The following is a 102,286-nucleotide window of genomic DNA, read 5'->3' on the forward strand; positions in this document are numbered from 1 at the left end:
AAGAGGCGGCGCGCGCGGCCGAACGAACCCGGATCGCCCGCGAACTGCACGATGTGGTGACCCACCACGTGACCGCGATGGTGGTGCAGACCGAGGCCGCGCGTTACCTGACCGCGGCGCCGGACCGCCTCGACGAGACGCTGGCCGCCGTCAGCGACACCGGGCGGCAGGCGATCACCGACCTGCGGCATCTGCTCGACGTCCTGAACCCCGGGCACGGCGGCGAGCTGCGGGCGCTGGTCGAGCAGACCCGCCGGGCCGGCCAGCCGGTGGAACTTCTCGAGCAGGGCACCCCCGGCGGCGCCGAGGCCACGATCTACCGGGTGGCGCAGGAGGCGCTGACGAACGCGCTGAAGTACGACCACGGCGCGCGGACCACGGTCGCGGTCCGCTACGGCCCCGAGGAGGTCGACGTGCGGGTCAGCACCGACGGCTCCGGGGTCGGCACGACGGCCCCCGCCGGCGGCGGGCGCGGGCTCCGCGGCCTGCACGACCGGGTCGGCACCCTCGGCGGCGACTTCGCCGCCGGCCCCGAGCCCGGCGGCGGATTCGTGGTGACGGCCCGGATCCCGGTCGGGGCCACGTCGTGATCCGGGTCCTGGTCTGCGACGACCAGCCGCTGATCCGCACCGGCTTCGCCACCATCATCGGCGCCCAGCCCGACCTCGAGGTGGTCGGCGAGTGCGGCGACGGCCACGCGGCGGTCCGCCTCGCCCGCGAGCGCAACCCGGACGTGGTGGTGATGGACGTCCGGATGCCCGGCCTCGACGGCATCCAGGCCACCGCCCAGCTGGCCGGCGCGGACGTCGCCCACCCGGTGAAGGTGCTGGTCGTGACGACGTTCAACATCGACGAGTACGTCTACCGCGCGCTGCGCGCCGGCGCCAGCGGCTTCCTGCTCAAGGACGCCCCACCGGCCCAGCTGCTGCACGGCATCCGCACGGTCGCGGCGGGCGCCGCGCTGCTCGCCCCCGAGGTGACCCGCCAGCTGGTCGGCCGGTACGCGGCCCGGATCCGCCCGCCGGGCGACGCGGCACCGGGCGACGTGCCACTGAGCGCCCGCGAACTTCAGGTGCTGCGCCTGCTCGCCGACGGCCTGTCCAACAGCGAGATAGCCGCCACCATGGTGATCAGCCACGAGACGGTCAAGACGTACGTCTCCCGCATCCTCACCAAGCTCGGCCTCCGCGACCGCGTCCAGGCCGTCGTCTACGCCTACCGCCACGGCCTGGTCACCTGACGGCAGGCGTCAGCGTGGCCGGACCAGGCCGGTGCGGTAGGCGACCACGACCAGTTGGGCGCGGTCACGGACGGCCAGCTTGGTGAGCAGGCGGCTGACGTAGGTGCGTACGGTCGCCTGGCTCAGGTGCAGTGACTCGGCGATCTCGTTGTTGGCCCGGCCGTGTGCCACCTCGACCAGCACGTCGCGTTCGCGGTCGGTCAGGGCCGCCAGCGGCGTGGTGTCCACCCCGGCCGGGCCCGCGCCGACGGCGGCGTCCATCACCCGCTGGGTCACCGTGGGCGAGAGCAGGGCCTCGCCGGCGGCCACGACGCGGACCGCGCGGCGCAGTTCCTCCGGGCCGCAGTCCTTGAGCAGGAAACCGGCCGCACCGGCCCGGATGGCGGCGAACACGTGCTCGTCAGTCCCATAGGTGGTCAGCGCCACCACCCGCACCGCCGCCAGTGCCGGGTCGGCGACGATGCGGCGGGTCGCCTCGATCCCGTCGACCCGTGGCATGCGCAGGTCCATGAGCACCACGTCCGGCCGCTCGGCGGCGGCCAGCGCCACCGCCTCGGCGCCGTCGGCGGCCTCCCCCACGACGCTGAGCTCCGGGTCGCGTTCGATCAGCGCGCGGAGGCCGGCCCGGACCAGCTCCTGGTCGTCGGCGAGAAGGACGCGGACGGTCATCCGGCCGGCTCGGCGGGCAGGGTGGCGGTGACCAGAAACGTGCCGTCGGGGGCGGCGCCGGCCCGCAACGTGCCGCCGAGCAGGGTGGCCCGTTCCCGCATGCCGTTCAGCCCGTGCCCGGCGCCGGCCGTGGTGGTGCCGGCGACCTCGTTGACTATCCGCAGGGCCACCGCGCCGGGCGTGTAGGAGATCGAGAGCCGCACGGCCCGGCCGGCCGCGTGACGGCGGGCGTTGGTCAGGGCCTCCTGGACGATGCGGTACGCCGTGGCGTCCACCACCTGCGGCAGCGGCCGGACGTCACCCTCGACCACCACCTCGACCGGCGCGCCGGCGATCAGTTCGTCGAGCCGGGCCAGCGCGCCGATCGGCGCGTCACCGGGCGTTTCCGCCGTGGGCGGCCGGTCGCGGAGGGCGGCCAGCGTGCCGCGCAGCTCCCGGCCGGCCCCGGCGCTCGCCTGCCGGATCCGCCGGATCGCCTGCCGGGCGGCGTCCGGATGGTTGTCGTCGAGCGCCTCGGCCGCGACGTCGGCGTGCAGCGTGACCACCGAGACCGTGTGTCCCAGCACGTCGTGCAGGTCGCGGGCCAGCGCCAGCCGCTCCTCCTGGGCCCGCCGGCCGGCCTCCCGGGCGAGGCCGGCGGCCACCTCGGCGCGCCACAACCGCCGGGTACGGACCACATCACCCAGCAGGATCGCGGCCGCCATCACCGCCACCGTGGTCGGCAGCTCGTAGGCGTACAGGTAGCCGGGCGCCTCCCCACCGAAGCTGCGCGCCACCGACGAGACCACGACCAGGGTGGCCGCCGCGGTCACCGCCCAGCGCAGCTTCCCGGCCTCGGCCGCCGAGTACAGGGCCGCGCCGACCGGCAACGCGAGCCCGATCGGCGGCAACCCGATGGCGTAGTAGCCGAGCAGGCCCAGCCCGGACGCCGTCAGGGTGAGCACCGGGTACGGCCGGCGGACCAGCATGAGGGCGCCGAACCCGACGGCGAACACGTACGCGACCGGAGGGGTTCCGTCGCCGCGGACGTTCGCGGTGACGGCCGTGGCGACGATCGCCGCCGTGGCGGACCCCAGCACGGCGTCGACCCGTCGTCGCCCCCAGACCATGACCGCAGGATAGTGCCGGCTCACCCCTGCGCACGGTCCCCGGCTCGGCCCGCCATCGCCCGCGACACCAGCCAGGCCAGGCCGCCGAGCACCGCTCCCTGCAGCGCGTTGAAGATCAGCATCCCGGCGTACCCCGGCAGCGGGATCGTCTCGGCCGACGCCAGGAAGGGCTGCAGCGACCAGTTCAGCAGGATGGCCGCCACCGCGTAGGCCACGCCGGCCAGGGCGAGGGTGGCCACCGGGTTCGGCACCCGGCGCACCACAGCGGCCATCACCCAGACCACGGCGATCAGCCCGGTGATCAGCAAGGGGCCGACCGGCTTGGCGAGCGGACCGGAGTCGTACGCCCCGACGATGCTCAGGACGGGGCGGACCAGCCCGAGGAGTCCCAGGACGACGGCGAGCCGAAGATTCATGACCGCGACGCTAGGCTCGCGGGCCACCGCGCACATCGGGCCGATGTCGACGCCCGGCGTCAACATCGGGTGATCAGCGGCCGCGGCGGTCCGCCTCCTCAGTTCTGGTAGACGTCGGGAACATCGTCGCGGTCGCGGTCGACCCGCTCGGCCTCGTAGATCCGGCGGTAGGTGCGGTTGCGCATCCGCAGGATCACCGTCGCGAGCAGGGCCGCGGCGAGTGAACCGGCCAGCACGGCCACCTTCACGTGGGCGTCGCGCTCGGTGCCGGCGCCGAAGGCCAGCTCCCCGATGAGCAGGGAGACGGTGAAGCCGATACCCGCCAGGACGGCCAGGCCCATCACGTCGATCCAGGCCAGGCCCGCGTCGATCCGCGCCCGGGTGAAGCGAGCCGTCAGCCACGTCGCGGCCACGATGCCGATCGGTTTACCGAGGACCAGGCCGGCCATGACACCGACCGCCACCGGATCGGTCAGCGCCGAGGACAGGCCGCCGAACCCGCCGATCGCCACCCCGGCCGACATCAACGCGAAGATCGGCACCGCGACGCCGGCCGACAACGGCCGGAAACGGTGCTCGAAGTGCTCGGCCAGTCCCGGCCCGTCGCCGCCGTCGCGGCGCAGCACCGGCACGGCGAAGCCGAGCAGCACCCCGGCCACGGTGGCGTGCACCCCGGAGGCGTGCATCAGCGCCCAGGTGGCGAAGGCCAGCGGCAACAGCAGCCACCACGCCCGGACCCGGCGCTGCACCAGCACCGTGAACAGCGCCAGCGGCACCAGCATGCCCAGCAACGGCCACACCGACAGGTGATCGGTGTAGAAGATCGCGATGATCACGATCGCCAGCAGATCGTCCACCACGGCCAAGGTGAGCAGGAAGGTACGCAACGCCGACGGCAGGCACCGTCCCACGACCGCGAGCACGGCCAGCGCGAACGCGATGTCGGTGGCCGTCGGGACCGCCCACCCCTCGGTGGCTCCCCCCGCGTTGACCAGCACGTAAATCAAAGCGGGCACCGCGACGCCGCCGAACGCCGCCGCCACCGGCACCGCCGCCCGCCGCGGATCGCGCAGATCGCCCGCGACGAACTCGCGTTTGAGCTCCAGCCCGGCCACGAAGAAGAAGATCGCCAACAGCCCGTCGGCCGCCCACTTGCTCAGCGACAGATCGAGGTGCAGAGCCGCCGGGCCCACGGTGAAGTCCAGCAGCGCCTCGTAGCCCCCCGCCCACGGCGAGTTCGCCCAGATCAGCGCGACCACCGCGCCGGCCAGCAGCAGAGCGCCCCCGATCGTCTCCTTACGCAGGATGTCGGCGATCCGCCGCGCTTCCGGCCACGAGCCACGGCCGAGAATACGGGGGGAAGGATTGGGCGATCGTGTCACAGAAAGTCCCTTTCGCGGGGTCGGGTCACTCCACCGCCGACCAGACTTCCCGGCACACCACCACCGACCTTACCGGCCGAGCTGAGCCTCAACCCCTCAGGTGGGGGACCCGGCGTCCGATCAGGCTAGCGATGTCTCGCACCTTCCCCGATCGTGTCTGCCGCCGGTGGGTCCTCCTGGCCGCCACGTGGCTGGTGGGCTACTTCGTTCTCATCGCCGCGACCAAGGACTCGGAGTCCGGGCGCCTGTTCGTCGGCGACATCCTCTATCTCGTACCCCTGGCCGGCAGTGTCGCCGTGGCCCTGGTCGCCGCCCGGCGGCTCACCGGAAGGCACCGGACGTTCTGGTCCCTGCTCACCATCGCCTACACGGCCCAGCTGCTCGGCGAAGGCGTGTGGTCGGGCTACGACTACCTGGCCGGCGATGACTTCACCCAGCCGCTGCTCGCGGACGTCGGCTATCTGACCGCCTCGGCGGTGACGCTGGTCGCCGTCCTGGTCGGCTTCGGCGGCGCCAGCGCGCTCCGGCGCCTGCGCGGCCTGGTCGACACCGCCATCATCGTGCTCGGTGTGGGCGCGGCGGCCTGGCACACCGTGATCCGGCCCCAGCTGTCGGCCGACCTGAACCTCACCGACCTGATCAACCTCACCTACCCGGTGCTGGACACCGCCATGATCTGCTGCGTGCTCATCATCGGCGCCGGCGGGCACACCCGCATTCCGCTGGCCGTACGCCTGGTCGGGATCTCCTGCGGGATCAACGCGGTCTGCGACCTCGCGTACACCTATGTCAGCGTCAACACCGAGTACGACAGCGGCGGCTGGCTCGACGCCGCCTTCTCGGTGGGAATCGTGTGCAACTTCGTCGCCGCTATCGTGGCGATCCGCCAGCCCGAGCCGCCCGCCGAGCCCCGTTCCTTCGACCGTGGCCTGAACCTCACGCCCGTACTGCTCTCCAGCGCCGCGGTGTTCACCCTGCTGGCCTCGCAGAAGGCGCGCACCGGCAACGTCGACACCACCACCCTGGCGATCAGCGGCGTCCTGTTCATCGGCGTGCTCTTCCGGCAGTACCTGTTCACCGCCGACCGTACGGCCCTCGCCGAGCAGCTACGCCAGGCCGTCGAGGAACAGCAACGGCTCGCCGTCACCGACAGCCTCACCGGCCTGCACAACCGGCGGTACTTCACGGAGGAACTGGCCGCCCGGCAGGCCGGCGGCGCCCTGCATCCGGCCGCCCTGCTCGTCGTCGACCTCGACCATTTCAAGAGTGTCAACGACACGTACGGCCATCTCCAGGGCGACGTGGTGCTGCGCGAAGCGGCGGCCCGGATCGCGGCCGCCCTCCGCCCGGGCGACCTGGTGGCCCGGTGGGGTGGCGAGGAGTTCGTCGTGCTCCTGCCGGACACGCCCGAAGCGGAAGCGACCGGCGTCGCCGAACGGATCCGGCGGCAGGTCGCCGCCCAACCGGTGCGCCTGACCACCGGACCCGTGTCCGTCACCGCTTCCCTCGGCGTCGCCACCAGCCGACACGGCACCGACAGCATGCTCGTCGAACGCGCCGACCAGGCCCTCTACGAGGCCAAACGGTCGGGCCGCGACCGCGTACGGCTGTGGGAAGCCGCTACGCCGGCACGCTCAGCCGCTGTTCCAGCCGGACCTGCTCGGTGACGTCGTAGGCGTACTTGATGACCTTCACCGGCCGCCCGGACAGGTCCAGGATCGGGTTGTAGCTGGACTGGATCCAGACGTCCCGGCCGTCCTTGCCGAGCCGGTGGAACCGGCCGGAACGGAACTCACCGGCGCGTAGCCCGGCCCACAGATCCCGGTACTCGCCGGAGGCGGCGTACTCGTCGGTGCAGAACATCGAGTGGTGCCGGCCGACGATCTCCTCCAGCGTGTACCCGACCGTGGTCAGGAAGTTCTCGTTCGCCGTGACGATCCGCCCGTCCAGGTCGAACTCGATCACCGCCTGGGACCGGCCGATCGCGGCCAGCCGCCCGGCGAACTCGGCGTTGCGCCGCTTCTCGGCGGTGACGTCGTTGGCGAACTTGACCACCTTCACCGGCTTGCCGTCGGCGTCGAGGATCGGGTTGTACGTCGCCCGGATCCACACCTCGCTGCCGTCCTTGGCGATGCGCCGGTACTCGGCGGAGTGGAACTCCCCGCGCGCCAGCATCTCCCAGAAGGACCGGTACTCCGGGCCGGCCGCCTCGTCGTCGGCGACGAACATCCGGTGGTGCCGCCCGCGGATCTCCTCCAGGCGGTAGCCCATCAGCTCCAAAAACATGTCGTTGGCCTCCAGCACGGTGCCCGCGAGATCGAACTCGATCACCGCCTGGGACCGCCGGATCGCGGTGACCTTGCCCTCGAAGTCGGCGTTGCGGGCCTTGGCCTCGGTCACGTCGCTGGCGAACTTGACCACCTTCCACGGCTTGCCGTCAAGACCGAGGATCGGGTTGTACGTGGCCTGGAGCCAGACGTCCCGCCCGTCCTTGCCGTAGCGGTGGAACTCGCCGGAGACGAACTCGCCCTGCCGCAGGCGCCGCCAGAACTCGGCGTACTCGGCCGACTCCGCCGTCTCGGCCGACATGAACATCCGGTGGTGCCGCCCGATCACCTCGTCCGCCCGGTACCCGACCACGGCCAGGAAGTTCTCGTTCGCGTCCAGGACGTGCCCGTCGAGGTCGAACTCGATCACCGCCTGGGACCGCGAGATCGCCTGAATCTTGCCCTGCGCGTCGGCCGTGGCCCGCTTGCCCTCGGTCACGTCGAGAGCGTGCTCGATCACCTTGACCACCTGCCCGGCGCGGTTCTTCACCGGCACCCAGCTGGACCGGATCCACCGGTCCCCGGTGCCCTGCCAGACCAGCCGGAACTCCGCCACGAGGTCACTGCCGGACCGCAGCCGCTCCCACAGTTCGGCGTAGTCCACCGACCCGGCCACCTCGGGCGACACGAACGACCGGTGCTCGGTACCCACGAGCTCATCCACCCCGAAACCCACCAGCTCGGCGAAGGCCTCGTTGGCCCGCAGAATCCGCCCGTCCGGGCTGTACTGCGCCGTGGCCGACCCACGCTCGTACGCCTCGACCTGGCTCGTGAGCTCAGCCAGCATCTCGTCCATGGCAGCCGTCTGATCCAACAAGTCTGTGTCCTCCCGCTCGCACCAGTGCACCTTCCAGCACAGACGCAGATCGGTCACAGCGCACACGACGTGAGAGGTGTTGGGCAAAGGTCTGGCCCAGCCGCCTTTGCGGAACGCGGCCAGGGACTTCGGCCCGTGCGCCGGGCGGATCACCTGGACCCCGGACGGCATCGCGTACGGTGACCAGGTGTTCCACGCCTAGGTGGTGCGCCCTCAGGGCTGGTCCGGGGACGCGAAGAGCACGATGTCGCCGGGCTCGCAGTCGGGTGACAGGTCGAGCCGGGTCACCTGGAGCAGATGGCCGCCGGCCCCGCTGCCGGCCGCCGTGCTGACGTCCGGGACGACCACGACGCGACTGTCCGGGTTCTCGTCCCCGGGGACCGGCACCGTCTCCGGTTTCCAGAGCTGGACCTGCTCCACGCTGGCCCGTTCGCGCATCTTGCCCTCGAGGGTGAAGGTGGACGCGGCCAGCTGCGGGCACACCAGGTCGCCGTTCGGCCGGGGCAGCGCGCCCTGAAGGAACTCGGTCATCGGCACCACCTCCGTCTGCTCTCCGTCCCGGTGGACCGTCACCTTCTCGGCCAGTTCCGTGACCGGCACCCGCCGGATCCCCTCGCGGATGCGGGAGCTCGTCATCCGCCGGGCCTCGGCACCGCAGCGGCTGGCCCGGAAGTGCCCGATCAGCCGGGTCCGGGCGTTGAAGGCCCCCGAGTTCTGGTAGACGTCGGCGTACTCACCGAACGGCTCGGAGGCCGGCGCGTGCCCGGCCGGCCCGGTCGCGGTCGGGTCGTCCTCCGGGCTGACCACCGCCGGCGCGTAGTCGGGGTTGTTCTCGGTGCTCTCGGCGTCCAGTGTGCCGCCCATGGCGCGCTCCATGACCGCCACGTACAGGTGCATCAGCCAGCCCCGGCCGAAGGTGTCCCGCAGGGTGTGCTGGATGACCCGGTCGACGGTCGCGTCGTCGTCCGCGACGCTGAACTGGAAGGCCTGCGGCAGCTGCCCCGTGTCGAGCCCGAGCTTGGTCTCGGGTTCTTCGCCCCGGCCGAACGGCTTGTGCGCCATCCAGCCGATGATCTCGCCCCAGTCGGTCAGGACGTCGTAGACCGAGGCGAGCCGGTCCGCTTCGGTGGGCCAGCGCTCCACCGCCGCGACGATGGCCCGCCGCTGCTCCTCGACGGCGGCGAGCTCGTTCTCCAGGCGTACCTCCCGGGCGAGGTATCCGGCCATCCGCCCGCCCCACCAGCCGGCCGCGATCAGCGCCAGCAGGGCCACCACGCCGGCGACACCCAGCGGGAACAGCAGGGCGCAGGCCACGGCGGCGGCCGACAGCACGCCGGCCGACGGGCCCACCCACCGGTTCTTGCGTACCTCGGCGAACGACTTGTTCAGCTCGCCCTGCAGACGCCGCCGCTCGGTGTTGGTCCCGTTGTACTGCGCGGCCCGCCGGTCGAGGTCCTTGCGAGCGATCCCCAGTTGCTTGCTGACGTGCTCGCTCAGAAGGCCGATGAGCGACTGCGCCCGTTCCCGGTCGTCCCATTCGACGAACCGGGCCTGGCAGGCCCGCAGCACGGCGAGCCGGCTCTGGGCCGTCTCCGGCGGTTCGTCGCCCGTGGTCTCGGCCTTGCCGACCGCCTCGGCCAGCCGGCGGCGCACGTGCCGGGAGGCGTTCAGGTCGGTGGCGCGTACGTCGCCGCAGCGCCGGCCGACCGCGCTGAGCGCCTTGATCTCTTCTTCCTTGAACTCGAACGTCTCGACCGGCGAGGGCACGATCCAGCGTGCGTTCGACACCACCGGCCGCCGTCCCCCGACGACCGCCTGAACCTCGTCGGGCTGCTCGCCGGCATCGATCAGGCCGAAGCACATCTGCCGCAGCGGCCGCCAGGCGAACGCGGGCGCCGGCGCCCGCTTGGGCAGCAGGTCCGGAGCGGACAGGGCGATCTCGTGGACCCGCCACGGCGTGGGCGGAAGCTGGGTGAGGTTCCACGAGTCGGCCTGATCGGTGATGTCGGGCCGCGACTTCGTCAGCCACTCGACGACCGGCTCGGTCAGATCGCGGGTCGGTACGCTGATCGCCTCCGTCCGGCGCCGCACGAGCTGCCGGAAGGCGCGGGTCACGGCCGATCCGGTGCGCCGCGGCCGGCGCGGCTCCCGTTCGGGCTCGGGGAGCGGGTGGAAGTCGAACGGGTGCTCGCCGATGTTCTGCCGGAAGGCCGTCGCCACCGCCTCGACGGTCCGCGCGGAGCTGCGGACCAGACGGTCGCCGCGGTCGACGAGCTCGGGGTCGAGCAGCGCCGTGGTGTCGGCCCGCACCACCTTGTTGATCACCCGCTCGCTCAGATCGCGGTTGTCGACCAGCCGCACCGTGCTGCGGGCCACCACGATGCGGCGGTGATTCCCGGCGACCCGGGTCGCGTCGGCGGTGTCGAACGGCGCGGCGGGCTGATGCTCCCAGAGCCCGCCCGCCGTCGCGCAGGCGAGCGCCGCGTGCGGCGGGAACGCGGCGGCCCGGGTCACCTTGAAATCTATGGCGTCGTCGTGCGGCCGGTCCTCCGCCGAGACGACGACGTTGACGTCCCACCGGGGTTCCAGCAGCGCGGGCACCGGCAGCGCCGGGCCGCCGCGCGGGACGACGAGGTTGACCCGGATCAGCCGGGTCCGGTACGACAGGCTCGGCGCGATCACCTCGAGGATCTCGTTGAGCTTGTCGCCGCCGCCGGGCTCAGGCTCGGCCGGTACGGGCCGGACCGCCACGAACCGCACCAGCCGCAGCGTGCGGGTGCCGATGCTGTCCAGCAGCTTCTCCTCCACGGTCCCGGACGGCGAGATCCGCCGCACCGGGAGCTCGTCGAAGGCCGGCACCGGGCCGTTCAGCACGTCGTCGGTGACCAGGAGCGAGGTGCGCAGCAGGCCGGCGGCGGTCCAGTCCTCGACCACCCGGACGATCTCGCCGTCGTCCGGCGTCACGGCGAGGATCACGGCGACGTCGCTGCCGGGTGGCGTGGTCATCGTCCCTCCGCGGGCCGGATCAGGCTGCCGAGGGCGCGGTGGATGTCACGGCGGATCTCCCAGGCGCGTTCGCGGCGCACCGGGCTCTCCAGCGGGTACCTCTGCTCCGCCTCGCCGAGCAGGGTCCGGAAGTCCTGCTGGGCCGTGCTCGAGGCGGTGCCGGCGTTGTCGCCCAGCATGGTCAGCACCCGGTAGGCCATCAGCGGCTCGTCGTTGTTGGTGGCGGCGACGAGCGCCAGCGACATCGACTCCAGCAGCGCGGCGAGGCAGTCGAACGGGTCGCTCGGGGACACGGGCGGGCCGAGCAGGGGCTCCGGGAACGCGAGCTTGTCGCCGTACTTGACAGTGACCCGGCGCCCCCGGGCGTCCACCTCGATGATGTCGTCGACGAAGGCCACGAAGAAACCGCGGACGATGCGCAGCCGGGTGCCGGGGTCGACCGGCACCGCCTCCGGCAGCGGCCGGGCGCGGCGCCAGTGCGAGAAGACCGACTCCCGGCCGATCCGCCGGTGCGCCTCCCAGTCCTCCAGGATCGGCCGGGTCAGCGACTCGAAAGCGGCGTGGTGGTACGGCCGGTCGAGGAACGTGGTCATCTCGATCTCCGCCGGTCCGGCCTCGTCGAACCGGCGTGCGGCCAGCTCGGCCGGGAAGTTGCCGACGTTGGTCAGCACGCTGAGCGCGGTCCGGTAGGCCTCGGTGCCCTCGACCAGCGGGATGGCCGTGATCAGTGGTTGCTGCGCGGGCGCGTTCTCACCGCCGGCCAGCGCCTGGAATCCGGGATCGAGCCGGACCAGCGGGGCCGACGCGCGGATCGCCGAGGCGAAGGAGGACTCGAAGCGGGCCAGCCGCTCCCGCTCCTCGAGTGACGGGGTGTTGCGGCCCAGCGCGTCCTGCAGCGACTGGTGGATGTAGGCGCCGACGGCGATCTGGTCGTCGCCGCACCAGCGCCGGGCGCGGGTCAGGAGGTCCTCGCCGGTGATGCGTACCTCGAAGACCGCCGTCTGCTCCATCTGGCGGTTCTCGCTCCAGACCCGGGCCAGCTCGGGCTGCCAGTTGCGGGACGCGACGATCAGCGACCGGGCCGCGTCGGTGCCCGCCCGGCCGGTGACCATCGGGCCACTGCCCAGGATCACCTGCTTCACCGCGAAGTAGTAGGGATCCTCGGCGTTGGCCGCGGTGTCCTGCAGCAGCCGGGCCAGCTCGGCCGGGTAGCTGGCGACGGGGTCGACGAGGAACTGGTTGGGGCGCGGATGCAGAGAGGCCGGTACGGCGTACGACGGCTCCGAAGGCCATTGGCCGATCATCGACACCTTGCCGCCGGGGACGCTGAGGGCGTCCCGGCGCAGCATCGTCAGACCGTCGGCGAGGGCACGCTCGAACGGCTGGAGCAGATAGCGGCGCAGATCGCCCAGCAGCTCGGCGGCCGTCCGGCGGGCCTGCGCGTCGCCGGCCCGGCCGAACGCCGCCTCGGCTCCGGCGGCGAGCGCGTTGTCCACCCGCAGGCTGGTGACCGGGAAGGTGTTCGTACGGCGCCGGAACATGCCCCGCGCCTCCTCGCCCAGGGCGTCGTTGATCTCCTCGCCGTACCGCTCGGCGCGCGTGGTGTCCTGCAGGGCCTCCCCCTCCAGGCGCAGGATCAGGTCGTCGTCGATCAGCCGCCCGACCCGTTCGACGAGCCCCAGCGCCACCGGGAGGCCGTCGGTCAGCAGGATCTCCTCGACCTCGCGCAGCAGCCGCTTCTGGATCTCGGCCGTCCACTGGTGCGCGTTCTCGACGATCTGCTCCTCCTGCTCCTTGACGAAACGCTCGCGCCGTTCGTCGATCCGGGCCCGCAGGATGCTCCGCCACTCGGGCAGCGAGTACATCTTGTCCCGGTACTGCTGCTGGATCGCGTCGCACTCCTTGCTCACCGCGCCGCGCCGGGGCGGGGCCAGCCGCTCGAGGAACGCGCCGGCGGTCCGCTCGCCCGGGCTGTCCAGTTGCAGGGCTGTCAGGAAGCTCGGCCACCGGCGCTGGATGCGCGTGTCCCGGTCGATGTGCGCCGGGTCGTCGGCGGCGACGCCGCCCGCGCCGTACAGCAGCCGCTCGGCCGCCAGGCGCCCGACGCACTGCGACGCGTACACGTGGAACAGCTCCCGGCCGAGGCCGACGCTGGCGTAGCCGAGGGACGAGAACGGCGCCTCCACGTTGCCCTGCACCAGGCCCATCGGGTCGGCGCCGGTGGCGGCCTGCTGCCAGTTGCCCCAGACGTACGCGAGGTACTGCTGCTGGATCGAGGGGCTCATGGCCCACGCGGTCAGTGTCCGGGCGACGGACGCGAACACCTCCTTCTGCTCCTCGAACGGCAGCACCTCGTTGCCCGAGCCGATCAGGAACGACCGGGCCGGTCCGCGCCGGGCCGGCTCGCCCGGCCGGCGCAGCAGTTGCCCGTCGGCACGCTCGCCGTCGCCCATCGTGTTCCAGTGTGCGGCCGCGAGCTCGGAGACGGCGGCCAGGGCGTTCGCCTGGACCCCCTGGCGTTTGTCCTGGCTCAGGCTGTGGAACACGTCCGGCGCGTAGAGCACGGCCGCGGAGTCCGCCGCCCACTGCCGGCCCAGGTCGTGCAGCACGTCGCAGACGTCCAGGAAGGCGCCGGCGCCGGTGCCGCCGGCCAGCGAGGACACCACGACCACGGCCGGCGGGGCGACGTTGGCGGCCCGGGCCGTCTCGCCGCGCATCGCCTCCTGGACGCGGGTGAGGCTCAGCTCGGCGTCGTTGCCTTCCAGGCGGTTCACCGCGGCCGCGACGGCGTCGCGGATCCGCACCTTCGCGTACAGCGTGAGGGCCCGGCCGATCGCCCGGAACTGGCCGGCGCCGTGCTGCACCGCGACGTGCACCTCGTGGGCCTCGGGCAGCCAGGCCCGTTCGAGCGCGGCCGGGTCGTTGAGCCGTTCGAGGGCCCGGGTCACCGTGCCGTAGGTGAGGTTCGGGGCGACCAGCGAGCGGTAGGACGCGATGGGAAGGGCGGGCAGCTCGGGCGACTCCTCGCTGACCACGGCCGCGTCGATGTGCAGGAACTGCCATCCGGTGGGCATCTCGGAGATGCCGATCCGGTTGAGCCGGGTCAGCAACTCCTGATGCAGGTAGCGCAGGGTGTCGCCGCCGGAACCGCCGACACCGATGAACAAAAAGCGTTGGACCATGATCGCTCCAGTGGTCTAGGCCCGGGACTCGGGATCGGATTCGGTGCGTTGCCGGGGAAGCAGGTTCCGCGCGGCGTCGGCCGCCTGCTCCACGATTTGGGTGATGCGCTGGGGTGTGACCCGGTCGTGGACGTCGAGCACGACGGCGACATCGAGGGGGACCTCCACGTCGGCGCTCGCGGGCTCCGGCGCGGCGGCGCGGCCGGCGACGGCCACGCAGTTGAAGTCCGGCTCGGAGGGCCCGCCGACCGGGCGGGTCTCGACGTGCCGGTCGCCGGCGACCGGCCCGGTCCGCGCCACGTGGAACGGGTGCCGCCAGGGCACGCGGGCGCGGAACTCTATGGAGCCGACCCGGAACGACCGCCGGCTCGCCGTCACCGGCCGGAAGTCGTCACCGGTCGGCCGCCAGGGCCGGCCGTCCTCGCTCAGCTCGACCCGGTCGGTGCCCGGCCGCCAGCTCGCCCGCAGCCGGTAGCGGGCCGCCTGCCGTTCGCGTCCGTCGACCCGGGTCAGCGCCAGAGCGTTGAAGAGGGCGAACCCGGCGAGTGGCAGTGCGGTCATCACCAGCATGCAGAGCAGCGCGAGCCAAACCGGAGGTTCCGGGGCGACGCCGCCCGGCCCCACGTTGAGCCGGACCGGCACGAGCAGTTCGTCGTCCGGGCCCGACAAGCCGGCACTGCGTACCGTCAGCTCGCCCTTGACCGTCCCCGTCCACCCGCGCTTCTCGGTGAAGCTCGCGGTGAGATCGATCGTCGCGGTCCGGCCGGCGGCGACGCGGAGGCAATTGCTCCGGTCGCGGCCGGATCCCTCGGCCCGCACGGCGACCGGCCCGACATCCGCCACCGTCGCCAGGTCCAGTCCGCCGCGGTCGATCCACACGCACCGCTCGGCGTCGCCGGCGGTGAATGTGAGCGCGGCCTGGCGGCTGTCCGATCCGTGCAAAGCCGCGAACCGCGGTGCTACGACGGTCACGCTGGACGTGACCGGGACCGGCACGACGATCTCCGGTGGCCCGATCGGGAACCCGGCCTTGGTCCGGACGTCCAGCCTCAGGCGCACCTCGACCTGACTGCCGTGCCAGTCGCCGGGCGCGGTGAAGGTCGCCGTCCATCGGTCACCCGCCTGACGCCGCACGTCCCGTACGGCAATGGGCTTCTTGTCGTCGGAGGGCGAGGCCACGCTGACGGCGAGCTCGGGTGGCCGGGCGCCGGGCGGGCCGGCCGGAAGTCGCACGTCGGAGGGCCGGGTGCGGATGTCGAAGGTCCAGGGCCGGTTCCGTACGAAATGAGGTGTGCCCTCGATCCTGGGCAGCTGATCGCTGAACAGGTGGATCGAGCCGGCGACGCCCGCCGCGCCGGCGCCGAGCAGCCGCACCGTCCAGCGGCCGGCCCACGACGGATCGCCGGACGGCAGCGCGCCCCGCACGATGACCAGCGAATTCCCGTCGTCGCCGTACCACTGCCAGGTGAGCCGCGCCCCACCCACCGCGACGGGAGTGTCCCGGCCGGGGCCGGGCAACGGCGCTACCGCGCCGGCCGGCGGATCGAGCGCGACCCGCACGCCGGGCGCACCCGGCTCGATCAGAACGGTGAAACCGCTCAGGCCCTCTTCCAGGTCGAACGTGCAGCCGAGCCGCACCGGCTCGCACTTGATCGGCGGATTCGCGGGCGGGTCGCCGATCCCGAAGAAGATCTTGGCGAGGTCCTTCTCGTCGGTCGCGCGCAGATACTGCCCGGCCGCGTCGGTGGCCGGGGTTCCGCATCCCGGCCGGACCCCGCTGATCCGGCGCAAGAACTCCTCGTCCGGCTTGTCCTCCCCCTTCACCAGCCCGACGGTGATCACGTTGACGCCGTCCTGCCGCAACTGGTCCATGACGCCGCCGCCACGGCACAACTGGTCTTTGCCCTCGGCCACCCGCTCGGCGAAACCGGGCTGCTTGTCGTCGATGGGCTCGAACTTGCCGTCGGTGAACCACACCAGCATCTGACAGGGCGGGACGTCGGCGGTGTCCTGGGCGGCGCGCTCGGCCAGCAACCGGCGCGACTCCCGAAGCGCGATGACGTAGTCGGTGTCGCCGGTGAGGGGCGCGTTCCGGAGGGCGGCGCGGTCGGCGGCGCGCGACGCCGGATCGGGCCGGTGCCAGTCCCCCAGCGCCTGAAAGCCGGTGTTGAACACGGCCCACCGGACGGAGACGTCGATGGGTGCCCTTCCCGGCTGGCCGGGGCGGCCCAGTTGGTCGAGCTGGCCGAGCGCGATGTCGGCCGCGGTCAGCCGCCGGTTCTGGGGGTCGGTGTACGGGATGCTGCCCGAGGTGTCGAAGACCATGAGCACGTGCAGGACGGGACGGCTCTGCAGGCACGAGGCGAGGCCGGCCAGCCCGCCCGGGACCGCGGCGACGGCCGGGCCGGGCACCCCCAAGCCGGCGGCGACCGTGGCCAGAAGGCCCACGAGCAGCAACCGGCATGCCCTCATCCGAAGTACCACTGCGCCACCTGGTAGGCGTGCACCAGACCGACGACGGCGCCGAGTCCGGCGGCGGCGACGACGGCCCGGCCGCTGTGCAGCGGACGGGAGTAGTCGGTCCGCTGGCGGCGCCGCTGATCGACCAGGCGGTACCAGCCCAGGCACACGATGGTCAGGACGCCGCCGAGCGCCCAGCCACACCAGTGCCAGACGGTGTACTGCGTTCCCCGGAATTGGTAGGCCAGCAGAATAGCGATGATCAATGACGACCAGGCGACGAATGTCGGCGCGTGGGGAGGGTGCGTTGTGCTTTCATCGATCATCAATTTCACCCATTAGTGAATGCCTTCGATATCGGCAATTGCCGTGGTGGCGACGGTAGACTGTCGGTGCCGACCTGCGGGACCCTACAGAAATTCACTCATAGGGGTCAATCGCCTGGTCGAGTTAGGACGGAAGGCTTTCCGCACTGTCCGAACGGGTGAACCAATCCGGACGGGCGCGGCAGGATCATTGCGCCGATGAGCGGACAGGGTGGCGGCCGCCGGACGGCGTTGCTCGTCCACGTCGAGAACTTCGCCGAAAGGCTGGACGAGCACGGCGAACTCCACCCGCTCGCCCTCGAGTCGCTGCCGTTCGCCGGCCGGGTGCGCCGGCTACGCGAGCAGCTCACGCGGTTCGGCTACGCGATCCGCGAGCCCGACGACCACACCGGCGCGGGGATTGCCCGCACCGTCGAGAAGCTGCTCGACGAGCACGGCGCCGACGACGTGGTGCTCGTCCACGTCCTCACACACGGCGAGCCCGACGGGCACAACGGCGGCTACTACGTCCTGGGCGAGGACGGCGTGCGCGACTTCAACGCCGACGCGGGCCGGTGGCTCGAACGCGCCGAGGCGTCCACCGGCCGCTTCGCCTCACCTCGCGACCGCCCGTACGCGCTGTTCCTGCTCGACCTGTGCTTTGCCGGTCGGGCGGTCGCGAGACAGTGGCGCACCGGCGGCCGATCGGACGGCAAGGCCTACGCGATCTGCGCCGCCGCGAGCGACCAGAAGGCCTACAACGCCCGCTTCACCGAGGCCTTGGCCGACGTTTTGGCCGGTGCCGCGAATCTGGCGGAATTCGATCCGTACGACGCCGACGGAATTCTCCCGCTGGACGTGCTGACCCACGAACTGGTCAAGAAGATCACCGAATTGGAAAAGAGCGACCGCGCCGATCCGCAGCATGTCGTCACCACTCCGGTATCGCTCGGCGCGACTCGTCTTCTGCCATTCTTTCCGGTACGCGGAGTCGTCCGCCCACCATCGTCCGACCTGCGGCCCTTCCTCCTTTCGGGCAACCCCGTTTCGGGAAAAGCCGGCGACGTCGACGGCCTTTTCACCGGCCGCGCCGCCGCCATGGCGCGCCTCGGCGCCTGGCTCGCCGACCCCACCGCGGCGCCGGTCCATCTGGTCACCGGCGAACCCGGAGCGGGCGTCTCCACGCTGCTCGCCCAGGTCGTCCGCCACGCCAACCGGGACCTGCGGGCCGCGCTCGGCGTGGACCCGGCCGTCGCCGTGCCCGAGACGGCGGAACTCGTCGCGGTCGACCTGGCCGGCTCGGACCTGCCGCAGGCGGTGGACGCGATCGGCCGGCAGCTGGTTCACCACACCTTCGGCGGGCGGGCCGAAGCTCTCGTCAACACCGTTCTCGGCCGGGCCCGGCCGGTCACCCTGGTCCTCGACGGTCTCGACCAGGCGGTCGACCCGGCCGCCGTCCACGCGCGGCTGCTCCAGCCCCTGGTGGCCGGTCGCACCACCGCGGGCGGGCCGGCCTGCCGGCTGCTGATCGGCGCCCACGTCCTCCCCGGCTCCTTCCCGGTCGCCGTCGACACCACCGGCCTCGACGCGGTGGACCCGGACGACCTCCTCGCCTACCTCGAACTTCTGGGCGCGCGGGAAGGCCGCGCCGGCCCGCGCTGGTCGGCGTTCGCCCGCGAAGCCGCCGGCGCCCTGACCGCCGCATCCCCGCCGGCGGATCGGTTCGGCGCCTATCTGGCGGCCGCCGTCCTCGGCCGGGCGGCCGCGGACGGGTCCGAGGCCCCGCTCTCGCGGGCGATGACGGTGGTGTGGGCGCTGGAACTGGAAAGGGCGGCCAGCTCCTGGGCTCGGCCGGTCGCGACCGCCCTCGCCTGGGCCGAGGGTGACGGCATGCCGATCGCCGTTCTCCGGTACGTGGCGATCGCGCTGGCGGCGGGCCGGACGCCCGGCACGCAACCGCTCACCCCCGAGCGCGTCGCCGCCGTACTGCACGACCTGCGCCGCTACCTCACGATCTCCCCCACCACCGACGGCCGGGTCTACCGGCTGCGCCATCCCGCGCTGGCCGGCGCCCTCCGCACCGACGCCGACGCGCCGACCGTCCTGGACGGGATCTACCGCGCGGTCGGCGAACCCGGTGGGGCACAGGCGTGGCGATACACCACCGACTACGCCCGCCGGTACGTGCTCGACCACGCGGCCGCGGCCGGCCGGCTCCCCGAGCTCCTCGGCAACGCCGCCTTCCTCATCGAGAACGCCGGCCAGATCCTGGACGCGCGGCTGACGCCGGCCGAACCCGTCGCGGCGGCGACAGCGGTGGCCCGCCGGGCGCGGGAGCTCGATCTGGTCGAAGCCCGGGAAAGCGCCCGGTTCGAGCTCGCCGTCGTGGCCGCGCGGCACGGTGCCGCCGACCTCGCCCGCGGCCTGGCCGAACTGCCCGCCGAGCCTCCCCTGACCTGGCGCCCCCGGTGGATCGCCGGCACGTCCCGGCCGGACGGCGGCCACGAACCCGGCCTCGACGCGCTCCTTCTGGTCACCGTCGAGGCCGGGCAGGCCGTCACGTACGACGCCGGCTCCGGCCAGGTGGTACCAGGCCCCAGGCGCGACGTGACCGCCCTGTCGGCCGGCGGCTCCGGCCCCGACCGGCTGCTGGTCAGCGCGACCGGGCGCACTGTTCAGGTCCGGTCGGCGGCGACGGGTACGACGACCGGCTTCGGCACCGCCCGATTCGGGGCGGTAAGCCGGGTGGCGGTCCACCGGCGGGCGGACGATCTGGTGATCGCCGCGGTCACCGACCGGCACATGCTCGAGTGCTGGACCGCCACGGGGGACGTCTTCGCCGAACCCCTGGACTGCGGACCCCCGGTGTCGGGCCTGGCCCTGACCGGCGACGGGACCCGGGTGCTCGCGATGACGCGGAACGTCAACAACCACGTCGACGTGTGGGCGCTGGAAACGGGGAAGCGTGTTCTGCCGAGCCTGTCCGGTACGGACGCCACCGTGGTGGAAGCCGAAGGGAACACGTACCTCGTGGTGGTGGACGGAGGGTTCACCGTCCGCACCTACCGGATCGCCGACGGCCAGCAGGTCGCCATGGTGCCGCTGGCCCGCCGGGTCGGCCGGGTCCGCGTCGTCCGGCAGGGTGACGATCCGCTGGTGGTGATGGCGGCCGGCGCGGACCTGCTCACCTGGAACCCGACCGAGAATCACGTGCTGCCCCGGCTGATCACAACCGGGACCCGGCCGATCGAGCACCTCGACTGCGTCTCCGGCCCGGCCGGACCCGTGACGATCGTGGCCAGCGAGGGACGCCGAGTGACCGGCGCCGACCTGGACACCGGCCGCCGCTCAACGGTGGAACTGGCCGGCCGGGCGCGGATCGGCGCGCTGGTCGCCGTGCCGGGACGCGGAGAGGCACCCGTACCGGCCCGGCCTTCCTTCGCCGTCGACGCCGAAGGCGCGGAACTGTTCGTGGCCGTCACAGGAGAGGGTGGCACGCGCATCGGCCGCCTCAGCCGGGGCGCGGTGACGGAAGCCGAGGCCGAGGGCGACTACGGCGATCCCCGGATGGACTGGCTGCGCGCCGGCCCGCTACTGCTTCTGCGGCGGACCGGCGCGGACGGGCGTACCTCCGTCGTGGACGCGCGGACCGGCACCGCCGTACCCACGCCCGCGATCGGCTTGCCGATGCCGGTGGACCGCACGCCCGCAAGCCATGACCCGGTGGTCACCGTGGTCGACGGGCGGGTCGTCGTCGTGACGGCTGAGGAGTCCGGCCGCCTGCTGGTGCACGAGCCGGAAGCGGGAGCACCCCACCGGATCACGATCCGGGACGGCCGGCCGGCCGGGCTGGCGCCGCTGCCCGGCGACCCCGAGGTGGTCGTTCTGGGCTACCGCGACGGCGCTGTCGGCCTCGTCGACCTGCGCGCCCGGCGGGAGATCGACCGGATCGAGGTTCCCGGTCCGATACGGCATCTGACGGTCCACCCCCGACCGGGGGACGGGGCCTGGGTGGTCGTCGAGGCGGCCACGGAAGTCCTCGTCCTCGAGCTGACAAGACCGAACTGAGGAGGCACGATGCCGGAAATCGTCGGCGTGCACGGAGTCTGGAACCACCTGGCCGGGAAAACCGACGAGGAGGCCGTACGGCATCACAGCCGGACCTGGAGCGGCGCGCTGGCGCATTCCCTCGGCGACGCGGCAGCCGCCGATATCCACGTGGCCTACTACGCCTCCTGCCTGCGGGTCGCGTACGGGCACGGCGCACCGGACCCGGACACCCTCGACGCCGAGGAGCAGGAGTGGCTGCGGGAGTGGGACGCGGCGCTGAGCCCGCGGGCCGAGGTCGGTCAGGGGCGGATGCTGAAGCCGGTACGGCAGATCATCAGCGGCATGGCCACCCGATGGCACCTCGACGAGCGGCTGACCGGAGCATTCGTGACAGTGTTCCTCAAGGAGATCAAGGTTTACTTCGACGGGCGCGACCCGGCCCCGCGCCAGGCCGCCCGGGACCGGGTCGCCGGCGCGCTGCGGCGGGAACGCCCGTCGGTGCTCATCGCGCACTCGCTGGGCTCGGTCGTCGCGTACGAGGCGCTGTGGCAGAACCCGGACCTCAAGGTCGACCTCCTCCTCACCCTCGGCTCGCCCCTCGGCCTCCCACCGGTCATCTTCCAGCGGCTCGACCCCGAACCGGCCGACGGCCGGGGCAGCCGGCCACCGGGCGTACGGCGCTGGGTCAACATCGCCGACCCGGGCGACCTGATCGCGGTGCCGCGCTGGCTAGCCCGCTCCTTCGACGGAATAGACGAGGACCTGGAGGCACCGATCGGCGTGTTCCAGTTCCACAAGGTCGTCCCGTACCTGCGATGCGCCCAGGTAGCGGACACCCTGCGGCCCTACCTCTGATTCCTCCGCCGCGACTGGGCACCCCGGCCCGCCGCGGACCGGTGCCGTTGACCGGCGCCACGCGACATCTGGTCGACCGGGCGTCCCTCGCGGCCCTGCTGCCGGAACTCGGCCGGGGCCGCTTGCGGGCCGCCCTGGACGTGACGGAACCGGTCGGCATGGCGAACCAGTACGCGTACCCTTCCCTGCCCTGGGCCTGGGGTCGCTTCGCCCTGATGCCGGACTGGCTCCGCGGGCCTGACCACATCGAGGCGCACCCTCGCTCAGAGCCGGTCGAACGGGCCGGCGTAGGAGAAGCGGCCGGTCGTACCGTCGTACTGGGTGAGGGTCCTGACCTGGAAGTAGTCGCCCCACGACGGGTCCGGCGCGACTATGCCCGTCGATGCCGAGGGGACGAAGCCGAAACGGCTGTAGAAGGCGGGGTTGCCCAGCAACGCGACCAGGGGCTCGCCGAGCGCGTCGGCCGCGCCCAGAACGGCGTGCATCAGAGCGGTGCCGACGCCGGCTCGCTGCCTGTGCGGGACGACGCTCAGGGGTCCGAGACCGAGAGCCGGCCGGCCGTCGACGTGGGCCCGGGTGGCGACCACGTGGCCGACCACGACGTCGTCCTCGACCGCGACCAACGACAGCTGCGGGATCCAACCGGCGTCGTCGCGCAACCGCGAGACCAGCGTCGCCTCCCCCGGATCTCCGCCCGGCTCGGCCGGCGGCGCGCTGTGCGCGACGCCCCGGAACGCGGCGGCGGTGACCGCCCGGATCGCCTCGGCATCATCGGGTAGTTCCCGTCGAATCATCACCACGGAACCATCGGGCTCTTCGCCGGCCCCCGTCAACGCCTTTACCGCCGGAGCCGCCGGAGGCTCTTCCGAAACCCGGTCCGTGGAAGACAACCACGAAGTGGGTAGCGTTGCCCCGTGACGGATGACCTCTTCGCCGGCGGCGGGGCCACGGGGCGGCTGATGAGCCGGCTCGACTGGGCGGCCACCGATGTGGGACCGGTGGAGACCTGGTCGCAGAGTATGCGGGCGGCCGTCCGTATCGTGCTCTCGTCCCGGTACCCGATGCTGCTGCTGTGGGGGCCCAACTACACGCAGCTCTACAACGACGCGTACTCCGCGTTGATCGGCGACAAGCACCCGGACGCGCTCGGCGGCGACGTCCGGGTCACCCTGGCCGAGGGCTGGGACGTCCTGGAGCCGTTGATAGCCGACGCCGAGGCGACCGGCGTCGCCAGCTGGGTGCCGGCGCTGCAACTGGCGCTGGACCGATCGGGCTACCGCGAGGAGGCGTACTTCAGCGTCTCCCACGCGCCCGCCCGCGACGACGACGGAACCACCGCGGGCATCCTCGCGGTCTGCAGCGAGGTCACCGACCAGGTGGTCGGCGAGCGGCGCCTGCGGCTGCTGCGTGACCTGGCCGGCCCGGCCGGCGGCCGGGCGGCGGATGTCGGGCAGGTCTGCACGCGGCTCTGCGCGGTGATCGGCGAGCACCTGCTCGACGTGCCGTTCGCCGCCATCTACCTGCGCGAGGGCGCCCGGCTGAGCCGGGCCGCGGCGGTCGGAGCGGACGACGCGCTGCCGCACACCGTGGATCCGGCCGACGACGTCTGGAAACTGCATGTCGCGGCCGGCGGCGAGGCCGTCGACGTCGCGGATGTCACCGATCGGCTGACGGTGACCGGCGGCGCCTGGGACGATCCGGTCCGCACCGCGGTGGCGCTCCCCCTACCGGGGGCCGAGCGGTCCCAGCCGCTGGGCGTGCTGCTGGCCGGGGTCAGCCCCAGCCGGGGCTTGGACGAGACGTACCGGTCCTTCTTCGAACTGCTGGCCCAGCAGGTGGCCGTCGCGGTGCGCAACGCGCAGGCGTACCAGGAGGAACGCGACCGCGCCGCCGCCCTGGCCGAGCTGAACCGGGTCAAGACCGACTTCTTCACCAACGTGAGCCACGAGTTCCGTACACCACTGACTCTGATGATGGGCCCGTTGACGGACGCCCTCGCCGACGAGAGCGAGCCGCTCGGCGCGGCCCAGCGGGGCCGGCTCGAGATCGCCCTGCGCAGCGCCGACCGCCTGCTCTCGCTGGTGAACAACCTGCTGACGTTCTCCAGCGTCGAGGCCGGACGGCCCGATCACCGGCCCCGTCCGATCGACCTGGCTCACTACACCGCCGAGCTCGCCGGCGTCTTCCGCGCCGCCGTCGAACGCGCCGGCCTGCGCCTGGTGGTGGACTGCCCGCCGCTGCCGCACACGGTGGCCGTCGATCCGCAGAACTGGGAGAAGATCGTCACCAACCTGCTGTCGAACGCGCTGAAGTTCACCTTCGTCGGCGAGATCCGGGTGCGGCTGGAGGCCGGCGCCGCCACGGCCCGGCTGACTGTGTCGGACACCGGCATCGGCGTCGCCGCCGAGGACCTGCCCCACCTGTTCGACCGTTTTCACCGGGTGCGGGGTGCGCAGTCCCGCAGTCACGAGGGCAGCGGGATCGGCCTGGCGCTGGTCCGCGAGCTGGCCCGGCTGCAGGGCGGCGACGCGACAGTCGACAGCGTGCCCGGCGCCGGCTCCACGTTCACGGTGACCGTGCCGCTGGTCGCGGCCGCGACCGCCGAAACCCTTCCGGACATGGCGGGCGCGCGGGCGGCGGCCAGTGAGGCGGCCGGCTGGCTCGACGTCCCCGGCGCCGCCCCGGCGGCCCCGGGCGATGCGGCCGGCGCCCGGATCCTCGTCGCGGACGACAACAGCGACATGCGCGCCTACCTGGAACGTCTGCTCAGCGGTGAGCGCTGGCAGGTGGAACTGGTGGCGGACGGGCGGGCGGCCCTGGAATCGATCCGCCGGTTCCCGCCGGACCTGCTGCTCACCGACGTCATGATGCCCCGCATGGACGGGTTCGCGCTGGTCAGGGCGGTGCGGGCCGACGAGTCGACCCGAGCGCTCCCGGTGATCATGCTGTCGGCCCGGGCCGGCGACGAGTCCGGCGTGGAGGGCTTGGAGGCCGGCGCCGACGACTACGTGGTCAAGCCGTTCACGGCGGCCGAACTGGTGGCGCGCGTCCGCAGCACCCTGCGCCTGGCGAAGATTCGGGCCGCGCACACCCGGCAGCTGTCCGCGCTCGCCGACACCGCGGCGGTCATCGCGTCCGGCCGCGCCCTGGAGGAGGCCTTCCAGGCCGTCACCGAGCAGGCGCGGGCCCTGCTCGAGGGCACCGCGGCCGAGGTCGTGCTCACCGGCGGCGACGAGCGTCCCCCACTGCGGTTCACCTCGGGCGGCAAGGAGCTGCCGGCCGACGGGTCCGGCACCGTCCAGGCGGCGATCCACGGCCGGGACGGCGAACAGATCGGCGCGCTCACCGTGCTGATCGACGCGGCGCGCCGGCCCAGCGACCAGGAACAGGGCCTGCTCGTGCCGATGGCGAACATGCTCGCCTCGCTGGCGCAGACCGGCTGGCAGCTGGAACACGACCGCCAGCTCGTGCTGACCCTGCAACAGAGCACCCTGCCGGAGAACCTGCCCACGCTGGACGGCTGGGAGCTGCAAGCGGCCTACCGGCCGGCTGCCGGGCGGGTCGGCGGGGACTGGTACGACGTCGTGGTGCTGCCGGACGGCGACGCCGTGATCAGCATCGGCGACGTCGCCGGACACGGGCTGGGCGCCGCGGTGATGACCGGTCAGGTGCGCAACGCGGTCCGGGCGTACGCGGTCGAGGACCCCGCGCCGGCGGCCGTCGTCACGCGGGTGGCCGCCCTGCTCAACCGCCTCGGTACGCCGTTGCTGGCCACCCTGTTCGTGCTGCGCCTGCGCCCGGCCACCGGCGACTTCGCCTGGTGCAGCGCCGGCCATCCCACCCCGGTGTACTCCGGGACCGGGCCGGACAGCCTGGTGATGCCCGGGGCCGTGGGGCCACCGCTCGGGCTGCGCCGGGCGTCGTACCGGCAGAACGACGGGTGCCTGCCGCCCGGCTCCCAGATGCTGCTCTACACCGACGGCCTGGTCGAGAACTTCCCGGACTCGATCGACGTCGGCCTCGAGCGGGTACGACGGCGCAGCCGGGAGACGTACGCGGCGGGCGCGTCCACCACCGCGGTCCTCGACGCGGTGCTGGCCGGCGTGCCCCAGCCGCAACGCGACGACATCGCGGCGGTCGTTCTTCGCCGGCATCGGGCCGCGGCCGCACAGGTGGTGCCCGCCGTGCCGGACCGGCAGGCCACGTGGGTGTACCCGCTGGAACCGTCGGCCGCGAGCATGCTGCGCGGCGACCTGCGCGCCGCTCTGGGCGGCCACGAGATCGATTCGGATCTGCTGTACGACCTCCAGGTGGCCGCGACCGAGGCGGTGAACAACGCGGTGGAACACGCCCAACAGCCCAGCCGCCGCGAGGTGGAGGTCGAGTTCCGGCTCGTGGACGGCACCATCCGCATCGTGGTGCGGGACTTCGGCGGCTGGCGGGCCCGTCCGGTGGTCCGCGACCGCGGCCGCGGCGCCATGCTGATGAGCGCCTACGGCGACGTACGGGTCGTCTCGACAGCCACCGGGACCACCGTCACGATCGAACGCCGCTGGCTCCCCGCACGCCAGTGACCGGGTGCTGGTTCCGCCCTCAGGAGCGCTCGCGCAGTACGCGCATGGCTTCCGCGGCGCCGTCGCGCAGCACCTCGAGGTCGTTCTCGCCGAACGTGCGGGCGGCGGTGTCCAGCACGCAGTGCGCACCCAGGTATTCGCCGTCGTCGCCCTGCAACGGTACGCCGGCATAGCTCCGCAGGCCGGTCATCCCGATCAGCGGGTTGCGCTCGTGCCGCACGTCGGTGGTGGCGTCGGCGACGCAGTACGGCGCGCCCGCGAGCACGGTGTGCGTGCACACGGACCATTCGGCGGGCATCCCCTGCACCTGGTTGATCCAGCCTTCCAGGCCGGTGCTGCCGATGATGTACTGCGCCGAGTCGAGGATGATCGAGATCAGCGACACCGGCGCGCCGAGCCGCTGCGCCGAGCGCGCGCACACCGGGTCGAGCTCGGCCGCCAACTGGGGAGCGAACAGGTTGTACCCGGCGAGGCTTCGCATCCGCCGCGGTGTGCCGAGCCGGCCGAACAGGTCGTCGAGAGAGGCGGTGTCCACTTCAGCTCCTGGTGATGGTGTAGGCGGCGGACAGATGCTCGTGGGTGGCGACGCGGATACGCAGCGCCTGGCCGCAGAGCTGAGTGACCGGATCGGCGACGATCATGGCTTCGATCAGACGGGCCAGGGCCGGGCCGTCGGTCTCCCGGCCGGACAGCCGGCACGACGCCAGCAGGTCGGCCCAGACGGCGGAACCGTCGGGCCCGTGGACCCGGTGTACCGCCTGCTGCGCGTCGGCGAGAGTCGGCTGGTGCAACCCGTACGGCACCGCCGCTTGATCAACTCCGGACATCTGTCCCAACCCCTCGAAGGTCGTGGCGGTCGATCGGCTCAGTGCCGGAAGCCGTTGACCAGCATCGTGAGCTCGCCGGCCAGTCTGGTCAGGTCCCCGGCCGCCTGCTGGGTGGCCTTGGCGCCCTCGGCCGTGGCCATGGCGACCTCGGCGACGCCGGACACCGTCCGGGCGACGTCTCCGCTGCCGCTGGCCGCGTCGGCGACCGATCGGCTCATCTCACCGGTCGTCGCGGTCTGTTCCTCGACCGCCGAGGCGATCGTGGTGGTGTAGTCGCCGATCTGGGCGATCACCTCGGTGATCTCCGCGATGGCCTGGGTGGCGGAGCCGGTGGAGGACTGGATCGCGCCGATCCGCGCGGTGATCTGCTCCGTCGCCTGGGCGGTCTGCTGAGCCAGTTCCTTGACTTCGCCGGCGACGACGGCGAAACCCTTGCCGAGTTCACCGGCGCGGGCGGCTTCGATGGTGGCGTTCAGGGCCAGCAGATTGGTCTGCTCGGCGATGGCGGTGATCAGCCGGACCACCTCGCCGATCTCGGCGCTGGCCGCGCCGAGGCCCGCCACCTCGGCGTTCGTCCGTTCGGCGACCTGCATGCCCTGCTGAGCGACCTCGGCCGCCCGGGCCGCGTTGGACGCGATCTCGGCGATCGAGGCGCTCATCTGCTCGGCCCCGGCCGCGATGGTCTGCACGCCGGCGTTGACGTCCTCGGTGGAGGCCGATGCCTGCCGGGCCCGCGCGGCCGCGTCCCCGGCGCCGGCCTCCAACTGGGCGCTGACCGTGGACAGCTCCTCCGAGGCCGCGGAGAGGGTGGCCGCCGAGCCGCTGATCGTTCCGACCGTGTCGCGCAGACGGGCGGTCGCGGTGTCGAGCGACTGGGCCATCAAGCCCGGCTCGTCCCGTGCCGTCAAACCGGCGGTCCGGGTCAGGTCGCCTTCGGCCAGGCTGTCGCAGACCGTTTTGACCCGCTGGAGCGAGCCCACGATGTTCTTGGACACGAACACGCCCACGGCCACGGCGACCAGCACACCGAGCGCGATCAGGGCCAGCGCCTGGTACCGGCTGCGGTTGTACTTCGACTGCGCCGACTCCGCCGACGCGCGGGCCGCGTCGGATTCGGCCTCGGACAGGGTCGCCAGCGCCTGCGTCACCTGCTTCATCAGCGGCGAGACCTCGTCGTCCCGGACGGTGCGCCACTGCGCCGTGTCGTTGCGCCGGCCGGCCGGCAGGAGCTTGGACTTGGCGACGCTGACATAGGCCCGCCACTGCTGTTGCACGCCGGCGACGAGGCTCGCGTCACCGGCCGGGCCGCTGGCCTGGTAGGCGGCGAGAGCGTCGTCGAAGGCTTCCACGTCGGCCGCGAACGCCGACTCGTACTTGCTCATGCTCGCGTCGTCGGGGCTGACCAGCTGGTTGGCCAGGTCGAGGCGGGCGGCGTACAGGGAGGCACGGATGTTGCCGATCGCCTGGACGCTGGAGACGTTGTTGGTGTATATGCCCTGAGCCGATGAGCTCACCGCGCTCAGGGCGCTCAACCCGAGCCAGCCCACGAGAACGGCGACCATGGCGGCGATGAGGACCGCTGCCAGGATCTTGACTCTGACACTCACATCAGCGAAACGCCGGCGTCCGGGTTCCCGCACCACCGGCAAGGCATGTACAACCGTGGTCATCCGACTCCGCTCCCCCGCCGCAACACAGACCTGCGAACATCTCGCGCTCGTCCCCCATCATCCGTTTCGGCGTTCTCGCACGGTTGCTTAACGTGTCGGCGCATTCGCTCGGTTCGCCGGGCGAGGGCCGTCACGCCTCGTCCTGTTCGCGATCGCGCCGCTGCTGGTTGTCACCCTCATCGCCCGGGTACGCGGGGGACAGCACCGCCCGCGCCGCGGCCGGAGTACGCCAACCGCTGACCGGGAGGTCCGCCATGCTCGCCCTCGTCGTCGTAGTGGTGCTGGGCGCCGCGATCCTGGGGTCCGGCGCGCTCGCCGGCCGGCTGCGCCTGGCTCCGCCGGTCCTGCTGTTGGCGTGCGGCGTCCTGCTCGGCTTCGTACCGGCGCTGCGCGAGGTGCATCTGCCGCCGGAAACGGTCCTGCTGCTCTTCCTGCCCGTCCTGCTGTACTGGGAAAGCCTGACCACCTCCTTGCGGGAGATCCGCCGGGACCTGCGCGGCATCATCCTCATGGGAACCGTTCTCGTGCTGGTCACGGCGGCCGCGGTGGCCACGGCCGCACACGCTCTGGGCCTGCCGTGGGGCCCGGCCTGGGTGCTCGGCGCGGCCCTGGCCCCGACCGACGCCACCGCCGTCGGCGTGCTGGCCCGCCGGCTGCCGCGCCGCAACGTCACCCTGCTGCGCGCGGAAAGCCTCATCAACGACGGCACCGCCCTGGTCATCTACGCCCTCGCCGTCGGCATCACCGTGGGCGAGGAACACCTGACCACCCCGCACGTGTCGTGGCTGCTGCTGCTCGCCTACGGCGGCGGAGTGCTGGCCGGCTTGCTCACCGCCTGGGCCGGCGTACGGCTGCGCCGCGCCCTCACCGACCCCATGCTCGGCAACGTCGCCATGCTTGTCATCCCCTTCACCGCGTTCCTGCTCGCCGAGACCATCGAGGCCTCCGGCGTGGTCGCCGTCGTCATCTGCGGCCTGGTGATGAGCCAGGCCGGACCGCGAGTGGTCGATGCCGAGACCCGCAGCCAGTCCGTGGCGTTCTGGTCGCTGGCCACCTTCGTGCTCAACGGCGCGCTGTTCGTGCTCGTCGGCATCGAGGTGCACGAGGCCGTACGCGGTCTCACCAGCGTCGACCTGTGGCGCGGAACGGCCGCGGTGGTCGTCGTGTCGGCGGTCATGTTCGCCGCGCGGCTGGCCTTCCTGTTCGTCTCCGCGTACACGATCCGGGCGGTGGACCGCCGCCCCCAGCAGCGGCGGCGCCGCATCAGCAACCGGGCCCGCGTGGTCAGCGCGGTCGCCGGTTTCCGGGGCGCCGTCTCCCTGGCCGCCGCGCTGGCGGTGCCGGCCACCCTCGCCTCTTCAGAGCCGTTCCCCGGCCGCGACACCATCGTGTTCGTGACGGCCGGCGTCATCGTGGTCACGCTGGTGCTGCAGGCGCCGCTGCTGCCGGTGGTCGTACGGTGGGCGCGCCTGCCCGACGACACCTCCGTCGAGCGGGAACGCCGCCTCGCCGACACGACCGCCATGCGGGAGGCCCTGGCCGTCCTGCCCGAGCTCGCCGCCGAACTGAACACCGATCCGCAGGTGACCGACGAACTGCGGCACGAGTACGAACGCCACCTCAGGGTGCTGCAGGATCAGGACGACACCGGCAACGAGACCTCGCTGCGACGGGCCCTGATCGCCCGCAAACGCGAGACAGTGCTCCGCCTGCGCGACGAAGGCCACATCGACGACACCGTCCTGCGACGAGTACAGGCCAGACTCGACATCGAAGACCTGCGCCTCTCCGGCCACGATCTCGTCGAGTGATCCCCCTGGCCGGTCCCCTAGCGGTTGAGCAGGGCGGCCACTTCCGCGGTCAGCTCGGTGGCGGCTTCGATCTCCGCTTTGCGGATGGACACGCTCTCGATGTTGAAGCCGTGGGGCACGCCGAGGTGGTCGCAGAAGCCGGTGAGGTCGCGGGCGATGTGCCGTACCTGCCGGAAGGACTCGCCCAGCGGGTCGCCGGCGTGGCGGATCGACTGCTGGAGCCAGCGGGGCACCTCGACGCCCAGCCAGCTGAGGAATTCCAGGGTTCGCGGCGATCCGCACAACGACAACGTGAAGATCACCGGGCGGGGGTCGAGGCCGCGGGTGCGGCATTCGTGGGCGTAGTCGGAGATGAGGTTCTTGGTGGCGGCGATGTCGTAGACGACCTGGGACACGAAGAAGTCGCAACCCAGCTCCTGCTTGGTCAGCATGCGCCGGTGTTCGTCCTGGCGGCGGGCGTGGCGTTCACTGATCACGACCGCGCCCGTCACCAGGCCGGGGTTGACCTCCCGGCGCAGCTCGTGGGCGCGCCGCAGGCCGGTGCGGACCTCCTTGTCGCCGGAGGACGGGCCGACGAAGACGCTCAGCACCTGGCGCGGGTCGACGCCGGCCAGCCACGTCCGCAGCTCGCGCTCGCCGTACTTGCCGACGCACCGGTAGATGATCGCTTCCCGGTCCCATCCGTGCAGGTACTCCGCGTGGTAGCGGCCCGGGTCGAGCGTCGGCAGGTACGGGAAGGGCCGCTCGGCGGGATTGCGGTCGGCCTCGTCGTCGAGGTCGTAGAGGATCAGGCCGTCGAGGTCGAGGGCGTCGAGGCGCCGCAGGGTCACGGCGGCGATCTCCCTGATCCGGTCCGTGCTCTCGCCGCGCCTCGGTGGGGTGAGGCTGAACAGCAGCACGCCGGACTGCCGAAGGCGGAGCGCGGTCCGCAACGCCGTACGGGCGGCGACCGTCTCAGACATGGGCCAGCCCCCGCGGGTCGTACGTCTGCGTTCCGGCCCGCTCGAGGCACCGCGCGGCCACCCGGCATCCCAGCTCGGCCGCGGCGACCGGGCTCAGGCCCCGGGCCGTGCCGCTGAGGAACCCGGCCCGGAAGGCGTCTCCGCCGCCGGTCGGGTCGACGACGCGGTCGACCGGCACGGCGGGAACCGTCGACGTCCCCTGGCGGTCGGTGAGGCGTACCCCCTTGGCCCCCAGGGTCGTGACGGCCAGGCCGACGATCTCGGTGAGCTGACGGCCGGACAGGCCGGTCTTGTCGAGGAGCAGGTCGTACTCGTACTCGTTGGTGAACAGGTAGGCGGCGCCGGTGATGAACTCCCGGATCTCCGCGCCCGTCATGGCGGCCAGTTGCTGCGAGGGGTCGGCGGCGAACGGCCAGCCCCGGCTCCGGCACACCGCGGCGTGCCGGAGCATCGCGCCGGGCATGTCGGGGCCGATGAGGACCAGTGCCGGCGGGTGCCGGTCACCGACCGCGGCCAGGTCGATGTTCGCGCTCTCGCTCATCGCGCCCGGATAGAAGGTGGCGATCTGGCACAGTTCCCGGTCGGTGGTGCAGACGAACCGGGCGGTGTGCGCCGTCGTGCTCGTCAGGACCCCGGCGCAGTTCACGCCGCTGCGTTCGAGCCAGCCGCGATAGTCGACGTCGAAGTCGGCCCCGACCGCGCCGACCAGCACGGCCCGCTCGCCCAGCCGGGCGATGCCGTACGCGATGTTGGCGGCGACCCCGCCCCGGTGCACCGTCAGCTCGTCGGCCAGGAAGGACAGCGAGATGGCGGACAGGCTCTCGGGCAGGATCTGCTCGGCGAAGCTGCCGGGGAACGTCAGGAGGTGATCGGTGGCGATGGAGCCACTGACGAGGATCATGCGGCGGTTCCCTTCAGCGACGACTCGATCGCCCGGATCACCCGGGGACGCAGTTCGGCGGAGCTGATGACGGCGTCGACCGAGCCGACCTCGACGGCGCGGCGGATGTCGTGCCGGCGGTCGAACTCGGCCGCCACCTCGCCGAGTTTCTCCGCGCGGACGGCGGATCGGGTCTCGGCCAGGCGCGCGTTGAGGGCGGCGCGTTCGGTGCCGGTGGCCGCGGTGACGCGGGACTGGAGTTCGGCCACGCGAGGGTCGGCGCCGGTGCGCCGGTCGACCTCGCCGGAGAAGACCACGGCGGCGGCCGGCGCCCCGCCGAGGACCGAGGCGAACGATCCCTCCAGCGCCAGCACGGTCATGGCCGGGTTGAGCGCCTTGGAGAAGACCACGAAGGCGCCGCCGTGATAGCGGGAGACGACGACGAAGACGATCGGGCCGCGGAAGTTGACGATGGCCCGGCCGATCTCCGCCCCGTACTCCAATTGCCATTTGCGCATCGACTCGGGCGATCCGTCGAAGCCGGACAGGTTGGCCAGCACCACCAGCGGCCGATTGCCGGAGGCGGCGTTTATCGCTCGCGCGGCCTTCTTCGACGACTGGGGGAAGAGGGTGCCGGCGGTCCAGCTGTCCGGTCCGTCGGTGGGCGGGAAGCCCCGGCGGGGCAGCGGGCGCGACTCGATACCGAGCAGGCAGACCGGGAGACCGCCGAGGTGGGCGTCCTGCACCACGGCGGTGTCGGCGTCGGCCATGCCCGACCAGCGTTCCAGGACGGGGCGGTCCTGATCGGACAGCGCCCGCATGACCGTACGGATGTCGAAGGGCTTCTTGCGGTCGGGGTTGTGCTCGGCCGAGAAGATCTGGCCGACGGTGCTGAAGTCGCTGCCCTCGGCCGCGTGCGGGAAAGCGGAGATGTCGCGGCCGGGCGGGTCCTCGGTCACGGCTCGGCGGGGCGTGGTCTCCCCCGGCGCGACATAGGTGTGCTCGTAGTGGGCCATGAGCACGTCGCGGGCGGCGGAGATCGTGGGCGCGAAGTACTGCGCCTGACCGTTGGGCCCCATCACCCGGTCGTAGCCGCCGATGCCGAAGTTGTCCTCGGCCGACACACCGCCGGAGAAGTCCAGCGACCGTTTGCCGGTGAGGACCATGGCCGACTCGGGCGTCATGACCAGGATGCCCTTGGTGTGCATGAGCATGGTCGCCTCGGCGTTCCAGTACGGCTGGGCGCCCACGTTGATGCCGGCCACCACGACGTTGATCTCGCCGCCGGCCTGGGTGAACTCGACGATGCGCTTGAGCGCCGCCGCGACCCAGTCCATGTTCTCGGTGCCGGAGGTCATCGAGATGCGTGCCCCGGCCGACAGCGCGAACCACTCCACCGGCACCCGCATCCACTCGGCCAGGTCGAGGGCGGCGATCACCCGGGAACACTCGGCCTCGGACAGCGCGCCGAGCGCCTTGGTCGGGTCACCCAGCAGGACCATCCGGGTCACGCCGTCCGGATGCCGCGCGGTCGGGGTGGTCACCACGCCGGTGACGATGGCGGCGGTGTTGCGTCCCCTCGGCCGTTCGACCGGCACCAGGACGCCGTACTCGTCGAGGTCGTACTCGGTGAAGCGGCCCGCCGGGCCGGTGAGAAGACCGATCAGCTCGTACGGGTACACGGCGCCCCGGCTGCGCGAGCGCAGCACCTTGAGCCGGTAGTCGTCGAGGGGCCGCACCGGCTCGGCGGGCGGCGGCCCGAGGGAGAGCTGCGGCTCGCCGGTGGCGTCGAACCGTACCCGGACCGCGACCGGCTCCAGCTCACCGGTCGCCGGGTCGTGATGCCGGCCGATGAGCAGGATCTCCTCGAGGTCGGCGCCGGCCGCCGCCGGAAGCACGCGGGCGGCGATGGTCTCGACCTCGGCCCGGGTGAGGTCGCTCGGCGGCCACACGTAGACCACGATGTGGTTGGTGGGCAGGCGCGCCGCCGACGGGCGCCGGTCCCGGGCGCGGCGGATCGAGTCGAGGCAGGCGCCGACGGTGTCCTCGACGGTGGGCAGGGCGGCCAGCCGGCGGTCGGCGTCGCGCAGCGGGGTCAGGTCGCGAACCTGGGCGAACGCGATCAGGCGATCGTCGGCCGGGTTGTCGCGGGCCACGCCCCGGAAGAGGTAGACCTCCTCGTCGGCCGACGGCAGCCGGGTCAGGTCGAACGCGCTGAGCCGGGACAGCCGCATCCGCTGGGCGATGAACGGGTGCAGGCCGCGGATCAGGCGGTCCTCGGTGAGACGGCGGCCGCCGCCGGGGCGGAAGGTGAAGTGGTGATGGGTCACCGCGCCGCGCCGGCCGGCGATCGTGGCCGTGATCCGGCGCAGCGAGGCCGGCAGCCGGTGCCGGCCGATCGTCTCCTCGAGCCGGGCCGCGGCCTCGTCGAGGTCGGCCGGTTGCCCCTCCCAGGCCACGTACACGTCGGCGTGCGCCGCGTCCGTGTCGCCGGCGAGCTCGGCGAGGCCGCGTATCGCGGCGTCCAGCCGGTCGAACCGCACCGCGGTGGTGATCACGCTGGTGCCGGCCCGGTCGGCCACCACGTACGCGCAGCCGGCGGCCTCCCGCCGGCGTACCCCGGTCAGGCCCTTGTTGCCGTAGTAGCGGCGGGTGAGCACCTCGAGCATCACCTCGTGGCCCGCGTCGCGGCGGGCGAGCCGCTGGCCGAGCACCCGGACCAGCGGTTCGGTGCTGGCGACCATGGCCGCGACGCGGGCGGCGCGGTCCGGCGCGTCCGGGCGGGCGTCCAGGTGGCGCAGGTGACCGCGGATCTCGGCGTAGACGTGGGCGCGGTTGCGGCGCAGCAGCGGCTGGGCGAACCACGCGAACACCACGCCGCGGGCCAGGTCGGCGATGGCCGGGAACGGGATCCGGGCGACCGTCACCAGGCGCTCCAGCACCGCGCCGACCGGCTCGCGCAGGGCCGTGTCCGGCGGCGGGTCGCTCAGCCAGGCCCGCAGCAGGAGAGCCGCCACGGCGGCGCCGTCCGCGGCGCGCCGCCGGGCCAGGAAGACGCGGAACACCGCCGCTTCGAGCTCCGGCGTGCGGTCGAGACCGGCGACGCCGTAATGCGCGAGCACCGCGGCCAGCCGGTCCTGGAACGACGGTGGCAGCCCGGCCCGGTCGACGTCGAGGCTCTGCAGGTAGGTGTGGAAGTGCTCGCCGGCCCGGCGGTCGCGGCTCAGTTCGGCGAGGTCGGCGAAGACCCCCAGCAACTCCGCCTCCTCGGCCAGCGGGCGCCGGTCGTCGGCGGTGGCGGCCGCCCGCGCCGTCAGGTAGGCCGCTTCGTCGTGCGGGCCGGCGTCGTAGCCGAGCAGCCGCCCGCGAAGGTCGTCCCCACCCCGCCGGAGAGGGTCACCGGACGTCGCCGGGGCGGGCAGGTCGAGCTCGGCGGCCTCCCCCACGTCGTCGGCGATGGCCTCGCCGGTCGGTTCCAGCCGCAGCAGCGGCGCGCCGGCCTCGACCTGGCCGCCCACCGCGACGGCGCACTCCTTGACCCGGGCCGGGAACGGCGCCCGCAGCACCGTCTCCATCTTCATGCTCTCGAGCACCAGCACGGGCGCGCCGGCCTCGACCTCGTCGCCCACGGCGACCGGCGCGGCGACCACGATGGCCGGTCCCGGGGCGCGGACGACGCCGCCCTCGTCCCGGCTGATCCGATGGGCCACCCCGTCGACCTCGACGGTGTGCGCGGGCCCCTCGGTGGCGGCCAGCACGCGGTAGCGGACGCCGCCGACCCGCAGGTGCGCGCGGTAGCGGTCGAACCGGTCGAGCTCGGCCTCGGCCCGGTGATCGCCGACGCCGACGCGGAAGCGCCGCGGGCCGGCGCGCTCCACCAGTACCCGGTATCCGGCGCCGCGCAGCTTCAGGTCCAGGGGCCGGCCGCTGATCGGGCGGGCCTGCGGGCGCCCGCCGGCGGCGGTGGACAGCAGGTGTTCCCGGCCGGCACGCTCCTGTTCCTCGTACGCCCCGATGGCGGCCGCGATGAGCGCGACCGCCGCGTGCCGGCGGGCGACCAGCCGGCCCTCGCCGCGGACCCGGTCGATCCAGCCGGTGTCGGCGCCGGCGCCGATCACCTCCGGCTGGTCGAGCAGGTCGAGCACGAAGCTCTTGTTGGTGGCGCCACCGTCGATGATCACGGTGGTCTGCGCCATGGCGCGGCGGAGCCGGCCCAAGGCCTCGTCCCGGTCCGCCCCGTACGCGATGATCTTGGCGATCATCGAGTCGAAGTCGCCGGGGATGACGTCGCCCTCGCTGACGCCGGTGTCGACCCGGATGCCGGGGCCGGCCGGCAGGGCGAGCCGGACGATCCGGCCGGGTGAGGGCGCGAAATCGCGGTCCGGGTCCTCGGCGTTGAGGCGGGCCTCGATGGCGTGCCCTCGCTCGGCCGGCGGCCGGCCGTCGAGCCGTTCCCCGGCGGCGATGCGCAGCTGCGCCTGGACGAGGTCGAAGCCGGTGGTCGCCTCGGTGATCGGGTGCTCGACCTGAAGGCGGGTGTTGACCTCCAGGAACGCGAACGCCCGGGTACCCGGGTGATACAGGAACTCCACGGTGGCCGCGCCCCGATAGCCGACCCGCAGGGCCAGCCGCTCGGCCGACGCCTTGAGCTCGGCGGCCTGGTCGCCGCCGAGCACCGGCGAGGCCGACTCCTCGATCACCTTCTGGTTGCGCCGCTGCACCGAGCAGTCGCGGACACCGAGCGCCCAGGCCGTGCCCTGCCCGTCCGCGATCACCTGAACCTCGACGTGCCGGGCCCCGGTCACCAGCCGCTCCAGGAAGACGACGCCGCTGCCGAAGGCGCGGGCCGCTTCCTGACTGGTGCGTTCGTACGCCTCCGACAGCTCCGCCTCGTCGCGGACCACCCGGATGCCCCGGCCGCCGCCACCGGCCGTGGCCTTGAGCATCAGCGGGTAGCCGATCCGCGCCGCCGCGGCCAGCGCCTCCTCCAGCGTCTCGACCGGGCCGCGGCTCCACGGCGCGACCGGCACGCCGGCCTGTTCGGCCAGGAGCTTGGCGCCGATCTTGTCGCCGAGCCGGCGCATCGCCTCCGGACCCGGGCCGACGAAGGTGACGCCGATACGCTCGCACAGTTCGGCGAACGCCGGGTCCTCGGCCACGAACCCCCATCCGACCCACGCGGCGTCGGCCCGGGTCTCGACGAGCGCTCGGCGGAGCACCTTCAGGTCGAGATAGGGCCGGGCCGAGGCGGGCCCGAGGTCGTACGCGACGTCGGCCTCCCGGACGAACGTGGCGGCCCGGTCGACGTCCGTGTAGAGCGCGATGACCTCGATGGCGGCCGAGGTCCGCGCCGACAGCTCACGGACGGCGTGGATCAGCCGCATGGCGGCCTCACCACGGTTGACGATGGCGATGCGCTCGAACACCGGCTTCACTCCCCCTCAGGCGGCGGCGTTCTTCAGGTCCTGGGCGCGGTCGGTGCTCTCCCAGAGCAGTTCCGGAAGCTCCCGGCCGAAGTGCCCGTAGGCCGCGGTCCGCTGGTAGATCGGCCGCAGCAGGTCCAGGTCGCGGATGATGGCCGCCGGCCGAAGGTCGAACACCTCGTCGATGGCCTTCTCGATGCGTTCGACCGGTACGTTCTCGGTGCCGAAGGTCTCGACGAACAGCGACACCGGGTGGGCCTTGCCGATCGCGTACGCCACCTGGGTCTCGCACCGCTCGGCCAGCCCCGCCGCGACCACGTTCTTGGCGACCCACCGCATGGCGTACGCCGCCGACCGGTCCACCTTGGACGGATCCTTGCCGGAGAACGCGCCACCACCGTGCCGGGAGTATCCGCCGTACGTGTCGACGATGATTTTCCGGCCGGTCAGGCCGGCGTCGCCCATCGGCCCGCCGATCTCGAAGCGGCCGGTCGGGTTGACCAGCAGGCGGTAGCCGTCGGTGTCGAGGCCTTCCAGTTCCGGCGCGATGACGTGCTCCCGGATGTCGGGCGTGAGCATCGACTCCAGCGAGATGTCGGCCGCGTGCTGCGACGACACGACCACCGTGTCCAGGCGCACCGGCGTGAAGCCGTCGTACTCGATGGTGACCTGGGTCTTGCCGTCCGGTCGCAGGTACGGAATCGTGCCGTCCTTGCGTACCCGCGACAGCCGGCGGGCCAGGCGGTGGGCGAGCGCGATCGGCAGCGGCATCAGCTCGGGCGTCTCGGAGCAGGCGAAGCCGAACATCATGCCCTGATCGCCGGCGCCCTGGGAGTCGAGGACGTGCTCGCTGTCGCCCGCACGCAGCTCCAGCGCGCTGTCGACGCCCTGCGCGATGTCCGGCGACTGGGAGCCGATCGACACGCTGACCCCGCAGGAAGCCCCGTCGAAGCCCTTCTTCGACGAGTCGTAGCCGATCCGCAGGATGGTGTCCCGGACGATGCTGGGGATGTCGGCGTACGCCTGGGTCGTGACCTCACCCGCGACATGTACCTGCCCGGTCGTGATCAGCGTTTCCACCGCGACCCGGCTCCGCGGGTCCTGCCGCAGCAGGGCGTCGAGGACACCGTCGCTGATCTGATCGGCGATCTTGTCCGGGTGGCCCTCGGTGACCGACTCCGAGGTGAACAGGCGGCGCGTCATGACCGGAGCTCGCCGGTGACGAGCGCCAGCGGAGCGTGGATGCGGGTGACCCCGACCAGATCGAAGCCGGCCGCGTCGAGCAGCGCCCCGAAATCACGCTCGGTGCGCTCCTTGCCCGGCCCGATCAGCATCATCAGCACGTCCAGCAGCGCGGTGAACGTCGGGTTGGGCTCGGCGCCCTCGGTCACCACGTGCTCGACCAGCACGATCCGGGCCTTGCCCTTGGCCGACGCCGCGCAGTTGCGCAGGATCTTCAGGCACGTCTCGTCGTCCCAGATGTGCATGACCTGGCGCATCACATAGAGGTCGGCCGTGACCGGCACCGACTCGCGGATGTCGGCCGGGATCAGCGTGACCCGGTCGGCCAGCTCGCCGCCGGTGCGCAGGCTCTCCCCGGCCTGCCGCAGCACCTCGGGGCTGTCCAGCAGGGTGCCGGTGAGCTCGCGGTGCTGGGCCAGCACCCCGGCCAGCAGTCCGCCCTGGCCGCCGCCGACGTCGGCCACGGTCCGCACGCCGTCGAGGTTCAGCGCCTCGACGATCGGCCCCGTGGTCCACTTGCCCGACTCGGACATGGCCCGGTTGAAGACGGTGGCCGCCTCCGGGTTGTCGTCGCGGAAGTAGCTGTAGAGATCCTTGCCGTACGCGGTGGGGAAGACCGCTTCTCCGGTACGCACGGCGTCGGCCACGCTTCCCCACACGCGCCAGTTCCACTCGGAGTTGGCGAGCAGGGTCAGGTTCCGCACGCTGCCCGGCGCGTCCTCGCGCAGCGCTCGGCTGAACTCGGTGTGCCGGAAGGAACCATCGTCGCCGGCCGCGAAGAAACCGTGCGCGACCAGGGCCCGCATCAGCCGCAGCAGGGCCGCCGGGTCGGTGCCGGTCCGCCGGGCCAGCTCGTCCAGGGCGACCGGCTCGTCGTCGATCCGGTCGGCCAGGCGCAACTCGGTGGCGGCCTGCACGAGCCCGCTGGACCACATCAGCTGCACGAAACGGCGGACCGTGCCGGCCGCCTCGAACGGGGACTGCCCGGCGCCGACGGGCAGCGGTTCGGGACCGATACGCAAAGGGGTGACTGCCATTTTCATTCTCCTCTGGTCAGGGCTGACGATCGAGCAGGGCGCGGACGGCGCCGTCCACTTGTTCCGCCGGGTTCTTCGGCGCGGCCGGCTCGCGCCAGCCCACGAACCCGTCCGGGCGCAGCAGCACGGCGCCCTCGGGGCCGATGCCGAACGCCTCCCACCACGGCGACCGCTCGGCCCGGTAGTCGCCGCCGTCGCCGATCCGCACGTGGCGCACCAGGTCGCCGCCGGCCACCTCGTCCCAGCGGTTCGTGCCCGCGTCGGTGAGCAGGACCAGGGTGTCGGCGCACAGGTCGTGGGTGGAGATCCGGCCCTCGGCGCCGACCAGCCAGCGGTGCGGCACCCGGGTGCCCGGGCGGCCCGTGAGGTCGAGCTCGACCGGCACCGTCTCGAGCTCGCGACCGGCGTCCGCCTCGTCCGGCAGCACCGCGGCCGAGGTGTAGCGATAGCCCAGGATGACGTTGGGGAAGTCGCGGAAGCCGGGCTCGCGGTGGGCGGTGGCCCGGTTGCGCTCACGCAGCAGGGCCTGGTCGGCGGTGGCCAGGCCGACCGGGCGGCGCTCGGCGTCGTAGGTGTCGAGCAGGCCGTCGCCCGCCCGGCCGTGCAGCACCGCGGCCAGTTTCCAGGCCAGGTTGTGCGAGTCCTGGATGCCGGCGTTGGCACCGAAGCTGCCGTCCGGCGGATGGGTGTGCGCGGCGTCGCCGGCCAGGAAGACCCGGCCCGACCGGAACCGCTCGGCGATCAGGTGCGCCGACTCCCACGGGAAGGTGCCCTCGATCTCGATGGGCCGTTCCACGCCGAGCGCGGCGGTCACCAGTTCGGTGCATTTCTCCCGGCTGAACAGGCTCGGCTCGATCCCGGAGGCCACCGGATATCCGGTCCAGAACATCCACCGGTCGGCGCCGTCCAGGCAGACCGCCACTCCCTGCACGTTCTGGTTGGCGATGAAGGTCAGGATGAACTTGTGGTCGCCCACCACCGGTTTCATGTCGGATCGGAAGACGACACTCACCATCTTCTGCAGTACGCCGTTGCCGGTGCGCCGGATGCCCAGCGACTCCCGGATGCCGCTCTGCACACCGTCGGCGGCGATGACGTACTTCGCGCGCACCGTGGTGACGGCGCCGGTGCGGGTGTCGGTGAGATCGGCCCGTACGCCGTCGCCGGTGTCGGTCATCGCGGTCATCCGGGTGTCGAAGCGGATGTCGGCGCCGAGCCGGCGGGCTCCGCGCAGGATCACCGGTTCCAGCAGGTCCTGCCCGCACCACACCGGCTTGGCCGGGCTCAGGTCGAACGAGAACTCCTCGCCGACCTCCATCACCTGCGCCGAGTCCAGGTCGGACAGTGAGCGGGAGCGGAGGATGACCCGCGGGATCACGCCGGGTTCGGCGTCCGGGCCCTCGGCGACCGCCCGGGGCACCAGCCGCAGGCCGGTCGCCTGGATCTCCTCGGCCAGGCCGGCCATCCGGAACAGTTCCATGCTGCGCGCGTGCACCCCGGTCGCCCGGGTCAGCGGCGAGGTGGTCGACCGGCGCTCGACGAGCGTCGGGGTGATGCCGAGACGGGACAGGAACAGTGCGGCGGACAGCCCGACCGGGCCGCCGCCCACGATGAGAACCGGCACTTCCTCGGTAGCCATGCGACTCCTTCTCCGGCGGAGACTCGGAAGTCCGCATCGTCGCAACGGCGGCTAGAGCCCCGTTGGAGAACGCATGGACCCGGATCGGCCCTAGCCCGGCTCGACCGGGGCTCCACCCGCGGCGCCCAAGATGCCCTCATGTGGATCTGGGTGCTGAGCGTGCTGGGCGTCGTCGCGGCCGGGCTGGCCGCGGGGGTCCTGTTCGGAGTGGCGTTGGCCAACGTGCCGGGGTTCGCGGCCATGCCCGCGGCCAGCTATGTCCGGGTGCATCAGAGCTTCGACCGGCGCTACGAGCCGACCATGCCGATCCTGGTGCTCGGCGCGGCCGCGGCCGACCTGGCGCTGGCCGTGCTGGCCGAGCCGGTGGCCGCGCGCGTCCTGTTCGCGCTGGGCGCCGTCCTGCTGGTCGTCGTGGCCCTGGTGTCACAGCTGCGCAACGTGCCGCTGCTGGCCACGTCCGTCCGCCAGGCCGACCCGGACCGGTTGCCGCCGGCCTGGAGCGACCCTCGCCCGCGCTGGCGGCAGTGGCACCTGGTCCGCACCGCGTCCGGGGTGGCGGGTTTCGCCGTCACCGTCGCGGCCGTCATCAACCTGTGAACCGGAGGAATCGTCATGGAGGGTAATCCCGTCGCTCGCCTGTCCGCCCTGGCCGACGCGATCACGCCGTGGGCCATCCGGGTGGCGGCCACCCTGGGCATAGCGGACGCTCTCGCCGGCGGCCCCCGCCCGGTGGCCGAGCTGGCGGCCGCGGCCAAGGTCGACCCGGACGCGCTGGCCCGGGTGCTGCGCTACCTGGCCGCCCGGGGCGTGTTCACCGAGCCCGGCCTGGACGTCTTCGCCCTCACCGAGCTGGCGGCACCGCTGCGGTCGGACCACCCGGCCGGCCGGCACGCGTGGCTGACCATGAACGGCATCGGCGGCCGCCTGGACCGGACGTTCAGCACGCTGCTCGACGTCGTCACCACCGGCCGGCCCGGCTACCCGCTGCTCTACGGCAAGCCGTTCTGGCAGGACCTGATGGACGACCAGGACCTGTCCGACTCGTTCGACGCCCTGATGACCACGCACGCGCCCTGGTTCTCGGAGGTCGCGGCCGCGCGTGACTGGAGCGCGGCGAAGCGGGTCGTCGACGTCGGCGGCGGCTCCGGCGCGCTGCTGGCGGCCATCCTGCGGCAGGCGCCGCATCTGCACGGCACCCTGGTCGACCTGCCGGCGACCATCGCCACGGCCAAGGAGTTCCTGGGCGGCGACCTGGCCGACCGGTCGACCACGGTGGCCGGGAGCTTCTTCGACGAGTTGCCCGCCGGCGACGACGTCTACGTGCTGTCCAACGTGCTGCACGACTGGAGCGACGCCGACGCCCGGCGCATTCTGGCCCGGTGCGCCGAGGCCGTGCCGTCCGGCGGGCGCCTGCTCATCGTGGAGCGGATCATCGCCGGTCAGCTCGACGCCGACATGGTGACCCGGATGGACCTGCGGATGCTGGTGCTGGTCGGTGGCCGGGAACGGTCGGCCGACGAGTACGGCGATCTGGCCGCCGAGGCCGGTTTCCGGCTCGACCGCGAGATCCCCACCGCGTCGGGGCCGACGATCCTCGAGTGCGTTCGATGACCGACGCGGTATTCCTCTTCTCGGGCCAGGGCAGTCAGTATCCGGCGATGGCGCGCGACCTGTTCCGCTCGGACGAGCGGTTCCGGGCTCACCTGCAGCACGTGGACGTGTGCCTGCGCCAGGTGGGCGGCCGCTCGGTCCTGCCCCACCTGCTGCTGGCCCAGCCCCCGTTCGACGACGTGGCGGTCACCCATCTCGGCATCTTCGCCACCCAGTACGCCTCGGCCATGATGCTGATCGACCGCGGGGTGCGGCCGACGGCGGTGCTGGCCATCAGCCTCGGCGAGTTCGCGGCCGCGGTCCTCAGCGGCGCGTGGTCGCTGGAGCACGCCGGCCGCGTCCTGGCGGTACAGACCCGGGCGCTGGCCGAGCACTGCGACCCGGGCGGGATGATGGCCGTCCTGGCCCCGCCCGAGGCGCTGGCCGGCCCGCTCGCCGCGCTGCCGCAGCGGCCGGAGGTGGCGCTGCGCAGCCGGCGCCACTTCGTCCTGGCGGGCAGCCGGGACGCGCTCGACACGGCCGCCGCGTGGCTCGGCGAGCGCGGTCACGCCTCGGTCCGGATGCCGGTGACCCGGGGCTTCCATTCGAGGCAGATCGATCCGGCCCGGGAGCCGTTCCTGTCCGCCGCCGCGAGCGACGGCAGCGTCCGCGGCCCGCGGATCCCCTGGTTCTCCTGCGCGCTGGCCGGCGAGCGCACGGACCACCCGGTTCCGGCCGATCTCTGGCACGCCATCCGCGCGCCCATCCGGTTCCTCGAGACGGCCGCCGTGCTGGGCGCCGGCGAAAGGCGCCGCTACGTCGACGTGGGCCCCGGCGCGGCCCTGACCACGCTCATGCGGGACAACGACGTGCCGATGATCGAGTGCCGGCCGCTGTCCACCGCCCAGGGCGACGTGACACGGCAGTTGAGCCGGCTGCTGACGAGCAGCTGAGCGCGGACCGCCGCCACGGTCCGGCACGGCCTTTTCAGTGTGTGGATCCGGCGAGCACCTCGAGCTGAAGGCGCTCCATCTGGGGTGAGGGGTCGAGCCCGAGCTCCTCGTCGAGGATGCGGCGGGCGTTCTGATAGGCGCGCAGGGCGTCGCCCCGGCGCGACGAGCGGTGCAACGCGATGATCAGCTGCTCGTGGAACCACTCGTTCAGCGGGTAGCTGGAGACCAGGGTCTGCAGCTGGGGCACGATCTCGCGATGCCGTCCCAGCTGCATCTCGGCCGCGACCAGCAGCTCGGTGGCCCGGATCCGCTCCTCCTCGAGCCGGGCCACGTCGGTCTCCAGCTGCCGCCCCTTGCTGACGTCGTCGAGGGCGGGGCCACGCCACAGCCGCAGGGCCTGCCGCAGGTGCTCGACCGCGCCGGCGTGCCGGCCCTGCTCGGCGTCGGCCTGGCCGCGGGCCACGAGCTGGGTGAACTCGGTGAGGTCGAGGGCGGCGTCCGGGACCCGCAGCGTGTAGCCGGGATGCTGCGTGAGCAGCCGGCAGCCGTCGTCGTGGGGCGCCGTCTGCCGCAAGCGCTTACGCAGGTGATAGACGTACGTCTGAATTGTCGTCACGGCGCTCGACGGCACGTCCTCGTCCCATACCTCGCGAATTATCGCGGGAACGCTGACGGTTTCGTTCGGGTGCAGCAGAAGGAGAGCGAAGACCTCCCGCATCTTCGGCGCGGTCAATCTGCAGGCCCGCCCCTCGAAGCGGATTTCGAGCGGACCGAGGACTTTCAATTCCCACATTGGGGTCTCCTTGTTACGGTCGCGTGACTCGCGTATTACTGCTCGCACACGGCTATATGAATAGCCGTCAGCTGGAACAAAACACCCAGCCACCGTACGCAGAGCATCACCGAGGGCGCAACGCCAAAGACTGAGCGTGATCATGCGCCGTGACGCCGCCGGACCCTCCACCTGTATCGCAGGTCACGTGATGACGATCATATTGTCCGTATTAAACGAATATTTAGTGACCACGAAATCGGCTCCCGCTTCGCATGCCGGAAAACTGGACAGGATTCGGCTATTACGACATGTCTACTTTGGATCCAGTTTGGATCTTTCATTTGTCGCATCGACGACAGTGCATTTATGGCAACCCGCCGGCCGGGCGGCGACGGGCGGCCGGGCGGCGATCCGCTTGCCCGGCGTCGCCTCCGCGATTACTCTTACGCGAGTAATCGCACTGGACTAAGACGCACGCTCAGAATCGGGCGGTTCCCATGGCAGACGACACGGCCACCAGCTGGCAGACCGACACCGCACCACCCGACCCGCGCCGGTGGTACGCGCTGGCCGCGGTCCTCGCGGGGGCGCTGATCATCCTGATCGACAGCACCATCGTGAACGTGGCGATCCCGCCGCTGCAGCGGGACCTCGAGGCCAGCTACGACGCCGCCGAGTGGGTGATCACCGGCTACGCGCTGGCGTACGGCCTGCTGCTCATCCCCGGCGGCCGCCTCGGCGACCGCTTCGGCTACAAGAAGCTGTTCCTGCTCTCGCTGATCGGCTTCACGGTCACCTCCGCACTGTGCGGCCTGGCGCAGGGACCGGTCAGCCTCATCGTCTGGCGGGTGCTGCAGGGCGCCATGGCCGGCCTGATGAACCCGCAGATCCTCGCGGTCATCCAGGTCGCCTTCCCGATGAAGGAGCGCGGCCGCGCGTACGGTCTCTACGGCGCCGTCAGCGGCGTCGCGGTGGCGCTCGGCCCACTGCTGGGCGGCCTGCTCATCGAGTGGAACGTGCAGGATCTCGGCTGGCGGCCGATCTTCCTGATCAACGTGCCGCTCGGCATCATCACGATCGCGATGGCCGCCGCCTGGCTGCGCGAGGCCCGCGGCCGGGGCGGCTCGCTCGACCCGCTCGGCATCCTGCTGATCGGCTCGGCCATCTTCCTGCTCAGCTTCCCGCTGGTCGAGGGACGGGCCGCCGGCTGGCCGGGATGGGCCTGGATCATGCTGGCCGCGTCGGTGCCGGTGTTCGTGCTGTTCGTCCTGTACGAGCGGAGCCGTACCCGGCGCGACCGGGAACCGCTGATCGACCTGAACCTCTTCCGCGGGCGCACGTTCAGCGCCGGCATCGGCATCGGCTTCGCCTACTTCGCCGGCTTCATCAGCCTCTGGTTCGTGCTCTCCCTCTACCTGCAGCTCGGTCTGGCCCGCTCGGCGCTCTACGCCGGTCTGGTGCTTCTGCCGTTCGCCGTCGGCTCGTTCGCCGGCGGCCTGTTCTCCGACTGGTTCTCGGCCCGGATGGGCCGCTGGGTGATCGCGCTCGGCGCCGGCCTGGTGTCGGCCGGCATCATCGGCCTCATCGTCACCATCAACAGCGCCGGCGTCGACGTGTCGGGCTGGGCCCTGGTGCCCTCCCTGCTGGTCAGCGGCCTCGGCTCCGGGCTGGTCATCTCGCCCAACGTCGACATCGTGCTGTCCGGCGTGCACTGGAAGGACGCCGGCGCGGCCAGCGGCGTGCTGAACACCGCCCAGCGGCTCGGTATGGCGCTGGGCCTGGCCGTCGTCGGCGTCGCGTTCTTCGGCGCCCTCGGCAACCACGCGGCGACCTCGGCCGAGCAGGTGACCCCGCAGCTGCAACGGCAGCTGGCGGCGGCCGGGCTGAGCCCGGACGCGGTCCAGCAGGGCGTCGCGGGGTTCCAGCAGTGCTTCGTCGACCGGGGCAACGCCGACGATCCGACGGCCGTGCCCGCGAGCTGCCCGCCGGCCGAGGCCGGTCCGGTCGGCGCCGCGTTCACCGAGGCGGCCGACGCCGCCGTGGCCGACAACTTCACCCACGCCGTGCTGGTCGGCGCCGCCTATTCGCTCGGCGCCGTGGTGCTCAGCCTGCTGCTCGTCTTCGTCCTGCCCAAGCCGGCGCCGCAGAGCTGGGGCGGCGGCGACGGCGACTGGGGCGGCGGCGACACCACGCAAAGCGGCGACTGGGGCGGCGACAAAGCCGGCAGCGGCGACTGGGGCGGCGGCGGCGACAACGCCGGGAAGAGCGACTGGGGCGGTGGCGGCGCCGCCGCCGACAGCGGCCGGCCCGAGGCCGAGACCGGCAAGGACTGGACGAAGACCGACAACAAGACCTGATTCGTACGCCCCGCCCGCCGGCACCCGTTCCATTCCCCCCGGAACGGGTGCCGGTGCATCTCCGGCGGCCCTAGCCGGCGTCGAGTGGGCCGCGACCGGCGGCGACCACAGTGAAACCCAAACACTCATGGAGGAGACACGCATGGCTTTCAGCGTCTTGGTCACCGGCGCCACCGGGCTTCAGGGCGGCGCCGTCGCCCGCCGGCTGCTCGCCGACGGGCACACCGTCACCGCGCTCACCCGCAAGCCCGACTCGGCGCCGGCGCGGGAGCTGGCCGGCCGGGGAGCCCGGCTGGTGACCGGCGACTTCACCGAGCCGGCCTCGCTGCCCGGCGCCCTGGCCGGCGTCGACGTGGTCTTCGCGATGGGCACGCCGCTCGAGGCCGGCCCCGACGGCGAGACCCGCCAGGCGATCACCCTGCTCGACGCGGCCGCGGCGGCCGGGGTGCGGCATCTGGTCTACAGCTCGGCCGCGAACGCGGACAAGGGCACCGGCATCAGCTGGTTCGACAGCAAGCACCGGGTCGAGCAGCACCTGCGCGGCCTCGGCGTGCCGTGGACCATCGTCGCGCCGGCCGTCTTCATGGAGGTCGTCAGCAGCGCGCAGACCGTGGCCGGGCTGCGCGAGGGCAAGCTGGTGATGCCCCTGAGCCCCGACCGCACCCTGCAGTACGTGGACCCGGAGGACATCGCCGGCTTCGTCTCGCTGGTGCTGGCCGACCCGGGCCGCTTCGCCGGGCGCCGCGTCGACCTGGTCTCCGACGTCACCACCGGCCCGGCGCTGGCCGAGCTGCTCACCAAGCACGTCCAGCGCCCGATCGCCTACACCCGCAACACGGTCGAGGAGTTGCGCCGCTACGGCGGCGACGATGTCGCCAAGATGTTCATCTGGTTCGAGAACGGCGGCTTCGACACGGACGCGGCCGCCCTGCACGCCGAGTTTCCCGAGGTCGGCTGGCACACCTTCGAGCAGTGGGCCGGCCGGCAGGACTGGGACGAGGTGATGAGCCGGCAACCGGCCTGGTGAGTCACTGCACGGTGAAGTTGGCCATCATCATCATGTCCTCGTGCTCAAGGTTGTGACAGTGGAAGACGTACTTGCCACGCCACCCCTCGAACCGGCTGACGATCCGCACGGTCTCGCCCGGCCGGACCCGGACGGTGTCCTTCCAGCCGCCGTCCCACGGCTCGGGGCTCTGCGGCCGTGACCGCGACAGAACCCGGAAATGCACCAGGTGCAGGTGTACCGGATGGGCCACGTCGCTGGTGAACTCCCAGATCTCCGTGCTGCCCAGGGCCGGCGCGGCCAGGCTCTGCCGGTCGTCGAACATGGCGCCGTTGATGCCCCACATGCCGTCGGCGCGGCGGGTGAAGTCGAAGTGACGGATCCCCACCGCGTCGGCGGGATCGGGCAGGTCGAGCGGCGGGGCGAGCCGGGACGGGACGGTGGCCGTCTCGGTCTCCCGCCGCACCACGTCGAAGCACATCAGCTCGGTGATCTGCGGAACCGTGCGGTCGTTGTTGCGCAGGACGACGCGGGTGCCGACCGGGTAGAGACCGAAGTCGATGACCACGTCGAACCGCTCGGCCGGCGACATCACGATGTTGCGCAGCGCCACCGGCGAGGAGAGCAGCCCGCCGTCGCTGCCGACCTGGACGAACGGGTCGCCCGACGGCGGGGGCGGGTCGAGCGTGATGTCCCAGTGGCGGGCGTTGGAGGCGTTGAGGACGCGGAAGCGGTATTTCGTCGCGCTGACCTCCATACGCGGCCAGGGCACGCCGTTGACCAGGGCGGTGTCGCCGTACTGCCCGTTCATGGCCCACGGGTAGAGCCCGGGGGTCCGCAACGTCGGGTCGGAGCTCGGGTAGTACATCGCGCCGTCGGCTTCGAAGAGCCGGTCGGTGACCAGCAGCGGCACGTCCTTGGCGCCGGCCGGCAGCGGCAGCGAGTCCTCGACCGCGTCGCGGATGATGTGGAACCCGGCGAGGCCCCGGTAGACCTGCGGGCCGGTGAAGTCGAGACGGTGGTCGTGGTACCACAGCGTGGCGCCGCGCTGATCGGTCGGATACGTGTACCGGCGCGAGGTGCCGGGCGCCATCAGGTCGGTCGGGTGACCGTCCTCCCCGGGCGGGTTCTTGCCCCCGTGCAGGTGGACGGCGACCGGCACGGCGAGCCGGTTGGTGTGGTCGACAATCGTCGGCCGCCCGGACCGGGCCATGATCGTCGGGCCCGGGAAGACCCCCTCGTACCCCATGATCGGGGTCCGCAAGCCGGGGATGATCTCGATCGAGGCCTCGCGCTGGGTCATGGCGTAGTACGTGCCGCCGGCGTCGTCGCGAACCGGCCGCTGCACCGGCGGGACCACGAAGGGCAGCGTGAAATGCGCGACCGGCGGGCTCGCCTTCGGCGGGTTGCGCGGCGGCACCCACTCGCTCGGGCCGGCGCCGCGCCGGCCGTGCGCGTCCGACGTGGGCGTGCCGGAGCTGGGCCTGCCGGAGCTGGGCGTGTCGGCACAGCCTTTGTTCGTCAGGACCACGGCGCCCGCGGTCACGGCCAGCACGCCGACGCTGAGCGCGTGCCGCCGGCTGACCAGCCGGGCGGCCTTCTCGCCGAAAGTGGGTTCGAACACGACGACATTCACCTCGCTGTGGTCGGCGCCGCCCGGGGTCCGCCGCCGGCGCAGTCGCTCGCGGGCGGCGGACCAGGCACGACGTGCGAGCCGGCCCAGCAGGACCAGATGGGCCCCGACGACACAGGCGATCTCGAAAGCCCGCCAGACGAGGTGGGCCCAGCCGTAACGATCACCCATGAACCGGCATCCTTACTCGTACGCGATTAGTCGTGTATGAGTATACGCCGGGCGTCAGTGGCGCGGTTCGTGCAGAACCTGGCAGAACATCAGCGCGTTCCCGTCCGGGTCGAGGAAGGTCAGGAACGAGATCAGGTCGGGAATGACCTGGTCGGGGCCTTGGATGCGGACACCCATCTCGGTCAGGCGGGCCCGCTCGGCGGCCAGGTCGCGCACCCCGAAAGTGGGCATCGCCCCGCCGCCCGGTGCCACTCCCGGCATCCGGTAGAGCCCCAGGTAGACGTCCTTGGTGGGCGTGACGAACTCGCACCAGCCGACCTTGTCGTCGGCCCGGAACTCGATCTCGAAGCCGAGCACCCGCTGGTACCACTCGATCGAGCGGTCCATGTCGGTGACCGCGAGCCAGGGGGTGAAGATGCCGTCGTACTGCGGGCTGGGCGGGGTCGATTCAGTCATCGGTGGCCTCCTTGGCGTTCGGCGTGGTGGTCCATTGCTGCAAGCGGTCGCGGTTCTCCACGCTCGCCTTGAGATGCTTGAGGAAGCGGACGGCGTCCCGGCCGCCCAGCACCCGGTGGTCGTAGGCGACGCCCAGGGTGAAGACGGTGCGGGTGACCGGCCGGCCGTCGCGGTCCAGGGTCAGCTCGCGCTGCGGGCCGCCGATCGAGACCATGGCCACGTGCGGCGGGAAGATCAACGGCACGACCAGGGCGACATCGGTGTACGTGTTCACCGACAACCCGATGCAGCTGCCGTCGAGGTCCGCCTGGAGGAACGATCCGGTCAGGGCCGACCGGTGGTGCCGGTCCAGCGTCTCGGCGACCTGGGACAGCGAGAGCCCGGCCGGGTCGGGCACGGTGGCCAGATACAGCCCGTGCCCGGCGTCGATGGTGACGCCGATGTCGATCCGGTCCGGCAGCACCACCTCCCGCCCCTCGCGCAGCCGGCCGAAGAAGAGCGGGAATTCGTCGTACGCCTGCCGGATCGCCTTGATGACCGCCTCGGCCGGACGGGCCGGCGGCACGTCGCGCAGCCGGTCGGCGGACACCTTGACGGCGGTGAAGGCGGCCGGCACTGTCGCGTGTGCCTCGGAGACCACCGCGGCCACCGCCTGTTCGTGGCGGCTCAGCGGGCGTACCCGGTCGGCCGTGCCGTCCCGCTCGGCGACCAGGCGCCGGACGTCGCCCACGCGGACCACGCCACCCAGCGCCAGCAGTTCGGACTCGGCAATGCCGTGCCGCCCGGCCTCCTCGCGCGCCGCGTCCGTGATGAGGCCGTCGGCCGGTGGCCCGGCGGCCTCGGGAGCGGTCCGTTCGGTGGCCAGGAAGGCGTCGCGCTCAGCGGCCGAGGCGAACAGCCGCCCGATGACGTCGTTCTGCTTGCACTCGGCGTTCTCGGCGACCAGGCGGTGCAGGACGCCACTCTGCTCGGCGACGAGCTCGTGGGTGGCCTTGGAGGTCTCCAGCACGGCCACCGCCGCGTCCGCCGGCACCTCCTGCCCGTCGGCGAAGAGCCAGTCGGTCAGGACGTACGACTCGTCGTTGGTGTTGACCTTCGGGACGACGATGTCGGTCATCGGACCGCCTCCCGTACCGCGGCCACGATCTTCTCCGGGCCGACCCGGACGGTCTCCTCCAGGTGCGGCGCGGTCGGGATGACCTCGGGCTCGGCGGCCACCGTCACCACCGGCCGGCTCAGCTGGCCCCACAGAGCGGTGTGCAGCTCGTGGGCCACGGCCGTCCCCCAGCCGCCGCCGGCCGGCCCGTCCTCGACGACGCACACCACAGCGGCCCGGCCGGCCGCGTCCAGCACCGCTTTGGTGTCGAACGGCCACAACCGGGAGGGCACGATGATCTGGGTCTCCAGTTCGTGCCGCAGCAGCAGCTCGGCGCCCGCCCGCATGGCCCGGCCGGCCACGCCGCCCGGGCAGACGATCAGGCAGTCGAGCGTGTCGGGCCGGTCGGTGGTCAGCACGGCCGGGCCCAGCGGGCCGGCCGGCAGCTCGGCCACCCAGAGCCGGTCGATCCGGCCCTCGCCGCGGACCGGCTGGGTGTAGAGGATCTTGTCCTCGAAGAACACCGCCGGCTCACCGCGGTCGAGCAGGTCGGCCAGCACGTGCCGGGGATCGTGGAAGGCCGACATCTCGGCCAGGGCCAGGTGCGGGACGCCGATCAGGTGTTTCTGCGGATTCTGGCTGTGCGTCGGCCCGTAGCCGCGGCCGCCGCCGACCGGGCAGCGCACGACCGTGCGCAGGGGCACCCGGCGGCCGTACATCGACACCGACTTGGCGGCGAAGTTGACGATCTGGTCGAAGGCCAGCAGCAGGAAGTCGCCGAACATCATCTCGACGAGCACGCGCCGGCCGGTCAGGGCCAGGCCGTTGGCCACCCCGACGATGCCGTTCTCGCTGATCGGCGTGGACAGCACCTGATCGGGGAACCGGGTGGACAGGCCCTTGGTGGCGCGGAACGCGCCGCCGTACGGATCCAGCACGTCCTCGCCCAGCAGCACGGTGCCCGGGTCCCGGCCCAGCAGGTCGTGCAGCCCCCGGTTGAGTGCCTCGACTACTCGTTCGCCGGCCACTGCCGCCTCCATTCCGATACCGGTCGCGCCCGGACGTCGTCGACCACCGCCGCCACCCGGTCGCGCTGGCGCCGGTCCGCCGCGGCGAAGGACTCCGGCGCCGCCGCGGCCAGGCGCGGATACCAGTCGGCCCGGCGGGCCGCCTCGAGCTGCTGTTCGGTGCGCGTGTCGTCGCCCTTGCTGTGCGGGCCGAGCCGGTGCGCCCGGAACTCGATCACCAGCGGCTCGCCGCCGGCGCGCACCAGGGACACCGCGGGCGCGAGGGTGGCCCGGATCGCCGCCACGTCGTTGCCCTCGATCAGCCGGTGCCGGATGCCGAACCCGGCGCAGCGGCCGCCGATGGTGCCGGCCAGGTGGGCCTCGGTCGGCGTGGTCTGCGCGATGCCGTTGTGCTCGACCGCGACGATCAGCGGGGCCCGCCACAGCGCGGCCATGTTCAGCGCCTCGTAGACGGCGCCCTCGCCCCACGTCCCGTCGCCGATGTAGGCCACCACCACCGAGCCCGGCCGGCTCCGGCGCAGGCTCAGCGCGATGCCGACACCGACCGGCAGGCTCTCGCCCTGCACGCCGGTGGACAGGTAGCCGTCGCGGAACAGGTGCTGGCTGCCGCCGACACCGTCGCAGACGCCGCCCCGCCGGCCCATGATCTCGGCCAGCAGCCCGGCCGGGTCGTCGTAGCGGGCCAGGTAGTGGCCGTGGCCGCGATGGTTGCTGAGCACGAAGTCGCCCTCGGCCAGCAGCGCGCTCAGTGCGACGGGCACGTGCTCCTGGCCCAGGCAGGTGTGCGTGGTGCCGTTGAGCTCGCCGGCCGCGAACAGGTCGAGCAGGCGCTGCTCGAAGTGCCGGATGAGCAGCAGCGAATCCAGGTCGTCGTCGAGCGTCGGAGTCGTCACGGCGCGCTCGGCACCTGACCGGGGACCCGCTGCACCACCGACATCGCCGTGCGGGATCCGCCGCGGCGGAGCTCCTTGAGCTTGCGGCCACCCACGGCGTGCCCGTCGCTGGCCGCGAAGTCGGCGAAGCCGGCCTCGTCGGCCCAGTCGGTGACGATGTAGTACACGTCCGGCTCGTCGGCCACCCGCGACAGCGACTGGCCCCGGCTGGCCGGGTGCCCCTGCGCGATCGCCGACATCTCGCGCCACGCCTGCTCGAAGCGCGGTCCCGCGCCCGGCTCGATCTCCATCCGGATGAGCACCCGGTATCCGCCCTCGGCCGTCATGACGCGTGCCACTGGTAGAACGAGGTCGCCTGCGACTGCGCCATGGCCGGCTCGTTCTCCCGGTACGGCCGCAGCAGGCCCCGCAACTTGGCGTCGATGTCCTGGATGAGGGCGTCGTTGCGGGCGTCGTAGAGCCGCGGAAGGAAGTCGACGTCCGACTGCACCAGGTGGAAGTAGAGCCCCTGGTAGTGGAACAGCGTCCGCTGCGCGACGCCGAGCCGGGCCGGCAGCCCGGTCGCGTCGTGGTCGGCGAAGACGCCGGCGACGGCGTCCGCGTCGGCCGGGTCGAAGCGGCGGACCATCAAAGCCTGATAACGCACGGGGGGACCTCCTCGGGTTTCGCCTCGCCATGACGCTGACAGGCGGCTCTCGAGCCTGGGTAAAGAGCGACTAGTGCTTCACTGTTGCGGTGAACAGCACTCGCCTCTTCATCCTCAGCGCCCTGGCCAAGGGCGGACCGATGTACGGCCACCAGATCCGCCTCGCGGCCCAGGTCGACCGCACCGACCTGTGGACCGACATCAAGGCCGGGTCCCTGTACGGCGCCCTGCACCGCATGGAGAACGACCAGGTCATCGAGGCCGTGCGGACCGAGCAGGCGGGCAACCGCCCGGCCCGCACCGTGTACGCGCTCACCGACATCGGGCGGCGCGAGTTCGAGGCCCAGCGCGACGAGGCGCTGCGCGAGTGCCGGCTGACGCCGGATCCGGTCGACCTCGCGCTCCAGTCGACCTTCGACATGCCGGCCGAGCTGCTGCGGGCCATGGTGGAGGACCGCCTGCGGACGGTCCGGGCCACCATCGAGTCGTGGAAGAGCCTGCACGCGGCGGCCGAGCCGTACATCCGCGGTCTCGAGGTCCTGTCCTTCCGGCACACCGAGCTGCGGCTCGAGGCCGAGCTCAAATGGCACGAGGAGCTGCTGGCCGCCCTGGGCGAGTGAACCGTCCTCCAGCTCGCGTCGATCGGGGCTCTAGCCACAACTGTCAGCGTCGGGGAAGGCCGGGCTCGCCGGCCGTCCCCCGTCCCATGACAGGAGACCATCGATGGCGACAGCCGCCGCACGAAAGATCGCGGCCCGCGACGTGGCGCCGACAACCCGGCAGGGCGGCGAGATCCGCGTCCTGCTCAGCCCGCGCACAGTCGACGCGACGGACGGATTCGGCGGGACGCTGACCCTGGCCCCCGGCGAGTACGTCGCCGAGCAGTACCACCCGTACTCCGACAAGTTCCTCTATCTGGTCCGCGGCGTTCTCGAGCTGACCGTGGACGGCGAGAAGATCCGGCTGGCGCCCGACGAGGCGCTCATGGTGCGGCGCGGTCAGCGGCACCGGTTCGTCAACCCGGGCGGCGACGAGGCCCTGGCCGTCTTCCACGTGTCGCCGCTGGCGCCTCGCCCCGACCTGGGACACGTCGACACCGAACCGGTGCCGAACCCGGCCGGCGAGTTGCCGCGCGTCGGAGGCCCGCGATGAGCCGGCGGGTGGTGATCACCGGGCTCGGCGCCGTCGCACCGGGCGATCCCGGCGTCAAGGCGTTCTGGCAGCTGCTCACGGCCGGCCGCTCGGCGACCCGGCCCATCTCGTTCTTCGACCCGTCGCCGTTCCGCTCCCGGATGGCCGCCGAGGCCGACTTCGACCCGGCCCGCGAGGGGCTCACCCCGCAGCAGGTACGCCGGATGGACCGTACCGCGCAGATGGCCGTGGTCGCCGCGCGGGAGGCCGTGGCCGACGCCGGGGTCGACCTGACCGCCGGCGATCCCGGGCGCGTCGGGGTGAGCATCGGCAGCGCCTGCGGCTGCACGATGGGCCTGGAGAGCGAGTACGTCGTGGTCAGCGACGCCGGTCGCAAGTGGACGGTCGACCACGACTACGCCGTGCCGCACATCTACGGCTACCACGTGCCCAGCACGCTGGCCGCCGAGGTGGCCTGGGACGCCGGCGCCGAGGGCCCGGTCTCGGTCACCTCGACCGGCTGCACGTCGGGCCTCGACGCGATCGGCCACGCCCGCGAACTCATCCTCGAGGGCTCGGCCGACGTGGTCGTCGCCGGCGCCACCGACGCGCCCATCTCCCCCATCTCGGTCGCCTGCTTCGACGCCATCCGGGCCACCTCCCCGGAGAACGACGACCCCGAGCACGCCTCGCGGCCCTTCGACAAGCGGCGCGCCGGCTTCGTGCTGGGTGAGGGCTGCGCGGTAATGGTTCTGGAGGAGCTGGAGGCGGCCCGGGCCCGCGGCGCGCACATCTACGCCGAGCTGCGTGGCTTCGCCGGGCGGGCCAACGCCACCCACATGACCGGCCTGCGCCCCGACGGCACCGAGATGGCCGAGGCGATCCGGGTGGCGATGAACCAGGCCCGGCTCGACCCGGGCGACATCGACTACATCAACGCGCACGGTTCGGGCACCAAGCAGAACGACGTCCACGAGACCAACGCGTTCAAGCGGTCCCTCGGCGCGCGGGCGTACGACGTACCGGTCAGCTCGATCAAGTCGATGATCGGCCATTCGCTCGGCGCCATCGGATCCCTGGAACTGGTCGCGTGCGCGCTGGCCATCGAGCACAACGTCGTGCCGCCCACCGCCAACCTGCACGTGCCCGACCCCGAGCTCGACCTCGACTACGTCCCGCTGACCGCCCGCGACCATCAGGTGGACGGGGTGCTCTGCGTGGGCAGCGGGTTCGGCGGGTTCCAGAGCGCGGCCGTCCTGGCCCGGGTGGACTCGTGATCGCCGCCGGCACCGCCGTCGTCACCGGCATGGACGTCGTCGCGCCGACCGGCATCGGTGTCGAGGAGCACTGGGCCGCCACCCTGGCCGGCACCCCGGCCATCGGCCCGATCGAACGCTTCGACGCCTCCGGCTACCCGGTCCGGCTGGCCGGCGAGGTCCGCGGCTTCGACGAGACCGTGCTGGTGCCGCCGCGGCTCGTACCGCAGACCGACCGGATGACGCAGTTCGCGCTGGCCGCCGCCGAGGGGGCGCTGAACGACTCGGCGCTCGACCTGTCGACAGTGCCCGAGTTCGAGCGGGCCGTGGTGACCGCCAACTCCTCCGGCGGCTTCGAGTTCGGCCAGCGGGAGCTGGAGAATCTGTGGTCGCGCGGATCCGACTACGTCGGCGCGTACCAGTCCATCGCGTGGTTCTACGCGGCCAACACCGGCCAGGTGTCGATCCGGCACGGGTTCAAGGGCAACTGCGGGGTGGTCGCCACCGAGCAGGCCGGCGGCCTCGACGCGGCCGGGCAGGCGCGGCGGGTGCTGCGCAACGGCGCCCGCGTCGTGCTGACCGGCGGCACCGACGCGTCGCTGTGCCCGTGGGGTTTCATCACCCAGCTGCGCACCGGGTTGCTCAGCACCCGCACCGACCCGTCGCGGGCCTACCTGCCCTTCGACGCCGACGCCAACGGCTTCCTGCCCGGCGAGGGCGGGGCGATGCTCGTCATGGAGCCGTACGACTCGGCCACCACCCGCGGCGCCCGGATCTACGGCGCGCTGACCGGCTACGCCTGTGGCTTCGATCCGCCACCGGGCTCCGGGCGGCCGCCCGTCCTGGCCCGCGTCGCCCGGCGCGCGCTCGACGACGCCGGCCTCGGCCCCGGCGACGTCGACGTGGTCTTCGCCGACGCCGTGGGGACGCCGGAGCTGGACCGGGCCGAGGCGTCGGCCATCCGCGAGGTGTTCCGGCGCCCGGTGCCGGTGGCCGCGCCCAAGGCCCTGACCGGCCGCCTGTACGCCGGTGGGGCCGTGCTCGACCTGGTGACCGCGCTGCTCTGCCTGCGCGACCAGGTCATCCCGGCCGCGGCCGGGGTGCGGGTCGACCCGCGGCTGGACATCGACCTGGTCACCGGCGCGCCCCGGCCGGCGGCGATCAGCACCGTTCTCGTACTCGCCCGCGGCTACGGCGGATTCACCGCCGCGGCCGTGCTGTCACACCCCGGAAAGGACCGATGATGACCACGTTCACCCTGGAAGACCTGGGCGCTGTGCTGGAGGACGCCGCCGGCGCGCCGGAGACCGGCGCCTGGAACGACGAGGTGCTCGACCTGCCCTTCTACGAGCTCGGCTACGACTCGCTGGCGCTGATCGAGGCGTCGACGCGGATCGGGCGGCAGCTCAAGATCACCATCCCGGACGACGCGGTGGTGGAGATGAAGACGCCCCGCACCGCCGTGGAATACGTCAACGCGCGGCTGAAGGGGGCGTGACATGAGCGGGCACACCGACAACAGCATCCTCATCAAGGCGCCGATGGACCTGGTCTGGGACCGTACCAACGACGTCGAGTCCTGGCCGTCGCTGTTCAGCGAGTACGCCGAGACGACCATCCTGGCCAAGGACGGCGACACGATCCGGTTCCGGCTGGTGATGCACCCCGACGAGCAGGGACGGGTGTGGAGCTGGGTGTCGGAGCGCACGCCCGACCCGCAGACCCGGTCGGTGCGGGCCTTCCGGGTGGAGACCGGCCCCTTCACGTACATGAACCTGCGGTGGGAATTCCACCAGGAGCCCGAGGGCGTACGCATGCGCTGGATCCAGGACTTCGAGATGAAACCGGGCGCGCACACCGACGACGCCGGCATGACCGAGTACCTGAACCGCAACACCAAGGTGCAGCAGGAGCGGATCAGGACGATCCTCGAGGAGGCGGCGTGACCACCGGCCCCCAGGACCTGCACAACCAGCGCCTGCTCCTGCTCGCCGGCGGGGTACGGCTGGCCGGCATCGTGCACGCCCTGTGCGCGCTCGGCGTGGCCGACCACCTCGCCGCCGGCCCGCGCCCGGTGACCGAGCTCGCGGCCGCCTCCGGCGCCGACCCGGACGCGCTGCGCCGCCTGCTGGTGGCCGCCTCCGGCGTCGGCATCTTCCAGGCGGAGAGCGACGACCGGTTCGCGCTGACCCCGCTGGCCGACGGCCTGCGCTCGGACACCCGCGACAGCATCCGGGCCCTGGTGCTCTACAGCGCGGCGCCGACGATCTGGCGGTCGTACGCCTCGATCCTGCACACCGCGACCGGCGGCGGACGGGCGTTCGACCACGAGTTCGGCCGGCCGCTCTGGGACCATCTGGCCGCCCATCCGGACCAGGAGGCCTTCTTCGACGGCACCATGACCCAGATGAACCTGCGGCTCACCCCGTCCCACCTGGACGCGATGCGGCCCGAGCGGTTCGCCACGATCGCCGACATCGGCGGCGGCCAGGGTCATTTCCTGGCCGAGGCCCTGAAACGCCGCCCCGACGCCCGCGGCGTGCTGTTCGAACGCGGCCCGGTGCTCGAGGCGGCCGCCCCCGTCCTCGACAAGCACGGGGTGACCGACCGGGTCACCCTGGCCGCCGGTGACTTCTTCGCCGATCCCCTGCCGGAAGCGGACGCGTACGTGCTCCGCGGGATCCTCCACAACTGGCCGGACGACCGGGCGGCGACCCTCCTGCGCCGCGTCCGCACGGCGATGGCCGACCGCGCCGAGGCCCGCCTGTTCGTCCTGGAACAGGTGATGGGCGAGCCCAACGAGTGGGACCACGCGAAGTTCCTCGACATCGACATGATGCTGGTCTTCGGCGGCCGGGAGCGGACGCTGGCCGCGTGGCGGAGCCTGTTCGCCGGCGCCGGCCTCGAACTGGTGACCACTCCCCCGGTCGGCCGATGGACCGTTCTGGAGTGCCGCCCCCTTTCCTAGGGTGCGAACCGGGCGGCGCCCAGGAAGTCCCGCAGCGTCGTGGCGATGAGGTCGGCCAGGGTGCGCTGGTTGCCCGGCTGGTTCCACTGGTTGCGAGCGACGAAGAAGATCGCCACGGCGGTCCAGGCGGCCACGGTCGCGGCCGCCTCGGCCGTACCGCGCTCGCGCAGCGCGGCGGCGATCCGATCGGCCAGGGTGGACCGTTTGACCAGCTCGCGTTCCTGGAGCTCCGGGCTGGCGGCGATGACCCGGCCGAGCAGGACCGAGCCGTCGCGGAACTGCTCGTAGATCTGGTCGGAGACGGCCCGCAGCCCGGCCACGGCGGCGTGCAGCGGGTCCGTTCCGGCGCTCTGGCGGCGGATCTCGGCGGCGATCAGGTCCTCGGACTGCTCCTGGCCGGCGAAGACCACCTCCCGCTTGTCGGCGAAGTGGTGGAAGAAGGTCCGCCGGTTCATCCCGGCCCGCTCGGCGATCTGGGCGACCGTCGTCTTCTCGAAGCCCTGCTCGTCGAAGAGGGTCAGCGCCGCCGTTCGCAGGCGTTCGAACGTCCCGGGTTCCCATCTCGCCATGGGTCACAGCCTACGTGATTGCACTCGGTGGCATCATCGCTGTACGGTGATGCCACCGAGTGCAATCACGTGCTGAACGGAGTCCCACCCATGGCCGCATTCACCCTCCCCGATCTCGCCGGCCGGACCGCGATCGTCACCGGCGCCAACTCCGGCGTCGGCCTGGCCACGTCCCGCGCGCTGGCCGCCGCCGGGGCCCGGGTTGTGCTCGCCGTCCGCGACACCGGCAAGGGCGACGCGGCCGCCCGCACCATCACCGGCAGCACCGAGGTGCGCCGGCTCGACCTGGCCGACCTGTCGTCCGTACGGGCGTTCGCCGACGCCTGGTCCGCTCCGATCGACCTGCTGATCAACAACGCCGGCATCACCGCGCGGGAGCTGCGCCGCACCGCCGACGGGTTCGAATCGCAGTTCGGCACCAACCATCTCGGGCCGTTCGCCCTGACCAACCTGCTGCTGCCCCAGGTCACCGGCCGGGTGGTGAACCTGTCGTCACAGGCCGAGCGCATGGGCCGCCTCGACCTGGACGACCCGAACGACGAGCGCCACCCCTACCAGCAGTCCCCCGCCTACAACCGGTCCAAGCTGGCGAACCTGCTGTTCACCGCGGAACTGCAACGCCGCCTGGACGCGACCGGCTCACCGGTGCGGGCCATGGCGGCGCACCCCGGCCTGGTGCGCACCGAGATCTACACCGAGGCCGGCCCGATCAGCCGGTTCATCGTCCGCACCCTGGGGCAGAGCCCGGAGCAGGGTGCGCTGCCCGTCCTCTACGCCGCCACCGCCGACCTGCCCGGCGACAGCTTCACCGGCCCGAGCCGTTTCGCCCACATGATCGGCGAGCCGGAACTGATCAACCGCTCCGCGACCGCCCGCGACGAGCAACTGGCGGCGCGCCTGTGGTCGGTGTCCGAGAAGCTGACCGGCGTACGGTTTCCGCTCGCCCCGGCCACCGGTCAGGCGTCATAGGGCATTCGCCCTCCCACTTCTCGAGGACGCGCCTACCGTGAAGGTGGGTGCCCATCACACGCCGACCTGTAGCCGGAGACGATGAAGTCCATGACTGCCCCCACCGGCACGCCGCCCGGCTCGCCTGAGACGGGCCCCTACCGATTGGCGCGTCCGACCTTGGAAGAAGCGCATCGCGCCTTGCACGGGATGTACGGGCCGCACTCGGAAGACATCTGGCGAACCCTGCTGTTCGCCGCCGGACTGACCGGTGCCGAGACCTCGGCCGCGGCGCTCGACCGGGTCCTCGCGGTCATGACGACAGCGGAACCGCTGATCCGGCTGTGTGCGCGCGGCCTGCAAGTCCGCATCGCGGCTTACGACCAACTGGCGCGGGCCCATGCCGAGTGACGACGCCCCCCTCGCCCAGCGCCGCCGGCTGGAGGTCGTGGCCGACATCGACTTCGACGACCCGGGGTTGCGGCAACAGCTCGACCGTCTCGCCGAGCGGACGGCCCACCGGCTCGGCGCCCCGGTCAGCATGGTGACGCTGCAGTCGGACATCACCCAGTTCTACGCCGGCTCCTTCGGGCTGCCGCCGTGGATCAGGGAGGTCGGGGGCACCCCGGCCGAGTGGTCGTTCTGCACCGAGGTGATCACCTCCGGCCGGGCGCACAACTACCCCGATCTGGCCGGTCATCCCCGGCACGGCACGAATCCTCTCGTCGTGGTCGACGGGGCACGCAGTTACGCGGGAGTGCCGTTGGTGATCGACGATGAGGTGGTGGGCACCCACTGCGTTGTCGGCCTGGCCGAGCACGCGTACACGGAAGCGGAGATCGAGCAACTGCGGGAAAGCGCGCAGGAGGTCACGGCGGTGCTGCAACAGTTCCGCCGGCACCAGGACGAGTGACAGCACCGCAGGTGCCACGCGTCGTGGCTCATCGCCGCGCCTTGTCGAGGTAGGCGTCGATCTCGGCGAGGATGACGGCCTTGCCGGGCGCGGACGCTGACAAACGCGGCCCACCTCCGGCGACCCCGCGGCCGATGTCAGGGGGAGCTCAAGCGTTCACCAGGCAGAGCAGGGCGATGTCGTCGCGGCGGGTGCGGGGGCCGACGTTGCTGGCCAAGATGTGGTCGAGTACGTCGCCGGGGTCGCTGGCCGGAGCGGTGCGCAGCGCGGCGCACAGTTCGCCCAGGCCGAGGTCGATCGGATGCCGGCGGTCTTCGACCAGGCCGTCGGTGTAGAGCAGCAGGGTCGCCGCCGGCGGGTAGCCGAAGGAGGTGTCGCTGTAACTCGGTGATTCCAGGGCGCCCAGGGGCGGGGCGGCGGGCAGCGGGAGCGGGTGGACGGTGTCGCCGTCGCGGACCAGGGGTGGCGGGTGGCCCGCGAGCACGCCGGCGCCTCGGCCGGTGGTGATGTCGAGTTCCAGGTAGCAGCAGGTGGCGATGGTGTCCAGGCGCATACGGCGGACCAGGTCGTTGGTCAGGCGCATGACTTCCGCCGGTGAGTGGCCTTCGAGGGCGTACGCGCGCATGGCATCGCGGACCTGTCCCATCACGGCCGCCGCCGCGGTGTTGTGGCCGGCGACATCGCCCACCACGACGCCGACCACACCGTCGCGGAGCCGGGTGAGGTCGTACCAGTCGCCGCCGACCTCGGCGCCGCGGGTCCACGGCAGGTAGCGCGCCGCGCTGCGCAGGCCCGGCACAGTGGGCAGCCGCGCCGGCAGGAGGGCGTGTTGCAGCTCGGTGGCGATGGACAGGCTCGTCTCGAACAGCAGGGCCCGTTGCAGGGCCTGGGCGCTGATGGCGGCCAGTGCGGTGAGGGTGGACCGGGTGTCGCCGTCGAAGTCGCGCGGGTCGTGGTAGCCGACCACCAGGGTGCCCAGCACGTCGCCGGCGACGGCGAGCGGCAGGAAGGCCCACGCGTGCCGGCCGCCCGGCGGAACCGGGGCGGCCGCCGCGGACTGTGACTGCTGGAATTCGGCGAGGGAGGCGAGAAAGCGTGCCTGGCCGGTACGGGTGACCTCGGTGGCCGGATACGGATGATCCAGGGGAAGGTCGCGCAGGTGGGCGACGACGTCGTCTTCGTAGCCGGAGTGGTAGCGCAGGTGCAGGCGGTTGTCCTCCCGCAGGAGCAGGGCCAGGCCGGCGCCTCCGGCCGAGGGCTGCAGGACGGAGCCGATGACGTCGTACACCTGCGCTGTGGTGCTGGCGGCGACCAGCGCGGTGGTGACGCTTTCCAGGGCGCGGGCCCGGCGGGTCGAGGCTTCGGCCCGCGTGACGCTGTCGGTCAGCTCCCGCTGGCGGTCGATGTGCTCGGTGATCTCCCGGAAGGACACCGCGACCGAGCCGGCGCCGTCCCGGCCGATGTTGACCTCCCACACCTGTCCGATGGCCGGATAGGTCAGCTCCTGCCGCCAGCTTTCGCCGGTGTCGGCCACCGTGCGGTAGCGCTCGAACATTCCGTCGCTGAAACTCTGCGGGGCGATGGCGCTCAGCGGGCGCCCGATGGTGTCCTCGATCGACCGCCCGGTCAGCTTGGCGCCGAGCTGGTTGACGTAGTCGCAGATGAAGTCGACGGTCGCGCCGTCGGCGTCGCGGACCGGCCGCAGCACGGTGAAGCCGTCGAAGGCGGCGTCCAGCATGTCGTAGAGCCGGGCGCCGGCCGCCGATCGCGGCGACACCGTCACCTGGCGCAGGTCGACGAAACGGACGATGAAGCCGTCGTCGTACGGGCCGACCCGCATGTCGAAATGCCCGGCGACCGACGACCGGTCGTAGTACACCGTCCGGGTCGCCGGCTCACCCGTCTCCACCACCGTGCAGTACAGCTGCAGGGTCCCGTCGTTCACCGTCTCCGGCCACAGCTGCCGATAGCGGCGCCCGACCATCTCCTCCCGGGGACGGCCGACCAGACGGCAGCCGGCCTCGTTGATGTAGACGAGGGTGAAGTCCACGATGCCGCCGTCGTCACGCACCGAACGAGCCAACGCCCACCCCTGCGGGTCGGTGTCCAGCATCGCCAGCAACTGCGCATCCCGCATGGCAGCCATCATCGCAGCGTGCTCCGCGCCTGGACACCTCCGATGGGTGGATTCACGCGGCCGGCGGCGCGGCCGTCAGCGCGTCGGCGATCCGGTTCAGCACCGTTGATCGCTGCCCCTCGCTTGCCACCGCCGCGCTTTCGCGGAGCCGGCGGATGAGCCACTGCGGCCGGTCGCTTTCCGGCGGCAAGGCCCGTGCCAGCAGTTCCACCACCGCCACGTCCGGATTCTTCGCCGCCGCCGCCACCGCCGACGCGTCGACCGTCGCGCCACGGCGGAGCAGTTCCCCGGCCAGTCCGAGGTCCACGGCGTGCGCACCGACCCGCAGGGTGTTACCGACGGGCACCTGCCGCTCCAGCAGCCACGTCACGACGGCGAGCCCCCGGCCGGCCAGGGCGATGTCGATCGGCGTCAGACCGTTGCGGACGGGCTCGGCCGGATCGCAGCCGCGGGCCACCAGCTCCCGCATCAGGCCGAGGTCGTCACCGGCGGCGGCGCGGTCCAGGGCGAGACGCCGCAGCCGGCGCTGCCCGGCGATGGTGCCGTCCCGCAGCGCACTTCGCCAATCAAGGACCGTTTGCTGTACGAGGCGGCGCAGCTTGTCCGCGGCCGCCCGCGCCCGCGGGTCATCGCTTTCACCCAGCGCCTCGACCGCCTCGCGCAGCTCCGTGCCGCCGTCGTCGCTCTCCCACGGGTCGCGTTCCAGCACCAGCCGGTCGAACAGCGCCGGCAGGTCGGCGGCGAGCGGCGCGGCCCGGTCGCCCTCGATCAGCTCCCACCCGGCCGGCAGCCCCTGCTGCCACCACACCACCGTCCCGTGCCCCGGCCCGTCGGCGGTGCCCACGTAGACGCGGTCCAGATATTCGAAACCGCCGAACGGCAGGTAGGACAGCCGGGCGCCGCCGATCAGCTCCCGCTCGTGCTCGATCCAGCCCCACAGGTCCTGGTAGTCGTCGCTGTCCGGGTAGAACAACTCCCGCAGTGACAGCGCGACCTCGCTCTCACCGAACTCGGCCCGCAGGTCGTAGTGGAGGCTGCCCCCGAACGAGATCCGCCACAGGTCGGCCAGCGGCGCGGGCAGCGGCCCGGCACAGTGCTCGGCGACCGCGGCCAGAACCGCGTCGGTGACCGGCGGCCGCGCGTCCAGGATGAGCCGGCCGGCGTAGACCACGATCCCGGCCTCGGCGGCCGCGCGCCTCTCGTCGCCGGACAGAGCCGCAGCGGGATCATCGGTCACTTGCCCTCCACCAGTTCGAGGTAGTGCGGGTTGTCCATGATGCCGAACAGGTTGCCGAACGGGTCCACGACGGTGGCGGTGACGAACCCGCCGCCGCGGTGCCGCGCCGGCTCGTTCACCGTGGCGCCGAGCTCGACCAGGTGGGCCAGCTCGGCGTCGAGGTCGTCGACGTGCCAGTAGAGAACCGAACCGACCGGCCCGGTCGGGGTGCCCGGCGGCCGGAAACGCGCGTCGATCAGCCCGAGTTCGGCTTGATGGTCGCCGACGCGCCACTCGGCGTAGCCGTCCCGCAGGAAGTACGGCTCGGCGCCGATGACCTGCGTGTACCAGTCCCGGGCGGCCGCCCAGTCGGCGGCGAAATAGTTGACAGTGGCCATGCCGCGAAGTGTCATGCCGGCGACGCTACGGGCTGTTGCGGAAGGATAGCTTCCTCAATCGACTTAGAATCGGACAATGCTGGAGACGTCCGTACGGCTGCTGCGGCTGCTGTCCCTGATGCAGCAGCGGCGCGAGTGGGCGGGCCCGGAGCTGGCCGCCCGCCTCGAGGTGACGACCCGCACAGTGCGCAGTGACGTCGACCGGCTGCGGCAGTTGGGATACCAGATCGATTCCGCCACCGGCCCGGGCGGCGGGTATCGGCTCGGTCCCGGCAGCGCGCTGCCGCCGCTGGTCCTCGACGACGACGAAGCGGTCGCGGTGGCGGTCGGGCTCCGGGCGGCGGCGGCCGGCAGCGTAGCCGGGATCGAGGACGCCTCGCTGCGGGCGCTGACCAAGCTCGAGCGGACGCTACCCGGCCGGCTGCGACCGCGGGTCGACGCGCTGCGGTCAGCGACAGTGTCGGCGGCCGGCGGCGGCCCGACCGTTGACCTGGACACGCTGACCCGCGTCGCGTCGGCCGCCCACGGCCACGAGCGACTGCGGTTCGCCTACTCGGCGCACGGCGGTGAGGGCAGCGTGCGCGACGTGGAGCCGCACACCCTGGTCTACACGGGCCGCCGCTGGTACCTGCTGGCCTGGGACACCGACCGCGGCGACTGGCGGACGTTCCGCGCCGACCGGATCACGCCGCTCCCCCAGGATTCTCCGGCCCCCCGGTTCGTCCCGCGGGAGCCGCCGGGCGGCGACGCTGCCGCGCACGTGCTCCGGGGCGTGACGGCCGCCCCGTTCCGCTACCGGGTGCGGATCCGGTTCGCCGCGCCGGCCGCCGTGATCGCCGAACGCAGCACGCCGACGTCAGGCCGGATCACGCCTCTCGGCGCCGACGAGTGCGAACTGGCGACCGGCGCGGACTCGCTGCACGACCTGGTGACCTACCTGAGCAAGTTCGAGGCGCCGTTCACCGTGCTGGAACCGCCGGAGCTACGCGACTTCCTGCGGGCCCTGGCCGACCGGTACGTCGTCGCGGCTCAGCCCGACGACCGATCGACGCGGTAAGCGCATTCTGTTCGTTCCGGCCGCCCGGGCGGCCGGGCGGCGGGCGCGCCATCCGCCACAGGTAACCGGTGTCGGTGGCACCCACCCCGGTTGGACGCCCTGCCCGAAATCGTCGCGGTTGGCCCAATGCTCGACGTCTACCGGCCGGTGACGGCTGCGGCGCCGCGGCCCGTCGTGCTGTGGGGGCACGGCGGCGGGTACGTCTCCGGATCGCGGCGGCAGGTCGCCGACTACGACACCGTGCTCGCCGACCGCGGGTTCGTGGTGGCCAGCCTCGAATACTCGCTGGCGGCCCAACTGGTCCTTTTGTTCTGCGGCCTTTATGACATGGCTACCGTGGGATCGACCGGGTTTCCGGCCCTGCGCACTTTCTTGCGGTCCTACACCGGTGAGCGCGATTGGACGCGATTCCCGCGCATCGACGAGCTGTCGACGACCCGGCAGGTGATAACCGCGTACCCACCGGTGTATTTGACCGTCGGCCACGCCGACCCCTTCCAGCCGCGGGCGAAGGAACTCGAATCGGCGCGGCGCGCGCACTGGGTCGCCGTCACGTCCCGCTATTGGCCCGGCGCCGGCCTCGGCCACGAGTACCGGTTCAAGTTGCGAACCTCATCCTCCCGAACCGTGCTGGCGGACACGGTGGCCTGCCTCAAACGGTCCCGGCTGATCGCGCGCCAGGCCGAGAGCAACAGGGCCGTGGCCGAGACGAGTCCGGCGGCCGCATTCAGCAGATCGGTCATTTCCTTCACGATTTCGATGAACATACCAACGAACGATTGTCGGCCACCGAACGTCCGGCAAGATCCACGGTAGACATCGGATGAGGCCGGTACGGACCGGACGGCGCCGAATCATGATCTTCGTGTCGATGTAGCATGGCGGTTCGATCTCGACCCCACGGAACGGAAGGCCGCCCGAGCGTGGAAGACGGAAAGATCTTTCTGCGCGACCTTCGCCAGACCGTGGTCGCGTCCGGAAAGACCCAGATACAGATTTCCAAGAGCTCGAACATTCCGCAGTCGACGCTGTCCGACATCCTCCTCGGCAAACAGGCCCGGCTGCCCGGCAAAGCCATTCTCGCGGGTCTGCTCCAGGCCTGTGGACTGACCGGTGAAGAGATCGAGGAGTGGGAGCAGCGACGGGTCGACATCGTCACGAAGCACTCCGATTCCGGATACACCGGCACGCGCGACGACGTCGAGCACCTGGCGGCCAAGCTGACCGAGGCGACGGCCAGGTTCGAGGCGCTCAAGGCCCAGGAGGAGAAACTGCGCGCCGATCTCCGGCAGGTGGAGGGCGAGCGGGACGGATTGGCCACCGCGCTCAGGCTGGAGCAGGCGCGCAACGACCGCTCGGCGCGGGATTTCAGCGTCGTCCAAGGCAAGATCCGCTCCTTCGAACGGCACGTCGAACTCCTCCGGCGCAAGGTCGACGACGGCATCGAGCAGGTGCGAAAGGCGCACCTGGAGGCCGAGAATCTGCGCGCCGATCTGGAGCGGGCCCAGATCGAGCTGCTCTACGCCGGGTTCCAAAGAGAACAGGATCAGACGGAGGCGCCGATCAACTGGGCCTTCGACCTTCGCATGGAGGCCGCCCGGAAAGGGGCCTACATCGAGGAGGCCCGGGCCTTCTGCCGGGGTGCGCTGGAGGCGCTGCAAAACGCGGGCCAGGAATTCGTCAGCTCGTTACGGGGCACGCCGGGCGAGGAGGTGCGCAACCGGGTGCGGGTGCAACTCATGGCCTCGAGCGACGAAGTGGCCCAGTCGCTCCAGGCCATCGGCGAGTTCGCGATCCTGGCCGACGGCGCCCATTTCCCGCACGATTCTCTGGCGTTCGTCGGCGAACAGCTCCGGCGATGCCAGGAAGAGCTCGCGGAATGCGAGGGCGAGCTCGGCCGGCAGCGCGATCGGCTTTCGGTCATCGAGGGCAGCCTGGCCTATCCGGACCTGGCAGCGCTGTTGACGCAGGCCTCGACCGGCATCGAGAACTGCCAGAACGCGACCGCCTACGCGCTGCAGATCCTTCAGGACTACCGCTAGATCAGTCGAGGGCGGGCAGCGAGGCCTTGCCCTTGTCGGCGAGGACGAACGGGGTGTCGATGTCGGCCGTGCCCTCGCCGATGGTCGCCGCGATCACGCCGGTGCCGAGGCCGGCGATCTCACCGGTCGGGTCCTGCACGATGAACGTGTCGGCGCCGGTGTAGATCGTGTAGGTCGGCTTGCCGTTCGACTCGCCGGTCTGCCGAAACCGGAACTTCTGGCTCGCCGCAGCCGCGTCGCAGCCCACGAGGTGGATCAGGGCCGGCGCGCCACCGGAGCCCACCTTGGCCGACACACACAGCGGCTCGCCACCGGCGCGCAGCTTCGCCGTCTTGATCGAATACTTGTCACCACCGGCCGGGACGATCACGAAGAGGGCTTTATCGCCGAACGAATCGGTCAAGCCGAGCTTGTCGCCGGTGACCACCCCGACCGTGGCCTCGCTGTTCTTGGGCAGCAGCAGGACCTGCCGGGTGCCGCTGAACACGCCGCCACCGGCCGGACTCGACGCGGTCGGCCGCGCGGAGGTGGAGGACGAAGGGACAGGGGCGGCAGAGGTGGGGTTCGGCAGGGCCGTCTCGTCGCCGGTCAGATCAACCGGGCTCGACGCCGGCGCGGCACCGGACGCGGACGGCGTGGGGCCGGGCGCCGCGGCGTTGTCGGCCGCGCAGGCCGAGGTCAGAAGAAGACCTGCGGCCGCCGCGGCCAGGACGCCGGCGCGGAGGAGATCGGTACCAGACATGACGTACTCCCGTGGTTGGTTCTTCGCTTGCTCTGCCGATGTCGATCTTTACGGCGGCGACCGGCCCGCAACGGGATCCGGGAAAGGTTGGCATGAAGCCAGGAGAACGCAATACGTCGACCTCGCGCAGGTCAGCGCGGCCGCGTTCTGGCCTACGGTCCGAGCACTTCGCATTGGAGCCGTTCGAAGTGCTCGCCGAGCGGGCGGACAAGTTCGGGCGACGACCAGCACCTCGACACCGGCCATGATCGGCTCTTGCAGCACCTCGAACTCACCGCTGACCGTCGTCCAGAACCAGCCGCCCCTCGGTAGCGAGGGTCTGCAGCAGGTCGCCGGCCCGGCGCTGCCACCATGCGCGTGGCCGTGGATGTCGACAGCGGCGAGCTCGCGCCGTCGGTGAGGCCACGCACCGCGCTCTCGTGACGGGCCTGAAGGCGGGGATGGTTGCGGATGCGGTCGGCCGATCCGGCCGGCCCTGTCCCCACCACCACGCCGGCGACGGGCCCAGCGGTCAACGAAGCCGCGTTGAAGACGAGCCGCTTGGCGCCGTGGCAGGCGTGGTACGGGCTCCAATCTATTGAGGTTACGGATGGTAGTGAGGTGGTAGCGCTGGCCGGGAACCTGTACGTGCTCGAGCCGTCGAACCATCGGAAGGGTCCGAAACACAGATGCGAAGACTACTCACAGGTCTAGCGATCGCCGTTCTTGCCACAGTTGCGGCCAGCGCATTTTCAAGCATTTCTTTCGCCAGTGAGGCACCCGATCCCGTGTTCATCCAGAGCCCGACCTTCTCCCGTTGAGCATGGGACACGAGAGGCCGCACGCCGACGCACCGAAGTCACCGGAGGACGCCACCCCTGAAACACCGAAGTGGAAAGCGTTCCAGTTGTGGACAGGAATTCTCTGTGGCGCGCTGGCGCTGTCCGTGACCAGCCAAGTAATCGTAAGCTCAACACGAGGCGACGTTCGGGATCGGGCCACCGTCATCCAGCGCACCTGGCCACAGGAATGGTCGTTCTTCTCACGTTATCGTGACGCGCCGATAATTCGCGCGTACCGGAACACCGGTGGCGCGTCCACGGTGAACCTCACGGCACGCGCCGAAAGTGTGGGCGACGCCGGAGGGTTTCGCAGACTTTGGATGTCGCAACTGATCGAACGGGGCTATCTTGCCCGGTCGGTCCCCGCGCAGGCATGGACCACCTGCCGATCGCATGGCTTGGAGTGTGTGCGAAGCGCATCAACCCGGGAGACGTTCGAAGTAGAGAACAGCGTCACTCATCGGACCCTCTGCGGCGACATGATCCTGCTGAGGTCCCCTTCGGTCGAACGTGCGTTTCGGCGCGATCTCGCGCTTCCCGCCGATCCGTCGGGCGCGCTGGAAGTCGCGCGAGTACAGGTGATCTGTGGAAGCTGAGCCGTTGACCCGCCTTCGCGCTTGGGCGACAAGCTTCTCGCCGATCGATCGATACGTGCAGGCAGGTCGCTCGGTCCTGGCGGCCGCACAGATCTGCAATCTGGTCTTCATCACCGATGACGTGGCATTTACCGCAGCGGAGCGACCGGCAGGTCCATGCGCGTCCAACTGGCTGTCGATCTGGTGCGCCGACATGTCGGTCACGGGCGGGACCGGGCTCGCCCGAGCCCTGTCGCTGATCACTCTGGCGGCAGTCATGCTTGGATTCAAGGCTCGGTTGACCTGCATACCTCACTTTGTGGTGACCTTGAGTATCGCCCTCGCCTTCACGGTGAACACCGGCGGCGAACGAGTAGCCACGATCGTTACCGCATTACTGATACCCATATGCCTCGCAGACGACCGATCATGGGCATGGGCCGCGGCGCCCCACCCCCGGCCTGCGAGGCGAGAGGACGGCGCCGCGGCGGCAGCAATTCTGACTATTCGGATACAGCTGGCCGTTGTCTACATCGTCGCGTCGCTGACTAAGGTCGTCACGCCCGGATGGGGGACGGGCGGGTGGATCCAGTCGGTACTCCTGGATCCCACTTTCGGGATGCCCTCGATGATTCTGACGCCTCTCCTTCCCCTGGTCGAGAACCACCTCGTCATGACATTCATCGAAGTAGGGGTCGTCGCTGCTGAATTGATCATCGCAGCCGGCATCTGCGGGAATCGAAGAATGCGATTGCTGGCCCTGATGCTCGGGCTGGCCCTGCACTCGTCAATCGGGGTTCTCATGGGTCTTCCCGCGTTCAGCCTGGCTATGCTGGGCAGCCTTCTGGTGGCGTGCGCCGGATCTCGTCAAGATACGCGCTCTCGTGTTGCGGCATCCCAGCTGATGTCGGCTGAAGAAGCACAGTAGAAGCAGGTACTCACGTTCGACAGGTGCCGGGCGATGCTGACGCTGACGACGGCGTCGGTGACGCCGGCCAGGTCGGATCGAGTCAGGATCTCTACCCTCTCTTCGTCATCTCCCCGGCGAACAGCCACGTGCGCGAGGCCGAGGACAGCACGTCCCAGCAAATTGATGAATCCTCCGGTCTCGGCCGCGCGGCTCGCCTCGTTCAGCAATTCGACGGCACGATCAGGTTCCCCTGCCGCCAGAAATGCCTCGCCCAGCACCAGAAGCGCCTCGCACTCGACCTCGACCGACGAGTAGGTCCTGGTGAGTGCCAACGCCGCACGCCCGGAGCGTATCGCCCGGACATGGTCACCACTCCGCCGAGCCGCGCCCGAGTCGCCGCACGATGCGGCGGCCTGAAAGACCGGGAGATTCAAGTTCTCAGCCAAGCCGAGGCTCTTCCCGAAGTACTCCAGCGCCTCCTCGGTGCGATCTGTCAGGGCCAGCGTGTAGCCGAGATGGAGTGCGATGACCAGCTCGACGTGTTCGCCCCCACCTGACATCTGCTCGGCTCGGCGTAGATGCTGATATGAATCATCAAAATTTCCGAGTTGCCGAGCAACGACCGCAAGGTTTACCAGTGTCCCGCGCGCGGATTCCTTATCGCCTGCACGCTCGGCATGGGCGATGGCACGCTCAAAGACCTCGGCGGCGAGTCCGAGTTGACCGCTGTTGAGATGCATGACGCCCAGGTCGGAGAGCTGGAATGCCAGCCAGTCGCTGCGCCCGAGCCTCTCCGACAAGCCGATGGCAAGGCCGAAGGCCCGGAGGGCTTCTTGCGTGTCCGCCCGTTCACGACTGGCTACAGCTAGTCCCGAGCTGGCGATCGCCTCCCCGATCTCATCGCCACACGCCTGCGCCGAACGAACCGCGAGCCGGAACAGATTGGCGGCGTCGCCGCCATAGTTTCGTGCGGAAAACAGTGGTTGAAGGGCGCAGATCAAGCGCCAGACACGATCGTGGAGCCCCAACCTCTCAGCAGCCGTGATGGCCGCCGCAAAAGCCGGGTACGCCTCGATGGCCTTGGCCAGATCGGCCTTTCCGTCTCGCGACGCCTCCGGGTCGCGGCTTATTCCGAAATATGCGAACTCCGCCTTGGCGAGCGGGCCCAGCGTCGCCACCGCCAGCTGAAGATAGTGGTCTATCAGGCGTACCGTCGCCGACGTTCGCTCCTCGTCGGTGTCGTGCCGATCCGAGAGCCGGCGAGCCGCGTCCCGCATCAGATCGTGGATCTCGTAGCAACCGGACTCGTTCTGGCTGAGAACACTGGCGTCGAACAGACCGTTGAGGTCGTCCTCCACAGAACCGACCTCGTCACCCACCAAGGCGGCGCACGACGTGGGACCGAACACGGCCGCAAAATGCACGCTCAGGAGACGGAACAGCCGTTGCTGAGCCTCCGTCAGATGCGGATACGACACCTCGAGCGCAGCGAACACATTTCTGTCGCCCGCGATGAGCACACGCTCTCGTGAGCGCTGGTCACTCAGCCGGCGTCCGAGCTCGGCGAGCGTCCATCCTCGTTTGTCCTTGAAGCGAACCGCGGCAATGCGGATGGCCAACGGCAGACGCCCGCAAAGGTCCACGACCCTTTCGACCTCGCCCAAGTCATCGCAGCGCTCTCGGCCGTTGATTCGCAGAAACAGCGTCACGGCCTCCGCGGGGTCGAGAACATCGAGGGCAAGAGAATGCGAGCCGTCGATGTTTCCCAGCCGCAGCCGGCTCGTCATGATGACCAGGTTGCCGGGTGAACCCGGCAACAGGGGGCGAACCTGCTCCGCGGACGCGACATTGTCGAGGAGAAGCAGACATCGCTTACCCGCGAGTTGAGCACGCCAGGTGGCCGATGCCGCATCGGTGTCTCTGGGGATCGACTCGATGGGCAGACCGGCCTGCGACAGCAGGTTCAACAGCGCTCTCCGGGCGGTTATCGGCTCCAGGCCGGGAGTGAAGCCGTTGAGGTTGATGAAGTATTGGCCGTCCGGGTAGTCGGCCTTCAGGTCATGCGCCAGGCGTACCGCGAGTGTGGTTTTCCCGATGCCGCCCATTCCACTGAGCGCCGAGATGGCCAAAGCGGTGGCCGAGGATTCGGCGCACACGCGTTTGAGGATGCGAAGCTGCGCTTCCCGGCCGATGAAACTTCCGGTCGAGGCGGGGAGTGAGTCCGGCGAGGTTGTCGCGGAGGAGACCGCAGGCCGCCGGTCTTGATAAGGCTCCCTGTCCGAGGTGGGCTGTCCTCGGAGAATCGCTCGGTGCAGGGCTTTGAGTTCGTCGCCCGGGTCGACGCCCAGCTCGGCCGCGAGATATCGGCGGCACTCCTCGTAGGCCATCAACGCGTCCGCTTGGCGGCCGTCGGCGACGAGCGCCTCCATCAGCAGCAGATGGGACGATTCTCGCAGCGGATTCCGGGAAACCAGCACACTGAGCTGGTTGCACAGATCCGAGTCGGAAGTACCCGATCGCAGCCGCAGCTTGGCGAGCTCCTCCCAGGCGCTCACATGCCGGAGAGTCAGTTCCCCCAGGGCCGGCGCCACGGGCGCCGCGTTCATCCCCTCGAACGCGTCACCATGCCAAAGCGCGACCGCCTCGGCGTACATCCGCACCGCCTCGGCGGTCTGGCCTGTATGAGCCAGCCGGGCCGCGGCCTCCACGATGGCGTTGAACCGCCACAGGTCTACTGCCTTCGTCGGTGCGTCGACCATGTAACCGGTGCCGTCGAAGACCAGGTCGATGTCCGGGATTGCCGCGAGGTCCTGCCTCAGAAGTCGTACGGTGTTGTGGATCTGCTGGCGTGCTGAGTTCGGCGGCCGCTCCCAGAGCGCTTCTGTGAGCTGCCCGCTGGTGACGCGACGCCCCGGCGCAAGGATCAACATCGACAGCATTGTGAGTTTGCGATGACCGGCGATCCGTACCGAGCCGGAGCGACCCTCAAGCCGCAACGGACCCAGCACCCGGATCGATGGAACTCCGGTGAACATGATTCTCCCCGATTGCTCCTGCCTCCACTGGATCATCGCCCTTGTCGAACATGCTAGCTTCGATCAACCGTCGCCGATACCACGGCGGCCGACCTCAGCAGCCCCATGGCACTGGCTCCGCTGCGCCGAGCGCATGAACCGCCTCGGCGGCTCATCGAAGGGGTAGGAAGTGTCCTTGTTCGTGGACGAGATCGGGCCGGGCAAGGGGCCCTTCTTGGTGCTGCTTCACGGGGCGGGCGAGAGTCACGTGATGTGGGGCCCACAGCGTGAGGCGCTCAGTGGCCGATTCCAGCTTCTTCTGCCCGACCTTCCGGGATATGGCCGATCGCCCGGACCTTTCTCACTCGACGCAGCGGCCGACGCTCTCCACGCCGTTACCCGCAAACGGCCGGTTCACGTCTGTGGGCTGTCGGCAGGTGCCATGGTCGCGCTGCGCTGGGCCGCTCGCTATCCCGGGGATATCGCCAGCCTGATGCTGTCCGGCGTGCAAGTGCGCCCGCCCCGGCTGATCACGGGCCTGCAGACGGCGATGATGCGCCTGATGCCGACACGCAGCTTCGAGGAGGACGGCGTGACGAAGCCGCAACTGCTGCAGGTGATGGGACAGTTGCGGCGAGCCGACCTTCGATCCGACCTCGGGTTGGTGACAGCGCGGACGCTAGTGACATGTGGCGCCGAGGACAGGTTGAACCTGGTCGCATCGCGGACGGCCGCCGCAGGAATTCCGAATGCCGAACTCAGAATCATTCCGGAGGCAAAGCATCTCTGGAATCAGGATCTTCCCGAGCTGTTCAACCGTACGGTCATCGATTGGGTCCAGGCGCCGCCGGTCACTTCCGCCGGGACATGATGCGTACCGTCACAGCAAGGCATGCTGTGCACCACAGCCCGAGGACCAGGAAAGGCGTAACGCTGAGTCCGTGCGGTGACGCCATCATCGTCTCCCGTGTGGCCTGCGCCATGTACTGGAACGGCAAGAAGAGGTGCAGGTCCTGAAGCCAACCCGGCAGGCGCTCGGCGGGGAAGTCGATCGGGGAGAACATCAGGGCCACGAAGACGATCACCTGGGAGATCAAGCTGCTCACGGTCGGCGGCACCGCGTAGGCGAACGCATATCCGATGGAGATACTGGTAACCGTCACCAGGAGCAGCGCGAGAACGACGAGTGGACTCACGTCCAAGGCGAGATCGAAGCGCAAGGCCGCCACCACGAGCGACAACGCGATGCCGGGCAAGGCGATGAGCAGCCAGATGCTGACGTCCGCCGCCACCAGCGCCAGCCGCGGAACCGGCAGAGTACGGCTGTATTCGAAACTCCCGTCCCGCTTGGAATCGGCCACGACCTGAGGGGCCAGCACCATACCGACTGTGATCAGCCCCAGCGTCGCGGCCCCGGTGGAGAGATACAGGGCCGAGTTGGCGTCCACCTGAGGCAGCAGAAAGGCGAATCCGACGACGATGCCGACCGCGAGGAATGTTTGCACTACGACCATCAGCGGCGCCACGTACTTGAGCCGAATGAGCGTCCATTTCATCAGCAGCGTGTAGCTACGCAACCAGTGCATCCTCGCCTGCCTCCTCGGTCTGCGTGGTCAGCCCGACGTACACGTCCTCGAGACTCACCGGGTTGATGCTGAACTGTTCGATCGCGCCGGCGGCCATCTGAGCCTGCGCCCATGCCGCCGCACGGGCGGCATCCTCTGGTAGAAGACGCAGCGTCATGCGGTGCTCGGCATCGGACGGTGTCACGCTCGCCCACTCTTCGATCTGAAGTGCGGATCCGGTCGAGGGGGTGACCTCCAGGCACAGGCTGTGCGAGATCCCGGCCCGAAGCTCGGCCGGCGTGCCATGAGCAACCACTCGTCCCTGGTCGAGAACCACGGCACGGTCGACGACGCGCTCGGCCTCAGCGACGTTGTGTGTCACAACAAGAACGCCGTGTCCGGAGTCCGCCAGGGATCTGACCTGGTCCCACAGCAGCCGACGCCGGATCGGATCGACATCGTTGGTGGGCTCGTCGAGCAGTACGAGTTGACCGGGTACGACCACTGCCATGCAGAACGCGGTGAGCCGTCGCACGCCACCGGACAGATCGTCGGCGTTGGTCGTGGACCATCTCGCGATGTCCAAGGCGGAAAGCAGCTGCCGCGTCCGGGCGCGAACGGCGGGGCGGCGCCCGCCTCGAAGGCGTCCGATCATCTCGATGGCCTCGGCTGGTGTGACACCACTCAGCGGAGCTTGGGCCTGCAGTTGTGTCGAGCACGCCTGCCTGGCGAAGGCCGGGTCCGCGACCGGATCGCGGCCGGCCAGTTCGATCGCTCCACTTGTCGGCCGGATGAGCCCCACGATCTGGCCGATCAGCGTGGACTTGCCGGCCCCGTTGTGACCCAGCAGGCCAACTACCTCACCCGCCGCCACGCGGAGAGTGATGGCGTCGTTGGCTCGGATCGCGCCGCGGTACGTCTTGGTGAGCTCGACGGTTCGTAACAGCACTGGGATCCCCTGCCGGTCGAAGAGGTGTCTAGCCAACGGCTAGGTGGGTGCGGAGGAATTGACCGGCCGCGGCGTAGAAGCTCGCCACGTTCTCCCGCCGGGCGAAGATGTGCCCGTCGTCGGGAAAGACCAGCCGGTGGCACTCGATGCCCCGCCGGGACAGAGAATCCACGATTCGCTGCGTGGCCGTCACGGGTATCCGCGGGTCCTGAGCGCCGTCGGCGAGCATGACGGGCACCTCGATGCGGTCGGCCTGGGCGATCGGTGACATGCGATGGAGCTCGGCACGATCGGTCGCAGGGTCCCCGATGCGGCGATGAAGGTTCGACCGGGCCCCGTGCCAATGCGGAGGAAGCGTCTCGAGCATGGCGACGAGGTCGGTCGGCGCGGCCTGCGCGATGGCGCATCGAAACGGTTGTTGCGGCGCCGCGACCGCCATCAGAGCCGCATAGCCGCCGTACGACGCGCCCATGACCGCCACACGGTTCGGATCGGCCCAACCCTGCTCGACCGCGTAGGCCACGCCGTCGAGCAGATCATCGTTCATCGCCTTACCCCATTGCCTGTTACCGAGGTTGCGGAAGGCCTTTCCGGCGCCGGTGGATCCACGGAAGTTGACCTGAAGGCAGGCGAAGCCGAGGACAGAACTGATCCATTGAACGACCGGATTGAATTGCCACTCATCACGGCTCCACGGGCCGCCGTGCACCAGAAGTACAGTGGGCTGGGCCGTTCCCGCAGCTCCTGACGGAAGCGTCACGTACCCATTCAGCTCCAAGCCGTCGCGCGCGGCGAAGGTGAAGGGCCGCATCGGCGACATCCGCGCACTTTCCAACTCATCGTTGTGCGCGCCGACGTACCGCAGAGACTTCTCATGACGGTCGTAGCTGAAGTAGCGGATCGGATGTTCCGGCCGGTCGTAGGAGACGATCCAGTATCGATCGGAATCGGAGCGTTGGACGGATACGTTGTCGCCCTGGCGCAGCAGCGTGTCCACATGCGCAGCGATGCCGTTGCCCATGGCCCGGTAGATCGGCCTCTTGCCGCTGTAGACGACGACGTCCGGTGTGAAGCTGCGTGGTTCCAGCCAGACACCGGCGACATCCCGGCCCGGTTCCTCACTGAGCACGCGCAGCCGCCGCGCTGCGACGTCGTATCCGAGCAGCCGAACGTGGTCCGCGCCGACCGAACTGGAGAGGTAGAGCCATCCGCCGGTGCTGTCGAATCCGATGACGTCGGTACAGGTGGCATCATCCGGCTCGAGATCCAGTATCACCTCCATGGGCGCCGTCGCGTGCGGGCGATGCATGATCGTCGCGGATCCGTCGGCGTGGCTGCGGACGCCGCCACGGACAGTGAGATCGCGGTCGACGAGCCATCGAGCGAATCCGGACGGACTATCGATCTTCCAGATGCGACCGGATCGCAGATCACCGACATGCAGGCCGCGAAGCTGCGGGTTGCTTCCCGACAGCGACAGAACCGTGTGATCCGGGTGCCGGGCGTTGTGCTCGACGATCGTCGCCCGTACGCCCTCTCCGAGGGTGAAGCGCAGTTCGTCGCCGGTCTGCGGGTTCACGACATTCAAGCGCCAGATCTCGTCGCCGTCGCCATCCGTCATGTACAGAAGATGCCGGCCGCCGCAGCAGAAGAGGAAATCCTCGATGCGGTCGTCCGTGAACGACGTAACCTGTCGTCGTTTCGATGGATCGCTGACATCTCCGACCCACAGGTTCAGCGCCTCAGCGCCACCGTGGGACAAATAAGCGATCGTTCGCCCGTCCGAGGCGATCCTCAGGTGAGCACGATCCGGACGCCGCATGAGAACGTCCTGAGACAGAGCGGCTATCCGATCGGCCGGGGCAGTCACCGCCCGGCCGTCGCGGCACGCAGGGACGCCGTCACGTCCTCGTACATCGAGAACATGTCGCCGGGATTGCCCGTCCCGCATGTGGGACATTCATCGCCGTACCGCGGCCACTCCCACAGATGCTCCCAACTGCCGGTCTCGTACTCGAGTTCGAGCTGGCGGCCCACCGACAACGCCGGAGCGTGCCCGGTCGTCATCCGAACGGCCTCGGCAACCATGAAAGAGGCCACTGTGGCGATGTGCGGAGCGAAGGCGATGGTCACATCGCCGGTGTCCTGATCCAGGATGGCGGACAGCTGAGACGCGAACAGCGGATCCTTACCCGCGTAGTAGATATGCAGGCAGTCCAGGCAGCCGGACTCCCCAGGGTGGACCGAGAACACACGTCCCCGGCTGACGAAGGATCCGCCACAAACATAGGGCACCCCCTGACTGACGCAGCCGGCGTTCACCCGCCGCTGGGCAACGAACGGCGGCTCATCGATCGCGCAGATGGCGATGTCCGCGCCCCCGACGATGTCGGCCACGTCCCTCGCCGACTCGATCTTCTTCGTGATGGTCGAGACAGCGACGGTCGAGTTGGCCTGACGCATGCGCCGCTGCGCCACATCGGCCTTGAACTGGCCGACGTCCTGTTCGGCGTACATAAGCTGACGGTTCAGGTTGGAGAGCTCGACACGGTCGTAATCGACGGCCACAATCTCCCCGAACCCGGCGGCGACAAGCAAGGGGAGTGCATACGAGCCTCCACCGCCCAGTCCGAAAAGCACGACCTTTGACTCACGGAGCTTCTCCTGAGCCGCCGCGCGAGACTCGGCGATTGTCGCGTAGTGACTGAAATAGTTCACGTTGCCGAGGTATCGGGTGAGGCTCGGATCGGTTTCGTAGGGAGTCGGTTCGGCGCCTTCGAGCAGGCCCCGACCGGCGAGCTGCCGAATTGCCTCGAGCATGTCGGCGTCGGTCAACTGCGGGAATCTCTGCCGCATCTGCTCCAGTACGGCGGCGATGGTCCGGTCGCCGCCGAGCAGGTCAACGAGCGCTCGCATCTGACCATGGGGATCGTCGATGTCGACGGTGATGCCACGCTGCGCCCCGATTCTGAACAGCCGATCGGTGACTGAATAGACTGGATAAATCGGCTTGACGCGAAGCTTCGCGTCAAGGGCGATGGGCTCCATGAAATCTCCTTCAAGGATGACTGAGGGCCCGGCGAATGCCGGGCCCTCAAATTTGCGACTTCATGTCTTCGATGCGGAAGCCGGGGGCCGGCCCCCACACCGCGAAATCGCTGGTGCTGCTTTCTTCATCGCCAGACGGCTCAGAAGACGGCCCACTTGACGCCGAAGTCCGGCTCGTCGTTCGTGATGATGGTGTACGTCATTGTTGTCACCCCCGCTCGGAAAGAAGGCGGCAGATTCCGATTTCTTCTCGGTGAGATGCGGTTCCTGCCGTCGTGAGAAAAGCTTCGCAAGCGGGGCTACCAAGGCCCTAACTCGAATTGATTAGGGCTCTACCACGGGAGACGCCTGATGTACCGGTCCGTAAGAGAACGGTAAGCGCCGAGGCCTGGCCCGGACGGCCGTTGTCGGGTTGGCTCGAAGCTGTGATCCGCAGACGGCTCTCGAAGCCCTTCACCTGGACCGTCATAGCGCTGTTCGGCATCGGCGGCGCCGGGGCCCTGTACTGGTTCCAGCCGTGGCGGCTGTTCACCGACACGACCGTGACCGACACGCTGTCTGTCGAGGCTTCCGCCGCCCCGCCCACCGCCGCCCCGCCCACCGCGGCGTCCGCACCCGTGCCCGTACCGGCGGCGACGGTGCTCAAGCAAGGCACCTTCGTCACTCACGAGCACGACACCACCGGCACCGCCCGGGTGGTGCGCACCGCGGACGGCCGCCACCAACTCGAGCTGATCGGCCTCGACACCTCCGACGGGCCCGATCTGCGGGTGTGGTTGTCCGACCGGGCGGTACGCACGGGCGCGGACGGCTGGCGCGTCTTCGACGACGGCGCCTACGCGGAACTGGGACGGCTCAAGGGCAATCACGGCGACCAGGTCTACCGTCTGCCCGCCACCGTCGACCCGAACGACTTCCGCAGCGTCAGCATCTGGTGCAAACGCTTCTCCGTGTCGTTCGGCGCGGCCGCCCTGGCCTGAACGCGATCAGGTCAACACGCCGGTGAGGTGCCCGGTCCAGCCGTCCAGGATGCGCTGCGAATCGGCGCCGAGCACGCCGTCCAGCAGGGTGGCGTACACATCGCGGAAGTCCACCGTGTACTTCAGGTCGCCGTCGTCGAGGTCGGTGAGGCTGGGCGGCTCGCCGTGCAGGCCGCCGCGGACGCCGTCGCCGAGCAGGAAGACGTCGGAGGCGGTGCCGTGGTCGGTGCCGTCGGAGGCGTTGGCGTGGACCCGGCGGCCGAACTCGGAGTAGACCGCGACCACGACCCCCTTGCCGGCCATCCGCCGTGTGAAGGCGGCCAGGGGCTCGTCGAGCTTGGCCAGCTGCGCCTGCTGCGCGTCCTTGCCGTCGGCGTGCAGGTCGAACCCGCCCATCGACACCGAGTAGACGCGCGTCGCCGCTCCGGCCTCGACCGACCGGGCGACCAGCGCCAGCTGCTGGTCCAGCGGTGGGGCGGCGCCGCCGGTGGCCGTGGCCGGCGGGTCACCGTCGTCGGCGTCCACCTCGGCCGTGCCCTCGCGAATCTGTTTCATGAGGTCCTGTACGCGCATCAGGTCGGCGAAGCAGGAAGCGGCGCGGGCCTGAGCCGGCGACTCGCCGGGCACGGGAAGGCCGAGTTCGGACACCACGGACGGGGCCACGCCGCCCGGCAGGGACAGCACCCCACCCGGCACCGTCGCGCCGGCCGAGGTGGCGCCGGCCAGCAGTGGGGGCAGCACCGGCTCGAACGACACGGCCAGGCGCGGGTCACCGCCCGCCGTGTCCAGCCAGCGGCCCAGCCAGCCGGTGGTGCCGGGACGGCCGGGCTGCGCGCTCTGCCAGATGTCCATCGACTGGAAGTGGCTGCGGTTGGGCTTCGGGTAGCCGACGCCTCGTACCACCGCCAGCCGGCCGTCGTGGTAGAGCTGGTGCAGGCCCCGCAGGCCGGGGTTGAGGGCGAAGCCGTCCTCGAGCGGCAACAGGGCTTCCGGCTCGTACGTCATGCCGGGCCGCGCCGCGGCGTAGGCCGGATCCCCGTACGGGATGACGGTGTTGAGCCCGTCGTTGCCGCCGTAGAGCGTGATCAGGACGAGGGTGCCGGCCCCCGGATCGCGGTCGCCGGCGGTGGCGAGGAGGTCGCGCAGTCCGAAGGCGGTGGCCCCCGCGGCCATGGCGGCGCCGCCGGTGACACCGCTGGCGACGAGGAACCGGCGCCGGGTGATGCTGTCCATGTCCGTGCTCTCCTGACGCTCAGTGGACGGCGTACTCGGGGCTGGCCAGCCCCAGCGCGAGCAGCCGGCGCGGATCCTTGACGCCGCTCAGCGCGGCCCGGGTGCGGTCGGACCAGCCATCCACGACCAGTAGCGAGGCCAGCGCCTCGACGCGGTCGGTGCCGGTGAGACGTTCCACCGCCGCCGGGGTCAGCGCGACGAGCAGCTGACCGGCCTTGAGCCGGGCCATGGCCGACGAGGTGGTGAGCCACGCCATGCCCGCCGGCCAGCCGCCCACCGACGGCGGCGACATCGGCACCTGGCCCAGCGCCCGCAGCACGCCGATCAGGCGCTGCTGTTCGGCGGTCTCCAGCTCACCGACGCGCAGGCCGAGCTGCCGTATCGCGCCGATCAGCCATTCGACCGGCTGTTTGACCAGCGTGCCGGCGGTGGCCGGGAACTCGGGGGCGCGGCACACCGCCTCGAGCAGCGCGGTCGTGTTGCGCCCGGCGGCCGCGACCGAGGACGGCACGGGTGCGGTGTCCGAGGCGTAGCGGGACCAGAGCCTCCCGGCCAGATACGGCACGTGCGCCGGGTGGCGGACCAGGGCATCGGCGTACGAGTCGAGGTCGAACGTCCCGGTCCGGCCGAGCAGGGTGACGGGCCGGTCGTCGTGCCGCTTCGCCGTCAGGCGCGCGGCGCCGGTGGCCCGGTCGACCTGCCAGCCGGTCAGCACCCGGGCCGCGGCCTTCACGTCCGCCTCCGAGTACGCCCCCACGCCGAGCGTGAACAGCTCCATGACTTCGCGGGCGAGATTCTCGTTGGGGGCTTTACGCGTGTTCCGCTGCCCGTCCAGCCAGACGATCAGGGCGGGATCGCGCAGCATCGCCCGGACCAGCGGCCCGGTGTCCCCGGCGCCGTACCGTCGCAGGGTCGCCTGCTGGCCCAGCATCAGCTGGGCCGAGCGCACCTTGCGGACGCTGGTGGCCCAGTGCCCGTGCCAGAAGAACGTCAGCTTCTCGGCCGCACCGCCGCCGGCGAGCCGGCCCAGCCACCAGCGGACCGCTGTCGCGACCTGATCGCGCTGCTGCTTGCGGGCCTCCTGCCGCTGCTCACGCGTGGCCCCGGTGGCCAGTTTCGCCACCGGGTCGGCGCCCAGGCCGACGGCGGTCATGGCGGCGGCCGGGCGCAGCAGGGACGCCAGCGTGGCGTCGAGCCCGGCCCGCATGGCCGCGTCCACTTCGGCCGCCGTGGGGCCGAACGTCAGCCGGCGGAGCAGATGCGACATCTGACGACGGTCGTTCATGGCGCCGACGCTAGGCAGCCGTTGTAAGCGTCCGGTAAAGACCCGATCTGGCTTTCGTCAGCGCGTCCGGGGCCGGCCCGGGATCGCCGTCATCTCCGGCGGCTCCAGCGCAACGGGCCGGGATGGACGGTCCACCAGAGGCGTCGCCACCAGGACCGGCGTGCCCGCAGAGCGTCGACGTAGGCGACGGCCTGACCGCCGGCCCGGGCCGCTTGACCGTCGTCGGCTGATCCGGGGGCGAAGCCCACCGTGTTGATGCCGGCAACCAGGTCGCCGAGCGGCGGCAGCCCGGCATCACTTTCGGCGTACGCGGCGGCTTCCGTCGCCGCCAGATGTGGCGGCACCGGGCGGCCGGCCAGGCGGAGCGCGTCCGTGAACTCCGACCAGGCGCCCGTGATCCGGTCGTCCGGAGTGCCGGCGCTCAGGCGCCGCCGGCGCAGTGACTGCCGCATCAGCACGATCGCGCCGGCCGCGGCGGCCAGCAGGAGCAGCACCGAGCCGGAGGCTCCCCCGGCGACCACCGCGGCCGACGGGCCGGGGCCGGGCGGCGCCGCCATGACGGTCGGCGGGGCCGAGCTGGGCGGCGTCTCGGACGGCGCCGACGGCGGGGCGGGCGGTGTCGTCGGCGGGGCGGGCTTCGGCCGGAAGTCCTCCTCGACCGGCCGCGGGTCCTTGCTCTTGGGCATCGGGTCGAACGCCACCCAGCCCAGGCGATCGAACAGCACTTCCGGCCAGGCGATCGCATTGCCCGCGCTGACCGTGCCGCCCGCGGCCGGCGCGTCGAAGCCGACCACCACCCGGCTCGGCAGCCCGGTGATCCGGGCCAGCAACGCGAACGACGCCGCGAACTGCTCCGACGTGCCGGCCTGCCCACCCTGCTGACGCGGCCCGAAGAGGAAGAACTTGAGATTGGGGTACGCGTGTCCGCTCGGCGCGTCGGCGACCCGCCGATAGTGCTCGGCGATGAACTCCTGGATCGCCATGGCCCGGTCGTACGCGGCCCCGTTGTCCTGGGCGAGCTCGTCGGCCAGCCGCTGAATCTCGTCGGGCACGCCGGCCCCGACGGTCAAATAGCGCGCGACCGCGTCCCCCGAGGGCGTCTCGGCCGTGGGCAACAGGTTGAGGTCGGGCGTCTGCAGCTCCGACGTGACCGAATACGTCAACCCGGGGCTGAGCCGGTCGGGCCCGATCAGCGTCCCGGTCGCCGCGTCGAAGGCGACCCGCGCCCCCGCAACCTCGGTCGGCGTCGGCACGACCGGCAGCAGCCGCCCCGCGAGCCCGTCGATCGTGACGTCCTGGCGCACCCGGGCCACAGTGGTGTCGGGCGGCCGCTGCAGAACCGGAAGCACCCGCCCGGCATTGCGGTAGGTCGCGCCGACTCGCCACGTCACGCCGTCATAGTCGGGCAACACGGCCAACCGCAGCCGTACGACCTTGCCCTTGGCCCCGGCAGCGGGCGACACCTTGAGCAGCGGATCGCGCGGCCGCAGAGCCCACCCGGAGATCCGGTTGAGCGGACTCTCGTCGAGGCTGTCCACCTGCGGCGGCTCGACATAGCGACGCGGATCGACCGGCGTGGCACCCACCCGCCCGCCGATCCACGGCCCGACGGCCGCGATGAGCCCGAGAACGATCACCAGGGCGGCCGCCGCGCTTACCCGCACCCGAACGCCCCGAACCGCCTCCACGGTGGGCTGGCCGACGGCCCGGGCACTGGCGGCCAGCGCACCCACGGCAAGCCCCGCGAAGACAAGCGTCGTCCAGCGCGCCGTGTCCGCGTTCGGCCCGACCACGTAGAGCGCCCCCGCATACAGCGCCGTAGCCGGCAGCAGCCCCAGAAGCACCCGCCCGGCCCGCACCGCGATCTCGGTCCCCGCCAGTCCCGCCAGCCAAGCCGCAATCACCGGCACAACCACGGTGTCCGGCGTGGCCTCCACCGGAATCAGCGCCGTGAGCAGCCGCGGAATCCCGTTCACGAGCGAGTCGCGGGCAATCTCGGTCAGCGTTCCCGCCGTCTCCGCCCGATCCGCCGAGATTTTCAAGGCGAGAACGGTGTACGCCGCCAGCAGCACCGCCGAAAGCGGCGCCACCACCCAGTTGGGCAGCCGCCGAGCCGCCAGCCCGACCCCCACCGACCCGGCCGCCGCCCCCGCCACGAGCTGAGTGAGCAGCGCCCCCGCGAAGATCCGCCCCAACACCACCCCGGACAGAGCAACCATCCCCGCCAGCGCCAGAGCCACCACCCCAGCCCGAACCCACCTAGTCATGCCCGCGCCTCGCCCGCACCCCCGCCGGCCCGCGCCGCGCCGCCTCACCCCGGATCCCCGCCGGCCCTCGCCGCGCCGCCTCACCCCGGGTCCCCGTCAGCCCTCGCCGCAACCTCCAGCCCCATACCGCCGCCGCTCCTCGCCGCGCCTCCTCACGCAGTGCCCCCGCCCGCCCTCGCCGCCGCGCCTCGCCCCGTGACCCCGGCAGCGCTCCCCGCGCCCCCGCCGCTCCGCGCCACGCCGCCCCGCCCCGAACCTCCGCCAGTCCTCGCCGACGCGCCTCGACCCCTGGCCCGATTTGCGCGCTTTCGCGGATGCCGTGGTTCACCATCCGCGGACTCCGTCCCAGGCGGCCGCGAACTCGGCGCCGTCGGCCGCGTCGATGACGATCAGGCCGTCGCCGGCGGAGACCGGCGCGCCGTCCCGGTCGCCGAGGAGCCCGGCCAGCACCACGGCGTACGGACCCCGCAAGCCACTCACCGCGCCCAGGTCGCCGCGCCCACCCGGACCGGTCAGAAAGATCAGCGTGTCCCCGAGCCGCCGGGAGCGCATCCGCCGCAGCGTCGCCGCCAGGTCGCCCGCGCGAAGCGTCGCCTCGGTCAGCACGTCCAGGTAGGCCCCGGTCGCCACCTCACTCACCAGATGCAGACTGACCGGCAGATCCTCCCGGACCGCGGCCGCCACGATCGACGCCGCCGCCTCGCACGCCGCCTCGAACGACTCGGCCACCCCGTCGCGCACCTCCGGATGCGCCACCGCCCGATCGTCGAGCAACACCACGATCGCCGGCTCGGACGTGTCCAGCTGCTCGCGCACCATCAGCTCGCCCACTTTGGCGCTGCTGCGCCAGTGCACCCGCCGCATCTCGTCCCCGATGACGTACTCACGCAACGTGTCAAACGTGATCGTCCCCTGCGGCACCTTGTCGATGCGCCCGTCCAAACTGCGCGCCATCCCCGCCGGCACCGCCCGCAGCAGATGAATCCGGGGATGGACCCAGACATGAGCGATTCCCCCGTACGTCCGGGAAAGTGTCACCAGCGCAAGCGGATCCCCCCGGGTGACCCGCAACGGCCCGACCGGCACCACCCCCCGCCGACTGGTCGGCACCGCATAGTCGACGGTGGTGTCCCGCCCCGGCCGCAGCCGCAGAAGCGGCACCGGCACAGCCCCACCACCACAACGGTCGCTGGCGACCAGGTTCGCCGCCCGCATCCGGCTCGTGTTGCGCACGGTCAACGTCATCCGCGCCGGCTCACCCCGAGCCACCCGATCCGGATCGGCCACCCGCTCCACCCCGAGCCGAGGCCGCCACAGCGCGAACCCCACGGCACAGACCAGCGCCACCACAGCCGCCGCCCCAAGAAGAGCCAGATCCGGATACCCGTAGCGGAACCCGACCGCGATCAGCCCCGCCCCCGCCACCACCAGCCCGGCACCCCGCCCGGTGACCCCCGTCCGGCGCCATCGCCGCAGCACCGCATCACCGACACCGCTCCCGCTACCGCCGCTCACACGGCCGCCGTCCCCACTACCGCCGACGCCGCTCCCACCACTGCCACCGCTCGCACTATCGCCGGCGCCACTCCCGCCACTGCCACCGCTCGCACGGCCACCGGCGCCATTGCCGCCGCTCGCACGGCCGCCGACACCACTCCCGCCGCTCGCAAGAATGCCGCCGCCATCGGCGCCGTGCCCGCCCCTGCCGCCGCCCGTACCGCGGCCGCCGCTGCGACTGGCTTCGTTTGACCTGTCGGCCGCGGTAGGAGCGGCATCCTTTCGCGCGGCGTTCTCTCGCACGGCATCCCTCTGAGCCGGGGGATCGGCGGGGCCGCCGCCGGTCGGCGGAGCGCTGCCGACCGGCAGCGGCGGCTCACCGGCGGCGGGGGCGCTGGTCACGCCCCGGCCGCGACGCGGTTGCTGTCCGGCAGCGGCACCGGCACCGACCGGACCGCGTCGTCGAGCACCTCGGCCGCGGTCACCCCGCGCAGCTGCGCGTCGGCCGACAGCAGCACGCGATGCGCGAAGACCGGCCCGAGCAGCGTCTTGAGATCTTCCGGCAGTACGTATCCCCGCCCGTGGATCAGCGCGTACGCGCACGCCGCCCGGGTCAGCGCGATCACCCCACGCGGGCTGACCCCGACGCGAACTTGAGGGTGGTTGCGCGTTGCGGTGGCCAGTCTCACCGCGTACGTGTAAAGCGGCTCCGCGATGTGCACATGCGTCGCCATGCGCACCATCTCGCCGATGGTGGCCGTGTCGGTGACCGGCTCGAGCGTGTCGGGCGATCGCAACGCCGCCCCGCGCAGCACTTCCACCTCGACCTCTTCGCTCGGATAACCCACTGACAGCTTCACCAGGAACCGGTCGAGCTGCGCCTCCGGCAGCCGGTACGTCCCGTCCATCTCCACCGGGTTCTGCGTAGCCACCACCAGGAACGGCTGCGGCACCGGATGCGGCACCCCGTCCACGGTGACCCGCCGCTCCTCCATCACCTCGAGCAGCGACGACTGCGTCTTCGGCGACGCCCGGTTGATCTCGTCCGCGATCACGATGTTGGCGAACACCGGCCCCGGATGGAACTCGAACCCCCGGCTGGCCTGGTTGAAGATCGTCACCCCGGACACGTCGGACGGCAGCAGGTCGGGCGTGAACTGGATGCGCCGCCACTGCCCCTGCACCGACGCCGCCAGCGCCCGGGCCAGCGTGGTCTTGCCGACCCCGGGCACGTCCTCGAGCAGGACGTGTCCTTGGGCGAACAGCGCGGTCAGGGCCAGCTCGACCACGTCGGGTTTGCCCAGCACGACCGCGCCGATCCGTTCGGCCAGCGCGGCCGCCACCTGGGCGAAGCCCTGGACGTGCTGCGGCGGAAGGGGTTCGCTCACTGTGTCTACCTCAGCAGTTGGGCAGGTCGTTCAGGTCGTCCCCACCGTCGAGGTTGAGCCACGCCCACGGGATGTAGTTCTTGCCTTCGTAGTTGACCCGGATCCACCAGGTGCTCTTCTTATGGCTGTTGTAGATGTACGAGTCCACGTCCTCGCCGGCCTTCTTGCAGTACGCCTGCAACCTGGTGCCCGGCTTGGCCCACCCGACCTGCTTGTCGTTGTCCTGCTTCGTCACGCTGAAGATCTCGTTGCCGTTGCGCCCGGCGCGATCCTCGTTGCAGTACGTGGCGGTGTCGCCGTTCTCACCGTTGTTGCAGGTCGCTTTTCCGAACAGGTTGGCCGTGCTCTTGGTCGATTTCGCCTGGACCGTGCCCGCCGCGTTCGTCGCGGTGACCGTGAACGTGTAGCTGGTGCTCGGCTTGAGACCGGTCAGCTTGAGGCTGGAGCAGCTGCCCTTGGCCGTCGCCCCGCCGGTGGCCGCGACCGAGCAGCTCGCCGTGCCGCCGCCCTGATCCACGGTGAACGCCACAGTGGCCGCGTTGAAGGTCGCGTTCACCCCGGTAACCGTGACCTTGGGCGACGCCACCGTCCGCGCGGTGGCCGTGCCCGGTTCGCTCTCCCCCGCCTCGTTCACCGCTCGCACCTCGACCGCCACGTTGACGCCCGACTCGAACCCGGTCAGCGTCGTGGCCGTGCCGGCCGTGACGTCGGTGCTCTTGTCGCCGGCCGTAACCACGTACTTGGTGATCGTCCGCCCGTTGTCCACCGAGGGCTGCCAGGCCACCGAGATCGACCCGGCCTGGTCCCCCACGGTCGCCGCGTCGACTCCTTCCGGCTTGCCGGGCGCGGTGAACGGCACCACGCTCCCGCTGACCGGCGACGCCTTCGACCCGGCGCCGCGCTCGTTCACCGACACCACCGAGAACGCGTACTGCTTGCCGTACTCAAGCTGTCCGCTCTTGATCGTCAGCGTCGGCTCGGTGGTGTCGCCGATCGGCGCGCTGCCGCCCTCGGAGATCGCCGTGACCGTGTAGCGCTTGATCTCCAGACCTTGCCCGTTGGCCGCCGGCCAGTTCACCACGACCGAGCCGTCCGGCTTGGCCTCGGCGGTGACCGCGGCCGGCGGGTCCGGCACCTCGGAGGTTGGTTTCACGGCATTGCTCGTACGGGCCGGCCCGGCGCCCTTCTTGTTGACGGCGCTCACGGTGAACGTGTACGTCTGCCCGTTCACCAGTCCGGGAATGGTCAGCGCCCGCTGATCGGCGCCGACCTCGAAGGTGCGCCCGGAGCCCACCACGACGTACTTGAAGATCGAAGCCCCGTTGTTCCGCGCCGCCTGCCAGGTCACCCGCGCCTCGGCGTTGCCCGCCGCCGCCCGCACGTTGCGCGGCGCGCCCGGCTTGGTCACCACCGGCTTCTTCGGCTTCGGCGGCGGAGGCGGAGCCTGCGGCGGCGTCTCCGGCGGGTCCCCACCGAGCACGTCGTCGGCGTACTTGTCGACGGTGCGAACCGTGTGCTGGTTGTCGACGACCCGCGCCGCCTGCGAGCCCGGCGCGTTGATGAACAGGTAGCCCTCGCGGACCTCCAGCTCCAGCGGCCCACCCGGGTCGGCGAACCTGATGTCCTTCTGCCGCGCCCCGGCCGAGTCGAACACGTGCACCGACCCGTCGGCGTCCGCCACGTAGAAGTAGCCCTCCCAGGCCACCGCCGGCTGAAGCTCCTCGCCGTCGCCCGGCACCGCGAAGTCGCCGCGCAGCTTGTCGTCGCCCACTACGTACACATGCCGGTCGCCCGGCACGGTCACCGGCACCTGCTTGCCCTCGGTGTGCGGCGCCAGCACGCCCGGCCCGGCCAGCGGCAACGTCACCGGCTTGGGCAGCGGCTTCCCGTCGCGGATGGTGCTCAGCCCGTTCGTCGTCCGGTTGAGCACCGCGACACCGTCGTCGAGCGTGGACAGCACAAGATCATGGCTCGCCGGCGCGACCGCTTCGGTCCGTTCCTTCCGCGGCCCACTCTGATCCGGGCCCTGCGACGACTTCGCCGCCGGCACGATGGACGTGACAGTCCCCTCGCTCGGGGAGGCGATCCACAGCTTGCCCTTGCCGTCGAACACCCCGCCCGCGATGCCCGGCGGGAACTGGAGCGCGGGACCGATCGGCGCCAGGTTCTTCGGCTCGAGCTGCTGCACCCGCCCCTGCACGGTGTCGATCACGAAGACCGAGTCCTCGTGCAGCGCGATGCGCACCCCGATGCCCGAACTGGTCGAGTCGTCCCAGAACTTCTCCAGCGTGGTCAGATCCATCGACCCGACAGCGCCGGTGTTGACGTCGCGCAGGATCACGAAGCGATCGTTCTGCACGATCTGCACCTGATGGCCGCGCGCCTGCGGCACGTCGACCCGCGTGTCCACCTTGGCCGTCACGCCGTTGACCCGCGCCACCTCACCCTTGGCCCGGCTCCACACCCACGACGCGGCGTCGAAGCTGGCCACGGCTTGATCGGCCGACCCGAGCCCGAGCACGGTGAGCCCCAGACCACCGGCCAGGGCCAGCACGGTGCCCATCGTGACCAGGTAGCCACGGCGTCGCCACCGTCGCCTGGGTCGCTGTTCGCTGGTCACTGCCGCTACCTCCCCGTCGGCCGGCGCATTCATGGCGGTCAAGAACGCTGGCCATCATAGGGGGATCCGCGTAGCGGCTGTAACCCATTGTGGATAAGTGCTGCAGCACTCAGTGATCAAGCTCTCGGAGAGTGGTCACGGTCTATCGCGGAGTAGCCGTAGCCCGCGACGTACACGCCTGCGGCGAGGTGGCGAACTGGTTGTCCCGATACACCGCCACAACGGCGAAGCAGTAATTCAGTTCCCCGTTCAACCCCGACATCTCGAAGGACGTCTGCCCAGGTCCCAGCGTCGAAACCGGCTTCAACTCCTGCCCCGGACGCCCCATGGTGACCATAAAGGACACCGACCCGGCGGACGGATCAGTCCACGAGACGATGATCGAAGCCCCGCCGTCCCGCAGCCGAACATCGGTCGGAGCCGGCCCACCGAGAGTTGGCACATCCGGATCCCCACCAGGATCACCCGTCCGATTGGCCAGCACGAACACCAATGCCGCCACCGCGATCACCGCCGCCAGCACCGCCGCGATGGCCGCGAAGATCCCAAGACCTTTCTTCCCGTACGCCGGTGAGCCGCCCCCAGAAGCAACGTCAACAGCACCGCCACCCTGCCGCTGAGCAGGCACCCACGGACCACCGAACTCACCCGCATACCCCTCGGACGCACCGCCCGGCGCCGCACTTGCACCCGGCGGATACGCGGGCAGAGGGCTTGTGACCGGAGGATGCGCAACCTGTGGATAAGTGGCCTGTCGATACGCGGCCTGCGGCTCCGCGACTGGCGAGGAGACGATCGGCTGCACGATCGTCGGCTCGTCCAGCGGCCCCCGCCCCTGACCAGGCACATGCGGCCGAGCCTGAGGCTCGGCGGGCGCGGCCCGTACAGGAGCAACCTCTGACCCACCCCACACCCGCTGTTCCGGGACCGGCTCTTCCGTCCGTACGAAATCAGCCCCCGCCGCCATCTCGCCGGCCCCCGGACCCAGATAGCTCCGCGCCCGAGCCACCGCCGGATCCCCGTCACCGAGCACCCCCGGCCCCAGCTCAGCCACCCGGGTGAAGGCTTTACGAGCCTCATGCCGGTTCCCCAGCTCCTCAGCAACCACCCCGATGTCATGCGAGATCCGCAACATCAGCGCGTCAGATTCCCCAAGCCGCCACAGCCCAGCCGCGTACGTCTCCTCCAGCACCCGCCGAGCCGCCATCGGATCATCGACCCGCTGAAGAATCGTCCCCAGTTCATACGCGGTGACCAGAACATCCGGATCGTCCTCGGCCAGGTTGACTTTCCCCAGCTCCACAGCCTTCTCGAGCACAGCCCGAGCCCCCGCGAGGTCCCCCACCCCCGCCAGCTGCTGCGCACGCTGCCGAGCGGGACCGAGAGGAGAGGCCTGAGACACGCAGCCATGCTGCCCGTTCTGACCCCTTACCGCCAGGCCACCCGCTTCAACCAGGTCATATGCCCCGCAATGTCCCGCCACCCACCCCTGCCAACCCCTCCCCAACGGACCGTGTACAGTTCTCTCCTGTGCGGCTCGCCGGGCCGCCGATACCGACTGCAAAGTCGGCACAGGCAACCGGTAAGCTGAACATGCAAGTCCGGGTGGCGGAATGGCAGACGCGCTAGCTTGAGGTGCTAGTGCCCTTTATCGGGCGTGGGGGTTCAAGTCCCCCTCCGGACACCAGCCCCGGTGGAATCTCACCACAATGGTGAGTTTTCACCGACTGGAACCTCATCGCATCCGTATGAACGGATCATCAAAGGTCAGGCCGTTACCCAACGGCCTGACCTTTCGCGTTTCCCGGACATCCCGCCACGGGGTGTGCTGACGATGGATGCCATGGGCTCGCCGGCCGGGCCACCCGGAGATCGTTCCGAACAGCTGATCGGGGCGCTGATCCCACCCGCCCTCCAGCGCCCACCACCGGCGGCACCGCTGATACCGGCACTGCCGCCCGGCCTCGCCTTGCCGATCGGCGCCGACGCCACGTCCGTGCTGCTGGACATGGCCCGCCTCGACGCGTCCGGCCGGTTCTCCGCCCGCCGGCTCCTGCGGGCGCTGGACTGGCCGCCCGGGCACCGGGTCGACGCTGTTGTCATCGGCGACGCGGTGGTCGTCACGAGCTCAGCGACCGGCCGGCAGAGCGTGGGCAGCCGCGGTGAGCTCGCCGTGCCGGCCGCCGCCCGCGCCCTGGCCGGCATCGGCGATGACGGCCAGGTCGTGCTGGCCGCGCTGCTCGACCATGGCGTGCTGGTGGCGCACGCGCAGGCCGTCGTGACGCGGCTGCTCCTCGAGCACTACACCGAACTGGCGGACGAGCAGCATCATGACCGCTGATCCGAGCCGGGTCGCCGCGGCGCACACATTGCTGGCCCAACTCGGGGTAAGCGTCGCCGACCTGCAAGCCGCACCGGACAGCAGCCGTCGAATGCCGACGGTGGCCGAATACCTGCCCCGCGTCATGGCAGCGGCAACCCCATCGTCCTGCCGCACGTACGGCACCTACTGGGCCCGGATGGCCGCCGTGTGGGGCGACTGGCCGCTCGACGCCGTCGCGGCGACCGATGTGGAGGCCCTGCAACGCCACTGCGTCAAGCATGCCCGCCGGCGCAGCAATGGCCGCGGCGGCCGGCACGCCGGCGAAAACGTCATCAGCGCCGCCCGCGCCTTCTACACCCGCGCGATCGCCGACGGCCTCATCCCGGCCGGCGCCAGCCCCGCCCACCAGGTCCGCAAACCCCGCCGCTTACCCAGTCCACGCCGGGCGCTGACCCCGCGCGAACTCGCCGAGATCAACGCCGTCGCCCGGACCAGCGGCAACGACGTCATCCTCGACGCCCTGCTGCTGCGCCTGCACACCGAAACCGCCTGCCGCCGCGGCGGCGCCCTCGCCCTGCGCCTGATGGACCTTGACATCGAGCAAGGCGTGGTGAGGCTGCGGGAGAAAGGCGAAACCCTGCGCTGGCAGCCGATCAGCCTCAACCTCGCCGCCCGGCTGCATCAGCACGCCATCAGCCGCGGCGCGGTGCTGCCGGGCGACGCGCTGCTGCGCTACCGCGACGGCCGGCCCCTCACCTCCCGCCGCTACGACCACCTATGGAAACGCCTCGGCAACCGCCTGCCCTGGGTCGCCGCCCAAGCCATCTCCACCCACTGGCTCCGGCACACCACCCTGACCTGGGTCGAACGCAACTTCGGCTACGGCATCGCCCGCGCCTACGCCGGACACACCGACAGCACCGGCCCCGCCACCACGACCTACATCAAAGCCGACCTCCAAGCCGTCGCCACCGCCCTCGCCGCACTCACCGGCCAACCCCATCCGCTCGCGACAAGGCTCGACGATCTCGGCATCCGCGCCTGAAGTGGTTCTGCATGGGGTGTTCAAGGCGACGCGACACCGCCGCCGAAAGCGCAGCCGACGAGCCAATGTCGGTGCGGCCGTATGCCCCGGAAGGTCGCGGGAGGTGGCAGGTGAGCTCGCCCCCGGTACGGGGTTGGGTCCGCCTCGGCCGCCGGCAGAGTGAAGTTATGTGAGAAGAGACCGCAGCCCACTTGCCGACTGGCCGGCCATGGGCAGCTTCGTACTTGCCATCCCGGCCCTGCTGATCAGCCTTGCCGCCTGGTGGTTCCCGCAATCATCGGCGGAGCATCACCCTCAGCCTCCCGCCCCGGCCCCTGTCGTGGCTGTCGTCGTGGTTCCGGTCCAGCCGAGGCAGCAGCCGGTTCGCGGCGAGTTGGACCTCGTCTTGCCGCCCCCCTTCGACCGACTGACCATGCCAAAGGTCTGCAGATAGGGCGACATCTGAGCCGTTGCGGATGGCCTGAGCGCCGCGGACGTGTCGGGCCAGGGTGCCGCTTCGTCCGGCTGGGCGTCCGGCACTTCGATCATGACCTCTACCCCAGTGGGTGCGCGTACAGCGCGACCCGCATTCCAAGAACCCGACATGCTCAATGGCCTCCGCTTCGCGGTAGGCAGGGTGATCAGCCAGCCAGCCTGGTCAGTTGATCTGCTCGGTCCGACTCCCTGCCGCACAGCTTCGCGAGCGCGGCAAGCAGGATCGAGCGAACGTCGCGCTGACCCGATGCCGGCCAAACTGCGGCATTGCTCTTCGAACCGCGTGGTGACCCACGCAAGTAAAGGGTTCGCGATCCGCCTGCATTCGGCCTATATGGTGTCCCTAGCACCTCCGCATTGCTCAAGGAGACGGATTGCAGGCGATTTTCGGCGTCACTGTCGGACGCCTGTGCCGCGTCCGGTCCGGCGCGGTCGGCGACGAGCTGCCATTCCCGCTCGACGCTGAGGGCTTCCTCGATCTGTCGTCGGCCGGCCCTGTTGGTAGGGCCAGTGACGGTTCGGCCGGCCGTCTCGTATCGCTTCTGGACGCAGTGCGTAGCGGCGCTGTGGTTCTGCTCGGCGAGCCGGGTCTGGGCAAGTCGACCGAGTTCGAAGCGTTGCGGGCCGACGCCGCCTTTGCCTCGGTGGAGATTGTCGACGCGGCCGACATCACGGACACTGCCAGCTTCCACGAGTTCGTCGGCCGACATCTACGCACCCTTCCCGAACGCTCACTGGGCGGAGATCGGCAAGACGGATCCGTGCTGCGCTTGGGCCTAATAATCGATCAAATCGACGAGTGCCCGATCCGACAGCAACTCGCTGGCCTCCTTCGGAGCACACTTCGCAACCACGACGTCACTGCGCTGAACCTCGTGCTGGGTTGCCGCACGGCGGACTACCCATCGAACCTAACCACTACGCTGACGGACATCTTCGGCTCCTGCACGGTCGCTGACCTCGCGCCTCTAACGCGCGCCGAGGCCACGAGGCTGGCTTCGAGCGCTGAGCCGGGTCGTGGAGACGCACTCGTCAGTGCAGCGGTCGACTGCGGCGCCGGTGTGCTCGCGAACGTGCCCCTCACCCTAGAACTGCTGGTTCGTGCCTTCCGGCACGATAAGGGGCTAGATGCCACACCTGATGTTTTGTTCGCCCGTGGGGTACAGCAGTTGGTCGACGAGCATGACACCGATCGGGCGGTAACCCATGACGAGTCGACTTCGGCTCAACGCTGGGCGGTTGCTGAAAGGGTCGCGGCACGGCTGATGTTGTCGGGTCGGCGAACGATTTGGCGGGGGCCTGTACTCGACGCCGGCGAACATGACCTCACGGTCGACTCGCTCGCGGGCGGCGACGAGAGATCTGATGGCCACGGATTTACCATCACGAGAAGAATGGTCGACGCGACGCTCGCAACGGGCCTGTTCACTGGGCGGGGCGCAAACCGGCTTGCCTTCCGGCATGGATCCTTCGCCGCGTTCCTGGCTGCGAACTATCTAGTACGTCACCGAGTCCCTACCGCACAGCTGCAGTCTCTCTTTCTTGTAGCTGCAGGGGGAGCTGCGCGCGCGATTCCGACGTCGCTGCGTGAGACCGCCGCTTGGCTTGTCAACGCGGATCAGAATAGCGCTGACTGGCTGGTCGAGGCCGATCCTGAAAGTCTTGTGCCGCATAGCCCGCTCGTCGACTCGCCCGCCACGCGGCGGCTGCTCGTCGAGGCGATGCTGATGCGAGCCCCGGAGATCGAGGCCGGCGATCAGGCTTGGGCGAGGGCGAGCCGCCATCTGCAGCATCCCGGACTCGATTCTCAGCTTTCCGGCGTGCTCTCGACGGCACACAGCGGTCAACCCGCTTACCCTGCGTCGGCGGCGCGTGTCCGGCTGGCGGTCCGGCTGGCTCGAGAGGCAAGAAGCGCCGCAGTGGCCGACGACCTCCTGAGAATCGCTGAGCACGATGAGTGGGATCCTGGGACACGGACGCGCGCCTCGCTGGCGGCTTTCGAGATCAACCCCGACGAATCCGCGGACCGGCTACGCACAGTCTTAATGACGCTCACGGATCGCGGACACGCGGCCGCAATTGACCCGCACGACGAGTTGGCCGGGAACCTGCTTCGCGCACTCTGGCCAGCTCGGTTGCCGACCGTCAACGTGCTTCCCTTCCTTGGCCGGCCGGAGAACCGGGTACTGTTTGGAACCTTTCGCGTTTTTCTCTCTACATTTGTCGAGAAACTCGGCAGTCCCGATATAGACGCCGTACTTCGGTGGGCCTTGGACACATTTGATACAGATTCGTATGCACCCGAGTCAGACCAGCGAGGCATTCCCTCTACGTTCCGCGACCTGCTCGACGATGTGACCGACCGAGCCCTCTCCGTCCCTGAAGCCAGCGATCATCTTGAACTCATCGCCGCGACCATGCACCAACGGCTCGAGCGTCACAACCGACCGGCCATCCCGCGTGCGCTTGACCTTGTGCACGCCGATGGCGCCGAACCGGACTCGGTGCGGTCGCTACGGCAGACCCTTGCCGTTAGGCTCATCACTCGCATGGTCGCAGCTGAGCCGTTCGACCGATCGACAGCATCGAATGTGGTTGGTTCTTGGCCCAGGAATCGGGCCTCGCGCTACGGGACGAAGGTAAACGACCTGCCGTCCGGGCTTCGGACGGGCGGCCGGGGAGCGCTGCTCAGCCACACCGATTTTCCGTGGCTTTTTGGCCTCAGTGCGGAGAGCGAGGCTGCCGACCAACCTGACTTGGCGCAGGCGTACGCAATGTGCGCCGGCATGCTCTTCGACCTAGCCGATGACGAGTCGGCAACACTGGCCTTCAGTAACCGCGATCATCCGGTCTGGCCCTACATCGCCTGGTGGTTCGAGCCGGTTGCGATCAACAGCGACATGGCGAACCGCTGGCGGCAATCCCACGCCGATGACGCTGAGGACACCGCATCTCCCGAGAATATCGCAGCGTTCCACCAAGAGGTCCAGCGGCTATTCGCCGACGTCACCTCCGGAGACACCGATGCCTTCTGGAAGCTGGCCGGAGCCCTGCAGTTCGAACCGAAAACGGCCTTCGGCCCGCCCCGGCTCGACGACGATCTTCTACAATTCCCCGCAATATCGCTCCTCATCGACGCCCCAGCGCGGCAGTTGACCGACGCAGCGTTCTTGTTCGTAACCAACGAACACGATCACGCCGATGAGTGGCTCGGCCAGGACGTGCATGACCGGCGTGCGTGGGCGGGATACCTCGCGCTGGCCCTCCTGCAGCGACGAAGCCGACTCAACCAGATTCCGTCAAAACGCTGGACGTTCTGGACCGCCGCCATCGTAAATTTTCACGCTGTTCCGTCTGGTGCCGGGGACCCGGAGGTCAAGCGTCAGTTGCTGGCCTACGTCGTAAAGCACGCGTCCCAACGTCTAGCCGACGTAGTCAAGCTCTACGTCCGCGCCGAGATCACTCGCAACAACTCCGCATCTGAGATTGAGCTGATCAATCCGGGCCAGGCACCATCGCTGACCGACGCCTGGCTCGAACTAGCAGCAGACTTATACAAGGCAATCACCAAAACCACGGACGCAGCGATCGTTCTGCCCTCGGACGAGGCGTTAGCCACCGCCGCCGAGCGGTGGGAACAGATGCTCGCAGCACTACTCGTGTTGCCTGACCGCCGTGCTATCGACCTGGCGACTTGGTGCCTCACGTGTACCGAAACGGAGATGGAAAGGGTCCTGGCCGGCCGGGCCGGGAATCTCTTGTGGCGCTCGGACCCTCCGCAGCACGTTGCGGCTATCTTGCAAATTGCGCAGACCCATCCGGCGACGGGCCGGGAGATCGCCTTGGCAACGGCACGCTCGCCCCTCACAGGCTCGCCTCTCGCTGACCTCGCCGTCGGGGAGCTGGTGAGAATCTATCGATGGTTCAGCGACGTGTTCCCGCCGGAAGAGGACCCAGGTTGGCGGCCAGGGGCGCACTTCGTCGGGCCGAAGGAGCAGGCACGCGAATGGCGTGACAAGACGTTGGAAGCGCTGGTCGGCATCGGCACCACGGAGGCGGCTGGGGCGCTTGCGCGACTCCGAGCGGAGTTCCCGGAACGCCCGATCTTGCTGTACAGCCTCGTCCGCTGCCGAGCGGTCGCCGCGAGGGACGGCTGGGCAGCCCCTACTCCGGCCGAGGTCGCCGAGCTGCTAAACGACGCACAGCGAAGGTTCGCTCGCTCCGAACACGAGCTACGGAACACCGTATTGGAGTCTCTCGGCGCCATCGCCGAAGACCTTGCAGGCCACGGGGATCTCCTTTGGGATCGCATTCCGAAGAAGTTCATGCCAGCTGGCCCTAAGAGGGCCGACGGGTGGCATCCGAAACACGAATACGCCCTACAGGCGTATCTCCTCCATGAACTGACCTTGCGCCTAGGCAGGCGCGGCATCATCGTCAACCGCGAAGTGATGATCCGTCCCACCGACGCCGGAACCGGGGCCGGCGATCGAGCCGACATCCTGATTGAAACGGCCACTCGGCTCACCAGCATGAATGGGTCGACCGCAGACCGCATCGCCGTAGTCATAGAGGTCAAAGGCTCCTGGAACAAAGATATTCGCACCTCCCAGCGCACCCAACTCGCCGAGCGCTATCTGCCTGCCGCGAAAACCGATACAGGGATCTACCTGGTCGGCTGGTACCCCGTTGAGCAATGGACAACCGCGGACTACAGGCGAAGTCAAGCGGCCCACCATACGCGAGACGGCCTCAGCGCCGTACTGTCGGAACAGTCCGCCGACATTCTCGCCGGACTCGGGAAGAGCACCCTCCCCTACCTGCTAGAAATACCGCTGCCACACCGAGACGCCCCAGAGGACGATCCCGTCACCCGATGAATGATCGGGGCATCGAAATTATAGTGCTGCACGCCAAATTCGATTCCAACCGCTCAGCTGAAACCTTGACCCCGTATCGCAAAGGACGCCCGCAACCGATCCTGTGACCCCAGGCCCTTCGAGGTGGAGAGTGCGGAGCCCGACCGGACAGAAGTCGATGCCGTCGATCCCCAGGTTCTCCAGTAGCCAGTCGCGGTCGCCAGCCATGGCAATCACACAGCGACACCTCGTCGGTGACCACCTCACACCCGGTAACGCCCAGGCCCAAGAAGCCTTGCGGCAGATGACCGCTTGAGCTCACACGAGCGGCGGCGCATTGTCCGGTGTGGCGCGTCCTCGATCTCAACAGGATGACCCACCCTGATGACCATGAGCGTCGCGTCCATCCTCACCCCCGTCCTGCCACAGTTGATCACCGGCGGGTTCGCCGTCATCGCCGGGCTCGGCGGCGTCGTGCTGACACAGCGTTACAACGCGCGGCAACGAGACCGTGAGCGCACGTCGGCAGCCAACGCGAAGATCGAGGCCGTCACGCAAGAACTGGTCGAGGCCGCCGGCGAGCTCCACCTGGCCCTCCTCGCCTACCAGCCGGTCCACAACGCCTGGCAGCCGCGGCTGATGGTCCTCGGCTCGGCCTTCCTGGAGTTCATGGCCGGCAAGCAGACTGGCGGCATGGCAATCGGCACCGCCCGAGGCGCCCAGATCGCGGTGGAGGCCAACCAGCGCGAGCTGCTCGCCGCACAGGCGCTGCTGGCGCCTATGCGGCGCGTCATGGCGGCCGCCACACGCGCCAGCCTGCAACTACCCGTCGGACCGGTCCGCGACGCAACGATGCGGCTCAGCGAAGTCGCCACAGAGGCGGGCCAGGCGTACGGACTCGAGAACCTCTGGCAGCGCAGGAAGGCGACAGTCGCCCGGGCACAGGCCGACACAGCTCTATACGCCGCTCTACGTGACCTGATCGACGCCGCCAACGCCCACTTGCATCCCGACACCGAGAAGCGCCATCGGTGGCCCATCAAGCTGCTGATTCGCCAGCACCGCGCCCGCGACCAGGCCGCCGCGCTTGACGCGACGGTGCCGGCACCACGTAACGCCGACTACGACGTCGTGCCTACGGTTGACGTACCTCCGCTGCTGCGTACCCGGACGGCCGTCCAGAAGCCCAATACGGGCCGTCAGCGGCGGGCATAACTGTCGCAGATGACCAGTCGACCGGCCAAGCCCTGGCAAATCAGAGGACCGCGCAGTCCCGCCGCTTCTATACGCCTACAAGGGCCTCAGTGTCGACCGACACACCTATCAAGCAACCATCAACATCTTGGCGCCACACTCCAGCCCCTAGCTTCATAGCCTTGGGCTGAAGAGCCCCAAGCCCAAGACCTCCGGCATGAAAGCCTGGGCAAGCCCCGCTAAGTCGTTGAGCAGACCCTCGCTTTGACTTCACAGGCAAGGGTCTGCTGCACAGATAGGTGACATCTGAGATGGCTTGCCGTGACGGCGGGCTGGAAGGATGTTGCTGTGCCCAAGCCCTACCCTCGTGAGTTC

General features: G+C 70.9%; 79 protein-coding genes and 1 tRNA gene (1 of these 80 running past the window's edge). 35 read left to right on the forward strand and 45 right to left on the reverse strand.

Features of this window, described 5'->3' with window-relative positions:
* Both AB0C26_RS32575 and AB0C26_RS32580 read left to right on the forward strand, forming a co-directional pair.
* Positions 1-590, forward strand: the 3' portion of a protein-coding gene (locus AB0C26_RS32575; RefSeq protein ID WP_360255515.1) for a histidine kinase. 505 nt of this gene lie to the left of the window's left edge; the window shows 590 of its 1,095 coding nt (coding positions 506-1,095); its start codon lies off the left edge, out of view; its stop codon occupies positions 588-590.
* On the forward strand, positions 587-1,240 hold the full coding sequence (locus AB0C26_RS32580; RefSeq protein ID WP_360255324.1) for a response regulator transcription factor: 654 nt from the start codon (positions 587-589) through the stop codon (positions 1,238-1,240). The genes AB0C26_RS32575 and AB0C26_RS32580 overlap by 4 nt, the downstream gene beginning before the upstream one ends.
* Before the next feature lie 9 nt (positions 1,241-1,249).
* Here the strand turns inward: AB0C26_RS32580 and AB0C26_RS32585 are convergent, their stop codons facing one another.
* The 4 genes from AB0C26_RS32585 to nhaA all read right to left on the reverse strand — a co-directional run bounded on the left by AB0C26_RS32585 (position 1,250) and on the right by nhaA (position 4,816).
* On the reverse strand, positions 1,250-1,909 hold the full coding sequence (locus tag AB0C26_RS32585; protein WP_360255327.1) for a response regulator transcription factor: 660 nt from the start codon (positions 1,907-1,909) through the stop codon (positions 1,250-1,252).
* Positions 1,906-3,018, reverse strand: coding sequence for a histidine kinase (locus AB0C26_RS32590; protein WP_360255330.1), 1,113 nt, complete (start codon positions 3,016-3,018; stop codon positions 1,906-1,908). Before AB0C26_RS32590 ends, AB0C26_RS32585 begins: the two co-directional genes overlap by 4 nt.
* 20 nt (positions 3,019-3,038) lie before the next feature.
* Positions 3,039-3,434, reverse strand: coding sequence for a hypothetical protein (locus AB0C26_RS32595; RefSeq protein ID WP_360255332.1), 396 nt, complete (start codon positions 3,432-3,434; stop codon positions 3,039-3,041).
* Positions 3,435-3,532: 98 nt separating this feature from the next.
* A complete protein-coding gene (gene nhaA / locus AB0C26_RS32600; RefSeq protein ID WP_360255334.1) occupies positions 3,533-4,816 on the reverse strand; it encodes a Na+/H+ antiporter NhaA in 1,284 nt (427 codons plus the stop codon).
* 131 nt (positions 4,817-4,947) lie between these two features.
* Here nhaA and AB0C26_RS32605 point away from each other — a divergent pair, with 131 nt between their 5' ends.
* Entirely contained in the window at positions 4,948-6,483 is a 1,536-nt protein-coding gene (locus AB0C26_RS32605) for a GGDEF domain-containing protein (protein ID WP_360255336.1), read from the forward strand.
* On the opposite strand, the gene AB0C26_RS32610 is transcribed toward AB0C26_RS32605, so the two are convergent.
* Complete coding sequence (locus AB0C26_RS32610; protein ID WP_360255338.1) at positions 6,437-7,960, reverse strand: PAS domain S-box protein; 1,524 nt, start codon at positions 7,958-7,960, stop codon at positions 6,437-6,439. The genes AB0C26_RS32605 and AB0C26_RS32610 overlap by 47 nt on opposite strands.
* A 76-nt stretch (positions 7,961-8,036) precedes the next feature.
* Between AB0C26_RS32610 and AB0C26_RS32615 the strand changes: the two genes are divergently transcribed.
* The gene (locus AB0C26_RS32615) at positions 8,037-8,162 is read left to right on the forward strand and encodes a hypothetical protein (RefSeq protein ID WP_360255341.1); all 126 of its coding nucleotides are present in this window, start codon (positions 8,037-8,039) and stop codon (positions 8,160-8,162) included.
* 11 nt (positions 8,163-8,173) lie between these two features.
* Here AB0C26_RS32615 and AB0C26_RS32620 read toward each other — a convergent pair whose 3' ends face one another.
* The 4 genes from AB0C26_RS32620 to AB0C26_RS32635 are packed head-to-tail and all read right to left on the reverse strand — an operon-like array spanning position 8,174 to position 16,934.
* Positions 8,174-10,966 (reverse strand): hypothetical protein, encoded by a 2,793-nt coding sequence (locus AB0C26_RS32620; RefSeq protein ID WP_360255343.1) that lies wholly within the window; start codon positions 10,964-10,966, stop codon positions 8,174-8,176.
* The gene (locus tag AB0C26_RS32625) at positions 10,963-14,148 is read right to left on the reverse strand and encodes a tubulin-like doman-containing protein (RefSeq protein ID WP_360255346.1); all 3,186 of its coding nucleotides are present in this window, start codon (positions 14,146-14,148) and stop codon (positions 10,963-10,965) included. The genes AB0C26_RS32620 and AB0C26_RS32625 overlap by 4 nt, the downstream gene beginning before the upstream one ends.
* A gap of 15 nt (positions 14,149-14,163) precedes the next feature.
* Positions 14,164-16,620, reverse strand: coding sequence for a vWA domain-containing protein (locus tag AB0C26_RS32630; protein WP_360255349.1), 2,457 nt, complete (start codon positions 16,618-16,620; stop codon positions 14,164-14,166).
* Positions 16,617-16,934, reverse strand: coding sequence for a hypothetical protein (locus tag AB0C26_RS32635; RefSeq protein WP_360255352.1), 318 nt, complete (start codon positions 16,932-16,934; stop codon positions 16,617-16,619). The genes AB0C26_RS32630 and AB0C26_RS32635 overlap by 4 nt, the downstream gene beginning before the upstream one ends.
* Before the next feature lie 198 nt (positions 16,935-17,132).
* Here AB0C26_RS32635 and AB0C26_RS32640 point away from each other — a divergent pair, with 198 nt between their 5' ends.
* Both AB0C26_RS32640 and AB0C26_RS32645 read left to right on the forward strand, forming a co-directional pair.
* A complete protein-coding gene (locus AB0C26_RS32640) occupies positions 17,133-20,981 on the forward strand; it encodes a hypothetical protein (protein WP_360255354.1) in 3,849 nt (1,282 codons plus the stop codon).
* Positions 20,982-20,990: 9 nt separating this feature from the next.
* Complete coding sequence (locus tag AB0C26_RS32645; protein ID WP_360255356.1) at positions 20,991-21,818, forward strand: hypothetical protein; 828 nt, start codon at positions 20,991-20,993, stop codon at positions 21,816-21,818.
* Between the two features lie 263 nt (positions 21,819-22,081).
* Here AB0C26_RS32645 and AB0C26_RS32650 read toward each other — a convergent pair whose 3' ends face one another.
* Positions 22,082-22,612, reverse strand: a complete 531-nt coding sequence (locus AB0C26_RS32650; protein ID WP_360255517.1) for an N-acetyltransferase — start codon at positions 22,610-22,612, stop codon at positions 22,082-22,084.
* Positions 22,613-22,732: 120 nt separating this feature from the next.
* Here AB0C26_RS32650 and AB0C26_RS32655 point away from each other — a divergent pair, with 120 nt between their 5' ends.
* Positions 22,733-26,392, forward strand: coding sequence for a SpoIIE family protein phosphatase (locus AB0C26_RS32655; protein ID WP_360255358.1), 3,660 nt, complete (start codon positions 22,733-22,735; stop codon positions 26,390-26,392).
* A 19-nt stretch (positions 26,393-26,411) separates the two neighbouring features.
* On the opposite strand, the gene AB0C26_RS32660 is transcribed toward AB0C26_RS32655, so the two are convergent.
* The 4 genes from AB0C26_RS32660 to AB0C26_RS32675 all read right to left on the reverse strand — a co-directional run bounded on the left by AB0C26_RS32660 (position 26,412) and on the right by AB0C26_RS32675 (position 29,145).
* Positions 26,412-26,927 carry a GAF domain-containing protein gene (locus tag AB0C26_RS32660; RefSeq protein ID WP_360255360.1) on the reverse strand — a complete coding sequence of 172 codons (516 nt, stop codon included), beginning with the start codon at positions 26,925-26,927 and terminating at the stop codon, positions 26,412-26,414.
* 1 nt (position 26,928) lies between these two features.
* Positions 26,929-27,219 (reverse strand): hypothetical protein, encoded by a 291-nt coding sequence (locus AB0C26_RS32665; protein ID WP_360255363.1) that lies wholly within the window; start codon positions 27,217-27,219, stop codon positions 26,929-26,931.
* A gap of 38 nt (positions 27,220-27,257) precedes the next feature.
* On the reverse strand, positions 27,258-28,826 hold the full coding sequence (locus AB0C26_RS32670; RefSeq protein WP_360255365.1) for a methyl-accepting chemotaxis protein: 1,569 nt from the start codon (positions 28,824-28,826) through the stop codon (positions 27,258-27,260).
* 193 nt (positions 28,827-29,019) lie between these two features.
* Positions 29,020-29,145, reverse strand: coding sequence for a hypothetical protein (locus AB0C26_RS32675; protein ID WP_360255367.1), 126 nt, complete (start codon positions 29,143-29,145; stop codon positions 29,020-29,022).
* On the opposite strand from AB0C26_RS32675, the gene AB0C26_RS32680 reads away from it, so the two are divergent.
* Positions 29,144-30,700 (forward strand): Na+/H+ antiporter, encoded by a 1,557-nt coding sequence (locus AB0C26_RS32680; protein WP_360255370.1) that lies wholly within the window; start codon positions 29,144-29,146, stop codon positions 30,698-30,700. The genes AB0C26_RS32675 and AB0C26_RS32680 overlap by 2 nt on opposite strands.
* 17 nt (positions 30,701-30,717) lie before the next feature.
* Here the strand turns inward: AB0C26_RS32680 and AB0C26_RS32685 are convergent, their stop codons facing one another.
* From AB0C26_RS32685 to AB0C26_RS32710, 6 genes are read right to left on the reverse strand one after another with little or no spacing between them, the layout of a single operon-like run.
* Entirely contained in the window at positions 30,718-31,662 is a 945-nt protein-coding gene (locus tag AB0C26_RS32685; protein ID WP_360255372.1) for a 5,10-methylenetetrahydrofolate reductase, read from the reverse strand.
* Positions 31,655-32,563 carry a carbohydrate kinase family protein gene (locus tag AB0C26_RS32690; protein ID WP_360255375.1) on the reverse strand — a complete coding sequence of 303 codons (909 nt, stop codon included), beginning with the start codon at positions 32,561-32,563 and terminating at the stop codon, positions 31,655-31,657. Before AB0C26_RS32690 ends, AB0C26_RS32685 begins: the two co-directional genes overlap by 8 nt.
* Positions 32,560-37,968: a carboxyl transferase domain-containing protein gene (locus tag AB0C26_RS32695; protein WP_360255377.1), complete on the reverse strand. Its 5,409-nt coding sequence runs from the start codon at positions 37,966-37,968 to the stop codon at positions 32,560-32,562. Before AB0C26_RS32695 ends, AB0C26_RS32690 begins: the two co-directional genes overlap by 4 nt.
* A gap of 15 nt (positions 37,969-37,983) precedes the next feature.
* Positions 37,984-39,168, reverse strand: a complete 1,185-nt coding sequence (gene metK, locus AB0C26_RS32700; RefSeq protein WP_360255380.1) for a methionine adenosyltransferase — start codon at positions 39,166-39,168, stop codon at positions 37,984-37,986.
* A complete protein-coding gene (locus AB0C26_RS32705) occupies positions 39,165-40,244 on the reverse strand; it encodes a methyltransferase (protein ID WP_360255382.1) in 1,080 nt (359 codons plus the stop codon). Before AB0C26_RS32705 ends, metK begins: the two co-directional genes overlap by 4 nt.
* A 16-nt stretch (positions 40,245-40,260) precedes the next feature.
* Positions 40,261-41,883: an FAD-dependent monooxygenase gene (locus tag AB0C26_RS32710; RefSeq protein ID WP_360255385.1), complete on the reverse strand. Its 1,623-nt coding sequence runs from the start codon at positions 41,881-41,883 to the stop codon at positions 40,261-40,263.
* A gap of 138 nt (positions 41,884-42,021) precedes the next feature.
* Between AB0C26_RS32710 and AB0C26_RS32715 the strand changes: the two genes are divergently transcribed.
* Genes AB0C26_RS32715 through AB0C26_RS32725 form a run of 3 tightly spaced genes read left to right on the forward strand, consistent with a single transcriptional unit; the run spans position 42,022 to position 44,426 of the window.
* Complete coding sequence (locus tag AB0C26_RS32715; RefSeq protein ID WP_360255388.1) at positions 42,022-42,480, forward strand: anthrone oxygenase family protein; 459 nt, start codon at positions 42,022-42,024, stop codon at positions 42,478-42,480.
* Positions 42,481-42,495: 15 nt separating this feature from the next.
* Positions 42,496-43,494 (forward strand): methyltransferase, encoded by a 999-nt coding sequence (locus AB0C26_RS32720; protein ID WP_360255391.1) that lies wholly within the window; start codon positions 42,496-42,498, stop codon positions 43,492-43,494.
* Positions 43,491-44,426: an acyltransferase domain-containing protein gene (locus AB0C26_RS32725; protein WP_360255393.1), complete on the forward strand. Its 936-nt coding sequence runs from the start codon at positions 43,491-43,493 to the stop codon at positions 44,424-44,426. The genes AB0C26_RS32720 and AB0C26_RS32725 overlap by 4 nt, the downstream gene beginning before the upstream one ends.
* A gap of 34 nt (positions 44,427-44,460) precedes the next feature.
* Here the strand turns inward: AB0C26_RS32725 and AB0C26_RS32730 are convergent, their stop codons facing one another.
* Entirely contained in the window at positions 44,461-45,219 is a 759-nt protein-coding gene (locus AB0C26_RS32730; RefSeq protein WP_360255395.1) for an AfsR/SARP family transcriptional regulator, read from the reverse strand.
* A gap of 479 nt (positions 45,220-45,698) precedes the next feature.
* Between AB0C26_RS32730 and AB0C26_RS32735 the strand changes: the two genes are divergently transcribed.
* Both AB0C26_RS32735 and AB0C26_RS32740 read left to right on the forward strand, forming a co-directional pair.
* Entirely contained in the window at positions 45,699-47,558 is a 1,860-nt protein-coding gene (locus AB0C26_RS32735; RefSeq protein WP_360255397.1) for an MFS transporter, read from the forward strand.
* Positions 47,559-47,700: 142 nt separating this feature from the next.
* On the forward strand, positions 47,701-48,585 hold the full coding sequence (locus AB0C26_RS32740) for an NmrA/HSCARG family protein (protein WP_360255399.1): 885 nt from the start codon (positions 47,701-47,703) through the stop codon (positions 48,583-48,585).
* Between the two features lies 1 nt (position 48,586).
* Here the strand turns inward: AB0C26_RS32740 and AB0C26_RS32745 are convergent, their stop codons facing one another.
* From AB0C26_RS32745 to AB0C26_RS32775, 7 genes are read right to left on the reverse strand one after another with little or no spacing between them, the layout of a single operon-like run.
* Entirely contained in the window at positions 48,587-50,368 is a 1,782-nt protein-coding gene (locus AB0C26_RS32745; protein WP_360255402.1) for a multicopper oxidase family protein, read from the reverse strand.
* Positions 50,369-50,422: 54 nt separating this feature from the next.
* Positions 50,423-50,824 carry a VOC family protein gene (locus AB0C26_RS32750; RefSeq protein ID WP_360255404.1) on the reverse strand — a complete coding sequence of 134 codons (402 nt, stop codon included), beginning with the start codon at positions 50,822-50,824 and terminating at the stop codon, positions 50,423-50,425.
* Positions 50,817-51,941, reverse strand: coding sequence for a 2-oxo acid dehydrogenase subunit E2 (locus AB0C26_RS32755; protein WP_360255406.1), 1,125 nt, complete (start codon positions 51,939-51,941; stop codon positions 50,817-50,819). The genes AB0C26_RS32750 and AB0C26_RS32755 overlap by 8 nt, the downstream gene beginning before the upstream one ends.
* A complete protein-coding gene (locus AB0C26_RS32760) occupies positions 51,938-52,948 on the reverse strand; it encodes a transketolase C-terminal domain-containing protein (RefSeq protein WP_360255408.1) in 1,011 nt (336 codons plus the stop codon). The genes AB0C26_RS32755 and AB0C26_RS32760 overlap by 4 nt, the downstream gene beginning before the upstream one ends.
* Complete coding sequence (locus AB0C26_RS32765) at positions 52,930-53,841, reverse strand: thiamine pyrophosphate-dependent dehydrogenase E1 component subunit alpha (RefSeq protein ID WP_360255411.1); 912 nt, start codon at positions 53,839-53,841, stop codon at positions 52,930-52,932. The genes AB0C26_RS32760 and AB0C26_RS32765 overlap by 19 nt, the downstream gene beginning before the upstream one ends.
* Positions 53,838-54,179 (reverse strand): antibiotic biosynthesis monooxygenase family protein, encoded by a 342-nt coding sequence (locus AB0C26_RS32770; protein WP_360255413.1) that lies wholly within the window; start codon positions 54,177-54,179, stop codon positions 53,838-53,840. Before AB0C26_RS32770 ends, AB0C26_RS32765 begins: the two co-directional genes overlap by 4 nt.
* The gene (locus AB0C26_RS32775) at positions 54,164-54,487 is read right to left on the reverse strand and encodes a TcmI family type II polyketide cyclase (RefSeq protein ID WP_360255416.1); all 324 of its coding nucleotides are present in this window, start codon (positions 54,485-54,487) and stop codon (positions 54,164-54,166) included. Before AB0C26_RS32775 ends, AB0C26_RS32770 begins: the two co-directional genes overlap by 16 nt.
* 89 nt (positions 54,488-54,576) lie before the next feature.
* On the opposite strand from AB0C26_RS32775, the gene AB0C26_RS32780 reads away from it, so the two are divergent.
* From AB0C26_RS32780 to AB0C26_RS32810, 7 genes are all read left to right on the forward strand, one after another.
* Positions 54,577-55,107 (forward strand): PadR family transcriptional regulator, encoded by a 531-nt coding sequence (locus tag AB0C26_RS32780; RefSeq protein WP_360255418.1) that lies wholly within the window; start codon positions 54,577-54,579, stop codon positions 55,105-55,107.
* Positions 55,108-55,210: 103 nt separating this feature from the next.
* On the forward strand, positions 55,211-55,639 hold the full coding sequence (locus tag AB0C26_RS32785) for a cupin domain-containing protein (RefSeq protein ID WP_360255420.1): 429 nt from the start codon (positions 55,211-55,213) through the stop codon (positions 55,637-55,639).
* Entirely contained in the window at positions 55,636-56,895 is a 1,260-nt protein-coding gene (locus tag AB0C26_RS32790; protein ID WP_360255422.1) for a beta-ketoacyl-[acyl-carrier-protein] synthase family protein, read from the forward strand. The genes AB0C26_RS32785 and AB0C26_RS32790 overlap by 4 nt, the downstream gene beginning before the upstream one ends.
* Before the next feature lie 29 nt (positions 56,896-56,924).
* Positions 56,925-58,118, forward strand: a complete 1,194-nt coding sequence (locus tag AB0C26_RS32795) for a ketosynthase chain-length factor (RefSeq protein WP_360255519.1) — start codon at positions 56,925-56,927, stop codon at positions 58,116-58,118.
* Positions 58,118-58,372 carry an acyl carrier protein gene (locus AB0C26_RS32800; RefSeq protein ID WP_360255424.1) on the forward strand — a complete coding sequence of 85 codons (255 nt, stop codon included), beginning with the start codon at positions 58,118-58,120 and terminating at the stop codon, positions 58,370-58,372. Before AB0C26_RS32795 ends, AB0C26_RS32800 begins: the two co-directional genes overlap by 1 nt.
* 1 nt (position 58,373) lies before the next feature.
* The gene (locus tag AB0C26_RS32805; protein WP_360255427.1) at positions 58,374-58,820 is read left to right on the forward strand and encodes an SRPBCC family protein; all 447 of its coding nucleotides are present in this window, start codon (positions 58,374-58,376) and stop codon (positions 58,818-58,820) included.
* Positions 58,817-59,842 (forward strand): methyltransferase, encoded by a 1,026-nt coding sequence (locus tag AB0C26_RS32810; protein WP_360255429.1) that lies wholly within the window; start codon positions 58,817-58,819, stop codon positions 59,840-59,842. The genes AB0C26_RS32805 and AB0C26_RS32810 overlap by 4 nt, the downstream gene beginning before the upstream one ends.
* Here the strand turns inward: AB0C26_RS32810 and AB0C26_RS32815 are convergent.
* Positions 59,839-60,411, reverse strand: coding sequence for a helix-turn-helix domain-containing protein (locus AB0C26_RS32815; protein ID WP_360255431.1), 573 nt, complete (start codon positions 60,409-60,411; stop codon positions 59,839-59,841). The genes AB0C26_RS32810 and AB0C26_RS32815 overlap by 4 nt on opposite strands.
* A gap of 90 nt (positions 60,412-60,501) precedes the next feature.
* Between AB0C26_RS32815 and AB0C26_RS32820 the strand changes: the two genes are divergently transcribed.
* The 3 genes from AB0C26_RS32820 to AB0C26_RS32830 all read left to right on the forward strand — a co-directional run bounded on the left by AB0C26_RS32820 (position 60,502) and on the right by AB0C26_RS32830 (position 62,272).
* Positions 60,502-61,380 carry an oxidoreductase gene (locus AB0C26_RS32820; RefSeq protein ID WP_360255434.1) on the forward strand — a complete coding sequence of 293 codons (879 nt, stop codon included), beginning with the start codon at positions 60,502-60,504 and terminating at the stop codon, positions 61,378-61,380.
* Between the two features lie 90 nt (positions 61,381-61,470).
* Positions 61,471-61,770 carry a hypothetical protein gene (locus tag AB0C26_RS32825; protein WP_360255437.1) on the forward strand — a complete coding sequence of 100 codons (300 nt, stop codon included), beginning with the start codon at positions 61,471-61,473 and terminating at the stop codon, positions 61,768-61,770.
* Positions 61,760-62,272: a GAF domain-containing protein gene (locus AB0C26_RS32830; RefSeq protein WP_360255439.1), complete on the forward strand. Its 513-nt coding sequence runs from the start codon at positions 61,760-61,762 to the stop codon at positions 62,270-62,272. The genes AB0C26_RS32825 and AB0C26_RS32830 overlap by 11 nt, the downstream gene beginning before the upstream one ends.
* Before the next feature lie 148 nt (positions 62,273-62,420).
* Here the strand turns inward: AB0C26_RS32830 and AB0C26_RS32835 are convergent, their stop codons facing one another.
* From AB0C26_RS32835 to AB0C26_RS32845, 3 genes are read right to left on the reverse strand one after another with little or no spacing between them, the layout of a single operon-like run.
* Complete coding sequence (locus AB0C26_RS32835; protein ID WP_360255441.1) at positions 62,421-64,409, reverse strand: SpoIIE family protein phosphatase; 1,989 nt, start codon at positions 64,407-64,409, stop codon at positions 62,421-62,423.
* A 52-nt stretch (positions 64,410-64,461) separates the two neighbouring features.
* Positions 64,462-65,646: an SMI1/KNR4 family protein gene (locus AB0C26_RS32840; RefSeq protein WP_360255443.1), complete on the reverse strand. Its 1,185-nt coding sequence runs from the start codon at positions 65,644-65,646 to the stop codon at positions 64,462-64,464.
* Positions 65,643-66,038, reverse strand: a complete 396-nt coding sequence (locus tag AB0C26_RS32845; protein ID WP_360255445.1) for a VOC family protein — start codon at positions 66,036-66,038, stop codon at positions 65,643-65,645. Before AB0C26_RS32845 ends, AB0C26_RS32840 begins: the two co-directional genes overlap by 4 nt.
* A gap of 61 nt (positions 66,039-66,099) precedes the next feature.
* Between AB0C26_RS32845 and AB0C26_RS32850 the strand changes: the two genes are divergently transcribed.
* From AB0C26_RS32850 to AB0C26_RS32860, 3 genes are all read left to right on the forward strand, one after another.
* On the forward strand, positions 66,100-67,080 hold the full coding sequence (locus tag AB0C26_RS32850; RefSeq protein WP_360255447.1) for a YafY family protein: 981 nt from the start codon (positions 66,100-66,102) through the stop codon (positions 67,078-67,080).
* A gap of 126 nt (positions 67,081-67,206) precedes the next feature.
* Entirely contained in the window at positions 67,207-67,896 is a 690-nt protein-coding gene (locus AB0C26_RS32855) for an alpha/beta hydrolase (protein ID WP_360255449.1), read from the forward strand.
* 107 nt (positions 67,897-68,003) lie between these two features.
* The gene (locus tag AB0C26_RS32860; RefSeq protein WP_360255452.1) at positions 68,004-69,122 is read left to right on the forward strand and encodes a helix-turn-helix domain-containing protein; all 1,119 of its coding nucleotides are present in this window, start codon (positions 68,004-68,006) and stop codon (positions 69,120-69,122) included.
* 1 nt (position 69,123) lies between these two features.
* Here the strand turns inward: AB0C26_RS32860 and AB0C26_RS32865 are convergent, their stop codons facing one another.
* A complete protein-coding gene (locus AB0C26_RS32865) occupies positions 69,124-69,864 on the reverse strand; it encodes a hypothetical protein (protein WP_360255454.1) in 741 nt (246 codons plus the stop codon).
* 802 nt (positions 69,865-70,666) lie between these two features.
* Here AB0C26_RS32865 and AB0C26_RS32870 point away from each other — a divergent pair.
* Positions 70,667-71,281, forward strand: coding sequence for a hypothetical protein (locus AB0C26_RS32870; RefSeq protein WP_360255521.1), 615 nt, complete (start codon positions 70,667-70,669; stop codon positions 71,279-71,281).
* 4 nt (positions 71,282-71,285) lie between these two features.
* A complete protein-coding gene (locus AB0C26_RS32875; protein WP_360255456.1) occupies positions 71,286-72,188 on the forward strand; it encodes an HTTM domain-containing protein in 903 nt (300 codons plus the stop codon).
* Here the strand turns inward: AB0C26_RS32875 and AB0C26_RS32880 are convergent.
* Entirely contained in the window at positions 72,128-75,205 is a 3,078-nt protein-coding gene (locus AB0C26_RS32880) for a BTAD domain-containing putative transcriptional regulator (RefSeq protein WP_360255459.1), read from the reverse strand. The genes AB0C26_RS32875 and AB0C26_RS32880 overlap by 61 nt on opposite strands.
* A gap of 181 nt (positions 75,206-75,386) precedes the next feature.
* Here AB0C26_RS32880 and AB0C26_RS32885 point away from each other — a divergent pair, with 181 nt between their 5' ends.
* Positions 75,387-76,055: an alpha/beta hydrolase gene (locus tag AB0C26_RS32885; protein ID WP_360255523.1), complete on the forward strand. Its 669-nt coding sequence runs from the start codon at positions 75,387-75,389 to the stop codon at positions 76,053-76,055.
* On the opposite strand, the gene AB0C26_RS32890 is transcribed toward AB0C26_RS32885, so the two are convergent.
* Genes AB0C26_RS32890 through AB0C26_RS32905 form a run of 4 tightly spaced genes read right to left on the reverse strand, consistent with a single transcriptional unit; the run spans position 76,036 to position 80,746 of the window.
* Positions 76,036-76,770, reverse strand: coding sequence for an ABC transporter permease (locus tag AB0C26_RS32890; protein WP_360255461.1), 735 nt, complete (start codon positions 76,768-76,770; stop codon positions 76,036-76,038). The genes AB0C26_RS32885 and AB0C26_RS32890 overlap by 20 nt on opposite strands.
* Positions 76,754-77,695: an ABC transporter ATP-binding protein gene (locus AB0C26_RS32895; RefSeq protein ID WP_360255525.1), complete on the reverse strand. Its 942-nt coding sequence runs from the start codon at positions 77,693-77,695 to the stop codon at positions 76,754-76,756. The genes AB0C26_RS32890 and AB0C26_RS32895 overlap by 17 nt, the downstream gene beginning before the upstream one ends.
* Positions 77,696-77,726: 31 nt before the next feature.
* Complete coding sequence (locus AB0C26_RS32900; protein ID WP_360255463.1) at positions 77,727-79,520, reverse strand: S9 family peptidase; 1,794 nt, start codon at positions 79,518-79,520, stop codon at positions 77,727-77,729.
* Positions 79,521-79,564: 44 nt separating this feature from the next.
* Positions 79,565-80,746 carry a ThiF family adenylyltransferase gene (locus AB0C26_RS32905; RefSeq protein WP_360255465.1) on the reverse strand — a complete coding sequence of 394 codons (1,182 nt, stop codon included), beginning with the start codon at positions 80,744-80,746 and terminating at the stop codon, positions 79,565-79,567.
* Positions 80,747-81,213: 467 nt separating this feature from the next.
* Here AB0C26_RS32905 and AB0C26_RS32910 point away from each other — a divergent pair, with 467 nt between their 5' ends.
* On the forward strand, positions 81,214-81,726 hold the full coding sequence (locus AB0C26_RS32910; RefSeq protein ID WP_360255528.1) for a DM13 domain-containing protein: 513 nt from the start codon (positions 81,214-81,216) through the stop codon (positions 81,724-81,726).
* 6 nt (positions 81,727-81,732) lie between these two features.
* Here the strand turns inward: AB0C26_RS32910 and AB0C26_RS32915 are convergent, their stop codons facing one another.
* The 7 genes from AB0C26_RS32915 to AB0C26_RS32945 all read right to left on the reverse strand — a co-directional run bounded on the left by AB0C26_RS32915 (position 81,733) and on the right by AB0C26_RS32945 (position 93,334).
* Positions 81,733-82,959 carry a DUF1501 domain-containing protein gene (locus tag AB0C26_RS32915; protein WP_360255468.1) on the reverse strand — a complete coding sequence of 409 codons (1,227 nt, stop codon included), beginning with the start codon at positions 82,957-82,959 and terminating at the stop codon, positions 81,733-81,735.
* 19 nt (positions 82,960-82,978) lie between these two features.
* Positions 82,979-84,244, reverse strand: a complete 1,266-nt coding sequence (locus AB0C26_RS32920; protein ID WP_360255470.1) for a DUF1800 domain-containing protein — start codon at positions 84,242-84,244, stop codon at positions 82,979-82,981.
* 89 nt (positions 84,245-84,333) lie between these two features.
* Complete coding sequence (locus AB0C26_RS32925) at positions 84,334-86,511, reverse strand: DUF3488 and transglutaminase-like domain-containing protein (RefSeq protein ID WP_360255472.1); 2,178 nt, start codon at positions 86,509-86,511, stop codon at positions 84,334-84,336.
* Between the two features lie 324 nt (positions 86,512-86,835).
* Positions 86,836-87,990 carry a DUF58 domain-containing protein gene (locus AB0C26_RS32930; RefSeq protein WP_360255474.1) on the reverse strand — a complete coding sequence of 385 codons (1,155 nt, stop codon included), beginning with the start codon at positions 87,988-87,990 and terminating at the stop codon, positions 86,836-86,838.
* Positions 87,991-88,406: 416 nt separating this feature from the next.
* Positions 88,407-89,396 (reverse strand): MoxR family ATPase, encoded by a 990-nt coding sequence (locus AB0C26_RS32935; RefSeq protein ID WP_360255476.1) that lies wholly within the window; start codon positions 89,394-89,396, stop codon positions 88,407-88,409.
* Positions 89,397-89,406: 10 nt separating this feature from the next.
* Positions 89,407-92,049 (reverse strand): fibronectin type III domain-containing protein, encoded by a 2,643-nt coding sequence (locus AB0C26_RS32940; RefSeq protein WP_360255530.1) that lies wholly within the window; start codon positions 92,047-92,049, stop codon positions 89,407-89,409.
* A 109-nt stretch (positions 92,050-92,158) separates the two neighbouring features.
* Complete coding sequence (locus tag AB0C26_RS32945) at positions 92,159-93,334, reverse strand: hypothetical protein (RefSeq protein WP_360255478.1); 1,176 nt, start codon at positions 93,332-93,334, stop codon at positions 92,159-92,161.
* A 281-nt stretch (positions 93,335-93,615) separates the two neighbouring features.
* Here AB0C26_RS32945 and AB0C26_RS32950 point away from each other — a divergent pair.
* The 5 genes from AB0C26_RS32950 to AB0C26_RS32970 all read left to right on the forward strand — a co-directional run bounded on the left by AB0C26_RS32950 (position 93,616) and on the right by AB0C26_RS32970 (position 101,932).
* A tRNA-Leu gene (locus tag AB0C26_RS32950) sits at positions 93,616-93,703 on the forward strand.
* Between the two features lie 147 nt (positions 93,704-93,850).
* Positions 93,851-94,357, forward strand: a complete 507-nt coding sequence (locus AB0C26_RS32955; protein ID WP_360255480.1) for a hypothetical protein — start codon at positions 93,851-93,853, stop codon at positions 94,355-94,357.
* Positions 94,347-95,384: a site-specific integrase gene (locus AB0C26_RS32960; protein WP_360255482.1), complete on the forward strand. Its 1,038-nt coding sequence runs from the start codon at positions 94,347-94,349 to the stop codon at positions 95,382-95,384. The genes AB0C26_RS32955 and AB0C26_RS32960 overlap by 11 nt, the downstream gene beginning before the upstream one ends.
* Before the next feature lie 848 nt (positions 95,385-96,232).
* Positions 96,233-100,738, forward strand: coding sequence for a hypothetical protein (locus AB0C26_RS32965; protein WP_360255484.1), 4,506 nt, complete (start codon positions 96,233-96,235; stop codon positions 100,736-100,738).
* A gap of 369 nt (positions 100,739-101,107) precedes the next feature.
* Positions 101,108-101,932, forward strand: a complete 825-nt coding sequence (locus AB0C26_RS32970; protein ID WP_360255486.1) for a hypothetical protein — start codon at positions 101,108-101,110, stop codon at positions 101,930-101,932.
* The last annotated feature ends 354 nt before the right edge of the window (positions 101,933-102,286 follow it).

Origin of the sequence: Actinoplanes sp. NPDC048796 (assembly GCF_040650035.1) — a bacterium.
GTDB lineage: Bacteria > Actinomycetota > Actinomycetes > Mycobacteriales > Micromonosporaceae > Actinoplanes.

Bases quoted from the DNA above. Each gene is read 5' to 3' on its own strand.
- AB0C26_RS32605 (WP_360255336.1), top strand. From the start codon at position 4,948: ATGTCTCGCACCTTCCCCGATCGTGTCTGCCGCCGGTGGGTCCTCCTG.
- AB0C26_RS32685 (WP_360255372.1), bottom strand. From the start codon at position 31,662: ATGTCTGAGACGGTCGCCGCCCGTACGGCGTTGCGGACCGCGCTCCGC.
- AB0C26_RS32915 (WP_360255468.1), bottom strand. From the start codon at position 82,959: ATGGACAGCATCACCCGGCGCCGGTTCCTCGTCGCCAGCGGTGTCACC.
- metK (WP_360255380.1), bottom strand. From the start codon at position 39,168: ATGACGCGCCGCCTGTTCACCTCGGAGTCGGTCACCGAGGGCCACCCG.
- AB0C26_RS32925 (WP_360255472.1), bottom strand. From the start codon at position 86,511: ATGACTAGGTGGGTTCGGGCTGGGGTGGTGGCTCTGGCGCTGGCGGGG.
- AB0C26_RS32705 (WP_360255382.1), bottom strand. From the start codon at position 40,244: ATGGCAGTCACCCCTTTGCGTATCGGTCCCGAACCGCTGCCCGTCGGC.
- AB0C26_RS32890 (WP_360255461.1), bottom strand. From the start codon at position 76,770: ATGCACTGGTTGCGTAGCTACACGCTGCTGATGAAATGGACGCTCATT.
- AB0C26_RS32735 (WP_360255397.1), top strand. From the start codon at position 45,699: ATGGCAGACGACACGGCCACCAGCTGGCAGACCGACACCGCACCACCC.
- AB0C26_RS32585 (WP_360255327.1), bottom strand. From the start codon at position 1,909: ATGACCGTCCGCGTCCTTCTCGCCGACGACCAGGAGCTGGTCCGGGCC.
- AB0C26_RS32680 (WP_360255370.1), top strand. From the start codon at position 29,144: ATGCTCGCCCTCGTCGTCGTAGTGGTGCTGGGCGCCGCGATCCTGGGG.
- AB0C26_RS32870 (WP_360255521.1), top strand. From the start codon at position 70,667: ATGGGACACGAGAGGCCGCACGCCGACGCACCGAAGTCACCGGAGGAC.
- AB0C26_RS32710 (WP_360255385.1), bottom strand. From the start codon at position 41,883: ATGGCTACCGAGGAAGTGCCGGTTCTCATCGTGGGCGGCGGCCCGGTC.
- AB0C26_RS32720 (WP_360255391.1), top strand. From the start codon at position 42,496: ATGGAGGGTAATCCCGTCGCTCGCCTGTCCGCCCTGGCCGACGCGATC.
- AB0C26_RS32755 (WP_360255406.1), bottom strand. From the start codon at position 51,941: ATGACCGACATCGTCGTCCCGAAGGTCAACACCAACGACGAGTCGTAC.
- AB0C26_RS32595 (WP_360255332.1), bottom strand. From the start codon at position 3,434: ATGAATCTTCGGCTCGCCGTCGTCCTGGGACTCCTCGGGCTGGTCCGC.
- AB0C26_RS32630 (WP_360255349.1), bottom strand. From the start codon at position 16,620: ATGAGGGCATGCCGGTTGCTGCTCGTGGGCCTTCTGGCCACGGTCGCC.
- AB0C26_RS32905 (WP_360255465.1), bottom strand. From the start codon at position 80,746: ATGGAGCCCATCGCCCTTGACGCGAAGCTTCGCGTCAAGCCGATTTAT.
- AB0C26_RS32650 (WP_360255517.1), bottom strand. From the start codon at position 22,612: ATGATTCGACGGGAACTACCCGATGATGCCGAGGCGATCCGGGCGGTC.
- AB0C26_RS32920 (WP_360255470.1), bottom strand. From the start codon at position 84,244: ATGAACGACCGTCGTCAGATGTCGCATCTGCTCCGCCGGCTGACGTTC.
- AB0C26_RS32740 (WP_360255399.1), top strand. From the start codon at position 47,701: ATGGCTTTCAGCGTCTTGGTCACCGGCGCCACCGGGCTTCAGGGCGGC.
- AB0C26_RS32835 (WP_360255441.1), bottom strand. From the start codon at position 64,409: ATGCGGGATGCGCAGTTGCTGGCGATGCTGGACACCGACCCGCAGGGG.
- AB0C26_RS32795 (WP_360255519.1), top strand. From the start codon at position 56,925: ATGGACGTCGTCGCGCCGACCGGCATCGGTGTCGAGGAGCACTGGGCC.
- AB0C26_RS32855 (WP_360255449.1), top strand. From the start codon at position 67,207: ATGCTCGACGTCTACCGGCCGGTGACGGCTGCGGCGCCGCGGCCCGTC.
- AB0C26_RS32620 (WP_360255343.1), bottom strand. From the start codon at position 10,966: ATGACCACGCCACCCGGCAGCGACGTCGCCGTGATCCTCGCCGTGACG.
- AB0C26_RS32750 (WP_360255404.1), bottom strand. From the start codon at position 50,824: ATGACTGAATCGACCCCGCCCAGCCCGCAGTACGACGGCATCTTCACC.
- AB0C26_RS32715 (WP_360255388.1), top strand. From the start codon at position 42,022: ATGTGGATCTGGGTGCTGAGCGTGCTGGGCGTCGTCGCGGCCGGGCTG.
- AB0C26_RS32730 (WP_360255395.1), bottom strand. From the start codon at position 45,219: ATGTGGGAATTGAAAGTCCTCGGTCCGCTCGAAATCCGCTTCGAGGGG.
- AB0C26_RS32645 (WP_360255356.1), top strand. From the start codon at position 20,991: ATGCCGGAAATCGTCGGCGTGCACGGAGTCTGGAACCACCTGGCCGGG.
- AB0C26_RS32940 (WP_360255530.1), bottom strand. From the start codon at position 92,049: ATGAATGCGCCGGCCGACGGGGAGGTAGCGGCAGTGACCAGCGAACAG.
- AB0C26_RS32830 (WP_360255439.1), top strand. From the start codon at position 61,760: ATGCCGAGTGACGACGCCCCCCTCGCCCAGCGCCGCCGGCTGGAGGTC.
- AB0C26_RS32690 (WP_360255375.1), bottom strand. From the start codon at position 32,563: ATGATCCTCGTCAGTGGCTCCATCGCCACCGATCACCTCCTGACGTTC.
- AB0C26_RS32815 (WP_360255431.1), bottom strand. From the start codon at position 60,411: ATGGCGAGATGGGAACCCGGGACGTTCGAACGCCTGCGAACGGCGGCG.
- AB0C26_RS32900 (WP_360255463.1), bottom strand. From the start codon at position 79,520: ATGCGGCGTCCGGATCGTGCTCACCTGAGGATCGCCTCGGACGGGCGA.
- AB0C26_RS32845 (WP_360255445.1), bottom strand. From the start codon at position 66,038: ATGACACTTCGCGGCATGGCCACTGTCAACTATTTCGCCGCCGACTGG.
- AB0C26_RS32640 (WP_360255354.1), top strand. From the start codon at position 17,133: ATGAGCGGACAGGGTGGCGGCCGCCGGACGGCGTTGCTCGTCCACGTC.
- AB0C26_RS32725 (WP_360255393.1), top strand. From the start codon at position 43,491: ATGACCGACGCGGTATTCCTCTTCTCGGGCCAGGGCAGTCAGTATCCG.
- AB0C26_RS32865 (WP_360255454.1), bottom strand. From the start codon at position 69,864: ATGTCTGGTACCGATCTCCTCCGCGCCGGCGTCCTGGCCGCGGCGGCC.
- AB0C26_RS32625 (WP_360255346.1), bottom strand. From the start codon at position 14,148: ATGGTCCAACGCTTTTTGTTCATCGGTGTCGGCGGTTCCGGCGGCGAC.
- AB0C26_RS32800 (WP_360255424.1), top strand. From the start codon at position 58,118: ATGACCACGTTCACCCTGGAAGACCTGGGCGCTGTGCTGGAGGACGCC.
- AB0C26_RS32805 (WP_360255427.1), top strand. From the start codon at position 58,374: ATGAGCGGGCACACCGACAACAGCATCCTCATCAAGGCGCCGATGGAC.
- AB0C26_RS32970 (WP_360255486.1), top strand. From the start codon at position 101,108: ATGAGCGTCGCGTCCATCCTCACCCCCGTCCTGCCACAGTTGATCACC.
- AB0C26_RS32955 (WP_360255480.1), top strand. From the start codon at position 93,851: ATGGATGCCATGGGCTCGCCGGCCGGGCCACCCGGAGATCGTTCCGAA.
- AB0C26_RS32880 (WP_360255459.1), bottom strand. From the start codon at position 75,205: ATGTTCACCGGAGTTCCATCGATCCGGGTGCTGGGTCCGTTGCGGCTT.
- AB0C26_RS32820 (WP_360255434.1), top strand. From the start codon at position 60,502: ATGGCCGCATTCACCCTCCCCGATCTCGCCGGCCGGACCGCGATCGTC.
- AB0C26_RS32745 (WP_360255402.1), bottom strand. From the start codon at position 50,368: ATGGGTGATCGTTACGGCTGGGCCCACCTCGTCTGGCGGGCTTTCGAG.
- AB0C26_RS32790 (WP_360255422.1), top strand. From the start codon at position 55,636: ATGAGCCGGCGGGTGGTGATCACCGGGCTCGGCGCCGTCGCACCGGGC.
- AB0C26_RS32960 (WP_360255482.1), top strand. From the start codon at position 94,347: ATGACCGCTGATCCGAGCCGGGTCGCCGCGGCGCACACATTGCTGGCC.
- AB0C26_RS32665 (WP_360255363.1), bottom strand. From the start codon at position 27,219: ATGTCCGGAGTTGATCAAGCGGCGGTGCCGTACGGGTTGCACCAGCCG.
- AB0C26_RS32675 (WP_360255367.1), bottom strand. From the start codon at position 29,145: ATGGCGGACCTCCCGGTCAGCGGTTGGCGTACTCCGGCCGCGGCGCGG.
- AB0C26_RS32635 (WP_360255352.1), bottom strand. From the start codon at position 16,934: ATGATCGATGAAAGCACAACGCACCCTCCCCACGCGCCGACATTCGTC.
- AB0C26_RS32590 (WP_360255330.1), bottom strand. From the start codon at position 3,018: ATGGTCTGGGGGCGACGACGGGTCGACGCCGTGCTGGGGTCCGCCACG.
- AB0C26_RS32785 (WP_360255420.1), top strand. From the start codon at position 55,211: ATGGCGACAGCCGCCGCACGAAAGATCGCGGCCCGCGACGTGGCGCCG.
- AB0C26_RS32850 (WP_360255447.1), top strand. From the start codon at position 66,100: ATGCTGGAGACGTCCGTACGGCTGCTGCGGCTGCTGTCCCTGATGCAG.
- AB0C26_RS32825 (WP_360255437.1), top strand. From the start codon at position 61,471: ATGACTGCCCCCACCGGCACGCCGCCCGGCTCGCCTGAGACGGGCCCC.